110 protein-coding genes and 3 tRNA genes (2 of these 113 cut by a window edge) are annotated in these 112,206 nt (G+C 69.9%); 57 read left to right on the forward strand and 56 right to left on the reverse strand.

What is annotated here, in order from left to right:
* Positions 1 to 312, reverse strand: the beginning of a protein-coding gene (locus AB0F88_RS33520; RefSeq protein ID WP_362693429.1) for a TetR/AcrR family transcriptional regulator. It extends 345 nt beyond the left edge of the window; only the first 312 of its 657 coding nucleotides appear in the window; it begins with the start codon at positions 310 to 312; its stop codon lies beyond the left edge, outside the window.
* 70 nt (positions 313 to 382) lie between these two features.
* Between AB0F88_RS33520 and AB0F88_RS33525 the strand changes: the two genes are divergently transcribed.
* Both AB0F88_RS33525 and AB0F88_RS33530 read left to right on the forward strand, forming a co-directional pair.
* Positions 383 to 1,708: a GH1 family beta-glucosidase gene (locus tag AB0F88_RS33525; RefSeq protein WP_362693432.1), complete on the forward strand. Its 1,326-nt coding sequence runs from the start codon at positions 383 to 385 to the stop codon at positions 1,706 to 1,708.
* 197 nt (positions 1,709 to 1,905) lie between these two features.
* Entirely contained in the window at positions 1,906 to 2,586 is a 681-nt protein-coding gene (locus AB0F88_RS33530; protein ID WP_362693434.1) for a GAP family protein, read from the forward strand.
* 493 nt (positions 2,587 to 3,079) lie between these two features.
* On the opposite strand, the gene AB0F88_RS33535 is transcribed toward AB0F88_RS33530, so the two are convergent.
* Positions 3,080 to 3,574, reverse strand: a complete 495-nt coding sequence (locus AB0F88_RS33535) for a hypothetical protein (protein WP_362693437.1) — start codon at positions 3,572 to 3,574, stop codon at positions 3,080 to 3,082.
* 148 nt (positions 3,575 to 3,722) lie between these two features.
* Complete coding sequence (locus AB0F88_RS33540) at positions 3,723 to 4,328, reverse strand: NAD(P)H-dependent oxidoreductase (RefSeq protein WP_362693440.1); 606 nt, start codon at positions 4,326 to 4,328, stop codon at positions 3,723 to 3,725.
* 152 nt (positions 4,329 to 4,480) lie between these two features.
* Here AB0F88_RS33540 and AB0F88_RS33545 point away from each other — a divergent pair, with 152 nt between their 5' ends.
* From AB0F88_RS33545 to AB0F88_RS33565, 5 genes are all read left to right on the forward strand, one after another.
* Positions 4,481 to 5,335 (forward strand): helix-turn-helix transcriptional regulator, encoded by an 855-nt coding sequence (locus AB0F88_RS33545; RefSeq protein ID WP_362693442.1) that lies wholly within the window; start codon positions 4,481 to 4,483, stop codon positions 5,333 to 5,335.
* Positions 5,336 to 5,709: 374 nt separating this feature from the next.
* Complete coding sequence (locus tag AB0F88_RS33550) at positions 5,710 to 6,435, forward strand: hypothetical protein (RefSeq protein ID WP_362693445.1); 726 nt, start codon at positions 5,710 to 5,712, stop codon at positions 6,433 to 6,435.
* Between the two features lie 105 nt (positions 6,436 to 6,540).
* A complete protein-coding gene (locus tag AB0F88_RS33555) occupies positions 6,541 to 7,590 on the forward strand; it encodes a phosphotransferase (RefSeq protein ID WP_362693448.1) in 1,050 nt (349 codons plus the stop codon).
* A 64-nt stretch (positions 7,591 to 7,654) separates the two neighbouring features.
* Positions 7,655 to 8,650, forward strand: a complete 996-nt coding sequence (locus AB0F88_RS33560) for a sigma-70 family RNA polymerase sigma factor (RefSeq protein WP_362693451.1) — start codon at positions 7,655 to 7,657, stop codon at positions 8,648 to 8,650.
* A gap of 98 nt (positions 8,651 to 8,748) precedes the next feature.
* Complete coding sequence (locus tag AB0F88_RS33565) at positions 8,749 to 9,183, forward strand: SDR family oxidoreductase (RefSeq protein ID WP_362693455.1); 435 nt, start codon at positions 8,749 to 8,751, stop codon at positions 9,181 to 9,183.
* A gap of 50 nt (positions 9,184 to 9,233) precedes the next feature.
* Here the strand turns inward: AB0F88_RS33565 and AB0F88_RS33570 are convergent, their stop codons facing one another.
* On the reverse strand, positions 9,234 to 10,073 hold the full coding sequence (locus tag AB0F88_RS33570; protein WP_362693458.1) for a GNAT family N-acetyltransferase: 840 nt from the start codon (positions 10,071 to 10,073) through the stop codon (positions 9,234 to 9,236).
* A gap of 218 nt (positions 10,074 to 10,291) precedes the next feature.
* A complete protein-coding gene (locus AB0F88_RS33575; protein WP_362693461.1) occupies positions 10,292 to 11,239 on the reverse strand; it encodes a sigma-70 family RNA polymerase sigma factor in 948 nt (315 codons plus the stop codon).
* A gap of 318 nt (positions 11,240 to 11,557) precedes the next feature.
* Here AB0F88_RS33575 and AB0F88_RS33580 point away from each other — a divergent pair, with 318 nt between their 5' ends.
* Positions 11,558 to 13,774 carry a GH92 family glycosyl hydrolase gene (locus AB0F88_RS33580; protein WP_362693879.1) on the forward strand — a complete coding sequence of 739 codons (2,217 nt, stop codon included), beginning with the start codon at positions 11,558 to 11,560 and terminating at the stop codon, positions 13,772 to 13,774.
* Complete coding sequence (locus AB0F88_RS33585) at positions 13,771 to 15,045, forward strand: glycosyltransferase (protein WP_362693463.1); 1,275 nt, start codon at positions 13,771 to 13,773, stop codon at positions 15,043 to 15,045. Before AB0F88_RS33580 ends, AB0F88_RS33585 begins: the two co-directional genes overlap by 4 nt.
* Before the next feature lie 179 nt (positions 15,046 to 15,224).
* Here AB0F88_RS33585 and AB0F88_RS33590 read toward each other — a convergent pair whose 3' ends face one another.
* The 3 genes from AB0F88_RS33590 to AB0F88_RS33600 form a co-directional block, all read right to left on the reverse strand.
* Entirely contained in the window at positions 15,225 to 15,965 is a 741-nt protein-coding gene (locus AB0F88_RS33590) for a hypothetical protein (RefSeq protein ID WP_362693466.1), read from the reverse strand.
* 290 nt (positions 15,966 to 16,255) lie between these two features.
* A complete protein-coding gene (locus tag AB0F88_RS33595; RefSeq protein WP_362693469.1) occupies positions 16,256 to 16,843 on the reverse strand; it encodes a DinB family protein in 588 nt (195 codons plus the stop codon).
* A 681-nt stretch (positions 16,844 to 17,524) separates the two neighbouring features.
* Positions 17,525 to 17,836 (reverse strand): hypothetical protein, encoded by a 312-nt coding sequence (locus AB0F88_RS33600; protein WP_362693472.1) that lies wholly within the window; start codon positions 17,834 to 17,836, stop codon positions 17,525 to 17,527.
* Between the two features lie 113 nt (positions 17,837 to 17,949).
* Here AB0F88_RS33600 and AB0F88_RS33605 point away from each other — a divergent pair, with 113 nt between their 5' ends.
* From AB0F88_RS33605 to AB0F88_RS33615, 3 genes are all read left to right on the forward strand, one after another.
* Positions 17,950 to 19,419 (forward strand): hypothetical protein, encoded by a 1,470-nt coding sequence (locus AB0F88_RS33605; RefSeq protein WP_362693475.1) that lies wholly within the window; start codon positions 17,950 to 17,952, stop codon positions 19,417 to 19,419.
* 148 nt (positions 19,420 to 19,567) lie between these two features.
* Positions 19,568 to 20,275 carry a hypothetical protein gene (locus tag AB0F88_RS33610; protein WP_362693478.1) on the forward strand — a complete coding sequence of 236 codons (708 nt, stop codon included), beginning with the start codon at positions 19,568 to 19,570 and terminating at the stop codon, positions 20,273 to 20,275.
* Between the two features lie 76 nt (positions 20,276 to 20,351).
* On the forward strand, positions 20,352 to 20,780 hold the full coding sequence (locus tag AB0F88_RS33615) for a hypothetical protein (RefSeq protein ID WP_362693484.1): 429 nt from the start codon (positions 20,352 to 20,354) through the stop codon (positions 20,778 to 20,780).
* 544 nt (positions 20,781 to 21,324) lie between these two features.
* On the opposite strand, the gene AB0F88_RS33620 is transcribed toward AB0F88_RS33615, so the two are convergent.
* Positions 21,325 to 21,714, reverse strand: a complete 390-nt coding sequence (locus AB0F88_RS33620) for a transposase (RefSeq protein WP_362693487.1) — start codon at positions 21,712 to 21,714, stop codon at positions 21,325 to 21,327.
* Positions 21,715 to 22,339: 625 nt separating this feature from the next.
* Here AB0F88_RS33620 and AB0F88_RS33625 point away from each other — a divergent pair.
* The 3 genes from AB0F88_RS33625 (at position 22,340) to AB0F88_RS33635 (ending at position 28,005) form a co-directional block, all read left to right on the forward strand.
* Entirely contained in the window at positions 22,340 to 24,085 is a 1,746-nt protein-coding gene (locus tag AB0F88_RS33625) for a restriction endonuclease subunit S (RefSeq protein ID WP_362693490.1), read from the forward strand.
* Positions 24,072 to 25,691, forward strand: coding sequence for an AAA family ATPase (locus AB0F88_RS33630; protein ID WP_362693493.1), 1,620 nt, complete (start codon positions 24,072 to 24,074; stop codon positions 25,689 to 25,691). The genes AB0F88_RS33625 and AB0F88_RS33630 overlap by 14 nt, the downstream gene beginning before the upstream one ends.
* A gap of 838 nt (positions 25,692 to 26,529) precedes the next feature.
* A complete protein-coding gene (locus AB0F88_RS33635) occupies positions 26,530 to 28,005 on the forward strand; it encodes a class I SAM-dependent DNA methyltransferase (RefSeq protein ID WP_362693496.1) in 1,476 nt (491 codons plus the stop codon).
* 186 nt (positions 28,006 to 28,191) lie between these two features.
* On the opposite strand, the gene AB0F88_RS33640 is transcribed toward AB0F88_RS33635, so the two are convergent.
* A complete protein-coding gene (locus tag AB0F88_RS33640; RefSeq protein ID WP_362693499.1) occupies positions 28,192 to 28,926 on the reverse strand; it encodes an XRE family transcriptional regulator in 735 nt (244 codons plus the stop codon).
* Positions 28,927 to 29,089: 163 nt separating this feature from the next.
* Here AB0F88_RS33640 and AB0F88_RS33645 point away from each other — a divergent pair, with 163 nt between their 5' ends.
* From AB0F88_RS33645 to AB0F88_RS33655, 3 genes are all read left to right on the forward strand, one after another.
* A complete protein-coding gene (locus AB0F88_RS33645; RefSeq protein WP_362693502.1) occupies positions 29,090 to 29,434 on the forward strand; it encodes a hypothetical protein in 345 nt (114 codons plus the stop codon).
* Positions 29,435 to 29,438: 4 nt separating this feature from the next.
* The gene (locus AB0F88_RS33650; protein WP_362693505.1) at positions 29,439 to 29,915 is read left to right on the forward strand and encodes a GntR family transcriptional regulator; all 477 of its coding nucleotides are present in this window, start codon (positions 29,439 to 29,441) and stop codon (positions 29,913 to 29,915) included.
* Between the two features lie 67 nt (positions 29,916 to 29,982).
* Entirely contained in the window at positions 29,983 to 30,549 is a 567-nt protein-coding gene (locus tag AB0F88_RS33655) for an HD domain-containing protein (protein WP_362693508.1), read from the forward strand.
* Here the strand turns inward: AB0F88_RS33655 and AB0F88_RS33660 are convergent.
* Entirely contained in the window at positions 30,517 to 30,993 is a 477-nt protein-coding gene (locus tag AB0F88_RS33660; protein WP_362693511.1) for an NUDIX domain-containing protein, read from the reverse strand. The genes AB0F88_RS33655 and AB0F88_RS33660 overlap by 33 nt on opposite strands.
* 3 nt (positions 30,994 to 30,996) lie before the next feature.
* Positions 30,997 to 31,737, reverse strand: coding sequence for an XRE family transcriptional regulator (locus tag AB0F88_RS33665; RefSeq protein ID WP_362693514.1), 741 nt, complete (start codon positions 31,735 to 31,737; stop codon positions 30,997 to 30,999).
* A 153-nt stretch (positions 31,738 to 31,890) separates the two neighbouring features.
* Between AB0F88_RS33665 and AB0F88_RS33670 the strand changes: the two genes are divergently transcribed.
* Together AB0F88_RS33670 and AB0F88_RS33675 are read left to right on the forward strand one after the other, a co-directional pair.
* Positions 31,891 to 32,112, forward strand: a complete 222-nt coding sequence (locus tag AB0F88_RS33670) for a hypothetical protein (RefSeq protein WP_362693517.1) — start codon at positions 31,891 to 31,893, stop codon at positions 32,110 to 32,112.
* Positions 32,109 to 32,285: a hypothetical protein gene (locus AB0F88_RS33675; RefSeq protein ID WP_362693520.1), complete on the forward strand. Its 177-nt coding sequence runs from the start codon at positions 32,109 to 32,111 to the stop codon at positions 32,283 to 32,285. The genes AB0F88_RS33670 and AB0F88_RS33675 overlap by 4 nt, the downstream gene beginning before the upstream one ends.
* Positions 32,286 to 32,293: 8 nt before the next feature.
* On the opposite strand, the gene AB0F88_RS33680 is transcribed toward AB0F88_RS33675, so the two are convergent.
* Positions 32,294 to 32,632: a winged helix-turn-helix domain-containing protein gene (locus AB0F88_RS33680; protein ID WP_362693523.1), complete on the reverse strand. Its 339-nt coding sequence runs from the start codon at positions 32,630 to 32,632 to the stop codon at positions 32,294 to 32,296.
* Between the two features lie 126 nt (positions 32,633 to 32,758).
* On the opposite strand from AB0F88_RS33680, the gene AB0F88_RS33685 reads away from it, so the two are divergent.
* From AB0F88_RS33685 to AB0F88_RS33715, 7 genes are all read left to right on the forward strand, one after another.
* On the forward strand, positions 32,759 to 33,112 hold the full coding sequence (locus tag AB0F88_RS33685; protein WP_350976558.1) for a hypothetical protein: 354 nt from the start codon (positions 32,759 to 32,761) through the stop codon (positions 33,110 to 33,112).
* A complete protein-coding gene (locus tag AB0F88_RS33690) occupies positions 33,105 to 34,427 on the forward strand; it encodes an FtsK/SpoIIIE domain-containing protein (protein ID WP_362693527.1) in 1,323 nt (440 codons plus the stop codon). The genes AB0F88_RS33685 and AB0F88_RS33690 overlap by 8 nt, the downstream gene beginning before the upstream one ends.
* Positions 34,428 to 34,462: 35 nt before the next feature.
* On the forward strand, positions 34,463 to 35,122 hold the full coding sequence (locus tag AB0F88_RS33695) for a DUF2637 domain-containing protein (RefSeq protein ID WP_362693530.1): 660 nt from the start codon (positions 34,463 to 34,465) through the stop codon (positions 35,120 to 35,122).
* A complete protein-coding gene (locus tag AB0F88_RS33700) occupies positions 35,119 to 35,271 on the forward strand; it encodes a hypothetical protein (protein ID WP_362693533.1) in 153 nt (50 codons plus the stop codon). Before AB0F88_RS33695 ends, AB0F88_RS33700 begins: the two co-directional genes overlap by 4 nt.
* Before the next feature lie 97 nt (positions 35,272 to 35,368).
* A complete protein-coding gene (locus tag AB0F88_RS33705; RefSeq protein ID WP_362693536.1) occupies positions 35,369 to 36,751 on the forward strand; it encodes a replication initiator in 1,383 nt (460 codons plus the stop codon).
* Entirely contained in the window at positions 36,738 to 36,914 is a 177-nt protein-coding gene (locus AB0F88_RS33710; RefSeq protein ID WP_350976569.1) for a helix-turn-helix domain-containing protein, read from the forward strand. The genes AB0F88_RS33705 and AB0F88_RS33710 overlap by 14 nt, the downstream gene beginning before the upstream one ends.
* A complete protein-coding gene (locus AB0F88_RS33715; protein ID WP_362693539.1) occupies positions 36,911 to 38,134 on the forward strand; it encodes a tyrosine-type recombinase/integrase in 1,224 nt (407 codons plus the stop codon). Before AB0F88_RS33710 ends, AB0F88_RS33715 begins: the two co-directional genes overlap by 4 nt.
* Before the next feature lie 44 nt (positions 38,135 to 38,178).
* Here AB0F88_RS33715 and AB0F88_RS33720 read toward each other — a convergent pair whose 3' ends face one another.
* Positions 38,179 to 39,066 (reverse strand): hypothetical protein, encoded by an 888-nt coding sequence (locus AB0F88_RS33720; RefSeq protein WP_362693542.1) that lies wholly within the window; start codon positions 39,064 to 39,066, stop codon positions 38,179 to 38,181.
* 506 nt (positions 39,067 to 39,572) lie between these two features.
* Here AB0F88_RS33720 and AB0F88_RS33725 point away from each other — a divergent pair.
* Entirely contained in the window at positions 39,573 to 41,006 is a 1,434-nt protein-coding gene (locus AB0F88_RS33725) for an aldehyde dehydrogenase (RefSeq protein ID WP_362693545.1), read from the forward strand.
* Positions 41,007 to 41,223: 217 nt separating this feature from the next.
* Here AB0F88_RS33725 and AB0F88_RS33730 read toward each other — a convergent pair whose 3' ends face one another.
* The 3 genes from AB0F88_RS33730 to AB0F88_RS33740 form a co-directional block, all read right to left on the reverse strand.
* Positions 41,224 to 42,501, reverse strand: a complete 1,278-nt coding sequence (locus tag AB0F88_RS33730; RefSeq protein WP_362693548.1) for an acetate kinase — start codon at positions 42,499 to 42,501, stop codon at positions 41,224 to 41,226.
* On the reverse strand, positions 42,498 to 44,540 hold the full coding sequence (gene pta, locus AB0F88_RS33735; RefSeq protein ID WP_362693551.1) for a phosphate acetyltransferase: 2,043 nt from the start codon (positions 44,538 to 44,540) through the stop codon (positions 42,498 to 42,500). Before pta ends, AB0F88_RS33730 begins: the two co-directional genes overlap by 4 nt.
* Before the next feature lie 75 nt (positions 44,541 to 44,615).
* Complete coding sequence (locus AB0F88_RS33740) at positions 44,616 to 45,374, reverse strand: alpha/beta fold hydrolase (RefSeq protein ID WP_362693554.1); 759 nt, start codon at positions 45,372 to 45,374, stop codon at positions 44,616 to 44,618.
* Positions 45,375 to 45,624: 250 nt separating this feature from the next.
* Between AB0F88_RS33740 and typA the strand changes: the two genes are divergently transcribed.
* On the forward strand, positions 45,625 to 47,478 hold the full coding sequence (gene typA, locus AB0F88_RS33745) for a translational GTPase TypA (RefSeq protein ID WP_362693557.1): 1,854 nt from the start codon (positions 45,625 to 45,627) through the stop codon (positions 47,476 to 47,478).
* Positions 47,479 to 47,706: 228 nt separating this feature from the next.
* Complete coding sequence (locus tag AB0F88_RS33750) at positions 47,707 to 48,330, forward strand: superoxide dismutase family protein (RefSeq protein WP_362693560.1); 624 nt, start codon at positions 47,707 to 47,709, stop codon at positions 48,328 to 48,330.
* A 93-nt stretch (positions 48,331 to 48,423) separates the two neighbouring features.
* Here AB0F88_RS33750 and AB0F88_RS33755 read toward each other — a convergent pair whose 3' ends face one another.
* Both AB0F88_RS33755 and AB0F88_RS33760 read right to left on the reverse strand, forming a co-directional pair.
* Positions 48,424 to 49,572 (reverse strand): HAMP domain-containing sensor histidine kinase, encoded by a 1,149-nt coding sequence (locus tag AB0F88_RS33755; protein ID WP_362693564.1) that lies wholly within the window; start codon positions 49,570 to 49,572, stop codon positions 48,424 to 48,426.
* Between the two features lie 2 nt (positions 49,573 to 49,574).
* Positions 49,575 to 50,231 carry a response regulator transcription factor gene (locus AB0F88_RS33760; RefSeq protein ID WP_362693567.1) on the reverse strand — a complete coding sequence of 219 codons (657 nt, stop codon included), beginning with the start codon at positions 50,229 to 50,231 and terminating at the stop codon, positions 49,575 to 49,577.
* A gap of 149 nt (positions 50,232 to 50,380) precedes the next feature.
* On the opposite strand from AB0F88_RS33760, the gene AB0F88_RS33765 reads away from it, so the two are divergent.
* Complete coding sequence (locus AB0F88_RS33765; protein WP_362693570.1) at positions 50,381 to 51,820, forward strand: hypothetical protein; 1,440 nt, start codon at positions 50,381 to 50,383, stop codon at positions 51,818 to 51,820.
* On the opposite strand, the gene AB0F88_RS33770 is transcribed toward AB0F88_RS33765, so the two are convergent.
* The 4 genes from AB0F88_RS33770 to AB0F88_RS33785 all read right to left on the reverse strand — a co-directional run bounded on the left by AB0F88_RS33770 (position 51,762) and on the right by AB0F88_RS33785 (position 54,963).
* Positions 51,762 to 52,214 (reverse strand): hypothetical protein, encoded by a 453-nt coding sequence (locus AB0F88_RS33770; RefSeq protein ID WP_362693573.1) that lies wholly within the window; start codon positions 52,212 to 52,214, stop codon positions 51,762 to 51,764. The two genes, AB0F88_RS33765 and AB0F88_RS33770, sit on opposite strands and share 59 nt — an antisense overlap.
* Entirely contained in the window at positions 52,211 to 52,732 is a 522-nt protein-coding gene (locus AB0F88_RS33775) for a sigma-70 family RNA polymerase sigma factor (RefSeq protein ID WP_362693576.1), read from the reverse strand. The genes AB0F88_RS33770 and AB0F88_RS33775 overlap by 4 nt, the downstream gene beginning before the upstream one ends.
* A 235-nt stretch (positions 52,733 to 52,967) precedes the next feature.
* Positions 52,968 to 54,074, reverse strand: coding sequence for a polysaccharide deacetylase family protein (locus AB0F88_RS33780; protein WP_362693579.1), 1,107 nt, complete (start codon positions 54,072 to 54,074; stop codon positions 52,968 to 52,970).
* 310 nt (positions 54,075 to 54,384) lie between these two features.
* Positions 54,385 to 54,963 carry an XRE family transcriptional regulator gene (locus tag AB0F88_RS33785; protein ID WP_362693582.1) on the reverse strand — a complete coding sequence of 193 codons (579 nt, stop codon included), beginning with the start codon at positions 54,961 to 54,963 and terminating at the stop codon, positions 54,385 to 54,387.
* A 58-nt stretch (positions 54,964 to 55,021) separates the two neighbouring features.
* Between AB0F88_RS33785 and AB0F88_RS33790 the strand changes: the two genes are divergently transcribed.
* Positions 55,022 to 55,885, forward strand: coding sequence for a DMT family transporter (locus AB0F88_RS33790; protein ID WP_362693585.1), 864 nt, complete (start codon positions 55,022 to 55,024; stop codon positions 55,883 to 55,885).
* A gap of 59 nt (positions 55,886 to 55,944) precedes the next feature.
* A complete protein-coding gene (locus AB0F88_RS33795; RefSeq protein WP_362693588.1) occupies positions 55,945 to 56,883 on the forward strand; it encodes a sensor histidine kinase in 939 nt (312 codons plus the stop codon).
* Positions 56,884 to 57,048: 165 nt separating this feature from the next.
* Here the strand turns inward: AB0F88_RS33795 and AB0F88_RS33800 are convergent, their stop codons facing one another.
* Positions 57,049 to 57,645, reverse strand: a complete 597-nt coding sequence (locus tag AB0F88_RS33800; protein WP_362693591.1) for a sigma-70 family RNA polymerase sigma factor — start codon at positions 57,643 to 57,645, stop codon at positions 57,049 to 57,051.
* A 774-nt stretch (positions 57,646 to 58,419) separates the two neighbouring features.
* Positions 58,420 to 59,439, reverse strand: a complete 1,020-nt coding sequence (locus AB0F88_RS33805) for an iron-siderophore ABC transporter substrate-binding protein (protein WP_362693594.1) — start codon at positions 59,437 to 59,439, stop codon at positions 58,420 to 58,422.
* Positions 59,440 to 59,540: 101 nt separating this feature from the next.
* On the opposite strand from AB0F88_RS33805, the gene AB0F88_RS33810 reads away from it, so the two are divergent.
* Genes AB0F88_RS33810 through AB0F88_RS33820 form a run of 3 tightly spaced genes read left to right on the forward strand, consistent with a single transcriptional unit; the run spans position 59,541 to position 62,472 of the window.
* The gene (locus tag AB0F88_RS33810; RefSeq protein ID WP_362693597.1) at positions 59,541 to 60,593 is read left to right on the forward strand and encodes an iron ABC transporter permease; all 1,053 of its coding nucleotides are present in this window, start codon (positions 59,541 to 59,543) and stop codon (positions 60,591 to 60,593) included.
* On the forward strand, positions 60,590 to 61,678 hold the full coding sequence (locus AB0F88_RS33815; protein WP_362693600.1) for an iron chelate uptake ABC transporter family permease subunit: 1,089 nt from the start codon (positions 60,590 to 60,592) through the stop codon (positions 61,676 to 61,678). Before AB0F88_RS33810 ends, AB0F88_RS33815 begins: the two co-directional genes overlap by 4 nt.
* Complete coding sequence (locus AB0F88_RS33820; protein WP_362693603.1) at positions 61,675 to 62,472, forward strand: ABC transporter ATP-binding protein; 798 nt, start codon at positions 61,675 to 61,677, stop codon at positions 62,470 to 62,472. The genes AB0F88_RS33815 and AB0F88_RS33820 overlap by 4 nt, the downstream gene beginning before the upstream one ends.
* A gap of 148 nt (positions 62,473 to 62,620) precedes the next feature.
* Here the strand turns inward: AB0F88_RS33820 and ftsY are convergent, their stop codons facing one another.
* Both ftsY and smc read right to left on the reverse strand, forming a co-directional pair.
* On the reverse strand, positions 62,621 to 63,808 hold the full coding sequence (ftsY, locus tag AB0F88_RS33825; protein WP_362693606.1) for a signal recognition particle-docking protein FtsY: 1,188 nt from the start codon (positions 63,806 to 63,808) through the stop codon (positions 62,621 to 62,623).
* 338 nt (positions 63,809 to 64,146) lie between these two features.
* Positions 64,147 to 67,839: a chromosome segregation protein SMC gene (gene smc, locus AB0F88_RS33830; RefSeq protein WP_362693609.1), complete on the reverse strand. Its 3,693-nt coding sequence runs from the start codon at positions 67,837 to 67,839 to the stop codon at positions 64,147 to 64,149.
* Positions 67,840 to 68,013: 174 nt separating this feature from the next.
* Between smc and AB0F88_RS33835 the strand changes: the two genes are divergently transcribed.
* On the forward strand, positions 68,014 to 68,817 hold the full coding sequence (locus tag AB0F88_RS33835; RefSeq protein WP_362693612.1) for an alpha/beta hydrolase-fold protein: 804 nt from the start codon (positions 68,014 to 68,016) through the stop codon (positions 68,815 to 68,817).
* Positions 68,818 to 68,905: 88 nt separating this feature from the next.
* On the opposite strand, the gene AB0F88_RS33840 is transcribed toward AB0F88_RS33835, so the two are convergent.
* From AB0F88_RS33840 to AB0F88_RS33885, 10 genes are all read right to left on the reverse strand, one after another.
* Positions 68,906 to 69,100 carry a hypothetical protein gene (locus tag AB0F88_RS33840; RefSeq protein WP_344748163.1) on the reverse strand — a complete coding sequence of 65 codons (195 nt, stop codon included), beginning with the start codon at positions 69,098 to 69,100 and terminating at the stop codon, positions 68,906 to 68,908.
* 191 nt (positions 69,101 to 69,291) lie between these two features.
* On the reverse strand, positions 69,292 to 69,567 hold the full coding sequence (locus tag AB0F88_RS33845) for an acylphosphatase (RefSeq protein WP_362693615.1): 276 nt from the start codon (positions 69,565 to 69,567) through the stop codon (positions 69,292 to 69,294).
* A complete protein-coding gene (mutM, locus tag AB0F88_RS33850; RefSeq protein WP_362693618.1) occupies positions 69,564 to 70,430 on the reverse strand; it encodes a bifunctional DNA-formamidopyrimidine glycosylase/DNA-(apurinic or apyrimidinic site) lyase in 867 nt (288 codons plus the stop codon). The genes AB0F88_RS33845 and mutM overlap by 4 nt, the downstream gene beginning before the upstream one ends.
* Positions 70,431 to 70,469: 39 nt before the next feature.
* Positions 70,470 to 71,153, reverse strand: coding sequence for a ribonuclease III (gene rnc, locus AB0F88_RS33855; RefSeq protein WP_362693883.1), 684 nt, complete (start codon positions 71,151 to 71,153; stop codon positions 70,470 to 70,472).
* 264 nt (positions 71,154 to 71,417) lie between these two features.
* Positions 71,418 to 71,597 (reverse strand): 50S ribosomal protein L32, encoded by a 180-nt coding sequence (gene rpmF / locus AB0F88_RS33860; protein WP_012894381.1) that lies wholly within the window; start codon positions 71,595 to 71,597, stop codon positions 71,418 to 71,420.
* A gap of 1 nt (position 71,598) precedes the next feature.
* Positions 71,599 to 72,150 (reverse strand): YceD family protein, encoded by a 552-nt coding sequence (locus AB0F88_RS33865; RefSeq protein WP_362693621.1) that lies wholly within the window; start codon positions 72,148 to 72,150, stop codon positions 71,599 to 71,601.
* A gap of 66 nt (positions 72,151 to 72,216) precedes the next feature.
* Positions 72,217 to 72,693, reverse strand: a complete 477-nt coding sequence (gene coaD / locus AB0F88_RS33870; RefSeq protein ID WP_362693624.1) for a pantetheine-phosphate adenylyltransferase — start codon at positions 72,691 to 72,693, stop codon at positions 72,217 to 72,219.
* Positions 72,694 to 72,708: 15 nt separating this feature from the next.
* Complete coding sequence (rsmD, locus tag AB0F88_RS33875) at positions 72,709 to 73,323, reverse strand: 16S rRNA (guanine(966)-N(2))-methyltransferase RsmD (RefSeq protein WP_362693627.1); 615 nt, start codon at positions 73,321 to 73,323, stop codon at positions 72,709 to 72,711.
* A gap of 415 nt (positions 73,324 to 73,738) precedes the next feature.
* On the reverse strand, positions 73,739 to 75,910 hold the full coding sequence (gene recG, locus AB0F88_RS33880; protein ID WP_362693630.1) for an ATP-dependent DNA helicase RecG: 2,172 nt from the start codon (positions 75,908 to 75,910) through the stop codon (positions 73,739 to 73,741).
* A 69-nt stretch (positions 75,911 to 75,979) separates the two neighbouring features.
* A complete protein-coding gene (locus AB0F88_RS33885) occupies positions 75,980 to 77,566 on the reverse strand; it encodes a DAK2 domain-containing protein (RefSeq protein ID WP_362693633.1) in 1,587 nt (528 codons plus the stop codon).
* Positions 77,567 to 77,883: 317 nt separating this feature from the next.
* Here AB0F88_RS33885 and rpmB point away from each other — a divergent pair, with 317 nt between their 5' ends.
* Positions 77,884 to 78,069 (forward strand): 50S ribosomal protein L28, encoded by a 186-nt coding sequence (rpmB, locus tag AB0F88_RS33890; protein ID WP_012894387.1) that lies wholly within the window; start codon positions 77,884 to 77,886, stop codon positions 78,067 to 78,069.
* Positions 78,070 to 78,237: 168 nt separating this feature from the next.
* Here rpmB and thiD read toward each other — a convergent pair whose 3' ends face one another.
* The 3 genes from thiD to AB0F88_RS33905 form a co-directional block, all read right to left on the reverse strand.
* Entirely contained in the window at positions 78,238 to 79,047 is an 810-nt protein-coding gene (gene thiD, locus AB0F88_RS33895) for a bifunctional hydroxymethylpyrimidine kinase/phosphomethylpyrimidine kinase (protein ID WP_362693636.1), read from the reverse strand.
* Positions 79,048 to 79,204: 157 nt separating this feature from the next.
* Positions 79,205 to 80,167: a hypothetical protein gene (locus AB0F88_RS33900; protein ID WP_362693639.1), complete on the reverse strand. Its 963-nt coding sequence runs from the start codon at positions 80,165 to 80,167 to the stop codon at positions 79,205 to 79,207.
* Between the two features lie 225 nt (positions 80,168 to 80,392).
* Positions 80,393 to 81,349 carry a thiamine-phosphate kinase gene (locus tag AB0F88_RS33905; RefSeq protein ID WP_362693642.1) on the reverse strand — a complete coding sequence of 319 codons (957 nt, stop codon included), beginning with the start codon at positions 81,347 to 81,349 and terminating at the stop codon, positions 80,393 to 80,395.
* Between the two features lie 51 nt (positions 81,350 to 81,400).
* Between AB0F88_RS33905 and AB0F88_RS33910 the strand changes: the two genes are divergently transcribed.
* A complete protein-coding gene (locus AB0F88_RS33910) occupies positions 81,401 to 81,634 on the forward strand; it encodes an Lrp/AsnC ligand binding domain-containing protein (RefSeq protein WP_344749082.1) in 234 nt (77 codons plus the stop codon).
* Positions 81,635 to 81,730: 96 nt separating this feature from the next.
* On the forward strand, positions 81,731 to 82,177 hold the full coding sequence (locus tag AB0F88_RS33915) for a DUF3515 domain-containing protein (protein ID WP_362693646.1): 447 nt from the start codon (positions 81,731 to 81,733) through the stop codon (positions 82,175 to 82,177).
* Here the strand turns inward: AB0F88_RS33915 and AB0F88_RS33920 are convergent.
* From AB0F88_RS33920 to AB0F88_RS33935, 4 genes are all read right to left on the reverse strand, one after another.
* Positions 82,160 to 83,269, reverse strand: a complete 1,110-nt coding sequence (locus AB0F88_RS33920) for a D-alanine--D-alanine ligase family protein (RefSeq protein ID WP_362693649.1) — start codon at positions 83,267 to 83,269, stop codon at positions 82,160 to 82,162. The genes AB0F88_RS33915 and AB0F88_RS33920 overlap by 18 nt on opposite strands.
* A gap of 50 nt (positions 83,270 to 83,319) precedes the next feature.
* Complete coding sequence (locus AB0F88_RS33925; RefSeq protein WP_362693652.1) at positions 83,320 to 84,534, reverse strand: aminotransferase class I/II-fold pyridoxal phosphate-dependent enzyme; 1,215 nt, start codon at positions 84,532 to 84,534, stop codon at positions 83,320 to 83,322.
* Positions 84,535 to 84,562: 28 nt separating this feature from the next.
* Positions 84,563 to 85,573, reverse strand: coding sequence for an NAD(P)H-dependent glycerol-3-phosphate dehydrogenase (locus AB0F88_RS33930; protein WP_362693655.1), 1,011 nt, complete (start codon positions 85,571 to 85,573; stop codon positions 84,563 to 84,565).
* A gap of 280 nt (positions 85,574 to 85,853) precedes the next feature.
* Entirely contained in the window at positions 85,854 to 86,576 is a 723-nt protein-coding gene (locus tag AB0F88_RS33935) for a lysophospholipid acyltransferase family protein (protein WP_362693658.1), read from the reverse strand.
* Between the two features lie 67 nt (positions 86,577 to 86,643).
* Between AB0F88_RS33935 and cofC the strand changes: the two genes are divergently transcribed.
* Positions 86,644 to 87,360 (forward strand): 2-phospho-L-lactate guanylyltransferase, encoded by a 717-nt coding sequence (gene cofC / locus AB0F88_RS33940; protein ID WP_362693661.1) that lies wholly within the window; start codon positions 86,644 to 86,646, stop codon positions 87,358 to 87,360.
* Between the two features lie 53 nt (positions 87,361 to 87,413).
* Complete coding sequence (locus tag AB0F88_RS33945) at positions 87,414 to 87,617, forward strand: hypothetical protein (RefSeq protein ID WP_362693664.1); 204 nt, start codon at positions 87,414 to 87,416, stop codon at positions 87,615 to 87,617.
* A 156-nt stretch (positions 87,618 to 87,773) separates the two neighbouring features.
* Here AB0F88_RS33945 and AB0F88_RS33950 read toward each other — a convergent pair whose 3' ends face one another.
* The 4 genes from AB0F88_RS33950 to leuC form a co-directional block, all read right to left on the reverse strand.
* On the reverse strand, positions 87,774 to 88,073 hold the full coding sequence (locus AB0F88_RS33950; protein ID WP_329085236.1) for an HU family DNA-binding protein: 300 nt from the start codon (positions 88,071 to 88,073) through the stop codon (positions 87,774 to 87,776).
* A 163-nt stretch (positions 88,074 to 88,236) separates the two neighbouring features.
* Positions 88,237 to 88,491: a hypothetical protein gene (locus tag AB0F88_RS33955; RefSeq protein ID WP_362693667.1), complete on the reverse strand. Its 255-nt coding sequence runs from the start codon at positions 88,489 to 88,491 to the stop codon at positions 88,237 to 88,239.
* Complete coding sequence (gene leuD, locus AB0F88_RS33960; protein WP_362693670.1) at positions 88,470 to 89,057, reverse strand: 3-isopropylmalate dehydratase small subunit; 588 nt, start codon at positions 89,055 to 89,057, stop codon at positions 88,470 to 88,472. The genes AB0F88_RS33955 and leuD overlap by 22 nt, the downstream gene beginning before the upstream one ends.
* A 12-nt stretch (positions 89,058 to 89,069) precedes the next feature.
* Positions 89,070 to 90,446 (reverse strand): 3-isopropylmalate dehydratase large subunit, encoded by a 1,377-nt coding sequence (gene leuC / locus AB0F88_RS33965; RefSeq protein WP_362693673.1) that lies wholly within the window; start codon positions 90,444 to 90,446, stop codon positions 89,070 to 89,072.
* A gap of 70 nt (positions 90,447 to 90,516) precedes the next feature.
* Between leuC and AB0F88_RS33970 the strand changes: the two genes are divergently transcribed.
* Positions 90,517 to 91,233, forward strand: coding sequence for an IclR family transcriptional regulator (locus AB0F88_RS33970; protein ID WP_350949369.1), 717 nt, complete (start codon positions 90,517 to 90,519; stop codon positions 91,231 to 91,233).
* Between the two features lie 292 nt (positions 91,234 to 91,525).
* The gene (locus tag AB0F88_RS33975) at positions 91,526 to 93,265 is read left to right on the forward strand and encodes a hypothetical protein (protein WP_362693676.1); all 1,740 of its coding nucleotides are present in this window, start codon (positions 91,526 to 91,528) and stop codon (positions 93,263 to 93,265) included.
* 152 nt (positions 93,266 to 93,417) lie between these two features.
* Here AB0F88_RS33975 and AB0F88_RS33980 read toward each other — a convergent pair whose 3' ends face one another.
* From AB0F88_RS33980 to AB0F88_RS33995, 4 genes are all read right to left on the reverse strand, one after another.
* Positions 93,418 to 93,930 (reverse strand): PaaI family thioesterase, encoded by a 513-nt coding sequence (locus AB0F88_RS33980; RefSeq protein WP_362693679.1) that lies wholly within the window; start codon positions 93,928 to 93,930, stop codon positions 93,418 to 93,420.
* Between the two features lie 204 nt (positions 93,931 to 94,134).
* A tRNA-Glu gene (locus tag AB0F88_RS33985) sits at positions 94,135 to 94,207 on the reverse strand.
* Between the two features lie 13 nt (positions 94,208 to 94,220).
* A tRNA-Glu gene (locus tag AB0F88_RS33990) sits at positions 94,221 to 94,296 on the reverse strand.
* 62 nt (positions 94,297 to 94,358) lie between these two features.
* Positions 94,359 to 94,430: transfer RNA gene (locus tag AB0F88_RS33995), tRNA-Gln, on the reverse strand.
* A gap of 175 nt (positions 94,431 to 94,605) precedes the next feature.
* Between AB0F88_RS33995 and AB0F88_RS34000 the strand changes: the two genes are divergently transcribed.
* Together AB0F88_RS34000 and AB0F88_RS34005 are read left to right on the forward strand one after the other, a co-directional pair.
* On the forward strand, positions 94,606 to 96,594 hold the full coding sequence (locus tag AB0F88_RS34000) for a M3 family metallopeptidase (protein ID WP_362693682.1): 1,989 nt from the start codon (positions 94,606 to 94,608) through the stop codon (positions 96,592 to 96,594).
* Positions 96,595 to 96,866: 272 nt separating this feature from the next.
* Positions 96,867 to 98,606: a carboxylesterase family protein gene (locus tag AB0F88_RS34005; protein ID WP_362693685.1), complete on the forward strand. Its 1,740-nt coding sequence runs from the start codon at positions 96,867 to 96,869 to the stop codon at positions 98,604 to 98,606.
* A gap of 88 nt (positions 98,607 to 98,694) precedes the next feature.
* Here the strand turns inward: AB0F88_RS34005 and gltX are convergent, their stop codons facing one another.
* Positions 98,695 to 100,026, reverse strand: coding sequence for a glutamate--tRNA ligase (gene gltX, locus AB0F88_RS34010; protein WP_362693887.1), 1,332 nt, complete (start codon positions 100,024 to 100,026; stop codon positions 98,695 to 98,697).
* Between the two features lie 28 nt (positions 100,027 to 100,054).
* Positions 100,055 to 100,831: a fumarylacetoacetate hydrolase family protein gene (locus tag AB0F88_RS34015; protein ID WP_362693688.1), complete on the reverse strand. Its 777-nt coding sequence runs from the start codon at positions 100,829 to 100,831 to the stop codon at positions 100,055 to 100,057.
* Positions 100,832 to 101,157: 326 nt separating this feature from the next.
* Between AB0F88_RS34015 and AB0F88_RS34020 the strand changes: the two genes are divergently transcribed.
* The 8 genes from AB0F88_RS34020 (at position 101,158) to AB0F88_RS34055 (ending at position 106,370) form a co-directional block, all read left to right on the forward strand.
* Positions 101,158 to 101,562, forward strand: coding sequence for an Asp23/Gls24 family envelope stress response protein (locus tag AB0F88_RS34020; protein WP_362693890.1), 405 nt, complete (start codon positions 101,158 to 101,160; stop codon positions 101,560 to 101,562).
* Positions 101,559 to 102,287 (forward strand): hypothetical protein, encoded by a 729-nt coding sequence (locus tag AB0F88_RS34025; RefSeq protein WP_362693691.1) that lies wholly within the window; start codon positions 101,559 to 101,561, stop codon positions 102,285 to 102,287. The genes AB0F88_RS34020 and AB0F88_RS34025 overlap by 4 nt, the downstream gene beginning before the upstream one ends.
* The gene (locus AB0F88_RS34030; protein ID WP_362693899.1) at positions 102,284 to 102,472 is read left to right on the forward strand and encodes a hypothetical protein; all 189 of its coding nucleotides are present in this window, start codon (positions 102,284 to 102,286) and stop codon (positions 102,470 to 102,472) included. The genes AB0F88_RS34025 and AB0F88_RS34030 overlap by 4 nt, the downstream gene beginning before the upstream one ends.
* Positions 102,469 to 103,134, forward strand: coding sequence for an Asp23/Gls24 family envelope stress response protein (locus AB0F88_RS34035; protein ID WP_362693694.1), 666 nt, complete (start codon positions 102,469 to 102,471; stop codon positions 103,132 to 103,134). Before AB0F88_RS34030 ends, AB0F88_RS34035 begins: the two co-directional genes overlap by 4 nt.
* Complete coding sequence (locus AB0F88_RS34040) at positions 103,134 to 103,901, forward strand: DUF6286 domain-containing protein (RefSeq protein ID WP_362693696.1); 768 nt, start codon at positions 103,134 to 103,136, stop codon at positions 103,899 to 103,901. Before AB0F88_RS34035 ends, AB0F88_RS34040 begins: the two co-directional genes overlap by 1 nt.
* A gap of 5 nt (positions 103,902 to 103,906) precedes the next feature.
* Entirely contained in the window at positions 103,907 to 104,494 is a 588-nt protein-coding gene (locus AB0F88_RS34045) for a hypothetical protein (RefSeq protein WP_362693698.1), read from the forward strand.
* A gap of 171 nt (positions 104,495 to 104,665) precedes the next feature.
* On the forward strand, positions 104,666 to 105,772 hold the full coding sequence (locus AB0F88_RS34050) for an RNA-guided endonuclease TnpB family protein (RefSeq protein WP_362693701.1): 1,107 nt from the start codon (positions 104,666 to 104,668) through the stop codon (positions 105,770 to 105,772).
* A 160-nt stretch (positions 105,773 to 105,932) separates the two neighbouring features.
* Positions 105,933 to 106,370, forward strand: a complete 438-nt coding sequence (locus AB0F88_RS34055) for an antibiotic biosynthesis monooxygenase (RefSeq protein ID WP_362693704.1) — start codon at positions 105,933 to 105,935, stop codon at positions 106,368 to 106,370.
* Positions 106,371 to 106,406: 36 nt separating this feature from the next.
* On the opposite strand, the gene AB0F88_RS34060 is transcribed toward AB0F88_RS34055, so the two are convergent.
* On the reverse strand, positions 106,407 to 107,003 hold the full coding sequence (locus tag AB0F88_RS34060) for an HD domain-containing protein (RefSeq protein ID WP_362693707.1): 597 nt from the start codon (positions 107,001 to 107,003) through the stop codon (positions 106,407 to 106,409).
* 314 nt (positions 107,004 to 107,317) lie between these two features.
* On the opposite strand from AB0F88_RS34060, the gene AB0F88_RS34065 reads away from it, so the two are divergent.
* The gene (locus AB0F88_RS34065) at positions 107,318 to 108,952 is read left to right on the forward strand and encodes a heparinase II/III family protein (RefSeq protein ID WP_362693710.1); all 1,635 of its coding nucleotides are present in this window, start codon (positions 107,318 to 107,320) and stop codon (positions 108,950 to 108,952) included.
* Between the two features lie 107 nt (positions 108,953 to 109,059).
* On the opposite strand, the gene cimA is transcribed toward AB0F88_RS34065, so the two are convergent.
* A complete protein-coding gene (gene cimA / locus AB0F88_RS34070; protein WP_362693713.1) occupies positions 109,060 to 110,634 on the reverse strand; it encodes a citramalate synthase in 1,575 nt (524 codons plus the stop codon).
* A gap of 426 nt (positions 110,635 to 111,060) precedes the next feature.
* Here cimA and AB0F88_RS34075 point away from each other — a divergent pair, with 426 nt between their 5' ends.
* Both AB0F88_RS34075 and AB0F88_RS34080 read left to right on the forward strand, forming a co-directional pair.
* Positions 111,061 to 111,714 carry an O-methyltransferase gene (locus tag AB0F88_RS34075; RefSeq protein WP_362693716.1) on the forward strand — a complete coding sequence of 218 codons (654 nt, stop codon included), beginning with the start codon at positions 111,061 to 111,063 and terminating at the stop codon, positions 111,712 to 111,714.
* A 102-nt stretch (positions 111,715 to 111,816) separates the two neighbouring features.
* On the forward strand, positions 111,817 to 112,206 hold the 5' portion of the coding sequence (locus tag AB0F88_RS34080) for a Uma2 family endonuclease (protein ID WP_362693719.1). It continues 198 nt past the right edge of the window; the window shows 390 of its 588 coding nt (coding positions 1-390); the start codon lies at positions 111,817 to 111,819; the stop codon falls past the right edge of the window.

The raw sequence follows: 112,206 nt of genomic DNA on the forward strand, positions 1-112,206 counted from the left end.
GTCGATCGCGAGGTCGACCATCTCCGTCCACTCGGACAGCTGCACCTCGGCGAGCCTGGCCGTGATCCTGCCGAGGAACGCCTCCAGATTGCGCAGCGCCAGCGCGCGTACAAGCCCTTGTTTGTCGGGAAAGAACTGGTAGAAAGTGCCGATTGGAACCTCTGCGCGGCGCGCGACCTCCTTGGTGGTCAGTGCCTCGTAGCCGACCTCGTCCAGTAACCGCGCGCACTCGTCCAGCATGCGCTCCACCCGTTCCAGGCTTCGCCGCTGAGCGGGCCGGCGGCGAAGCGTTCCCCCGGAGACGTTCGTCATCTCCCCATCATCCCCTACGACAGACCCGGGGGATTAACATGAGCCAGACTCACGCAAATTGGAGGCCGGGATGTTCCTCTGGGGTACGGCGACCGCGTCCTACCAGATCGAAGGCGCCGTCGCCGAGGACGGACGGGGCACCTCGATCTGGGACACCTTCACCCGCGAGCCCGGCCGCGTCCGCGGCGGCGACACCGGCGACGTGGCCTGCGACCACTATCACCGCTGGCCGGAGGACGTCGCGCTGATGTCCGGCCTCGGGGCGAACTCCTACCGCTTCTCCATCGCCTGGCCGCGCGTCCAGCCCGAGGGGAGGGGCGCGATCAACCGGGCGGGCCTCGACTTCTACGACCGGCTGGCCGACGCGCTCCACGAGAAGGACATCGTCCCCGCCGCCACGCTCTTCCACTGGGACCTGCCCCAGCCCCTGGAGGACGAGGGCGGCTGGCTGAACCGCGACACCGCGTACCGTTTCGCCGAGTACGCCGCGGCCGTGGCCGACAGGCTCGCCGACCGGATCCCCCTGTGGATCACCCTGAACGAGCCCTTCATCCACATGGTCTTCGGCTACGCCCTGGGCACCCACGCCCCCGGCAGGACCCTGATCCTGGACGCGCTCCCGGCCGCCCACCACCAGCTGCTCGGGCACGGCCTGGCCGTGCGGGAGCTCAGGGCGCGCGGCGCGGAGAAGGTCCTGATCACCAACAACTGCACCCCGGTCTGGCCCGTCTCCTCCGACCCCGCCGACCTGGCTGCCGCCGACGCCTACGACGTCCTGCACAACCGCCTGTTCAACGATCCCGTGCTCCTGGGCGCCTATCCCGACCTGTCCGCGTACGGGGTGAGCCTCGACTGCGTGCGCGACGGCGACCTGGACCTGATCGGCACGCCCCTCGACGGCCTCGGCATCAATTACTACAACCCCACCCGGATCGCCGCGCCCACCGGTGAGGGTCTTCCCTTCGAGGACGCGGGCGTCACCGGTTATCCCACCACCGCCTTCGGCTGGCCCGTCGTCCCCGACGGCCTGCGCGAGCTGCTCTTGGGCCTCAGGGCCCGGTACGGCGACGCCCTCCCGCCGGTCTACGTCACCGAGAACGGCTGCTCCCAGCCCGACGAGCCCGGCCCCGGCGGCACGGTCGACGACCAGGACAGGATCGCCTTCCTCGACGGCCACATCGGGGCCGTCGAGCGGGCGCGGGCCGAGGGGGTGGACGTGCGCGGCTACTACGTCTGGTCCCTGCTGGACAACTTCGAGTGGGCCGAGGGCTTCAGCCAGCGCTTCGGGCTCGTGCACGTCGACTTCCCCACCGGGACGCGCACCCCGAAGGCCTCCTACCACTGGCTGCGCGACCGCATCTCACGGGGCCTGCCCGGCACACCCTCCCTGCCGTAGTCCGAAAGATGTACGGCGACTTCGGTGTCACGCAGGAGGTCGTCCGGGTTCCGGCATCGCATGATCGGAGGTGAGGAGAACCGGAACCCGACCGATCACCCCCCGTACCCGCTCCCATGGTCATGGCCGGAGGCGCCCGCGGATACGCGGGGCACGCGGGGCCACCGCGCCCCCGGCGTCACCGACGGAGAGCGAAGTTGACCATCGAACTGGTACTGACCCTGGGAGCGCTGGCGCTCGTCGACAGCACGAGCTTCGGGACCCTCGGCATTCCCGCCTACCTGCTGCTCGCCTCGGACCGGTCGCCGGCGGGCCGCCTGCTGGTCTACCTCGCCACGGTCGCCACCTTCTACTTCGGCGTCGGCGTCGCGCTGATGCTCGGGCTGGCCGCGGCCCTCGCCACCTTCGAGGAGGCCCTGTACAGCCGCACCGCCTACTGGATCCAGCTGGTGATCGGCGTGGGGCTGTTCCTGCTCAGCTTCCGTTTCGACTCCAAGCGCCAGAGGGAGAAGGAGGGGCCGAGCCGCTGGGAGCCCCGCCTCGGCGGGCCGGGGACGATGATCCTCCTGGGGCTGACCGCCGCCCTGCTGGAGGTCGCGACGATGATTCCCTACCTCGGCGCGATCGGTTTCATGACCGGCGCGAACCTGCCCGCCGTCCAGTGGGTGCCGCTGCTCGCGGGCTACGTGCTCGTGATGATCCTGCCGCCGCTCGTGCTGCTCGGCGTCAAGACCGTCGCCGGAGGCCGGCTCGACCCGAAGCTGGAACGGCTGCGCGCCTGGATGCGCAGGCACTCGGCCTCCGCGCTCGGCTGGACCCTGGGCATCGTCGGTTTCCTCGTCGCCCGCGACGCGGCGTGGCGCCTGTTCGGGGGCTGATCCCGGTACCCCCGGCACCCTCCGGCCCGCCCCGGCCTCGTCGGCGGAAAACCTGTTCCGGTCTCGCCGGCGGAAAACCCGCTGCGAGGAAGCGAGACGGGCCGTACCGTCTAGTGCCATGTGCGTGTACTTCGCCGCCCAGATGGTCGGCTACGTGATCCGTCCCCGCGGCAGCCAGGCTCCGGCTCGCTAGGGACGCGTCACCTCTCCTCCGTTCTCCACACGTCCCCGATGCGCGCCCAGGGCCTCCGAGACCTTTCCTCACCTCGGACCCGAAAGGGCGAAAGCTGTGACGCACTCCTTCGCGCACGGAAACCATTCACACACCCAGAGAAAGGTCAGGAAAGACGGTGGCCGCGGTGAACGCGACCGGGCCAGGCGCGCCCTCTCGCAGAACTTCCTCGTCGACCCTGCTCACCCAGCTACGGGAACCTCCGGAAACGACATCTCCCGTCCGCCGATCCTCGTCCGTCCGCTCGGGGCTCACGGAGCCTCAGGCCCCCATGGCCGCCCGGCGGATCCTGGCCGCGCCGTACTCGCCGGGCGCGAGGCAGCAGGGACACGGACACGGACGCCTGCCGTGGGCTTTGGGCATGTATCTCCAGCCGGTCACCTGGTTCACCGCGCGGACGCGGTGGATCTCCTTCGCGGTGATCGCCCGGGGGATGAAGACCTCGTATCCCCGGGCGTCGTCGCACCCGGCGATCAGGGCGGCGGCCTCGGCGCTGGGGAGCAGCTCGTGCTCCTGCCCGTAGTGGCCCACGAACACCGGCTCGTCGTCGGGCACCCGGAAGTCGACGGCCGTCAGCGTACGGCGCCCCCCGCGTTTCAGCTCGCGGACCCACTGGTGGGTGAGCTGGTAGGAGGGCAGGACCGGCAGGCAGAACAGACCCGGCAGGCCGTCGCGGCCGCGGCTTCGCGCGCCGATTCCGGCCCGCCGCACCGATCGGATGTTCTTCGCCGCCGTGAGATGGACGAACATTGTCATGCGGTCACCCCTCCGGGATATGACGTCCGGTCTTCCAGAAGCGCCCCACCTCCTCCGTGAAGGTCCATGAGATCCGTGAAGATCGACCGGAGCGTGACGGCAGCCTAACCCGGCGTACGGCTGCGGCAAACGGATTTTCCGGTGGGTCCTACCCTGCGGTGACGCGCGGGCGGTCGCGGCGGGCGTCGTGCAGGACCGAACCCCACCAGAGGAGCTGGTCGAGCAGCGCCTTCGCGGCGCGCTCGGGACCCTCGGGATCCTTGAGGGCGCCGTCGGGGCCGAACAGCTCGTAGTACCGGGGGAAGCTGACGTAGTCGCGGACGGTGTGGGCGTGCAACTCGCCGAAGACCTGGCGCAGCTGCTCGACCGCCAGGAGGCCGCCGCTCCCCCCGCTGTAGCCCACGAAGCCGATCGCCTTGGCCTCCCACTCGGTGTAGTGCCAGTCGATGGCGGCCTTCAGCGAGGCCGGGAAGCTCCGGTTGTACTCCGGCGTCACCACGACGATCGCGTCGGCCGCCTCGATCCGCCGGGTGAGGTCCGCCATCTCCGCCGGACGGGCCATGTCGGGTTGGAGCGCCGGCGGCAGGGGCGGCAGTTCGAGCGGCAGCGGCGTGTCCGCCAGGTCGATGAGATCCACCGTGAACCGGCCGTGACGCTCGGCCCGTTCGGTGAACCAGTTCGCGACCACCGGGCCGAACCTGCCCTCCCTGACGCTGCCGATGATCACTGCGAGTTTGAGGGTCTCACTGGGCATGGTTGTACTCCCTGTCGGGGGTTCGAGGTCCGAGGCGACCGTGAAGGTCACGTCCATCAACCTGCCGGGCGGGGCGGAGACCAGGAAGACCGGGCCAAGACTGGTAGTGGCAGGGCCACGACCACGGCGACCACGGCTGTTACGTTCGAAACGTGAGCGACAACGAGCTGGGCATGTTCCTGCGCATCCGCCGCGAAGCCGTCACCCCCGCCGAGGTGGGGCTGCCCACTGGCCCCCGCCGCCGTACACCGGGCCTGCGCAGGGCCGAGCTGGCCACGCTCGCCGGGGTCAGCGTCGAGTACCTGACCCGGCTCGAACAGGGACGCGACCGCCACCCGTCCGCGCCCGTGCTCTCGGCGCTGGCCACCGCGCTACGGCTGACCACGAGCGAACGCGTCCACCTGCACCGGCTCGCCAAGTCGGCCGACGGCGGCTTCACCTGCATGGGCGCCACGACGCCGGCCCGCGCGGTCCGTCCCACCGTGCGTGCACTGCTCGACCGGCTGGAGCCCGCCCCCGCCCTGCTGCTCAACCGGCTGAGCGAGATCCTCGCCTGGACGGCGGGCTACGAACGGCTGGCGGGACCGATCGGCCTGCTGGACGGCAGCCCGCCGAACCTCGCCCGCTTCGTGTTCAGCGACAGCCGGGCGCGGACCGCCTATCCCGACTGGGACCATGTCGCCGACGAGCAGGTCGCCGCCCTCAAGCAGGGGCCGTTCCGGGCGGACTGGCACATCGCCACGCTGGCCGACGAGCTGGCCGTCACCGCCGGGGCCGCTTTCGCCGGGCGGGTGGACACCCTGCCCGGCCTCCCGAAGTCCAGCGGCGTCACGCGACTGGTCCACCCCGACGCGGGTGAGCTGCGCCTGGCGTACGAGACCCTCGAACTGCCCGCCGACGACGACCAGCGCCTCATCGTCCATCTCCCCGCCGACAGCGCCACCTCCGCCGCGCTCGACCGCCTCACCGGCCGCCACCCGGGCGCCCTGCGCGCGGTCTCCAGCTGACACGGTCTCCAGCTGACACGGAGCACCCCGCACACCGGTACGGGCCGGGTGAGCACGCGAGGACGCCGCCGGACGGCCTCCTGCGGGGCGCGGCGGAACAGCCTCGACGGCCTCTCGTGTGAACGACGGCCCCGCGAGCCTTTCCGGCCAAGGCCCCGCGAGCCTTTCCGGCCACGTCGCCCGGGTCGGGGGCCCTACCAGCGTGGCTCCCTCCGTTGTGCGCCCCAACCGACATAATCGAGACGATCAGCCTGGTCAGGCCCCACATGCGACGTCCTCTTCCGGGGCGTCCCCGGGCAGGTCCCCTCCACCGGCACCCATGTCACACCACGTGACGACCGTACAGCGACCCGGGCGTCCGGCAGGAGGAACGTATGCGTCTCGCCATACGAATCGCAGTCGCGGCCGTTCTCACGGCGGGCCCGAGCAGCCCGGCCGGACCGGCCGCCCCACCCCCTCCCCCGCCCGGTCCCGCGCGTGCGCCCGCCACCACGGCCCCCGGGCGCGCGCCCGCCGCCACGGTCGACGTCGACGCCACCCCCACGCCCGCCGTCGCGCCCGGCGCCACTCCCACCCCCATGGCCGCGCCCGGCGCCACCCCCACGCCCACCCCCATGGCCACCTCGACCCCGGTGGCCAGTGCCGGTTCCGGTGCCACCGCGACCGCGACCCTCAGCACCAGGACCGACCACACGGTCTCGCTGCCCCCCTTCGGAGGCAGGAACACCATCCCCCCGTGGCTGAAGAAGGTCCCCTCGCTCCGCGTTCTGCCCCTGTGGCCCCGCCAGGCCGGCCACGTCCGGATATTCGTGCACTGCCCCCCGAAGTCGAACCACGCGCTCATCGGCTCCACCGCGTTCAACCTGAAGGGGTCCAGACGCCTCTACCGGGAGGTGGGGCTGGGGCTCTCCGACCGGGGGCTGGGGCACCGCGCCGCGTCCATCTCCTACTTCGCCCTGCCGGGGTTCCACGAGGCGTGCCTGAAGTGCGTGAAGGTCACGATGAACCAGCAGACCCGCATCCGGCGGATCCGGGTGCTCGGCCGGGACTCCACTCCCCTCTACGTGCGAAGGTTCAGCATCTGGCAGTTCTTCGACTAGCGCGTTCCCCCTCCCGGCCCGGCGTGTCCGGCCACGGGCGATGATTTCCCGGACTCCCGCGGGTTGTACGCGGCGACGGAACCCGTCGGCTCACAGGAGGCAGGCATGACACACGTGGAACGCCCGGGCACGGACCCCGGGCACGGAACCGCGCTCTGGTCCTCGGCGGCCTGGCGGCAGGGCGCGGTGTCATGGCTGGACGAGCGGCTCGCCGAGGCGGGGACGGAGCGGACCGGCGAGGTCACCCAGCCGCACCTGCGGCCGTGGGGGACGGTGCTCAGGGCACCCACCACCCGAGGCCCGGTGTGGCTGAAGGCCCCCGGACCGGACACCGCGTTCGAGGTGGGGCTCTACCGGCTCCTGCTGCGGGTCGCGCCGGAGCGGATCCCGCCCCCGATCGCCGTCGACGTCGAGCGCGGCTGGGTCCTGCTGCCCGACGGCGGGACACCGCTCGGGGACCGCGTGGACGGCGCCGCCCTGGCCGACGCCCTGGTGACGGCCCTGCCGGAGTACGGCCGGCTCCAGCGCGACCTCATGCCGTACGTCGAGGACCTGCCGCCGATCGGCGTCACCGACATGCGCGCCGCCGTCATGCCGCGGCGCTTCGACGAGGCGGCGCACGCGGTCGGGAAGTACGTGGAGCGCTACGGCGACACGTCCGACAGGGAGGCCCACCGGCGGGTGACCGCCATGCGCGCCACCTTCGTCTCGTGGAGTGAGCGGCTCGCCGCCGCGTCCGTACCGCCGAGCCTGGACCACAACGACCTGCACCCCTGGAACATCCTGGTGACCGGGACCGCTCCGACCCGCCGGGTACGGTTCCACGACTGGGGCGACAGCGTCGTGGCCCACCCGTTCGCCAGCATGCTGGTCGCCCTGGGATTCCTGCACCTCCAGCTGGGCCTCGCCCCCGACGACCCGGCGATCCTGCGCGCCAGGGACGCCTACCTCGGCGTGTTCGGCGACCTCGCCCCGCACGCGGAACTCGTCGAGGAGCTGGAGCTGGCCTGCCGGGTCGGCAAGATCGCTCGCACCCTGGTGTGGGAGCGGTCGATCCGCGTCCAGGGCCACGCGCGGGCGAGCGAGTTCGCGAGGGCGCCGCTGGACTCCTTCGCGTCCCTGGCGGCGGACTCGTGGCTCGCGCTCGGGGCCTGAAGGTGCCTGCCCCGCCCGCCCCGCCCGCCCCGCCCGCCGGGGCTCGCCGGTAGGGTTCCGCGGGATGAGCGAGGTCGAGCGGGAATCCGGGACCGACGCGCCCGGAGCGCGGCTGCTGGAGTCCGCGAGGAGGGGTGACCCCGACGCCTTCGGGCGGCTGGTCGACCCGTTCCGCGGCGAGCTGCACGCGCACTGTTACCGGATGCTCGGATCGGTTCACGACGCCGATGACGCCCTGCAGGAGTCGCTGGTGCGCGCCTGGCGGGGCCTGGAGCGGTTCGAGGAGCGCGGCTCCTCGATCCGGCCGTGGCTGTACAGGATCGCGACCAACAGGTGCCTGACGCTGATCGAAAGCCGGGGTCGCCGGGAGCTGCCCACCGATTTCGGCCCGGGTGTCGCGCCGCTCGCCGAGACCTCGTGGGTCGAGCCGTACCCCGACGAGAGGCCGGGCCCCGAGGCCCGCTACGTGGCGCGCGAGGGGATGGAACTGGCCTTCGTCGCCGCGCTCCAGCATCTGCCGGCCCGCCAGCGGGCCGTCCTGGTCCTGCGCGAGGTGCTCGGATTCCCGGCGCGCGAGGTCGCGGACCTGCTGGAGACCACGGTCGCGTCGGTCAACAGCACGCTGCAGCGCGCCCGCAGGACCCTCGGCACCCGGCGTCCCGGCACCGGCCCGCGCTCCCCGGACGAGGAGGGGCTCCGGAAGCTGGCGGACCGGTACGCGGCCGCGTGGGAGGCCGGAGACGTCGAGGCCATCGTGGCGATGCTGACCGACGACGCCAGGTACGCGATGCCGCCGCTGCCGGAATGGTACGAGGGCCGCGAGGAGATCAGGGCCTTCCTGGTCGAGGGGCCGCTGACCTGCCGGTGGCGCTTCCTGCCGGCGCGCGCGAACGGGCAGCTCGCGTTCGGCACCTACGCGTGGGACGAGGACAGGAAGGTCTACGTCGCGGCCGGGCTCGACCTGCTCGCGCCGCGGGGCACGAGGATCGCCGAGGTCGTCTCGTTCCTGACGCCGGAGATCTTCCCCCTGTTCGGCCTCCCCGCCGAGATCGCGGACTGACCCGGCACCGGCCGACGCCGGCCCCGGCCGATGAGTTCGGCGCCCTCCGCGGGTTGTACGGGGTGAACACCACCCGATCGGCACGCAGGAGGCAGGCCATGTTGCTCAAGGGCAGGAACGCGATCGTCTACGGCGGGGGCGGCTCGGTCGGAGGCGCCGTGGCCCGCGCGTTCGGCCGCGAGGGGGCACGCGTCTTCCTCGCCGGGCGGACCCCGGCGACCCTGGAAAGGGTCGCCGGCCAGATCCGCGCCGCGGGAGGCGCGGTCGAGGCCATGCGCCGCCAGCTGGCCGCCGAGCTCGGACCGTACGGGATCCGCGTCGTCACACTGCGGACCGGTGGCCTGCCCGAGACGATCCCGGCGGACCTCGACCAGCGCGAGGCCATCGAGCGGGACATCGTCGGGCAGACCCTGACCGGGCGGGCGGCGTCGCTGGAGGACGTCGGCAACGTGGCCGTCTTCGCCGCCTCCGACCTGGCCCGCACCATGACGGGTACGGCGATCAACATCACCTGCGGCGCGGTCCCGGACTGACGGTCCCGGGCGAAGAGTCCTGGATCAACAGTTTTGGACCGACGGCTGGATCACGACCCGCCGGCCGGGCCGGCGTCCGGCCGCCAGATCCAGTTCCGCCGGTTGTACAGCGGCCGCAGCCCGGCCGCGAGCATGTTGTTCAGCGACGGATTGGCCGAACCCTCCGCCGGCAGTCCGGCCTCGGCGACGAGCCGGCGGCAGCCCGCGTTCGCGGCCTCCTTGGCGCGGGCCGCCAGCAGGGCCGACTGCGCGCCGCGGTTGCGGTGGCCGGGCAGCGTCGAGGCGGCGTTCAGGGAGCCGATCTCCCCGTGGACGAAGAGATTGGCTCCGGCGACCATCTCGTCGCCGTCCCAGACCGCGAACGGCCGGAAGGCCGGATGCCCGACGCTGGCCGCCAGCATCTCGGCGAGCCCCTCCTCCGGCATGCCGAACCCCCGCAGGACGACCGAGGCCCACTCCGAGGCGGCGCCGGGACCGACCGGCCCGACGCGCATCCCGGTCCGGCCCGGCCGGAATTCGTCGATCGGGCACGACAGCTTCACCCAGGACGATCCCGGAACGATGCCGTGGCCGGCGCGGATGTCGTCCCAGTCAGGCGGCAACACGTCCGGAGCGATCTGGATGACCGCCCCCTTGCTGTCCTCCGCGCGGTAGAAGTCCACCACGCGGTCGACGAGGTCCCCGGTGATCGGCTCCTCGAAGCCGAACCCGAGCGCCTTGCTCCAGTAGCCCGTCACGTCGTGCCGCATCGAGAGGGCGACGCCGCCGCCGATCCGCGCGGTGGTGATCCCGAGCAGGGACGCGACGGACGGCGGTGCGAACGATTCGTACTGGTACATGAACTCCGCCTCGGCGCCTTCGGCGAGAGCGGTCAACCGGTCCTGCGACATGCTGTTTCCCCTCGGATGCACTTGATGCACTGGATGCACTGGATGCACTGGATGCATCGGATCCCTCGACACCCCCGCGGTCGCGTCTCGCGTTCACGCGACTCGCGCCCCGGGGCCTTACGCCTGCAAGATGCGCCGGCCACCCCGGAAGTTCGATCCGTCCGCGAATTCACGGGAACCGGCCGCACACCGCCGTGCCCCGCCGTGACGGATCGGCGCTACGCACCCGGGACACCGGCGTCGCGCGGGAGATGGAACAGCCGGAACCGCCGTACCCTGCCCGCCTCCAGGAACTGCACCCACACGGCCGCCGGCGGGCAGTGGAAAGGGTCGTCGGGCGGGTTCACCAGGTCGGTCTCCCAGATGACCACCTCACGACCGGCCACGACATTGGTCAGGCGCTGGTGCACGCCGTCGTCAAGATCGCGGTTCATCGCCCGTACGAGGTAGTCGAAGCCCTTCGTGCGCCGGCCCCGGGACCAGGTGATGTCCACCTCCGGGGACCAGTGCGCCGCCAGGGCCTCGGCGAACGAGCCGCGGCGCGCGGCCCGCAGCGTCTCCTCGGCCTCCCTGCGGCGCGCCTCGGTCAGCACCGCCGCGTCGTCGTGGGCCAGGCTCGCGGTCGCCAGCAGGGCCTCGGACAGTTTGGCGCGCGCCTGGCTGAGCCGGCTGCGCACCGTGCCGACCGGCACGGCGCACAGTTCCGCGATGTCCTCGTAGGCCGTCACGTCGGTGAAGTAGCGCAGCATCGTCACCAGCCGCAGGTTCGGGGACAGTTCCTCCACCGCGCTCCAGACCCAGTCCCGCGTGGCGTACCGGTCCAGGAGCTCCCCGGGATCGGGCTCACCTCGCGGCAGCACCAGCGACTCGAGATCACCGACCGGCACCGCCTTTCTGCTCCGAAGGTGCATCCGGCAGACATTGCGGACGATCGCCCGTAGCCAGGGCGCCACCGCGCGCGGATCCCGGACGTCCCCGATACGGCGCAACGCGACCAGGGCGGCCTCCTGGACGGCGTCCTCGGCCTCGGGGACACGGCCCAGGACGCCCAGCGCCACCGCGCGCATGTCCGCCTGGTACCGGGCCAGCAGCAGCCCGAGTGAGCCGACGTCGCCGGCCTGCGCCTCGCGGACCAGATCAACCTCTGCCGGCGCCCCGTCTCCCATGACCGCGAGGCTACCCACAGCCTCCCCACCGGCGGTAAAGGGCCCCGCCGGCGCGTCCGGCGCGAGGGCCACGCCGCGAACCCGTCCTCGTTCCCGCGAAGCAGGGACCGGAGCGCCCCTCCTCGTAAGACGACGGCGAGAGATTTTCGTACGACGACGGCGAGAGTCTTCGTACGACGACGGCGAGAGATCGAAGCCGGCGCGGATCACCCCGTCAGGGCTTTTCGCACCTCAGGACACAGGATTTCACCTCGCCGAAACCTAAGGGGACATCACACTGGGTAGATTTCCGCCATCCTCGACAACGTTGACCCCTTCATCGGCGTAGCGGCCACCGACCTGCCTCGGGCACACGGTCTGGCCGCTACTTGGTGGCGTCCGAAACCCCAGGTGGGCAACACCCACCCGGGAGCCACGTCGCCGCTGGGCATGGTGTCGGCCTGCGCATACTCCGGGGCGTATCCGACCGGCTACGGAAGGTACACGAAGAACACCGAGGGCGTGCCCGAGGAGATGTTCGGGCGGCTGCAGGCGTCCGGGTTCAGCCATTTCCAGCAGTCCGGCACCGGCGCGATCCGCAAGTACTACAACTACGTCCGGGTCACCCCGATGGTGCAGCCGCTGGACGCGCTGGGAGAGGCCTGGCCGCTGCGCGACGAGGTGGCGGAGGCGGGCTACTACGCGGCCACCCTGGACACCGGGGTCCGCTGCGAGCTCACCGTGGGCACCAAGGTCGCCGTTCACCGATACACGTTCCCCGAGCACGGCAGCGCCCGCGTGGTGATCGACCTGTCCTGCGGCGGCCTCGCCATCGAGCACGGCCGTACCGTGCCGTTGCGGGCGCAGGTGGAGAGCATGGGCCACGGCCGGGCCCAGGGCACGGTGGTGATGGAGGGCGTCCCGCTGTCGGTGTACCTGGACGTCGACAGCCCCGGCTGGCGGCAGATGCTCTGGTACGACCGCCGGCTCATCGACGGCGGCACCCGCCTGGACTTCGACAGCATCCGGCACACCACGCTGCGGCCCTTCGGCATGCTCTTCATGGGCCCGGCCGAAGCGGGGCAGACGATCGAGGTGCGGCTCGGATTCTCGCTGCGCGGGTGCGACCAGGCGCGGCAGAACCTGGAGAGCGAGTGCGGGCACGCGCGACCGGCGTTCGACGCGGTGCGTTCCCGGACCCGGGTGCGCTGGGGCGACCACCTCGGCCGCGTCCAGGTCGAGGGTGGCACGCCGGCCCGGCGCACCGTGTTCGCGACGGCGCTCTACCACTCGCTGATCAAGCCGTGCTTCGCCGACGACGAGAGCCCGTTCTGGCCGACCCCCGGACCGTTCGCGTTCGACGTGTGCACCATGTGGGACATCTACAAGACGCAGTTGCCGCTGCTCGCGGCCATCGTCCCGGACCGGGCCGCGGACCTGCTGGAGTCGCTGATCCGGGTCTGCGAGGAGGAGGGGAACTTCCCCGTCGGCTACCGGATGGCCCGCGGCGCCGACCGGTTCTACCGCCAGGCCAGCGCGCTCGCGCACACCGCGCTGGCGGACGCCCACGCCCTCGGCCGGGCGGGCCTGGACTGGAACTGGGCGCTCGTGCACATGGTCGACGACCTGCGCCGCCTGTACGGCGAGGAGTTCTTCGAGCACGGGGTGGTGCACCCGATCACCCACACCCTCGACATCGCCTACGGCCACCACTGCACCGCGCAGGTCGCCCGCGCGCTGAACGACCGGCAGCTGGCCGACGACCTGGAGGAGCGCGGCCGCCAGTGGACCAACGCCTTCGACCCGGGCACGGGACTGCTGCGCGACTCGGAGTTCTACGAGGGCGGCAAGTGGAACTACTCGTTCCGGCTGCTGCACGACATGGCCGCGCGGATCGCCCTGGCCGGCGGCGACCGGGCCTTCGTCGACATGCTGGACAGGTTCTTCGGCTTCGGCGCCGCACCGGTGACGCAGCCCGGCCTGCGCCCTCAGCCCGCGGAGATGGCGGCCGGATACGCCCTGAACCGGTTCGAGGGGCTGAACAACGAGCCCGACATGGAAGCGCCGTGGGCCTACCACTACGCGGGGCGGCCCGACCGTACGGCCCGGGTGGTCCACGCGGCGCTGACCTGGCAGTTCGGCACCGGCCCCGGCGGGCTGCCCGGCAACGACGACTCCGGCGGCCTGAGCTCCTGGTACGTCTGGGCCTCGCTGGGACTGTTCCCGATCGCCGGGCAGAACCTGTTCCTGGTCAACGCGCCCGCGTTCGCCAGGTCCGTGCTCAGGACCGGCGACGGCGAGTTCGTCGTCGAGACCAGCGGGCACCGCGAGACACCGATCGGCGTCGACGGCGTCGACCGCGACCTGCCGGCCCAGTACGTCCAGTCGGCGACCCTCGACGGCAGGCCTCTGCACGCGACGCACCTGAGCGCCGCCACCGTGCACCGGGGCGGCGTGCTGCACCTGCGGCTGGGCCCGGAGCCGTCGGGGTGGGGGCGGGAGGCCCGCCCGCCGTCCCTTTCCGATCCGCCCGCCACATCGAAGGAATCACGATGACCAATCCCCGCCGCCGTCTCGTCATCGTGGTCAGAGCCGACCCGGTCATCTGCGGCCACTCCGGCGAGGCCCGCAACCTCGCCGAGGTGGCGCTGACCCGCGGTTTCGACGACGTACGGCTGCTGACCTGGACGATCCCGACGCTCCAGGCGGCCGGATTGCCCCTCAAGCCGCTCGACCGGCTGCTGCCGTACAGCCCGGGGATCACCGTGGAGCGCCCGGAGCCGGTCGGGGACTACCGGGTGCCGGACGGGCGCCACCAGGCCGGGCTCACCGGCCGGCTCGTCGAACTGCTCGCCGAACCGGTGCCCACGACCTGCCTGTCCATGTACACCGTCCCGCACGCCTCGGTGGTCGTGGACGCGGTCGGGGCCGCGCGCGCGGCCGGGTTCGCGCCCGACGTGCACACCGTTGCGAAAGCGGTCGGCTCCGACGTGACCAACGTGATCCGGTCGTGCCTGCGGGAGGGCCGGTTCGGCGCGGCGACCGTGCTGTTCACCACGTTCCTGGCCAACGACGAGGTCGTCGCGGTCTCCGAGTACACCCGGGAGGAGATCGTCGCCTCGGCCGAGCAGGTGGACGCCCACTGCGGCACCACGTTCGCCGAGCAGTGCCGGCGCCGCGTGACCGTCAGCTACCCGCCGATCGACTCCGCCGCCTTCCTCGACCTGGACCCGGCGCACGTGGACGCCGCCCTCGCGGAACGCGGGCTGGAGCGTGACGGGTACATCCTGTTCCTGTCCCGGGTGACCCGGGCCAAGGGCATCGACGACCTGCTGGCCGCCTACGGCCGGATGCGCTGCCGGTCACGCGTGAAACTGGTCGTCGCCGGCACCGGGCCCGCGCTGGAGGAGGTGCGGGCGCTGGCCAAGGAGGACGACCGGGTGGTGATCCTCACCGATGTCGACGACCACGAGAAGCCGCTGCTCATGCGCGGCTGCGCGGCCTACGTGCTGCCGACCAGGCCCGAGCCCGACTTCGTGGAGACGTTCGGCATCGCCCTGGCCGAGAAGATGCTCGCCGGCGGCGGACCGATCGTCACCACCAAGACGGGCGGGACCCTGGAGGCGGTCGGCGACGCCGCCGTCATCGTCGAGCCCAGGGACATCGGCGGCCTGGCCGCGGCCGTGGACCGGGTGGTCCTGGACATGCCCGCCGCCGAGCGGCGGGACCTGGAACTCCGCGCCCGCACCCGCGCGATGGCCTTCGACCGGGCCGCGGTGTTCGACGACCTGTTCCCGCAGGAGGCGCTCACCGCCGGGGCCCGCTGACCTCGGCACGGCCCCGGCGGCCGGTGGTTCCCGGCCTCGGCACGGCCCCGGCGGCCCGTGATCCCCCGACCGCACCTCGGGCACCCTTCTCGCCGGTGCGGTTCCGGCCGGGGTACGGTTCCGGCCGGGCGGAGTGACGGGGCCGCCGTGAGCCCCGTCATCGGCCCTTGCCGTTCTCGCTACTCGTCAGGCAGCAGGTACCGCCAGGAGAGCACGAAGAGCGCCCCCGAACCGGTCTTGAAGAGTGACCTGCTGTGCTCCGGCCCGGCGGGCACCGCCTTGGTGATCGCGCTCACCGCCGCCCCCTCGACGTCCTTGCGCCAGACCGGGTCCACCGTGCCCGAAGGCTCCGGGACCCCCGCGGGCCACGGCGCCGGCGTGCCCTCCGCCGACGCGGCCCCCTCGGCGACCATCCGGACGCGGGTGGCGACGTAGTCGGTACCCGAGGCCGCCGCCCGGGTCGCCAGGCCGTCCATCAGCTTCTTCGCCTCCGGGAGCTCCTTCGGGTAGAAGCCCGCGACCTGGTCCAGGGCCGGGACCCGGACCTCCAGCATCTTCCCGTCCTTCCCCCGTACCCCGAGGACGGTGGCCGGCACGTCCGTCACCATCGGCGCGCCCGGCCTGGGCGTCGCGGTCGGCGGCTGCCCGGTCAGGTATCTCTCCATCGACGCGACCGTCTCGTCCACCTCGGCACCGGTGAGCCTCAGCTGCCTGCGCGCGTCAACGATCACCAGGCCGTCGCCGTACAGCACCACCCTCGGCGGGCGCAGCACGTTCGTGGTCGCGGTCACGAACCCGCCTTCGGAACCCCACAGGGCGACCGGCTTCGCCGGCCCGTCATCGGCCGGGGTCGCCGACATGTCCGCTTCCACTCCTCCACAGGCCGCGGTCAGCGACAACAGTGCGACAAGCAGGGTCATTCGTAGTCTCATGCCCCATAAACGTACTTTTCCCCCAGGTGGTTCAGCCGGCATCGTCCGAGGTCAGGCGCTTCCCCTGGCAGGCGGACGTCGCGCGCCGGCCTCGTCGCGAGGACCCTTCCCGCGCCCGCGGCCGGTCGAACCCGGCGGGGGCGACGGAACGGCGGAAGCGGCGGGGGCGACGGAACGCCGGGAGCGGCGGGAGCGGCGGGAGCGGCGGGGGCGGTGGGGGCGGCACAGCCCGGCGAACCGGCTCGCCCCAGCCTTCCCAGGACGTTCGATCCGAGGTGTCAGCCCATGCTTTTGGCGCCGTCAAGGGATTCGCGGAGGATGTCGGCGTGGCCGGCGTGCTGGGCGGTCTCGGCGATGATGTGTATCAGCACCCTGCGGGCCGACCACCGCGCGCCGGGCTCGAACCACGGGGCCTCCGGCAGCGGCTGGGCGGCGTCCAGCCCGGGCAGGCCGGCGACCAGCTCGTCGGTCCGTCGAGCGACCTCGGCGTAGTCTGCCAGCACACCGGCCAGCGTCTCGCCGGGCAGCATCCGGAACTCGTCGGCCCTCCGGGCCCAGTCGGCCTCGGTCATGGTGGCGAAGTCGCCCATCGCCGACGGGCCTTCAAGGATGAAGTCCACCCAGTTCCGTTCGACCGCCGCGACATGCTTGACCAGCCCGCCCAGGCACAGCTCGCTGGCGGTGGTCCGCAGCCCGGCCTGCTCGTCGGTGAGGTCGCGGGTGGTGAAGCGCAGGAAGTGCCGGTGCTTGGCCAGCATCGCCAGCAGGTCGGCGCGCTCGCCGGTGGCGGCGGGCGTCTGGGCGGCGACGGGCGCGTCCGTGATGTCGCGGGTGGTCAGCTCTTCAACGGTCGTGGTCTCGCTCACGGTCTTCGCCTTCCGTAGTTCCGTCGGTCAGGACCCACGTTAGGCCGGATAGAGGTCACTTTCTGACCTGAATTGCGAAAGAATTGAAACATGGCGAACATCGGCACCCGGATGCTGCGGCTGCTCTCCCCGGACGTGCGGAGGGTCGCGCAGGCGGAGCTACAGGCCGCGGGGCTCGACGTGATCGGACCGCCGGCCGTGACCGCGCCACATCCACAACCCCTGGGGTCTCTTTCACCGGATCCGGGCCGCGCGAGTCCTCACCGACGAAGAACTGCCGGCGCGGAGCCGCCCCGCCAGGCGAATCCTCCAGTACGCCTGCCCGCTGCCCGCTTCCGCGCCCTCGTCCGAGGGCAAGCACGGCGACGACCTCCTCGATCACTGTGCTCGGCTGTTCGACACGGCCGCGCGGTCGGCGCCGGCGGGGTTCTGGCCGGCACTGCTGGAACTGCTACCGGCGTTCGAGGGCACGCTCCCGGAACTGCTCGACGCCGCTGCCGCACACCCCCGCCCCTTCAGGGCGCAAAGGCCGGGCGACGACACCGGCAGCTGACGTACCGTCCGGACGTCCGTATACACCGGCCCGCCGCCCACCCTCCGAGCAGCACACCGACGCCGTACGACCCGCGTCACTTCTCGCCGGTTTTCGTGCTCTCACCGGACGGCGACGCGACAAGGGCATCATCCGCCGGGCGGCCACGATTGACCGGCCCGCAGGTTCATCGGTCGCAGGCGGCCCAGATCCTCGAAGAACTCACGCTCACCGATCTCGTACGGAGCGAACTCGTCGAGTTCCAGCTGCGCGTAGGTCAGACCGCCGTACCGGTCCTCGTCGTGCTCCGCGTCATAGGCGATCACCGTTCCGTCGGCATAGGCCTCGACCTGCACGTGGGCATACCCATCGTCATCGAGCGCCAGGTAGAACGTGGACGTTCCCCAGCTCGCGTACTCATCTCCCCGATTCTCGTCCCACCCGCGCCGGAAGTACCTCACCTCATCAGCTCCTTTCTCCACGGCCTCACCTCCACGAGGAGCCCAGAGGCTGGAGCGAGCAGCCCGGCCGATGAAATGCGATCTTGTCATAGGCGGTTGCTATCTTTCCGGCCATGGTGAAGGTCGGAGACGTCGCGGCCGTGCCCCTTCCGCTGGGCGGCCACGGTGCGTGCCAGGTGGGCGGGATCAGCGCCGACGGCTGGGTGACGGTGTGCATGCTCGACCGCTACTCCGAGGTGATGCCCACCCTGGACGACCTCGCCTCGGCCGGCCCTCTCGTCCTCACCCACCACAACCGGCCTGAACGGCTGGGAAGACTGAACGCCCTCAGGGTCGACCGCTCCGTTCCCCCGCCACCGGATTTCCGCTGGCTCGGGCACATGCCGCTCCTGCCCGGCATCCCGCAGGAGACCAACGCCTACGGCGTCTGGGAGAACCTGTCGTTGTCCATCGTCTGTCAGCGGCGGTGGGATCTGCAGATTCCCGCGGACGTCAAGGCCGTCTACGACAACTCCACCCCCAACCCGGTCGTGGTCGATCTCGGCGACGGACCGCAGACCCAGTACGCCACGATGTGGCACCTCGACCTTCCGGCTCACCTCCCCCGGGTTCGCTGGTCGGCCCTGGACACGCTGCCCTGCCTGACCGCCCTGGGATTCTCCGGCCCCGATCGCGGCCTCGCCGAGGCTCTCACCAACCGCCCTCTCATCGACCAGCTCACCTGGGATGATCCACCGAGCACCGTCGATCTGAGCACGACACACCTCACCACGCTGACGATCTCCGGCACCGGGCTACGACACCTGCGCCTGCCACCCGGCCTGATGACCCTGCACCTGACAGGTGAACCGCCCGAGGTCGTCGAGGCGGCCGAGGACGGCCGGTGGATCCGGCTGACCACGACCTCGTCGGCCGGTACCGTCCCGAGCGGCCTGCACGGAGTCCGCGATCTCGACCTCCAGACGGCAGGTGACCTCTCACTGCTCTCACTGGGAGCCCTCACCGGCCTGGAGTCGCTGCACCTGCGGTGGAGCAGGCCGTACGGCCGGCTGGACGCCTCCGACCTGAGCGGCTTCCCGCGACTGCACACCCTGCGGCTCACCGACGCCTACGGCATCGACGCACCCTCCCTACCGCCTTCCGCCGCGTCCCTGCGCCGCCTGAGCATCGACGGGATCCGGCTCAGCCAGGCCAAACTTCTCAAAGCCCGTTACAAGGGCACGCCCGTGCACGTGGCCGTCCAGGGCGCCAAGTCCGACGCCTGGCTGGCGGCCAATGTCGACAACCCGCTGCGTGACTGGGTCGATGACGACGAACGAGCGGGCGCCGCCGCGTGCAGGGCCTACGCGTCCGCCCTCCGCGCCATCGGCCGCCTACCCGCCGACGATCCCGCCACGGTGGCCGAGGCACGGCCGATCCTGCGGACCCTCGTCGAGAAACTCAACGAGATCGAAGAACGCTACGAGATCATCGACACGCTCCGGCGAGAACAGGCCGGGGACGCCTTCTTCGACCTGGCGCGACGCGCCGGCATCCCGGATTCCGAGGCCGCCGACCTGTTCGACGAGTGGCGCGACTTCTAGCTCGCACCTTTTGGTCCGTAAGAAGGGCAGACGCCTCGTCAACGGCATCTCGCCCTGCTCAGACGGTGGACGCGAGTTTGTGGAGAATGATCCTGTAAGGCGGTGTCGCCGTATCGGCCGCCGTACGGCATTCCCCATCCCTCGTGAGATGCGGCATGGCCTGTCGCCGGATCGGCACCGAGCGCTTCCCCTCATCGACGACTGCGGGTACTGGCAGGTGGTGTGGCTGGACCCGCGCGCCGTACGTCCCCTCGACGTCGACGCGCCCGCTCGCCGGGTGCTCAGCTGGGAGGAGCTGCGGGAGCAGCCGGAGAGACCGCCGGTCGATCCGATCGGGTCGTGGAGCCCGGTGTGGGAGGTGGCGGTCTCGGTGGCGCTGGCCCACCTGCTGGCCGCGTCGGGCGGTGCGCGGGTCGTGGTTCCCAGCGGCCCTGTCGCCGACGCGTTCCGTCCGGCGCTCGACGCCCTGCTCCCGGCCGAGCCCCCGACGAGGAGCCTGGCCCTGACCGGGCCCGGGCTGCCCGCCACGGTCACGGACATCGCCTTGGTCCCGCGGCATCCGCAGACCGGGGAGACATGGCCGTCCGGCACGGAGGCGGCGGTGCCGCTGGCCGCCGACGTGTGGACGTACATGGCCTTCAGCCGCAATCGGCGGCTCCGCCCCGCGTCGGGCGGGCTACCCGACGGCGTCTACCGCGATGACCCTCCACCACCACTGCCGTTCGGCCCGTTCCGGCTCGACCGGGAAATGTTCCTGGACGCGCTGGCACGACTGCCGGAGGTTCGCCGGCCATGGCTGCGTGCGATTTACGACGACGTGGAAACCCGCCGATCCAACCTCCCGTTCAGTTGGTAGGAAGACATCACCGGCGGCGCTGCCGGCACCGCTCGAGACCTGCCGAGGTCGTTCCGGCCTGTAGGACCATGTCCTCATGTCAGTGACCGCATTCGCCGGCGTGACGAAGGACAGGGATCGTGGCATCACATCCAGGGGAGGGCTGTACGAGTTCCGGACCGAGGAGGATGCCCGCGTCTACCTTCACGACATCGATTTCAGGCGCCTGACCTATGAGCCCGGCAGGCCGCCGACGTTGGAGCTGGAGTTCGTCTACGACCAGCGGTGGACTCCGCCCGAACTGTCGGAGACGCCTGTCGTGGTCTTCCGGTTCGAGGACGTCCGCCTTGTCGAGTGGCACGAGGACCAGGAGGGCCATGACCGCGTTGCCGCCGATCCTGATGCTCCGCCGGGGCAGGTCGGGCAGTTCGACTGGGACGGTGCCGACATGTTCACGCTGGACACCTTCACACTGCGCCTGGTCTTCCACGCGCCGCGAGCAGCGGTGACCGTACGCGCGAAGTAGAGCAGGGCCCCCGTCACGGCCTGCCGGTCCGAATCCCGGGCCTCTTCGTTACGGAGTAGAACATGACCCTCTACAGCTGTCTTCCGGACCTGGTGGGGCGGGTCCTCGGGATCTCTCAGTCCATGGTCGTCCAGGTCCGTCCAGCCCTGTTGCCGGCATCCGAACCACCCCACAGCCAACCCGGCCAGCCGCAACAGGCTGACCCAACAAAGCACTACTAGAACATCGAGATCTGATCCGTGATGGCGACTGACCTGCGGTGATCTTCTGGAAGGCGTTGTGAGCTGGGTTTTTGGCGTTTACTGGTTCTCATCGTTTCGCGCTGCTTCTCGTGCCCATGTGCCCTGGGTGTGCCCTGCCCTCGTAGATCTGGGTGACCCTCGCGCTGCACGCGACCCTTCCCGACCGCTACGCCCGTTACGAGGTATTGGCCTCTACCATCGACCACCGCAGCCGGCTTGCCGCCCTGGCAGCCGACCCCGCCCAAGGTTTCATCCCCGTTCCTCACTTCTCCACACTCCGGCAGAGTGCACCGTTACCGCCATCAGCAGACCGAGCGTGTCGGCGACCACGAACCGCTTGCGACCGTTGATCTTCTTGTTCGCGTCGCAGCCGCGACTGTCGGCCCCGACGGGTCAGTACCCCTGACGCTTTGGGAGTCCAGGATCGTGGCCGATGGCTCGGCCTCGTGGTCAGCGCTCCGGCGGACCCATCGGTGCAGCACATCCACAATTTGTCGGGTCACTTCTTGGTCTTCCCAGCGTACGAAGTGCCAGTAGACGGTCTGCCAGGGCGGGAAGTCGGCCGGTAGTTGCCGCCAGGAGCAGCAGGTGCGCACGACGCACATGATCGCGTGCACGACCTCGCGCCGTGGGTGCTTGTCCGGGCGCCGTCCCAGCGCGGGGCAGGTAGCAGCGGCTCGATCAGCGCCCACTGCTCATCGGTCAGATCAAAGGGGTAAAAACCGGTCTCGTGTCATGTCTCACCCATACTCACCTGGCAAAAGAACCTAGTGATCACCTCTCAAACTCCCACTCAGACTGGAGACATCGCGGCCTTGGCGGACGTCAAGGCGAGCACAGCCGCCGCGGTTGCCGATAGCGGCGATCAAGTGGAGTGGTCTCACCGAGGATGTTCTGGCCACTGCCTCTACGGCAAGCCACTGTGTGAGCACGGCCGCGAGAATGACGCCAGAAGCCTTAACGCGAAGGTTCTGACCTGGACCTTGATGTGGCCGTTGAGCAGCAGCGACACGGGCGAGGGGTTCACCAAATCAAGGTTTCTATACCCTATGGGGGTATGCAACCGGCCGGGAACCACCTAAGCAGCACGATGCAACTGATGAGCGGCAAAACGGAGGGGCAGTGTGAGGGATGATGCTGCTGAGATGCACGAGAAGAGTAGTGGATCAAGAGCGAAACTAGGTTCGTGAGTGCCAAAATGTCAGTGATCCTCGGTACTGTGCAGCATCAAGCTGTGAGGTAGCGGCACCGCAGCGTGTCGACCAGACGTAGCGATACGGCGGCCACGGGTGACTCAAGCAGATAGGACGGTAGGACATGGCTGACGGAACAGAAGACCTTCCAGATGGCTGGACCGTTGTATCAGTCGGCGAAGCTGGTTCTATCAGGCTAGGGCGTCAACGATCGCCGGAAAAGCTGACCGGAGAGTTTCCCGTCAAATATCTGCGCGCAGCCAACGTCACAATGGAGGGGCTCGATCTAGACGACGTCCAGGAGATGGACTTCACGCCAGAGGAGCAGCAAGTATATGGCCTGCAAGCTGGCGATCTGGTCCTGGCAGAAGCTTCTGGAAGTGCGAGCCACGTGGGACGAGCGGCTATTTGGCGCGACGAGATACCTGGGTGTTGCTTTCAAAATACTTTGATCAGATTTCGGCCGCATCTTCTAAGCCCTGAGTATGCCCTTGTAGTGTTCCGGTACTTCTCGCTCTCCGGAAAGTTCACACAAGTTTCTAAAGGCGTTGGTATTCAACATCTTGGGGCAAGCCGTCTCGCCGCAATTCCTGTAATGCTGCCCCCCTTGCCGGAACAGCAAAGAATTGCTCGGGCCGTCGAGGAGAGGATACAAGAGATACGCCAGGCGAGTGGGTCGCTCAGATCGGCTAGGCAGCTCATCGGTGAGCAGAACCGCGAAATTCTCTGGGCAGCTGCTTCTGGAGCACTAATACCTCTGGATGCTGGAGAGCATGCGGCAACCAACGAATCAATGGCTGGCGTAGGTGCAATCGAAAATCCAGAAGATCTAGAGATACAGCCAGCAATTCCTGGGATTGACGACGAAGATCGGATGAACTTAGGAGCAGCACACGAGGGCCTTTTCCCGATACCTCGGAGTTGGCGGTGGGTAACGGCAGGCGAGGCGGGAGAAATTGCGATGGGAAGGCAGCGCTCTCCTAAGGACCACGAAGGCCAACACATGAGGCCATATCTGCGGGTTGCTAACGTGATGGAAGATCGTATTGATACCACAAGCGTCATGGAAATGAACTTTACCCCAGAGGAATTCGATATCTACAGCCTCCGCAGTGGTGACATCCTTCTTAACGAGGGTCAGAGTCCTGAACTTGTCGGGCGGGCCGCCATGTATCGCAATGAGGTCAAGGGGGCTTGTTTTCAGAATACTCTCATCAGATTCAGGGTCACAGAGGAAGTCGATGCGGAGTTTGCACTGCTAGTCTTCCGACACTATCTACATTCTGGCGAGTTCAAAAAGATAGCTAGATGGACAACAAATATTGCACATCTGGGCCTAAATCGCTTCGCCGCCATGCCATTTCCTCTGCCGCCTCTCGACGTCCAGAAGGAAATTGTACAGGAAGCGAAGCGGCGTCTATCCGAATCTAGTCAGCAATTAGAAGCAACCGAAGCATCGCTACAAAAGCTTCCAATTTTGGAAACACAGCTATACGCTGCGGCCGTGAACGGGAAATTGGTTCCTCAAGATCCATCTGATGAGCCAACTATAAAGGCTCTCAAGCGACTGGGACCAACGCCTGTAGAGCCAGCGGTGAAGCGTCGAAAGAATTTAGACCAAGAGAATAGCCAGTTACCCAGCAGCGTTCGACCTCGACAAAAAAAGTTTCTAGCCGATGTTCTGGGAGGCTCTGGAGGGGCCACGACGATGCCGGAACTTTTTAGGCGAGCTAAGTTTCACCCAGATTCCGTGCAGGATGTGGAAAAGTTCTACCTAGCTCTGCGAGATGAGCTTGACGTTTCCGTCCGCGTTGCAGGCGAGTCCCAGGAGAACTCGTTTATGGAGGTTATTCAAGATGAGGCTATCTAGTCTTCGGATAGGAGCTTTTAAGAATCTACGTGACCTTTACGTCGAATTCGACACTAGTTCACCCTATACTGTTCTAGTTGGCGAAAACGGGTCGGGCAAATCAAATTTAGTGGAAGCTATTGCATTAATCTTTCGCAATCTAGATCTAGAACTCCCAGCCCCCTTTACCTACGAATTATCTTACAGTTGCAGAGAATTCGAAGTCCAAGTCAGCGCTGAAAACGGAAAGAGTGCAGTAGCAAAAGCCAGACAGCGAGGTCAGGGCGAGTTCAAGCGAATCTCTAAAAAGACTTTCCTAAGCGAAGACGATGAAGGCCGCCCTCTCTATCGTCCTGCGTTCGTTTTCGGCTACTACTCCGGCCCTAGTGATCGATTAGCCGAGCTATTCGAAAAGCATCAAGAGCGTTTCTATAATCGAATAATCAAGGACGTCTCATCGACGGCTGGACGAGGGCTGAGGGACGCCAACTCTCTTCGTCGCTTATTCTATGCTCAAAACCTCCATGGCCAGTTTGCATTGCTAGCGTTTTTTATGGAAAATGACGCTGTAGCTGATGAGGATCGAGCGTTCTTGCGTGAGCATCTTCAGATCGACGGTTTAGATAGTGTACTCTTCGCGCTGCGCGAGCCTACTTGGCAACGCGCCAAAGGAGGAGACCCGAGATTTTGGCATGCAGAGGGAGAGGTAAAAGACTTCCTTGGGCGCCTGTATGATGCTGCCCTTCTTCCGATGAGAATGCCTAGGAGGATACAGGCTGATCTCACCAAGAATCCTCCGGTCGACTCTCTGTACTTGTTCTTACCGACACAAGATGCTCTCACGCAGGTTTTTCAAACTTATCCCGACCAATATTCGTTCTTCACTGCACTTGAAAGCACGCACTTGTCAAAGCTGCTGGGCGAGGTGCGAACGAGGGTAAGGCTTACGCCAGCTGCCGGCGGCGGTGAGGTTACCTACCGAGACCTAAGTGAAGGCGAACAACAACTCCTCTTAGTCTTAGGTCTTCTGAAGTTCACTGCACGCGATGAAGCGCTCTTCCTTCTCGATGAACCAGATACTCATCTAAATCCGATCTGGAGTACCCAATACCTATCATTCCTTGACCGGTTCATCAGGTTAAGGAATCGGGGAGACAGTTGTCACATACTCATGTCCTCACATGATCCTCTTGTTCTAGCAGGCCTCGATCGGCCCCAGGTGAGAATCTTCACGAGGGGTCCGTCTGGCACTGCATCCGTAGAGGTTCCTGATGAGGATCCCCGCGGGATGGGGGTGGCAGCTATTCTTACAAGCGATCTTTTTCGACTGCGATCCACACTCGACCCAGAAACTCAGGACGAGCTGGACAGGCAACGTATCCTATCAATGAAGGATTTGACCGACGAAGAGCGGAACGAACTTGAAGCAATCAATAACAACCTAAACGGCAAAGGATTCTCTCGAACTATTAGAGATCCACTCTATCAACTTTTCGTTAAAGCTTGGACTGACCAAGAAGATCCTAGCTGGCGAGAGAGAATCGAACTTACGCCAGAACAGATTAGAGAAAGAGAAGAGCTCTCTGCTAGCATTATCCGGCAACTCCAGGCAGAAGGCGAGATCTAGTGCGCTTTATAGATCTCGAAGAACTTGAGCCCTTAATCCAGCACCTTATTCCAGAGCTCGAAGAGGCACAGCGTAAGGTTTGCGAAGAGCAAGATACGAAGGCGCGGCGAGAACTGATCGAACAGTATAGAGGCCGATGGGTACAACTGCGTCCGTATCTTGAAAAACTCTCAGATAATAAATGCTGGTATGTAGAGTGCAGCAATCCAGGAACTGATGAAGATGTTGATCATTTCCGTCCCAAGGGTCGCGTTCATGGTGAAGTTTCGCACCCGGGTTACTACTGGCTTGCATTCGACTGGCAAAACTTTCGCCTCAGTTGCCATCGTTCTAATCGCTTGCGAAGGGATAATGTCACTGGAGTAGTTGGAGGCAAAGCCGATTACTTCCCTCTTGTAACACCCGCAAACAGAGCCTACTCGCCGAGTGATGATCTTAGTCTTGAGGATCCTGCGATTCTGGATCCCACAAACCCCGAAGACCCTCCACTCTTATCTTTCAAATCCAATGGTGAGACGGATATTTCTCCTGAATTCAAAGGGGTCCTGGTAGCAGAGGAAAGGATCCGTCGGACACGGTTATGTCTACACCTCGATTGGCCCAAATTTAGAGACGAGCGAGTAGTACTGTACAATACTATTCGTCGAACTGTGAGGCGAGGAGATCGATGTGCTCCCAAGCCGGGAGAACGTGGATCTTCCCAGTTTATAGATATCGTGCGAGACCTAAAGCGGCTGATGCGTAAGGATGCGGACTATTCGGCTGCAGCTAAGGTCTACATTGAATCATTTAAAGATCGATGGTGGATCGAAATGGTCGTCCTGAAGGGAGGAGTCTAATGTCATTTGGTAGAGACCAAGAAAATTTCGAGGCGTCTGCACTTGTCAGGAGGCTCTGGCAATATTGCAACATCCTTAGAGACGACGGCCTTTCGTATCCAGATTATGTCGAACAGCTCACCTATCTGCTTTTTCTGAAGATGTCGGATGAGCAGACCAATGGACCAGTCCCGAAGAAACATTCCTGGTCCTCCTTCGCTGCTCTTGAACCTAAAGCAATGCATCGAAAATATGGCGAGACACTGTCTGCGCTATCTGGGACGAGCGGCATGCTCGGGCTGATTTTCAGTAATGCCAGAAACAAAATTAAGGATCCGGCAAAGCTTAGGTTGCTTGTGAGCGGTTTGATTGGCCAGACTTCTTGGACCGGTCTGTCTGCAGATCTAAAAGGTGATGCATACGAGGGACTTCTTGAGAAGAACGCTCGGGACACTAAAAGTGGCGCGGGACAGTATTTCACTCCTCGGGCGCTTGTGCGGGCTATTGTTGAATGTGTCAACCCTCGCTTGGGTGAGGTAGTCGCCGATCCCGCCTGTGGCACGGCGGGATTTCTGCTGGCGGCCCATCAGTATCTGAAAGAGCATAACCCTCACCTAACTCCTGCCGAGACGGAGCACCTCAACAAAAAGGCTATTCGTGGCGGTGAACTGGTCGAGGAAGTTGCTCGCCTGGCGGGCATGAATCTTCTACTACATGGAATATCCGGATCTTCTGACGCCGATCTCCCCATAGTGTGCGGTGATTCTTTGGAGAAGATTCCCGACACGAAAGTTGATATCGTCCTAACGAATCCGCCCTTCGGCGTGAAGGGTTCGATTACGTACTCCGCTAAAGAGAAACGTTCGGGCGATAATAACGATGATCTAACCGTATTCCGATCTGACTTTTGGGTTCCTACTGCAAACAAGCAGCTGAACTTTGTTCAACATGTCTACATGATGCTTAAGAGTGGCGGTCGAGCTGCGCTGGTACTTCCAGATAACGTCCTTTTCGAAGGCGGCGCGGCTGCACTAATTCGTCGCAAACTTATGGAACTGTGCGACGTCCATACAATTCTTCGCCTCCCTCCAGGCTTGTTTTATGCCCATGGGGTTAAATCCAACGTCGTTTTCTTCGATGTACTGAATCGGCGCGAACAGCCGAAGGGTAGTCTCTGGGTTTATGACCTCCGAACCGATGTTCGATTCTCCCTTCGCAGCAAGCCAATCCAGGAGTCGGATCTTCTTGAGTTCGTAGACTTATATCAAGCCGGACAGCTGGAGAAGCGCCAGGAGCATGAGGGCCTTATTCGCTGGCGCCGTTTTAGCCATGAGGAGATCCTCTCTTCCCAAGACTGCTCCTGGCATTTTAGCTGGAGTGCATCGCCTGAAGCCAGCACGCCGCCAATGCAGCGTCTTAGCGAGATTTCTCAGCTTATCGAAAAGGACCTAATGCGTGCGCTCGAGAGCGTGCGCAATGCTGTTGAGGACCTCTGATCGTGCCTAATTAGTTCTCGGGTTGTGGGTTCCCATAGTGGTGGGGTGCGCGGCGCGGTGCTGGCCGCGACCGGCCGAAGAGCCGCAGCGCGGCCAGCGACCGCCCGACGCGCGCGGGACGCCGCAGGCGGCACGCGCCTTGAAGACGAACAGATAAGTTTCTTTCGATCTTGGGCAGGCTGCCTGTTAGAGCTTCCGGCCTGCGGGTTCGGCGCTGGTCCAGACGTGTTCGAAGCTGGTCAGGTAGGTCGTTGCGGTGCTGTTGGCTTCGGTGTGAGTTAGGTAGATGACGGGCGCTTCGGGGGCTCGGGTGCCGTAGGCGTGCAGGTTGATCAGGAGTTCGTTGTCGGCGCGGTAGATGGAGTTGTAGAGCACCGTGCGGTGTAGCCGGAGTTCGACTCCCTCGACGTCTTGGAGTGGCCGGTAGAGGGCGTGGGCGTTTCTGACCCTGCTGGCCATGACGTCGCCGCCGATGCCTTCCTCGGTGCCGCGGGTTGTCACGTGGGGGCTGTCGGGGTCGCCGAGCAGGATGCGCACGCGCACCCCGGCGTGTGCTCGGTCGGTGAGGATGCGCAGGAGTCCAGAGTCTTCGGCGAGGAACAGGCCGCTGTAGACGAGGATGTCGATGTTGGTGGTGGCGGACGCGAAGAACGTGCGCCAGGTGTCCGCCGGCACCGCCCACCGGTGGGGGTAGACGGCTTTCAACTCATGGGTGAGCCCTGAGCGGTGGCGGACGCTGTCGGGCCACAGGTCGTTTTCGTCGACTTCGAGCAGGTCGGCGACGGCCAGGCGGTGGCGGGGGTGGGGGATGCGGCCGGCCAGCCAGCGGGTGACGGTTTTGGGGTCGACGGTCAGGTGGGTGGCGACGTCGAGGGGTTGGAGCCGCGCGCGGATGAGGGCGTGGCGCAGGTTTTCGTTCATGGGTGGCACCTCCCGTGGCACGGTCAGTGCCTGCGACGTTAACATAAGACGTCCCTAGACGTCCCTAAGTTGTGGTGTCGATCTCCGGCCCTCAAAGACGAAGCTCGTCGGCACGGGCTCCCACCCAATGGACTGCCCCCTCCACGCCGATAGGAGCACATCCATGAGCACCGCACGAGAAAGACAGCGCGCCCATCAGCAGGAGCTGCTGACCCTGCTGCGCGAGCAGCTGTCCTCGCTGGAGATCACCACCGTCCTGATCGTCGACAACACCGGACAGCCCTGCCTGGAGGTCGTCGACCGGCACTTCCGGACCCGGCGGGTCTATGTCCAGACGGCGTTCCACTGGTTCTATTGGGGCGACCAGCTGGATGAGCGGACCTCCTCGCTGCGCCTGGTGAGTGCGGCCAAGCGGATCTCCACCGCAGCTCGGGAAGGCTGGCGTCAAGGCGAGCAGGAGCCACTGACCGTAGATCTGAGCAAGATCGTCGACGCGTACCGCACCTGACTCGATGATCTCTGAGACGAGCAGGTGGCTGACTGGCGGGCTGGTCTATCCCCAGATCGCCGACCGGCTCCGCGAAAAGATCACCTCTGGCGAGTATCCGGCCGGCGGCGCTCTGCCCTCCGAGGCGGCCCTGGTCGCGGAGTTTCACGTGGCCCGCACGACCGTCCGTCGCGGTCTGGCGGTGCTGGAGAGCGAGAGGTTGATCGTCACGATGCCTGGCAAGGGGCGCGTGGTGAAGGAGGAGGGGCGCCAGGCGGATACGACGGCGTACCGGTATCAGGTGATCGCGAGGGATCTGCGGACGCAGATCCTCGGGGGTGTTCTGGCCGTCGGGGCGGCGTTGCCGAGTGAGAACGCGCTCCGGCGGCAGTACGGGGCTTCGCGCAACACGGTGCGTCATGCCCTTGGTGAGCTGGAGCGCGAGGGGTTGATCGTGACCGCGCATGGCAAGGGTCGGTTTGTCCGTCCTCTCCCGGACTGAGACGTCCTGGGACGTCTCGGCTTGCGTACTGGATTCGCCTCGGGGGACGGCGTCTATCGTGAACCGCATGGGACAAGCTGAGTGGGCACGTGACCTGGCCAAAGAGCTGCTGGAGCAGCCGTTGCCGCGCCGGTGGGCGCATACGCGAGGGGTAGCTGCGCGTGCCGAGTCGCTGGCGCCGATCCTCGGCCAGGAATCCGATCTGCTGACCGCCTCGGCCTGGTTGCACGACATCGGGTACGCGCCGCAGCTGGTCGACACCGGCTTCCATCCGCTCGACGGTGCCCGCTACCTGCGCGATGTGCACCAGGCCGATGACAAGCTTGTCCGGCTGGTGGCGCATCACTCGTGCGCGGTCTATGAGGCCACCGAGCGCGGTCTGCTGGACATGCTGAACGAGGAGTTCGACCGGGAGCGTCCGGAGCTGGTGGAGGCGCTGACCTACTGCGACATGACCACCAGCCCGGACGGCCTCCCCCTGGAGGTCGATGTACGGCTGGCGGAGATCCATTCCCGCTACGGTCCCGAGCATCTGGTGAGCCGGTCGATCGCCAATGCGACGCCGTGCATAACCTCGGCGGTGCGGGCGATCCAGGTCGCGCTAGCCAATGTACGGCCCGGTGGTGCCGGCTAGGTAGTGGCCGATCCGCAAGCGCATCGAGCGGTCCATGGTCAGCGAGTCGACCTGCTCGCGCGGCACCCATCGGACTTCGCGGGACTCGTCGCTCGGCGTTGGTTCGCCGGAGATCGGGCGGCCGGTGAGGACGATGGAGAACTCCTGTCGGGCCTCGCCGTCGCTGGTGTAGAGAATGACGTGCCTGGGATCCGTGTAGGTGCCGACGATGCCGGTGATCTCGCACGTGACGCCGGTTTCTTCCAGCGTCTCGCGGACGGCTGCGGCCGGGAGGGATTCGCCGAGGTCGATGGCGCCGCCGGGCACTGCCCAGTTGTCGTTGTCGGTGCGGTGGATCATCAAGATGTCCCCGGCATTGTTGGTGACGACGACGTTGACCGAGGGGACGAGGCTGTTGGGTGCGGGCGCGGAGGGGTCGTCGTAGAAGTCGATCCGGCGGGCCATGGCTCAGGACTCTACCGGGGTGGCGCCGGCCCAGACGGCTTCGAAGCTGTCGAGGTAGGTCGACACCATGCCGCCGCCCACCACCTTGCGCAGGTGCAGGACGGGTGCGTCTCCGGCGGGCATGCCGTACAGGTGGGTGTTGGCCAGAAGCTGGTCATCACCGCGGTAGATGGAGTTGTACAGCACCGTGCGATGCAGCCGGATCTCCACGCCTTCGACCTGACGCAACGGCCGGTACAGCACCAGCGACATCCTGATCTGCGCGGCCATGCCGTCGCCGATGCCCTCGTCCGCGCCGCGTTGGGCGACCTCGGGTGAGTCAGGGTCGCCGAGCAGGATGCGCACCCGTACGCCCGCGTTGGCCTTGTCGGCGAACAGGCGCATGAGGCCGGTGTCCTGGGAGATGAAGGTGCCGCTGTAGACCAGCACGCCGATCTCTTCTCGGGCGGCGGAGAACAGACGTCCCCAGGCGTCCCGGGGGACAGCCCAGCGGTGCGGGTAGACGGTGACGATCTCGGTCTCCGAGACCGCGGCGGCTTGCTTGGGCGTCAGGGCGTTGGGCCAGAGGTAGGCCTCTTCGGCGTCGAGGTACTTGGCGACGGCGAAGCGGTGCTTGCGGTACGGGGTGCGGCCTTGAGTGATCCACCGCTCCACGGTCTTGGCGTCCACCTCGATGGCCTCGGCCAGCTCGACGATCGTCGTTCCCCGCTCCAGCAATGCCGTGCGCAATCGCTCGTTCGCCATCTCACCTGCCCGTAAGAAGGGACGTCCAGGGACGTGGCAATCGTAGACCGGACGTCCTGAACATGTCCCATCCTGTAGTGATCTCATCCCGCCTCTCTGCCGCACTCTCGATATCGCAAGGCAGCAACAGCAGCGATCGAGAGGAGAGACACAGTGATCAACGACATTCGGCCGATCGACGAGACGCCCGCCTGCGTGTGCGGCGCGACCCTGGAGGAGGGGCGGATCGCCTGCCGTAAGTGCCTGGCCCGGGACCGGTGGATCCGGCGTCAGGGGCAGGCGGCCAAGCGCCGGACGAGCAAGCGGCGCGGGCAGAGCAGGCGCCCGGCCGGCCGTCCGCGCAACCTCGCCGAGGCGGGGGTGAGCTGGACGTGACCACGATCCCTCTGATCATCGGCCTCGTTCTCGGGGCGGCCGTACTGGTCGGCTACGTGCTGGTCATGCTCGGCATGCGCCAGGAGGACCGGCGGATGTCCCTGGGGGGCGTTCCCCCGACTCGGGCGGCGGGCCTGGCGCGGCGGGTCACCGGCTGCCACGTGCGCGGATGAGCGGCGAGTTACTCGCGCTCGGCCAACTTCGACTCCACCCGTTCCAGGCGCTGCGACAGATCTCGCAGCGTGGCCCGCATCTTGGCCAACTCCTCCGCAGCCGGCGGCAGAGCCGGGGCGGCGTCGTCGCGGACGAAGACGCCCTTGCCCTGCTGGCCGATGACCAGCCCTTCGTTTCGTAGCACCCCGACGGCGAGTTTCACCACGCTTAGCGACGCCTCGTACGTCGTCGCGAGCTGGGTGGTGGACGGCAGCGGATTTCCGGGCGCCAAGGTGCCGCGCCGGATCTGCTCGCGCAGGTCGTCGGCGATCTGCAGATAGCCGGGTCGCCCGGTGTTCTTGACCATCGCCCCTCTTCTATCGCGAGTGCTCCTAGTTCAGCACAAAGGCGCGACCAAGCCAACCACGCGACCATTGACACCCATGCCAACTAGGCTGACTATGTTGTCCTAGCCAAATAAGGAGGTACATCCATGCGCAACATCCCGATCCCCGTCGACGTCCACCGACTCCGCTTCACCTGCGTCAAAGCCGCCCGCCCCCGCGTGGTCGACCAGGACACCGGCAAGATCAAGACCGACAAGGAGGGCAACAAGATCTACGAATCCGTCCTGCTCGCCGAGGACGAGTTGGGCCGGATCGAACTGGTCAAGGTCGGAACCTCCGGACAGCCCCCGATCGCTCCCGGCCAGGACGTCGTGCCAACCGCGATGGTCGGCTACGTCTGGGAGATCCCGCAGAACGGCGCCTCGCGATGGGGCATCAGCTACAAGGCCACCTCCATCGTCCCCGTCTCCGGCATTCCTGCGGGAGACCAGGGTGCCTGATTCCCTGAGGCTCGCCCTCATCGTCCTGGCCTGCCTCGCGGTCACTCTGTGGGCGTGGCGGCGCTTTCACCGCCAGTCGTTCTGGCTGGTCGCCGCCTACCCGCTCACCGCGCTCAGCGTCCGCGCCACCTGGCGCAAGGTCGCCCTCGGTTGCGGGCTGACGAAGAAGCGGGCGCGCTGGGCCTTCACCCTCACCCCTGGCGCCCTCGTCTCCACCGGCACCGTCAAGGTACGGCGCCGCTTTCGCCGGGTCGCTGTCGACACCAAACCCTGGATGTGGCTGCCCATGCCGACACGGCACGGCTGGCGCGTCACCCTGCGCCTGTTGGAAGGCCAGATCCCCGATGACTACGCCCAGGCCGCCGAACGCCTTGCCCACTCCTGGGGCGTGCACGCCGTCCGCGTCTCCTCGCCCCGCCCCGGACGCCTCGTCATCAACACCACCATCCGCGACCCCCTCGTCCAAGTGGACCGATTACCGCCCTCCACCGACCTGCTCAAGGTCACCGTGGGACGGCTGGAGACCGGCAAACCCTGGGTGATCGACTTCCGTACCGTGCCGCACTGGATCAACGCCGGAGCCACCCAGTCCGGCAAGTCCAACCTCGCCAACGCCCTGCTCGTCGGACTGGCCCCGCAACCGGTCGCCCTGGTCGGCTTCGACCTCAAGGGCGGCGTGGAGTTCACCCCCTACGCCGCACGCCTGTCCGCGCTGGCCACCGAACGCGCCGAATGCACCCGGCTGCTGGCCGACCTGATCGGCATGATGATCGACCGGATGGGCCTGTGCCGGATGACCGGCGCCCGCAACATCTGGCAACTCCCTCCCGCTGTGCGCCCCGTTCCGGTCGTGGTGCTCGTCGACGAGCTGGCCGAGCTGTACCTGATGGCCGACAAGTCCGAGAAGGACGACATCGCCAGGACCTCCACCGCGCTGCTGCGCATCGGACAGCTCGGCCGCGCGTTCGGGATCTACCTGTTCTGCTCCGGTCAGCGCATCGGCTCCGACCTCGGCCCCGGCGTCACCGCACTGCGCGCCCAGTGCTCGGGACGCATCTGCCATCGAGTCAACGACCCCGAAACCGCGACCATGACCCTCGGCGACCTCGACCCCGCCGCCCTCGTCTCCGCCCGCGCGATCCCCGCCGAAACCCCCGGCGTCGCGATCGTCGCCTCCCAAGACGGCCAGTGGTACCGGGCACGCTCCTTCTACGTCGCCGAGAACACCGCCGAACACGCCGCCAAGACCTACGCCCACCTCACCCCGTCCTGGGACGACCTCACCGCAGCCCAACCGGTCGACGTCCCCGCCTAACACCCCGTACCCCCTGACTTCTGAAGGGAGGAACCATGACGCGAAACCTGCTCGCCGTCCTGCTCGACTCCGGACCGGTGATCGTCCTGGCCGCGATCGCCGGGGCCGGCTCGTTCACTCACATCCGCGACACCGCCACCGAACACGGGCAGAACGGCTGGATGGCCTGGGCCGTCGCCGTGTGCGTCGACCTCACCTGTGTCATGGCCGCCCGCGAACGCCAGCGCGACAAGAAGACCGGACGCGTCCGGGACGGCCTGGCCTCCTGGCCCACCCTCGTCCTCATCCTCGGCATCGTCCTGTCCCTGTCCGCCAACCTCCACCAAGCCGAAGCCTCCGCCTGGGGCTGGATCACCGCCGCCACCCCGGCAGGCGCGTTCCTGATCGCCGTCTCCATGCTCGAACGCCGCGCCTCCGGCCCCCGCCTTGAACCATCCCCGACCCCGTCCTCCGAGCCGGTTCCGGTGCCAGCCCTCGTCCCCGCCGCCCAGGACGACAAGGACGACCAGGACGAGGCTGCGGACGGGCCGTCCTCAGAACTCGTCGACTACGCCCGCCGGGTGGCTGCCGAGTACCAGAACGCCCAAGGCAAGCCGATCAGCCGCGACACCCTACGCGCCCGCCTGGGCGTGTCCAACCAACTCGCCTCCGATCTGCTGCGCACCCTGCGCACCACCTCCGAGGCCGCCCGATGAAAGAAGACTTCACCCCCGCGCACGGCAGCGAGCAAGAACCGCCCGCGCTGATCGCGCCCAAGCGGTGGCGGTGCTGCGACTGCGGCGCCACCGGCCTCGACAGCCACGGCATCACCTGCGAGTCCTGCGACGGTCTCGGCTTCTGCTGAAACCGTCGGCGCCCCCGGCCTGGCCGTACATCCGCCAAGACGCCTGCCAGGTCGGGGGCCATCCCCCTCACCCAACGAGTGAAAGGAGGAGACCATCTTGCCCACAACACGCCCCGACACGCACGCGATCGCAGGCATGATCACCCGCCTGAACGATCCGAAGTATCCCCGCTGGGCCGCCCGGCTCCGCGCCACCGGCGGCTGTCGCCAGCCCATCCACATGCGGGGCCGCGTCCTGCACGTCGACCGCGCCACCGGCCGACTCCTGCACCGCTACACCACCGCCACCGAACCCGACGGGGTCCTGCACCTGCCGTGCAAGACCCGTCGCGCCTCCCGCTGCCCGGCCTGCGCCGAGGTCTACCGCGCCGACACCTACCAACTGATCCGCGCGGGCCTGGTCGGCGGCAAGGGCGTCCCGACCTCGGTGACCGCACACCCGTGCCTGTTCATCACCTTGACCGCCCCGTCATTCGGCGTCGTCCACACCCGGCGAGAGAAGAACGGCAAGACCCTGCCCTGTCACGCCCGCCGCGACGCGCAGACCTGCCCGCACGGGCGCGTCATGTCCTGCACCGCCCGACACGGCGCCGACGAATCGTGTCTCGGTGAGCCGCTCTGCCCGGACTGCTACGAGTACACGGGATCGGTGCTGTTCAACGCGGTCTCCCCGAAGCTCTGGCAGCGCTTCACCGACGCTCTGCGGCGACGCGTCGCCAAGACGGCTGGCCTGACCCTACGGGAGCTGCGCGAGCGCCTGACAATCTCCTTCGCCAAAGTCGCCGAGTACCAGAAACGCGGTGTCGTCCACTTCCACGCGGTCATCCGCCTCGACGGGTCGGACGGACCCAGCTCACCGCCTCCAGCCTGGGCGACGGCGGAGATGCTGACGCACGCCATACAACACGCCGTCCGAGCGGTGACCGTAACTGTCCCTGCGGCAGGCGACGAACCCGCGCGCATCCTGCGCTGGGGACAGCAACTCGACATCCGCCAGATCACCATGGACGGCGAACTCTCCGACCAGGCCGTGGCCGGCTACATCGCCAAGTACGCCACCAAAGCCGCCGAATGCGTCGGCGCCCTCGACCGACGCATCAACCCCCTCGACGACCTGGCCGCCTTCAACCTCCGCGACCACCCCCGCCGCCTCATCGCCGAATGCCAGCGCCTGGGCGCCCTCGACGAACTGGCCGACCTCCGCCTTACCCACTGGTCCCACATGCTGGGCTTCCGCGGCCACTTCTCCACCCGCTCGCGCCACTACTCCATCACCATTGGCTCCATCCGCGACGAACGCCGCGACTTCGCCCGCACCGAAGAGATCACCACCGGACGCCTGCCCCTCTTCGACGAGGACACCGTCATCGTGATCACCAACTGGGAGTACGCGGGCAAGGGGTTCTCCGTCGGTGACGCACTTCTGGTGAGCGCTCTCACCGGTACGTCGCATCCCTGGGGGCCGCATGACCCTCGATGACAGCCTCTGGGGCGTGGCCGAAGCGTCGCGCTTCCTGCGAGTACCTGTCGCCACGCTCTACCAGTGGCGTCACCTCGGCACCGGTCCGGAGAGTCACAAGGTCGGCCGTCACGTTCGCTACCTGCCGGAAGACGTCGTGGCTTGGGTGCGGAGGCAGCCGTGACCGTCTACGACCGCTGGCACAAGATGGTGAAACAGCCCGACGGCACCACGAAGAAAGTCCGCAGCTCCGAATACGGCGTCGGCGACCGCTGGCAGGTGCGCTGGCGCGATGAGTCTGGAAGCCAGCGCAAGAGGAACTTCGCCAAGAAGGCTGGCCAGGACGCGAACACCTGCGCGGAGGCGTTCGACGCGCAGATCACGAACGAGCTGAACCGCGGGACCTACATCGACCCGAACGCCGGAAAGATCACGGTCAGAGAGTACGGCGAGAACTGGCTTGAGGCCCAGACCTTCGACCGGTCGTCGTACGAGCTGGTGGAGATCCGTCTACGGCTCCACGTCTATCCCATCCTCGGGGAGAGGGAACTGCGGGCACTGCGTCCCAGCCTTCTTCAGGCATGGTTGCGCGGTCTTCAGAAGAAGCTCGCCCCGAACTACGTCCGGACCGTCTTCGCTCACCTGTCCGCGCTCTTGAATGCTGCCGTGGATGACGGGGTGATCCCCAAGAACCCCTGTCACGCGGGATCGGTGAAACCGCCGAGAGCAGAGTCCAAGAAGATCACGCCGTGGTCGGTGGAGCAGGTGAAGACCGCCGCCGGTGCCGTCGCACGACGTTACGAGGTCATGGTCCAGGCGGCTGCGACGCTCGGGCTGCGTCAAGGTGAGGCGTTCGGCCTGGCCGTCGAGGACATCGACCTAGCGGCCGGAGTCGTCCACGTACGGCGGCAGGTCAAGATGCTGAAGGACCGTCAGATGCTCTTCGCCCCGCCCAAGGGCGGCAAGGTTCGTGACGTTCCCCTGCCGGAAAGCCTTGCCCTGCGTCTCTCCGATCACCAACTGGCTTTTCCGCCGGTCGAGATCACGTTGCCCTGGCGAATGCTGGAAGGACCGCCGCACTCGGCAGAGCTGATCTTCACGACCAGGCTGCACAGCCTGATCAACCGGACCGAGTTCAACCGCTTCGTCTGGAAGCCGACCCTGATCAAAGCGGGCATCCCGACGACTCGCGAGAACGGCTTCCACATGCTCCGCCACCACTTCGCCTCGGTGCTCCTGGAGCGAGGCGTGTCCATCAAGGCCGTGGCCGACTTCCTCGGGCACGCCGACCCCGGGTTCACCCTGCGGACCTACACGCACTTGATGCCGTCCAGCGAGGACCGCATGAGGCAGGTCATCGAGGACGCGTGGGCGACGGGCCGATGTGCCCTGGATGTGCCCTGAGAGTCCCACCGAACGAGATCACCGCAGGTCAGGAGCCTGGCAGCTCAGAACATCGAGATGTGGACGTGGTCGATGTGGTTGGCGGTGTTGCCGCCTCGGTTGGACATCATCTTCCAGCCGGCGCCGGTGCGGACGTCGTAGTACTTCTGCTGCCAGATGATGTACATGACTCCGAGGCGGTTGCCGTTGTCGATGGCCCACTGGGCGAGGCGGTTGCCGCGGTCCAGGGCGTCCTCCGCGGGGACGCTGCCGCCGGAGCTCATCATGAAGTCGCAGGCCCGGCCGCTGCCGTGGTCGCCGGGGTCGCCGGGGCGCAGGCAGCCGTAGCCGTACGGCATGGGAAAGGTCTGCAGCACGAGGTTGCGCATGGTGATCGTGCGGGGGGTCAGGCCGCCGCTGCCCGAGGGGGTCTGGAAGCCGTACTTGGCCAGGAGCTTCTCGATCCTGACCCGCTGCCGTTTGAGGTCGGCGATGTCCTTCTTGAGTTTGACGATCTTCGTGTCGGCGGACTTCTCCGCGGCCTTGGCCTTCTTGATGAGGTCCTTGACCCGGTTGAGCTGGGTGGCGCGGCGACTGGCCAGGTAGGACATGGTCGCGGCCTGGCCGAGGGCCAGGTTGGCGTCACCCTGGAAGCTCAACAGGTTGCCGTCGTCGAGGGCGCCGCCCATGTAGGTGGTCTGGGCGAAGCGCACGACGTCGGTCTCGGCGTTGGCCAGGGCGCGCCTGAGGCCCTTGGCGTTGGTCGTGGCCTTGCTGGCCTGGACCCGGGTCTCCTCCAGGCTCTGCACCTGGCCGCGATAGCTCTTGTTGATGGCCGCCGCCTCTTGGGTCAGCTTCTTGAGCTCGGCCTCGGGGCTGGGTTTGGCGACCTGGAGGGGGGCGGCCCCGGCGACGGCGGGCGACAGGAGTAGCACGGTGAGTGCGGCAGCCAATGCGGCTGCGCGAGTCGGCCTCACGCTTCGCTCACCTCCGGAGCCCCCTCATGGACGGAGCGAAACTATAGAAGACGATCTTGAAGCTCGCCACCGGAACGAAGGAACCCGCGCACCATTGGTGAACTATCAACCTCTTTAGGGTGATTTAACCAACTACTGCGGTACATGTCACTCCTGTCACTCTGGAGAATCCTCGCACAGAACGCACCACTCCACTCGCGAGCCGAAGACATCCCGGGCTCACGGCACGAGGGCGTCTCACCTCACAGCATGAAGACGTCTCGGCCCAAGGCGCGAAGACGTCTCAGCCCAAGACCCGGGGGTATCTCAACCCAAGGCGCGAAGACGTCCCGGATCGAGACACGAAGACGCCGGCCACCCTTGTCATCAGCGACAGAACATGATTCGGTCTCAAGCAACGGTGGGGCGCGTGGCGCCCTGCCCAGCGGATGAAACCGTCCGAGAATCGCGACTCTGGCCCGCCCACCAGGAGGCAACACATCATGCGCCAGCACGACACGCTCTTCATCGGAGGCGACTGGGTGGCCCCCGCCGGGACCGGCATCATCGACGTCGTCTCCCCTCATACCGAGGAGGTCGTCGGCCGGGTTCCCGACGGCACCCCCGCCGACATGGACCGGGCGGTGGCAGCCGCCCGCCAGGCGTTCGACCACGGTCCGTGGCCCCGGATGACGATGGCCGAGCGCGCGGCCGTCGTCGGCAGGCTCGCCGAGATCTACGCGGCCCGCCAGGGCGAGATGGCCGAGCTCATCACCCTGGAGATGGGCTCTCCGATCACCTTCTCCCAGCTGGCGCAGGCGCCGCAGCCGCTCGGCATGCTCCAGTACTACGCCGAGCTGGGCAAGACCTTCCCCGTCGAGGAGGAGCGCCCCGGCACCTTCGGCACCGTGACCGTCCGCCGCGAGCCGGTGGGCGTGGTCGCCGCCGTGGTCCCGTGGAACGTCCCGCAGTTCGTCATCATGATCAAGCTGGCCCCGGCCCTCGTCGCGGGGTGCACGATCGTGGTCAAGCCCGCGCCCGAGACCCCGCTCGACTCCTACCTGCTGGCCGAGATGGTCAAGGAGGCGGGCATCCCCGACGGCGTCGTCAACATCGTCGCCGCCGGGCGCGAGACGAGCGAGCACCTGATCTCCCACCCGGACGTGGACAAGGTCGCCTTCACCGGTTCCACCGCCGCCGGGCGGCGCATCGCGGCGATCTGCGGCGAGCAGCTCAAGCGCTGCACCCTGGAGCTGGGCGGCAAGTCCGCGGCGATCATCCTGGACGACTGCGACCTGCCCTCCGCGATGGGCTTCCTGTCGATCGCCTCGCTGATGAACAACGGCCAGGCCTGCGTCGCCCAGACCCGCATCCTGGCCTCGCGCAACCGCTACGACGAGGTCGTGGACGCGGTCTCGGCGATGGTACGGGGCATGCAGGTCGGCGACCCGGCCGACCCGGCGACCGGCATCGGCCCGATGGTCGCCAAGCGGCAGCAGGAGCGGGTCGAGGGCTATATCAAGATCGGCATCGACGAGGGCGCCAAGCCGGTCGTCGGCGGCCTGGAGCGCCCCTACGACCGCGGCTGGTACGTGGCCCCGACCGTCTTCGCGGGAGCCACCAACGAGATGCGCATCGCCCGCGAGGAGATCTTCGGCCCGGTCCTGGCGGTGATCCCGTACGAGGACGAGAGGGACGCGATCCGGATCGCCAACGACAGCGACTACGGCCTGGCCGGGACGGTGTGGACCGCCGACACCGAGCACGGCATGGACGTCGCCCGCCAGGTGCGCGCCGGCACCTACGGCGTCAACCTCTTCATGATCGAGAACAGCTCGCCCTTCGGCGGCTTCAAGGGCAGCGGTCTCGGCCGCGAGCTGGGCCCGGAGGGACTGTCGTCCTACCTGGAGTACAAGTCGATCGCCCGCCTGGGCTGAGGCGCTCCGCGAGCGGGTCGAGCCTCAGGTGTGCCGGTACGGCTCGTGACGAGCCGTACCGGCACACCGCCGGACGGACCGCCCAGCGCACCCCCGCGACGCTGGGCGACCGTCCGACCACAAGAAGTATGTCCCACGACGAGCGCCGAGCGATGGTTCGGGTCCCGCGGACTTCTCCCGGCGGATCTCATTCATCCGCTGTCGTGGTAGACGTCTTTTATCCGCGATTGGTTCGGGAAACGACGGAAAGAGTTTGCCGGGCGATCTCGAACTCCTCGTCCGTGGGGATCACCGCGATCTTCACGGCCCCGCCGTCGGCGGAGACGAGCGTGTCGCCCCGCGCGTTGCGTACCGGGTCCACGGCGATGCCGAGCGCCCCGAGACCGGCCAGCGTCCTCTCCCTGACCAGGGCGGAATTCTCCCCGACGCCGCCGGTGAAGGCAATGACGTCGACCGTGCCGAGGACGGCGTAGTAGGCGCCGACGTACTTGCGGAGCCGGTGGCAGTAGACCGACAGGGCCAGTTCGGCGTCCGGGTCGCCCCCGGCCACCCGTTCGGTCACCGCGCGCATGTCGTTGTCGCCGCAGAGGCCGAGCATGCCGCTGCGGCGGTTGAGCAGCGCGTCGATCTCGTCGAGGGACATGCCTCCCGTACGCGCCAGGTAGAGGACCACCGCCGGGTCCAGGTCGCCGCTGCGGGTCCCCATGACGAGGCCCTCCAGCGGGGTCATGCCCATGGACGTGTCCACGCACCGCCCGGCGGACACCGCCGAGGCGCTGGCCCCGTTGCCGAGGTGCAGGACGATCACGTTGGCCTCGGGCCCGCCCGCGAGGAGGGCGGCCTGGCGGGAGACGTACGCGTGTGAGGTGCCGTGGAAGCCGTAGCGCCGCACCCCCAGCCGCGCGGCCACCTCGCGGTCGATCGCGTACGTCGAGGCGGCCGGGGGGATCGTGGCGTGGAAGGCGGTGTCGAAGACGGCGACCTGCGGCAGGTCGGGGCGTAGCCGCCGGGCGACCTCGATGCCCGCCAGGTTGGCGGGGTTGTGCAGGGGCGCGAGGGGGACGAGCTCCTCGATCCCCCTGACCACCTCGTCGGTGATCAGCGTGGGCCGGGTGAAGGCCGTGCCCCCGTGCACCACCCGGTGCCCGATCGCGGTGAGCTCGGGGGAGTCGAGCCCCAGGCCGCCGGCGGCCAGCCGGGCCGCGACGGTCTCCAGTGCCGCCCGGTGGTCGGGTGCCGGGGAGCCGGGCTCGCCGATGCGCTCCACCGTTCCCGAGGCCAGCCGCTCGGCGCCGGACAGGAGCCGGTACTTCAGCGAGGAGGACCCGGAGTTGAGGACCAGCACCCGGCCGGGAAGGCTCCCCCCGCCGGGCTCCCCGTCCCGGGCCGGACCGCTCTCCCGGCCCAGGTCGCCCGGGCCGCCCGGGCCTGCCAGGCCGCCCGGGTCACCGCTCCGTCCGGGGAACCCGGCCGTCCGCGCGCCTCGCTCGCTCAAGGTGTGACCTCCTGCGCCTGTACGGCGGTGATGGCGACGGTACTCACGATGTCGGTGACCAGGGCTCCGCGCGACAGGTCGTTGACCGGCCTGCGCAGCCCCTGCAGGACCGGCCCGACCGCGACGGCACCGGCCGAGCGCTGCACGGCCTTGTAGGTGTTGTTGCCGGTGTTCAGGTCGGGGAAGATCAGCACGGTCGCCCGGCCGGCGACCTGTGACCCGGGCAGCTTGGCGGCCGCGACCCTGGCGTCCACCGCCGCGTCGTACTGGACGGGCCCCTCGACCAGCAGGTCGGGCGCCCGCTCGGCGACCAGGGCGGTGGCGGCGCGGACCTTGTCGACGTCGGCGCCGCTGCCCGACTCGCCGGTGGAGTAGGACAGCATCGCGATCCTCGGTTCGACGCCGAACCGCTTCGCCGTGCGGGCCGAGGAGATCGCGATGTCGGCGAGCATCTCGGCGTCGGGGTCGGGGTTGATCGCGCAGTCGCCGTAGACGAGGACCCGGTCGGCCAGGCACATGAAGAACACCGAGGAGACGATCGAGGTGTCGGGAACCGTCTTGATGATCTGGAAGGCGGGCAGGATCGTGGCGGCCGTGGTGTGCGCGGCCCCGGAGACCATGCCGTGCACCAGACCCCGGTGCAGCATCATCGTGCCGAAGAAGTTGACGTCGGCGACCACGTCCAGGGCCAGCTCGGCGGTCATGCCCTTGTGCGCCCTCAGCTTGGCGTACTCCTCGGCGAACGACTCCCGCAGCGGCGAGGTGAGCGGGTCGGCGACGGTCACGCCCGACAGGTCGAGGCCGAGGTCGCCGATCCGCCGCCGCACCACGTCCTCCCTGCCGAGGAGGGTGATGTCGACGATGCCGCGCCGCAGGAGGATGTCGGCCGCCCGCAGGATGCGGTCGTCCTCGCCCTCCGGCAGCACGATGTGCCGCCGGTCGGCCCGCGCCCGCTCCAGCAGGGTGTGCTCGAACATCATCGGGGTGACCCGCTCGGAGCGGGTCAGCTCGATCCTGTCGGCCAGACCGGCCGCGTCCACGTGCGCCTCGAAGTGACCGAGGGCCGTCGCGATCTTGCGCGGGTTGTCGACGGTGAGCCTTCCCTCCAGCCCGGCCAGGGTGGTCGCCACGGTGAAGCTGTCCGCCTCGGCCGCGAGCACCGGCACGCCGGGCGCCAGACGGGCCGTGAGCTCCCGTACGGCCTCGCTGGGCCTCTCCCCCACGGTGAGGACGACCCCGGCCGGTCTCGCCGTACCGGCCGCCTCGACGGCCAGCGAGACCAGCAGCAGGTCCGCGCGGTCGCCCGGCGTGATCACGAGCGCGCCGTCGACGAGGTGCTCCAGGAACACCGGGAGCGTGGCGCCGCCGAACACGAACCCGAGCACGTCGCGCGACAGGCCGTCCTCGCCCTGGATCAGCTCGGCGTCCACCGCCCGCATGACCTGCCCGACGGTCGGCGCCGACAGCGACGGGTGCTCGGGCACGGCGTAGCAGGGCACCGGCAGGTCGCACTCGATGACCGTGCCCTCGGGGACCCGGTTGGCGATCACGGCGAGCACCGTGCAACCCAGGTCGGAGAAGACCTGGTAGCCGGTGCGCATCTCCGTCGCGATCTCCTCGGCGTCGTCGCCGTGCGCGCCCACCACCACGATCACCGGTGCGCCGAACTCGGCGGCCAGGCGGGCGTTGAAGGCCAGCTCGCGCGGCAGGTCGTCGGTGTCGAAGGAGCTGCCGAGCACCAGCAGGGCGTCGCACTCGCGCTCCAGGGTGTGGAAGCGGGCGACCAGGCGGCCGATGAGCTCCTCGGCGCCCCGCTCGGCGTAGATCTCCGCGGCGTCCTCGGCGGTCACCCCGGTCGCCGCGGCGGCGGGGCGGTATCTGGCCTTGAGCAGCTCCAGGGTGCGGTCCTCGCCGCCCCCGGTGATCGGCCGGAAGACCCCCGTGCGGTCGGCCCGCCCGGTCAGCAGCTCCATCAGGCCGAGCTCGACGATCTGCCTGCCGTCTCCCCGCCCAAGACCCGCAACGTAGATGCTCCGCATGTGTCCCTTCCCTCGCCGCTGCCCGCCGCCGTCACATCGGCATCGCCATCAGGTCGATCCTCACCAGGCATACGGTCAATCTTCCCGAGGATAGACATCTTCCGGGTGACCGGAACGGGCCGCGGCCCATCTCCCGATGCGGCGGACCAGCTCCGGGGTGGCCGCCGACTCCGCGTGGCCGAAGCCGGGCTCGATCCACAGCTCCTTCGGCTCGTCGGCGGCCTCGTAGATCTGGTACGCGTGGTCGAGGGGGAAGAACCGGTCCGCGTCGCCGTGCACGACCAGGAGCGGCACCGGCGAGATCTTCGCGGCCGCCTCGTACGGCGCCAGCGGCAGCGGGTCCCACACGCCCTTCATGATCCGGGTGCGCTTGCCCAGCCGCGCGGCCAGCCGTCCCATCGGCCGCTCGATCGCCCAGTGCACCTGGCGCATCGGCCTGGTCCCCCGGTAGTACCAGCGCGCGGGGGCGCTCACCGACACCACCGCGTCCGGGCCGCCCATCACCCCCGCGTGCCGCACGGCCACCGCCCCGCCCATGGAGAACCCGACGGTCACGATTCTGCGGTAGCCGACCGTCCGCGCGTGCCGTACCGCCGCGTCCACGTCGAGGATCTCCAGGTCTCCCACGGTCGACCGGCCTCCCGAGCGGCCGTGTCCCCTGAAGTCGAACGCCACCACCCCGCCGAACCCGCTGAGCACGTGGGCGATGCGGCGCGTGGCGCGTTCCCTGAGCGATCCGGTGAACCCGTGGGCCAGGACGATCCCGAGGTCGTCCGCGCCGCGCGAGGGGGTGTGGGCGGCGTCTATCCGCAGGTTGTCCCGGGTTTTCAGCATTACGGGAAACGACGGTGCGAGAGGCATGGATCCGAGCTTAGGGAGTGCCTGTGGCCCTGCCGCGGCCCGGTCCGCCGTACCTGCCACGGGTCGTCATCGGGCCCCCGTCGGGAGGGCCGGAGAGGTGTCCGGAGGGTGAATTGGCGCACTTCATCTGCCGGAGGCGTGAGAGCGATTGTCCGGATCAACTAAAATGGGAAGGCCGCACAGTCCGCGGCCAGCCTCCACGATCACAGAGTGAGACTCCATCATGCCTTTGAACAGCCGCGACGACCTGCGGAACATCGCGATCATCGCGCACGTCGACCACGGCAAGACCACTCTCGTGGATGCCATGCTCTGGCAGTCGGGCGCCTTCCGCGTCAACCAGGACGTGGACGACCGCGTCATGGACTCCAACGACCTCGAACGCGAGAAGGGGATCACCATTCTCGCGAAGAACACCGCCGTCAAGCACGGCGGCATGACGCTCAACATCATCGACACCCCCGGCCACGCCGACTTCGGCGGTGAGGTCGAGCGGGGCCTGTCCATGGTCGACGGCGTCGTGCTGCTGGTCGACGCCTCCGAGGGGCCGCTGCCGCAGACCCGGTTCGTGCTGCGCAAGGCGTTCGCCGCGAAGATGCCGGTCATCCTGTGCATCAACAAGGTCGACCGCCCCGACGCCCGGATCAAGGAGGTCGTGGACGAGGTCTACGAGCTCTTCATCGACCTGGACGCCACCGAGGAGCAGATCGACTTCCCGATCGTCTACGCCTCGGCCAAGGCCGGACGCGCCTCGCTCAACCGTCCCGAGGACGCCGGGATGCCGGACTCCGAGGACCTGGAGCCGCTGTTCGAGGTCATCAAGAACACGATCCCGGCCCCGGTGTACGACCCGACGGCCCCGCTGCAGGCGCACGTCACCAACCTTGACGCCTCGTCCTACCTGGGCAGGATCGCGCTCTGCCGCGTCCACCAGGGCACCATCAAGAAGGGCCAGCAGGTCGCCTGGTGCCGCACCGACGGCAGCATCCAGCGGGTGAAGATCACCGAGCTGCTGATGACCGACGCGCTGGAGCGCAAGCCCGCCGAGGAGGCGGGGCCCGGCGACATCATCGCGATCGCCGGCATCCCGGACATCATGATCGGCGAGACCCTCGCCGACCCCGAGGACCCGCGCCCGCTGCCCCTCATCACGGTCGACGAGCCCGCGATCTCCATGACCGTCGGCACCAACACCTCGCCGCTGGTCGGCAGGGTCAAGGGTTCCAAGGTCACCGCCCGCATGGTCAAGGACCGGCTCGACAAGGAGCTCGTCGGCAACGTGTCGCTGCGCGTCCTGCCGACCGACCGTCCCGACGCGTGGGAGGTCCAGGGCCGTGGCGAGCTGGCGCTGGCCATCCTGGTCGAGCAGATGCGCCGCGAGGGCTACGAGCTGACCGTCGGCAAGCCGCAGGTCGTCACCAAGGTCATCGACGGCAAGGTCCACGAGCCGGTCGAGCGGGTGACCATCGACTGCCCCGAGGAGTACCTGGGGGCGATCACCCAGCTGCTCGCGGTCCGTAAGGGCCGCATGGAGCACATGACCAACCACGGCACCGGCTGGATCCGCATGGAGTTCGTGGTCCCGGCCCGCGGCCTGATCGGCTTCCGGACCGAGTTCCTGACCGAGACCCGCGGCACCGGCATCGTGAACCACGTGTTCGAGGACTACGAGCCGTGGTTCGGCGAGCTGCGCACCCGCAACAACGGCTCGCTGGTCGCCGACCGGCCCGGCCCGGTGACCCCGTTCGCCATGCTGAACCTGCAGGAGCGCGGCGTCCTGTTCGTCCAGCCGACCACCGAGGTCTACGAGGGCATGATCGTTGGTGAGAACTCGCGCTCCGACGACATGGACGTGAACATCACCAAGGAGAAGAAGCTCACCAACATGCGCTCCTCGACGAGCGACACGACGGAGACGCTGATCCCGCCGCGCCAGCTCTCGCTGGAGCAGGCGCTGGAGTTCATCCGCGAGGACGAGTGCGTGGAGATCACCCCGGAGAACGTGCGCATCCGCAAGGTCGTCCTCGACGCCTCGACGCGCGCCCGGACCACCGCCCGCGCCAAGCGGACCAACTGACCCTCGGCACCGCTCCACGTCGATCCACACCGTCCCGCCGGGCACACCCGGCGGGACGGTCTCGTCCCGTACGGCTTCCTCGTCCGGCGCGGCCGGCCCGTACGGCACGGCTTTGCCCGGTGAGACGGCGTGGTGCCCCCGGTAGCCGCCCCCACCTGGGGTAGGAACCCTGTACTGGCCGCTCCCCGTCACCGCGGGGAGCCCAGGACTCGTACGGGGGGATCTCTCATGCTTCACAGAACCTGTCTCGCCCTGGCCGTCGCGCTCGGGACGGTGGCGGCCGGAGCCGGCACCGTCCCGGCCGCCCAGGCGACATCGCGGTTTCCGGGGCCGGCGTCGCCGGCGCCCCAGGCGTCGGCCGAGGCCGTCATCAAGGACGCGGCCGGGAAGAACGTCGGCTCCCTGCGCATCGACCAGCAGCCGGGCGGCAAGTCCAGGCTCGCGGTCACCGTCCGCGGCCTGCGGCCCGGCTACCACGGCTTCCACGTCCACATGAAGGGCGTCTGCGACCCCCGGGCGATCGACCCGGTCACCCGCAGCCCCTTCGCCAGCGCGGGCGCGCACTTCACCATCCCGCCGGTCAAGCACAGCGGGCACTCCGGCGACCTGCCCAACCTCCTCGTCGCCGCCGACGGCACCGGCGAGACGACCGTCGTGACCGACCGCTTCCAGGTGGGACAGCTCTTCGACGCCGACGGCAGTTCCATCGTCGTCCACGCCCTGCCGGACAACCACTCCAACATCCCCGACCGCTACCGCCACCCCGGCGGCGCAGGCCCGGACGCGGAGACCCTCAAGGCCGGAGACTCCGGCGGGCGCATCGCCTGCGGTGTGATCACCAGGAACCCGTGATCCCCCTGGACACCCGGCGGCCGGGCGTCAAGGGCTCTCGCGCGGCGGCTCGACAGGAACCGGTGCTCCCCGCGGGCACCCGGCGGCCGGGCGTCAGGGGCTCTCGCGCGGCAGCTCGATGGTGATCGTCAGACCGCCCTCCTCGCGGGAGCTCGCGGTCACGGTGCCGCCGTGGGCCTCGGCGACGACCCGGACGATCGACAACCCCAGGCCACTGCCGCGATCGGAGCGCAGCCGGTCCCCGTGGAGCCGCCGGAACGGCTCGAAGATCGTTTCGATCTCGTAGGGCGGGACGGGCAATCCGGTGTTCGCCACCACCAGTTCCACCCGGTCGGCGCGCTGCCGGGTGGACACCCACACCTGGCCGCCGCCGTGGTTGTGCCGGATCGCGTTCTCCACGAGGTTCTGCACGAGCCTTTCGACCAGCACCGGCTCACCGGCGGTCGGCGCGGGGTCCAGCAGCCGGTGGATGGTCACCTCGCGCTCCTCCGCCTCCTTGCCCGCCAGGTCGAGCACGTGCTCGACCACGTCGGTCAGGTCGAAGGGACGGCGGTCGAGGACCGCCTGCTCCCCCTCGGTCAGCGCGAGCAGGCCGTCGATCAGCCTCTCGTGGCGCGTGTTGACCAGCAGCAGGGACTCGCCGAGCCGCCTGACGTCCTCGGTCGCGTCGGGCCGCCGGACCGCCACGTCCACCAGGGTGCGGTTGATGGTGAGCGGGGTGCGCAACTCGTGGGAGGCGTTGGCGACGAAGCGCCGCTGGCCGTCGAAGGAGCGGGCCAGGCGGGCGAGGATGGTGTCGACGATGCCGGCGAGCTCCTTGAACTCGTCGTCCGACCCGTCGTAGGTGATGCGCCCGGTGAGGTCGTGGCTCTGGGCGACGTACCGCGCGCTCGCGGTGACCTCCCTGACGGGGCGGAGCGTCCAGCCCGCCGCCCGCCAGCCGGTCGCCGCCGCGACCCCGGCGGCCACGATCACCGCGAAGCCGCCCACGGTGAGGACGTTGCTGATCGTGTCGGCCTGGTAGACGCGCCTGACCTGCGCGACCCGCTGCTCCGCCACCCGGTACTCGTGATCTTCCGGGCCGTAGTAGATGCCCGCCACCTGCATGTACCGGGGATGCCGCAACCCGTCGCGGGGCTCCAGGCTCTGCCGTACGAGGAAGGCGAGTCCCGCGACCATGATGACGCCGAGGTAGAGGACCACCGTGCCGCAGGCGACGGCGAACCGGAAACGAACGCTCATCCTCATGGAATGCGGTATCCCACTCCCGTGACGGTCTCGATGACCGCCGGTTCGCCGATCTTGCGGCGCAACTTCATCATCGTCGTCCTCACGGTGTTGGTGAACGGGTCGGTGTGCTCGTCCCACACCTTCTCCAGCAGCCTCTCGCTGGAGACCACCGCCCCACCGGCGCGCAGCAGCTCGGCCAGCACGCCGAACTCCTTACGGGCGAGCGGCACGTAGCGCCCGTCGCGGAACACCTGCCGGTGCGCCCGGTCCAGGCTGATGCCCGCCCGCTCCAGCAACGGCGGGTCGGCGGGCCGCACCCGGCGGCCCAGCGCGTGCACGCGGGCCGTCAGCTCCTCGAACGCGAACGGCTTGGGCAGGTAGTCGTCGGCGCCGAGGGACAGGCCCGCCACCCGTGAGCGCACGTCGCCCGACGCGGTGAGCATGATGATCCGCACGAGTGCCCCCTCGGCGACCACGGCCCTGCACACGTCGTCACCGTGCACGCCCGGCAGGTCCCGGTCCAGGACGAGCACGTCGTACTCGTGGAGCCGCAGCCGTTCCAGCGCGGCCTCCCCGTCGTAGGCGACGTCGACGGCGAACGCCTCCCCGCGCAGCCCTTCCGCGATCGAGTCGGCGAGCATCACCTCGTCCTCGACGACCAACACCCGCAAGACGCCCCCCTTGCTCCGAATCGCGTCAGCGTTCCACAGACGGCATAACGCGGGTGTAACCGAATTCGGTGACGGCAAGGTTATCGGTCGATCGCTGGACTGCTCCCACCGTGCCGGGAATCTCCCGGCCTCGGAACGGGGGACCATCCATGCTCATCTCACCCGGCGGAGTCCGGACCCTGCCCGCCCTGCCCGAGGGGAGCGGGCCGCGCGACCGGCTCCGCGCCCTCGGCGGTCACCGGCCGTTCGTCGTCGTGATCGTCCTGGCGGCGGGGCTCCGTGTCCTCGTCATGCTCGGCTACGACACCGCCCAGCTCTACTGGTACGACTCCTTCACCTACCTGAACACGGCCGTCCACCTGGCACCCTCCGGCGCGTTCCACCCGGCCGGGTACCCCTTCCTGCTGCGGCTGCTGCTGCCCTTCCACAGCGTGGAACTCGTCGCGGGCGTCCAGCACGCCATGGGCCTCGGCACGGGCCTGATGATCTACCTGGTGCTGCGCCGCCACTCGCTTCCCTGGTGGGGAGCGACCCTGGCGACCCTGCCCGTGCTGTTCAACCCCGCCTTCCTCAGGCTCGAACACGCCGTGCTCTCCGACACCCAGCTCATCTTCCTCATCACCGGCGCCCTGACGGTACTGATGTGGCGGGCCGTGCCGTCGGCGCGGGCGGTCGCCGTGACGGGCCTGCTGCTGGCACTGGCCGGGCTCACCCGCACGGTCGCGGTGCCACTGCTCGGGCTGGTCCTGCTCCACCTGCTCCTGCGACGGGCCGGCCGGCGGCGGGTGGTGGCGCTGGCCGTCGCCGGGCTGCTGCCGCTGGCCGCGTACGGGACCTGGTACCAGCAGCACCACGGACGGTTCGCGCTCAGCGGTTCCGACGGCGTGGCGCTGTGGGCCCGCACGATGACGTTCGCCGACTGCTCGGTGATCAGGCCACCGGCCCGGGAGGCGGTTCTCTGCCCGAACGGCACCGTCGTCGACGCCGCCTCCGAGTACGTCTGGGCTCCCGGCGCCTCGCTCAACAGGTTGCCGGGGGGCCGGTTCGCCCACAACGACCTGGCCAGGTCCTTCGCGCTGCGCGCCATCGCCGCGCAGCCGCTGGACTACCTCCGCGAGGTCGCCCGCGACACCGCGCTCACCTTCGCGCCGACCCCGGTCCGCCACCCCCTGCGTGTCTCCCCCGCCCTGACGTTCCCCGTCGGCTCCTGGCCGCTGCCCGCCTTCCCGCTGATCGACCAGGTGCGCCGCGAGTACGACGGCGACATCCGGGGGATGTCGTCGGTCGAGCCGTACGGGAGCCTCCTGGGCTCGTACGCCTACCCCGGCGTCCTGCACGGCCCGCTGCTCGGCGCGCTCCTGCTGCTCGGCGGCCTCGGAGCCGTCGGGCGACGGCGCCCGGCCCTGCTGCCGTGGGCGGCGGCCGTCTTCCTGCTGCTCGCCCCGGTCGCCGTGCTGGACTTCGACCACCGCTACGTGCTGCCCTCGATCCCCCTGGCCTGCCTCGCGGCGGCCCTGGCCGTGGCGGGCCTCAGCCGCCGAGCTCGTGCTTGCGCCGCAGCAGGGCGGCCCGGTCGGCACGGGCCCTGAGCAGGAGGGTCACCGCGAGCACGGCCAGCGTCGCGGCGACGGCGACCCCCGCCGTACCCGCCCAGGTGCCCCTGGTGGCCGCGACCACGGCCGTCCCCGCCGTCAGCAGGCCCATCGCGGCCACCGCCAGCCAGGCGGCGATCACCCGGTCCAGAGCGAACAGCGGCGTCCTGCGGGTCAGCGCCCAGGCCCCGTAACCGGCCCAGGCGAGGCCGAGCGCGACCAGCGCGCCGAAGGCCAGGTGCGTACGGCCCGGCAGGGCGGGCTCGGTGGCCCACAGCAGGCCGATGAACAGCGCCCCGCCCAGGCCGCCGAGCAGTGCCACGACGTTGCCGATCCGGCGGCGCAGCGACAGCGGGCCCGACAGCCTGCCGATCATGTCATCGGGGTTCATCTTTGGTATCCCCTCTCCGTGAGCTGGTCGCGCAGCATGCGCCGCGCGCGGGACAGGCGCGACTTGACCGTGCCGACGGGGACGGCGCAGATCTGCGCGCAGTCCTCCAGGGAGAGGTCCTGCAGGTAGAACAGCACGAGGACCTCCCGCTCCCTGACCGGCAGCCCCGACAGGCCCGCGAGCAGGCCGGCGCGGTCCACGAGGGCGTCGGCGGGGTCGGCGGACACCCGCTCCTCCTCCGCCGGGACCTCGGGCCTGGCGTACTCCTCGCGGAGCCGGTCGGCCACCGCGCGCCTGGCGATCGTGAACAGCCAGGGCGCGAACCTCTCAGCCTCCTTCAGGCGCGGCAGCCCGCGCACCACGGCCACCCAGACCTCCTGGGCCACGTCGTCGGCCCGCGAGGGCCCCAGCATGCGCCGTACGTAGTTCCACACCGGGTCGTGCCAGGTCCTCACCAGCTCGGCGAACGCCTCGCGCTCACCGAGCCGGCACCGGACCACCAGCAGTTCGTCAGTCACCCTGTCCTCCTCGCTCAGGACAGTCGGGAAACGGGCCCCGCGGGTTCACGCCTCTTCCGCCGGTCTCCCACCGACCCTTCGAGCGAGCCCTTCACCGGCCCTCTCACCAGTTCTCCACCAGTTCTCCGACCGGGCGCTCGACCGGCCCTCCAGCAAGATCCTCCAGCCAGGCTTTCCGCCGGGTTCTCCGGCCGGGCTTCTGCGGCCGGGCGCGGGAGCGGGCCCGCCGCGTCCGTCAAGGGCTGCCGTAGTACTTCCTCCCCGGCGCGGGACGCCCACCGTACAGCTCGGACAGCGTCACGAACCGGTAGCCCCTGGTGGCGAACTCGTCCAGCAGCCGGGGAACGGCCTGGACCGTGGAACGGTGGATGTCGTGCATCAGCACGATGGAACCCGGCCCGGCCTCGGTCGCGCGCCGGGCGACGACCGAGGGGTCCTGGTCACGCCAGTCGAGCGTGTCGACGTCCCACAGGATCTGGGCGAGCCCCAGCTGGCGGCTCTCGGCGGCGACCCTGGAGTCGGTCAGCCCGTACGGCGGGCGCATGAGGATCATCGTGACCCCGGTCGCCCGCTTGACGAGCCACTGGGTACGGCCCAGTTCCTCCCTGATCGCGGCCTGTGACAGCAGGGGCAGCTGCGGATGGTCCCAGGTGTGGTTGCCCAGCTCGTGCCCCTCGGCCACCATCCTGCGCAGGGTGCTCTCGCCGTCCCCGAAGGCCATGCGCCCGACGACGAAGAAGGTTGCCCTGGCCCGGTGCCCGGCGAGGATGTCGAGCAACGGCTCGGTGTAGGCCCCCGGCCCGTCGTCGAAGGTCAGCGCCACACACCTGATCCGCTCGCAGTCGATCCGGCGCGCCCGGGGAGAGACGGGAAGGTCGTCCCGCGCCCAGTGCGACCGTATCGCGCCGGGTCCGAGCCCGGGGGCGGCCGCAGGGGCGGGGACGGACCGCGCGGGGGCGTACGACGAGGGTTCACCGCCGGGGGGAGCGCCGGCCACGGCCACGGACCCGTCAGGCGCGGCGGGCACGGGCCGGACACCCGCACCGGGGGCGGCGTCCGCGCCGGGGGCGGCGGACACGTCAGGGGGAGGGGGCGCCTCAGGGACGCGGCCGCCGGTCGCCGCGGGTTTCTCGAATTCCTCGAACCCGGCGGGCCCCGCGAGGACGGCGGGTGTCACGGTCGCCGGTTCCACCGATCCCACCAGGGCGATCGGGGAGGTGCAGCCCCAGATCGCGAACAGCGACGCCACCGGCACGACCCACACCCGCCACACCCGCATGCTTCCCCCCGAAAGCGCCACGGGGACGGCGAGCGGCCCGGCCGGGTCCCCCCGCAAGATCATGACCGGGTATTCCACCAGGATGGGACATCAACGGCCGATTGCCCGTACCGACGCGCCACTTCACGCCACATCCGGCGAGATGCGCACCCTGGTGGCCATGTCTCATCCGATGCGGCCAGTTAAAGCTTTAAAGCTCCCAAGTCAGGCGGGCGATTCGGTGGCGTCTCCCGGAGACATCGGTGGCGCCTTCCGGAGGCAGGAGGTCGGTGACGTCCCTCAAAGAGGAGTGACGTCCCTCGAAGACGAAGGGGACGGTCGCGGGTCACACGTCCCCTCAGAACCGCCAGAACCGCCAGAAGCGCCAGAAGCGTCAGGAGCGGTCGGGCGTCTCCCGGGGTTCGGTCACGACCATCATGAACCGCAGCGGCGTGTCCCCCTCGTTGGCGTACCTGTGCGGCCGGTCGGCGCTGAACACGACCGCGTCGCCCGCCTCCGCGAGGTGGCTCTTGCCGTACACGGAAAGGGTGAGACGCCCCTCGAGGACGGTCAGCATCTCGCGCGTGCCCGGGGGGTGGGCGTCGCCGTCGTGATGGTCACCGGGGGCCAGCCGCCAGTCCCACAGCTCCAGGATGGCGGGCGCGTCGGTGCCGACCAGCAGCCGCGCGGTGCTGGACTTCCCGTGCGGGAAGGTGACGACGTCGGCACCGCTGACCACCCGTACCACGGGCGTGTCGGAGACCTCCACCATCCGCGCGACGGTCACCCCGAGCGCGTCGGCGATGCGGGTGAGCGTGCTGATGCTCGGGTTCGTCCTGCCCTGCTCGACCTGGACGAGCATGCCCCGGCTCACTCCCGAGCGCGCGGCGAGCTCGTCGAGGGTCATCTGCCGGTGCGCCCGCTGTGCCCGCACGTTGTTGGCGACCGCGGCGGTGATCGTCTCTGGATCCATGAGTTCAGTCTAGTGAACTCGTTTTGCACTCCATTGCACTTCATATATTGTCCTACCAGTGCAGTCTATTGAACCGAGGTGGAACGTGACGGCTGTGGTGCTGGCGACTGCCTGCGCGCTGGTGTACGGCACCGCGGACTTCCTCGGCGGTCTGGCCACCCGCCGGTCGCGGGTGCTCGCGGTGGTGGTCCTCTCGCAGGTCGCCGGACTGGTCGTGATCGCCGCGCTGCTGCCGTTCCTGCCGGAGAGACCCACGGCCGCGGCCCTCGTCTGGGGCGCGGTCTCCGGGCTCTGCGGCACGGCGGGAATCGTGCTGTTCTACCGGGCGCTGGCCACCGGCGTGATGTCGGTGGTCGCGCCGATCACCGCGACCGTCTCGGCGGCGCTGCCCGTGCTGTTCGGGCTGGCCGTCGGGGAGCGCCCGGAGCCGGTCGCGCTGGGCGGGGTGGTCCTCGCGCTGCTGGCGGTCCTGCTGGTGAGCCGCGGCTCCTCGGACAGGCAGGCCACCCGGGGGTACGGCCCGATCCTGACCTCGCTCGCCGCGGGCGCGGGTTTCGGCGGCTTCTTCGTCATCATCGCCCAGGCTCCGGTGGACGGCGGCATGTGGCCACTGCTCGGAGCGCGCCTGACCTCGGTCGTCTTCATCGCCCTGCTGGCCCTGACCACCGGCCGGGCCCTGCGCCCCGGACCCGGCACGCTGCGCGTCATCTTCGCGGCCGGGGTGCTCGACATGGCCGCCAACGTGCTCTTCATGCTCGCCCAGCAGCGCGGCATGCTCAGCCTCGTCGCCGTCCTGGTCTCGCTCTATCCGGCGAGCACCCTGCTGCTCGCCCGTCATTTCCTGGGGGAAAGGCTCAACACGGTGCAGGTGGTGGGAATCGGCTTCACTCTCGCCGCGGTCGCGCTGATCGCGTCCGGTTGACACGATGTCGCGAACTGACTCTGTTGTGTTGGGGGCGGACGCTTGTTACGGTCATCCCCGTGCAGCCCGAGCGGGCGTTCCTCGACTCCGGCGGGCCGTTCGCGCACACCGCTGTCGCGTACGGTTCCGATTCCGGTTTCCTGAGACTCGTCCAGCCCCTGATCGCCGGCGCCCTCCGCGAGGGCCGGCGGATCCTGGTCGTCGCGGGCGAGCGCGGGCTCGACCTGATCGGTGACGCCTTCGGCACGGACGCCCGTCTCATCGACCGCCGCCTCGCCGGGAGGTGGTACGCCCACCCGACGCGGACCCTCGCCGCCTTCCACGACTACATCCGGCAGCGGGAGCGGCCGCTGGTCCTCGGGGAGCCGGTGTGGTCGGGCTGGACCGAGCGGCAGGCCCGCGAGTGGATCCGCTACGAGTCGGTGCTCAACGCCGCCTTCGCCGGGATCCCGGTCAGCCTGTGGTGCCTGTACGACGAGACGCTGGCGCTCGACCACGTCCCGCGCACCCACCCCACGGAGCTGAGCGGCGCCGGCCTGCGGCGGAGCGACCGCTACGTCTCCCCGGAGCGGTTCGCGCTGCCGGGGGACGACCTCCCCCTCCCCGGCCCGCCCCCGTCCGCGGTGGTCACCGACTTCACCCTGGAGGAGCTGGGACGGCTGCGCGCGCTCGTCACCGACCACGCGCACCGGGTGGGCATGAGGCACGACCTGGTCGCCTCGCTCGTGCTGAGCGTCTCGGAGATGGCGGCCAACAGCGTGGAGCACGGGGCGGGACACGGCCGGGCGACCATCTGGGCGGCCGACGGCGAGATCGTGTGCGAGATCGCCGACTCCGGCGGCGGCGACCTGGACGTCCCGCTGCCCGGCTACCTCCCGCCCGAGCCCGGGTCGCCGCGCGGGTACGGGCTCTGGATCAGCCGCCAGCTCTGTGACCTGGTGCAGGTACGCGGCGTGGACGGCGAGCTCAGGGTCAGGCTCCACATGACGCTGGAGTGACCGTCCCCCGCCGGGACGGGAACGTCCGCCGCTCGCGCGCGTACGGCCCGCGCGTGAAGCCGTCCCCGCCGGCGGGGAGACCCCGGGTGCGCGTGCGGCCCGCACCCGAAGCGGGCGCGGGCCGTACGCGAAGCGGGAAAGACGGGGGCGGGAGAGGGAAGGGGGTCAGGCGGCCTGGACCTCCTCGGACACGCGGAGGCCACCCTCCTCGCGGGCGTAGTCCTCGAGCATGGTGCGGAGCTGGCGCCGGCCCCGGTGGAGGCGGGACATGACCGTGCCGATGGGGGTGCCCATCCGCTCGGCGATCTCCTTGTAGGCGAAGCCCTCGACGTCCGCCAGGTAGACGGCGACCCGGAAGTCCTCGGGCAGGGCGCGCAGGGCGTTCATGACCGCGCTGTCGGGCAGCTGCTCCAGAGCCTCGGTCTCGGCGGACTTGAGACCGCTGGACATGTGGGACTCGGCGGCGGCGAGCTGCCAGTCCTCGATCTCCTCGGTGGCCGAGAGCTTGGGCGAGCGCTGCTTCTTGCGGTAGTCGTTGATGAAGTTGTTGGTCAGGATGCGGTGCAGCCACGCCTTGAGGTTGGTGCCCTCACGGAACTGGTGATACGAGGTGAAGGCCTTGGTGACGGTCTCCTGGACCAGGTCCTCGGCGTCGGCGGTGTTGCGGGTCAGACGCATCGCGGACGCGTAAAGCTGGCTGGTGACCGGCACGACGTCACGCTCGAACCAATCCTGGCGCTGCTCTTCCGTCATCGTGATCATTGGACCCCCCTCGTGCTCTTCCCCCCATTACCGCCCGGCAAAGGTACGACGCACCCTTTCTGACGGCGTACTCGATGCTCGCAGGCACCTTGTAAGGGGGCCGTTAAAAGCTCTACGTGGTCAGGGGACTGATCTGTGGCTGCGCCAACGGCGGGTGCGACACGCTCTACAGCCGGACAAGTCTCAGTATCGTAACATCGTTCCCCAGATTCGGTAGAAGGTGTGTCCATCATCACATACGCCCAGGTAGGGGCACCTTTGGGGTTGGGAAAAACGCCGCTCGCCACCCCCCCGAAACCCGTCACCGGATGGCCCGAGCCCGCCGCCAGGTCGGGGCCCGCGCCCTGAGAAACTCCGACACCCATCTCCACGTCTCCCCGCTTCCCACGTGTTGGGGACTTAATCTCCTTCTCAAGAGACGGGCCGGCACCCCTGTGCGGTTCACCCGGGCGCCATCACCCGGCCCCCTTCCCCCTACCGCCCGGTAGACGGTCCCCACCGCCCGGCAGACGGCCTCCCCGCGGCTCCCCACCGCCCGGCAGACGGCCTCCCACGGCCCGCCAGACGGCTGGAGCCGCCCGCCGGTCGCGGTCGCGCGGTCCTTCGACGGCGCGGCCGCGACAAGCGACGCCTGTCGCGGCTCGCGGGCCCGCCGGTGCCTGTCGCGGCTCGCGGGCCCGCCGGTGATCACGCAGCGGGCAGGGATACGGGTAGGCGCCGGGCGGGGATACGGGTGAAGGGTGCCGGGCGGATCCGGCGGAGGTCAGGCGGAGGTCAGGCGGCCTTCGCCGGGTCGACCTCGAAGAACTTCGCCAGGTCGTCGAGGATGGAGTGCGCCCCCTGGATGCCGACGGCGGTCATCCAGGTGGTGTCGTTGACGTCGTGCTTGACGCCCTTGAGCCTGCCCCACAGCGGGTTGGCCTCGAACTTCTCCTTGCCCGAGTCGACCGCCGGGTCCTCGTAGGCCGAGACGAAGATGTGCTCGGCGTCCAGCTGGGAGATGTTCTCCTGGCTGATCGGGACCATGACGGTGTCGGTCACGGTCGGCTGGTCCTCGGGACGCGGGAAACCGACGTCCTTCAGCACCAGGCCCGAGTAGGAGTTCTCCACGTACAGGCGGACGGTCGGCTCGCCCGCGAACCGGGCGACGGAGACGGTGGGCAGCTCGCCGTCCTTGGCCTTGATGGACTCGCCGATCTTGGCGGCGCGGTCCTGGTACTCCTTGAGCTTCCGCTCGGCGAGGTCCTCCTTGCCCAGGGCCTCGCCCACGAGCTTGAGGTTGTCCTTCCAGATGGCCCCGGTGGTCTCGCTGAAGACCGTCGGCGCGATCTGCGACAGCTTGTCGTACAGCGCCTCGTGGCGGATCTTGGCGGAGACGATCAGGTCGGGCTTGAGCGCGACGATCCGCTCCAGGCTCGGCTGCTCCAGGGTCCCGACCGACGTGGCCTCCTTGGCGTGGCCGAGGACCGGGGTCAGATAGTCGGGAAGCTTGTCCTTCAGCGTCCGGTAACTGGTGAAGCCCACGACGTCGGTCTCCAGGGTCAGCACCGCGTCGACGAAGCTCTGGTCGAGGGCCACGACCCGCTTGGGCTGGGCCGGGATCTCGGTCTCTCCCATGACGTGCTTCACCGTCCGGGGGAACGCCGCAGCGTCGCTCACCGCGGGAGCCGCGGACGCGCCCGCGGTGCCGGAGGTCTCCCCGGCGGTACCGGAGGTGCTCGAACCGCAGGCGGCGAGACCGCCGGACAGCACCACTCCCGCCACCCCGAGGGCCAGGGCGCGCAACGCTCTCATCTTCATGGATCCTCTCACCAAATTAAGGCCAACCTTATTTAGCTTAGCTATACCTAAACTGACATACTCATCCCGGGTCCGGCGAGAAAAGAGGAGGTCAGGTGATCAACGCGGTGGTCGTCTCGCGGCCCGCCCCCGGGGCGGGTCTCAGAAAAACCCACCGGCACCGCCTTTTCGTCCTGGCCGGATTGCTCGCCGTCCTCGTGGTGGCGGTCGCGCTGAGCCTCGCGTTCGGTGCCAAACCGGTCCCTCCCGGCGACGTCTGGCACGCGCTCACCGGCCCCACCGGCACCGAGAACGACATCGTCGTCCGATCGCTGCGGGTCCCCAGGACCGCCATCGGCGTCATGGCCGGGATCGCCCTCGGCGTCGCGGGCGCCCTCATGCAGGGCCACACCCGCAACCCGCTGGCCGACCCGGGACTGCTCGGCGTCACCCAGGGGGCGGCGTTCGCGATGGTCCTCAGCATCATCGTCCTGGGCGTCACCACCCCGTACGGCTACATCTGGTTCGGTCTCGCCGGGGCCCTCCTCGCCAGCGCGGGGGTGTTCGCCCTCGGCATGGCCGGCGGCAGGGGCGGCCCCACCCCGGTGACCCTGGCCCTCGCGGGCACCGCGGTCAGCGCGTTCCTGTACGGGCTCACCTCGGCGCTGGTCCTCCTGGACGAGCAGGCCATGGACGTCTTCCGCTTCTGGCAGTCGGGCTCCATCGCGGCCAGGGGCGCGGACGTGGCCTGGCAGGTGCTCCCCTTCATCGCCGCCGGCCTGGTCCTGGCCCTGGTCAACGCGCCCGGCCTGAACGCTCTCTCCCTCGGCGAGGACGTCGCCCGCGCGCTCGGCCAGAACATCACCCTGACCCGCGCCGTCGGCATCGCCGCCATCACCCTGCTCAGCGGCGCCTCCGTGGCGGCCTGCGGCGCGCTGGCCTTCATCGGTCTGGTCGTGCCGCACCTGACCCGGCCGCTCTCGGGCCCCGACCACCGCTGGCTGCTGCCGTACTCGGGCCTGGCGGGCGCCGCGGCCCTGCTCCTCGCCGACGTCATCGGCCGCGTGGTGGCCTTCCCCGGTGAGCTGGAGGTGGGCGTGGTCCTCGCCCTCGCCGGGGCGCCGTTCTTCATCGTCCTGGTACGACGCAGGAAGCCGGTGCGGCTGTGACCACCTCCACCGCGCCCTCGTCGAGACCGTCCGCCGAAAGGCGGGCGCTGCGCGTCGGCCCCGCCTCCTGGCCGCTCCGGCCGCGCTCCGCCGTCGCGGCACTGGTCCTGCTGGCCACCACGGCGCTGTTCATGGCACTCGACATGCGGCTCGGCGACATCCCGATGAGCGTCCTCGACGTCCTTCGCGCGCTCACCGGCGACGGGCCCGACCATTTCGTGATCATGGAGCTCCGGCTCCCCCGCGCGCTGACCGGCGCCCTCGTCGGCGCGGCGCTCGCCCTGGCCGGGGCGATCACCCAGGCCATCGCCCGCAACCCGCTGGCCAGCCCCGACATCCTGGGCGTCACCACCGGCGCCAGCGTGACCGTGGTCGCGGTCATCGTGGCGGCGGGAAACACCTGGGGCGGCACCAGCGGCGCCCTCGCCGAGGTGGGCGTCCCCCTCGTGGCCCTGCTGGGCGGCCTGGCCGGCGCGCTCGCCGTCTACCTGCTGGCCTGGCGCAACGGCCTGGACGGCTACCGGCTGGTCCTGGTCGGCATCGGCGTCTCGGCCGTCTGCACCAACCTCAAGTACTGGCTGCTGACCGTCGGCGACGTCAACGACAGCAGCCGGGCCCTGGTCTGGATCAGCGGCTCGCTGCACGGCCGGGGCTGGGAGCACGTGGTGCCGGTCGCGATCGCGCTCGCCGTCCTCGTCCCGGCGACACTGCTCGGCACCCGCTCGCTGAGCGCGCTGCGCTTCGGCGACGACACCGTGACCGGCCTGGGCGTACGGATGAACCTCGCCAGGGGCGTGCTCATCCTCGCGGCCGTGCTGCTCGCGGCGACGGCGACCGCCTCTGCCGGGCCGATCGCGTTCGTCGCCCTGGCCGCCCCGCAGATCGCGCTGCGCCTGGCGGGAGTGGCACAGCCGCCGCTGGTCGTCTCGGCCCTCGCGGGCGCGGCCCTCACCACCGGCGCCGACCTGATCTCCCGGACCGCGTTCACCCCGATCGAGCTGCCGGTGGGTGTGGTCACCGCGGTCCTCGGCGCCCCGTACCTGATCTATCTCCTCATCCGTGCACGCAGAGAGGCCCGCCAGTGAGGCTGCAAGCCGTCGACGTCAAACTGGGGTACGGGGATCGCGTGGTCGTCGACGGTCTCGACCTCGGGATCGAGACCGGGACGGTGACCACGATCATCGGGCCGAACGGGTGCGGCAAGTCCACGCTGCTGCGCGCCCTGGGGCGGCTGCTCAAGCCGTCGGGCGGCGAGGTGCTGCTCGACGGCAAGCGCATCGACAGGATGCCCTCCAAGGAGGTCGCCAGGGTCCTGGGCGTGCTGCCGCAGGCGCCGTCGGCACCCGAGGGACTGACCGTCGCCGACCTCGTCGCCAGGGGACGGCACCCGCACCAGACCTGGTACCGCCAGTGGTCCTCCGACGACGAGTCCGCGGTCGGCGAGGCCCTGGCCATGACCGGCCTGCTCGACCTGGGCGACCGTCCGCTGGACGAGCTGTCCGGCGGGCAGCGGCAGCGGGCGTGGATCTCCATGGCCCTCGCCCAGGGCACCGACCTGCTGCTCCTCGATGAGCCGACGACCTTCCTCGACCTGGCCCACCAGATCGAGGTGCTGGAGCTGGTGCGCAGGCTCCACGGGGAGCTGGACCGCACCGTGGTGATGGTCCTGCACGACCTCAACCTCGCCGCCCGCTACGCCGGCCGCCTGGTGGCCATGCGGGACGGCAAGGTCGTCGCCGCGGGCCCTCCGGCCGAGGTGCTCACCGAGGCCCTGCTGGCGGAGGTCTTCGAACTGGACGCGAAGGTCATCGAGGATCCGGTGGCCGGCACCCCGCTGGTCATCCCCATCGGCCCGCTGTCCCGGCAGCCCTCGCGCTGACCGTCCGCATCCGCCCGAGGGCGTCCGCCGGGGCGGGCCCAGCCGTACCGCCCGCGACGCCCCGAACCGACGGCGGGGCGGAACGGACGGCGGGGCGGAACGGACGGCGGGGCGGAACGGACGGCGGGGCGGGACGGGCGGGACGGGCTCAGTCTCCGAGGAGCGCGTCCACGAAGACCTCGGGGTCGAACGGCGCCAGGTCGTCGGGTCCCTCGCCGAGACCCACCAGCTTGACCGGGACGCCCAGCTCGCGCTGGACGGAGATGATGATGCCGCCCTTGGCGGTGCCGTCGAGCTTGGTCAGGGCGATACCGGTGATGTTGACGACCTCGGCGAACACCTGGGCCTGGCGCATCCCGTTCTGGCCCGTGGTGGCGTCGAGGACGAGCAGGACCTCGTCGACCGTGGCCTTCTTCTCGATGACACGCTTGACCTTGCCGAGCTCGTCCATCAGGCCGGTCTTGGTGTGCAGCCGCCCCGCGGTGTCGACGATCACCACGTCGGCCTTCTCCCTGATGCCCTCGGCCACGGCGTCGAAGGCCACCGAGGCGGGGTCGCCGCCCTCGGGACCGCGTACGACCGCGGCCCCGACGCGGTCTCCCCAGGTCTGCAGCTGGTCGGCGGCGGCGGCGCGGAAGGTGTCGGCGGCGCCCAGCACGACCTTGCCGCCGTCACCGATGAGGACGCGTGCCAGCTTGCCGGTGGTGGTGGTCTTGCCGGTGCCGTTGACGCCGACCACGAGGACCACCGCGGGACGCTCGCCGTGCGGCGTGACGTGCAGCGTACGGTCCAGGTCGACGCCGATCTGGGCGAGCAGCTGCTCCCTGAGCAGGACGCGCGCCTCCTCGGGCGTCCGGCTGCCCAGCACCTTCACCCGGGTGCGCAGCTCCTCGACCATCGCCCGGGTCGGCGTCACGCCGACGTCGGCGGTGATCAGGGTCTCCTCGATCTCGTCCCAGGCGTCGTCGTCCAGACGGTCGCGGGAGAGCAGCTCCAGGAGCCCCTTGCCCAGGGTGCTCTGTGACCGGGCCAGGCGGGCGCGGAGTCGCACCATCCGTCCGGCGGACGGCGGCGGAACCTCGATCACCGGGGCGACGGTGACCTCCGCCGGCTCCACCGGCTTGGCCGGCGGCGGCACGGTGGTCGTCGACGCGTCGTCGTCCACGACCGTGCCCCGGCCCGGGGCCTGCGCCTCCTTGGGGATCGACGGCGCCTGTGGCGGTTCGACCCGCGGCGGCGCGGTCTTGCCCCCCGACCTGAACAGCAGGAGCATGCCGCCCGCCGCCAACAGGGCGATGACGACGATGATCGCGATTATGCCGAGATAGGCTTCCACAAGAGCACAGTTTTCCAGACGCCCCGGGATGCTCCGACACCCCGGTGCTCCGGACCGGCTCGCGGTCTTTCACCGGCGGCCACCATTCGACCTCGCGAACCCGCGCGCCCCGAAGAACCGCCCCTCTTCGACCTCGCGAATCCACGGACTCCCGCTCCCCCGAAGAACCGCTCCCCTTCGACCGCGCGAACCCGCGCGCCCCGAAGAACCGTCCCCCCTTCGACCTCGCGAACCCGCGGACTCCCGCTCCCCCGAGGATCCGCCTCCCCCGGGTAACGGCGCGGATCCCGGATCCCCCGAGATCCCCGGTCCCCCGAGATCCCCGGTCCCTCGACGGCTCAGACGGACTCGTGTTCCCTCAGGCGCTGGCTGATGACCTGGGTGACGCCGTCCCCGCGCATCGACACGCCGTACAGCGCGTCGGCGATCTCCATGGTGCGCTTCTGGTGGGTGATGATGATGATCTGCGAGGTCTGCCGGAGCTCCTCGAAGAGGGTGAGCAGGCGCTGGGTGTTGGTGTCGTCCAGCGCGGCCTCGACCTCGTCCATCACGTAGAACGGCGAGGGGCGCGCCTTGAAGATGGACACGAGGAACGCCACCGCGGTCAGCGACCGCTCGCCGCCCGACAGCAGCGACAGGCGCTTGACCTTCTTGCCCGGCGGCCGGGCCTCGACCTCGACGCCGGTGGTCAGCATGTTCTCCGGGTCGGTGAGCAGCAGCCTGCCCTCGCCGCCGGGGAACACCCGCGTGAAGATCGTCTCGAACTCGCGGGCCACGTCCGCGAAGGCGGCGCCGAAGACCTGCTCGACCCGGTCGTCGACCTCCTTGACCACCAGCAGCAGGTCGCGGCGGGTCTTCTTGAGGTCCTCCAGCTGCGAGGTGAGGAACGAGTGCCGCTCCTCGAGCGCCGCGAACTCCTCGAGCGCGAGCGGGTTGACCTTGCCGAGCTGGGCCATCTGGCGGTCGGCCGCCCTGGCCCGCTTGAGCTGCTCGTCGCGGTCGTAGGGGACGGGATCGCCGTCGGCCGTCGGGATCGGCTCGCCGGGGCCGTACTCGGCGATGAGGGTGTCGGCCTCGACGCCGTACTCCTCCACCGCCCGGCCCTCCAGCTGCTCCAGCCGGAGCCGCTGCTCGGTACGGGCCACCTCGCTGCCGTGCGCCCGGTTGACCAGCTTGTCCAGCTCGCCGGAAAGCTCCCGGACGCGGATCCTGACGGCCTTGAGAGAGGCGTCGATCTGCCCGCGCGCCCGGTCGGCCTCGTCGCGCTCGCCGGCGGCGGCCCCCAGGGAGGTCTCCAGCGCGCGCAGCGCCAGCTCGGCGCCCTGGACGACCGCCTGGGCCGTCCGGGCCTGCCTGCGCCGCCACTCGCGGCGCTCGGCCGCCCTGGAACGCTCCTCGCGCTCGCGCTCGGCGGCGCGCGTCAGCTCGTCGGCCCGGCCCTCGATGCCCCTGACCCGCTCCTCCGCCGTCCGTACGGCGAGGCGGACCTCCATCTCGTCCTGCCTGGCCGTCGCGCAGATCTCGGCGAGCTCGTCGCGGAGGTCGGTGGTGGGCTCGGTCTCCAGCTCCTCGGCGCCGACGGCCGCGGCGAGCCGCTCCTCCAGCTCGGCGAGGCCGGCCGCGTCGCGGTCGCGCGCCTCCTCCGCGGCCCGTACGCCCCCGGCCAGGCGCTCGCACTCGTCGCGGGCCGCCTTGGCCGCGGCGCCCAGCCGGGCGAGCCGCTTGGCCACCGCGGCGACCTGCTGGTCGGCGTCACGCTGCCGTGCCCTGACCCGGTCCAGGGCGGCCTGTGCCGCGTTGACCCCGGCCTGCGCGTTCTGCACGCCCGTCTGCGCCTCGGCGACCCGCGCCTGGGCGGTCTCGACCGCGAGCTGCGCCTCCGCCTCGGCCTCGGCGGTCTCCTCCAGCTCCGTTCCCGCCAGCTCGGCGGCGACCCTGGCCTCGGCCAGGTCGGCGGCGGCCTCGTCGAGGGCGGCCCGCATCTGGAGCGCGGAGGTGCCGCCCGCCGAGCCTCCCTTGGCGGTGTGGGTGCCCAGAAGGTCGCCGGACCGGGTGACGGCCCGCAGCGCCGGGCGCTGCTCGACCGCCTTCCTCGCGGTCGCGAGATCGTCCACGACCAGCACGTTCGCGAGCAGGTGGGTGGCGGCGGCCCGCAGCTCGGCGGAGACCGTGACCAGGTCGATCGCCCACTCGGCTCCGGCCAGCGGCACCGGGCCTGGCGAGCCCGCCCCCGCCCCCGCCTCGGCCGAGGCGATGACGAGGGTGGCGTGGCCGCCGTCGTGGCCCCTGAGGAACTCGATCGCGTCGGCGGCGCTCTGCAGCGACTCCACGGCGACGGCCTCCGCGGCGGCGCCGAGCACGGCCGCGACGGCCACCTCGGCACCGGGCCGCACGGACAGCATGGTCGCCACCGGGCCGAGCACCCCGGCCAGGTCGGCGGCGAGCAGCGCGGCGGCGCCGTCGGCGCCACCGGCCAGGCCCATCTCCAGCGCCTCGAACCTGGCCTCGAGAGCGGCCACCTGGCGCTGCGCCTGCTGGTCGGTCTTGCGGGCGGCGGCGAGGGCGGCCCTGGCGGCGCCGAGCGCTGAGTTCGGGCCCGCGACGGCCGCCTTGGCCTCCTCGACCCCGGCCCTGGCCAGCTCGACGGACTCCCGGGCCTGCTCGACCGTCTCCAGGGCGATCTCCAGCTCCTCGGCGAGGGCGGGGTCGGCGGACGGCTCGGCACGCTCCTGGCCGTCGTGTTCGGCCTGGGCCTCCTCGGCTCGCTGCTCGGCCTCCTCCAGCGAACGCCGCAGCCTGCCGATCTCCTCCTCGGCGGCCCCCGCCCGGCTGCGCGCGGCGCCGGCCTGGCCCCTCAGCCTGGCCAGGCCCTCGCGCCGGTCCGCGGCGGCCCTCGCCTCCGCGGCCAGCCTCCGCTCCTCGGCGGCGAGCGCGGCCTCGGTCTCGGCGCGTCGGGCCACCGCTCCGGCGAGCGACTCCCGCTCCCCCTCGAGCAGCTCGGCCAGGACCCGCTCCTGCTCCCGGACCTCCTCGGCCTCGCGCTCGAAGTCCTCGGGGTCGCGCCCGCGCCGCTCCACGGCGGTGTCGGTGGCGTTCCGGTGCCGTTCGGCGGCGAGCCCGGCCAGGCCCCTGAGGCGTTCACGGAGGGAGGAGAGGCGGAAGAACGCCTCCTGGGCGGCGGCCAGGCGCGGCTGGGCCTCGGCCTCTGCGGCCTCCAGCTCGGACTCGGCGACCTGGCCCTGCTCCAGCTCGACCTCCACCGCGGCGCGGCGGGTGAGGACGGCCGCCTCGTCGGCCATCTCCCTTTCCAGGGTGGTCCGCAGGGTGAGCACGTCGTCGGCGAGCAGCCGGAGCCTGGCGTCGCGCAGGTCGGCCTGGATGACGGCGGCCTTGCGGGCGATCTCGGCCTGGCGGCCCAGCGGTTTGAGCTGGCGGCGCAGCTCGGTGGTGAGGTCCTGCACCCGGGTCATGTTGGCCTGCATGGCGTCGAGCTTCCGCAGCGCCTTCTCCTTGCGCTTGCGGTGCTTCAGGACGCCCGCGGCCTCCTCGATGAACGCCCTGCGCTCCTCGGGCCCCGCGTGCAGCACCTGGTCGAGCTGGCCCTGCCCGACGATGACGTGCATCTCGCGGCCGATGCCGGAGTCGGACAGCAGCTCCTGGATGTCGAGCAGGCGGCAGGTGTCGCCGTTGATGGCGTACTCGCTCTGGCCCGCCCGGAACATCAGGCGGCTGATCGTCACCTCGGTGTAGTCGATCGGGAGCATGCCGTCGGTGTTGTCGATGGTCAGCGTGACCTCGGCGCGTCCCAGCGGGGCCCGCGAGGAGGTGCCGGCGAAGATGACGTCCTCCATCTTGCCGCCGCGCAGCGACTTGGCGCTGTGCTCGCCCATCACCCAGGCCAGGGCGTCGACCACGTTGGACTTGCCGGACCCGTTGGGGCCGACGACGGCGGTGATGCCCGGTTCGAACCGGAGCGTGGTGGCGGAGGCGAAGGATTTGAACCCGCGCAGGGTAAGGGTCTTGAGATACAACGAAACCCCCCATTCGCGGCGCGGCCGCTCCGGCCGGCGTGTCACACGCCGTGTCCCGGGCGCCGGTGAACGCGTCTTGCCTTGTCAGCCCACGGTCAGCCCACGGCTTCGGTCACGCGGGAAGACTACCGTTCTTCACCCGCGCCCGCCCGCGCACCGCCTATGGTGCCCTGCATGGACGCGGAACGCGGTGGGGGCGAGGCTCCATCACACCCATCGGGCGGCAGGGGTCACCTCGGGCGGCGCGCCTTCCTCGTGGGCGGCGGGCTGGCCGCGCTCGGCCTCGGTGGCGCCGCCCTGGCGGCCGGGCCGGAGGGCTTGCGGGACGCGTACGCCCAGATCGTCTGCGGCGCGGTCCCCGAGCCTCCGGTGACCTCGCCTGGAACGCTCCAGCGGAGCCGGGTCGACCGGCGGCGCGTGATCGTCGGGATGCCGCCGGGAGCGGGGGACGGGCTCCCCGTGGTGATCCTGCTTCACGGCGCCGCCGGTGACGCGCGCACGCCGTTCGGCGCCTACGCGATCGACCGCTATCTGGCCGCGGGCGGCGGGCGCTTCGCGGTGGCCTCCATCGACGACTGGCCCTCCGCCGACATCCCGGGCACGCTGCTGCCGTACCTGAACACGAACGGGCTGGACACCGCGAAGATCGGGCTGATGGGCTGGTCCGCCGGCGGTGCCGGGGCACTGAGGCTGGCCGCGGAGCTGGGCCCCGAGCAGGTGGGGGCGGTCGTCGCGGCGTCGCCCGCGGTGAGCGCGGCTCAGGCGCCGCTGCGCGAGCTCGTGGACATCCCGGTCTGGCTGGGGTGCGGCGAGCGGGACGCGTGGGCCAGGCAGACCCAGACGATGCTGAAGGGCCTCAAGGCCCTGGGCGCCACGGCCGAAGGAGGGATTACCGAAGGGTGCCAGGACACGGCCTACCGCCGCAGGGTGTTACCCGAGCAGCTGGCCTTCCTGGCACGGCATATAGGACGCACGTGACAGCTGTTACGTGCGTATCGATATTACAGATATGACAAGGGACGCCCCTACGAGGCGTCCCTGGACAGTGTGTTCCGCCCCGGCCCCGTTAGGTGAGGGCCGGCTCGCGATCCTGCAGACGGTTGAACTCCTCGTCGCGGGTGCCGGCCGCGAGTTCGTCGTTCTGGGCCTGGAGCCGGGTGAGCTCTCCCTCGAGATCACGGATGCGCTGCTGGAGGCGACGCATTTCCGAGACCATACGAGGGTCGGGACCGCCGACGTGGCCGAGTAGAGCCTTCGCCATAGTAAAGGGTCCTCCACGCTGAGTGACCAGACTGGTTCGCGCACTTCTTTACCGCGGGAGGGGTGCGCGTGGTTCTTTATCAAGAGTCGCACCGGTGAGGGAGACGGTCAAGTTGAACGCTCCGGATGGATGCACCAGTAGGCACTCTCGACGGTCAACTATACCTTATTTTGGGCGGTTTGGGGAAGTGGTCAGCGCTCGACAAAACCCTGGAGGCCGTCTTTGGTCTCGCTCCAGCGTTCGACGACCCCGTCGACCCGTCCGGGCGTGTTCCCGCCCCTGAGCAGGTCGAGCAGCGTCGCGCACGACTTCTCCGGGCCCTGCGCGACCACCTCCACCCGGCCGTCGCCGGTGTTGCGCGCCCAGCCGGTCAGGCCGAGTTCGAGGGCCCTGGCACGCGTCCACCAGCGGAAACCCACGCCCTGCACGTGTCCCCTGACCCAGGCCGTCAGCCGTACGTCCGTCATGCCACGCCCCCTCTCGGCCTGGGCTGGCAGCGGGGGCAGCTGTAGGAGGAACGGTTCATGAACGATTCGCGAACGATCGGGGTGCCGCACCGGGGGCAGGGTTCGTCGCGCCGACCGTAAACCGCGAGGGAACGGTCGAAGTAACCGCTCTCGCCATTGACATTCACGTAAAGACTGTCGAAGGATGTGCCGCCCTCGGACAGGGCTGCGGACATCACCTCCCGGGCCGCGGCCAGCAGCTCGGCCACCTTCGGCCGGGCCAGCGTCGCGGTGGGGCGGGCGCCGTGCAGCCTGGCCCGCCAGAGGGCCTCGTCGGCGTAGATGTTGCCGACACCGCTGATCAGCGACTGGTCCAGGAGCGCCCGCTTGACCTCGGTCTGGCGGGCGCGCAGCCGGTGGGTGAAGCCGTCGTCGTCGAAGTTCTTCTCGAACGGGTCGGCCGCGATGTGCGCGATCGGCTCGGGCACCGCGCGGCCGCCGGCCTGCGTCATGCCGGTCACCAGCACGTGGCCGAAGGTCCGCTGGTCGACGAAGCGCAGCTCGGGACCGCCGTCGGTGAAGCCGATCCGGACCCGCAGGTGCCTCTCCGGCGCCGAGTCCGGCTCCACGACCAGCAGCTGGCCGCTCATCCCGAGGTGCGCCAGGATCGCGTCGGAGCCGCCCAGGGGCAGCCAGAGGTATTTGCCCCTGCGCTCGGCGGGACCGACCGTGCGGCCCTCCATGCGGGCGGAGAACTCCACGGCGCCGGGGACGTGCCGCCTGATCGCCCTCGGGTGGAGCACCTCGGCACGGGCGACGACCCGGCCGGAGACCCACCGCTCCAGGCCGCGGCGTACCACCTCGACCTCCGGCAGCTCGGGCATGCGTCCCTCCTCGACGACTCGAACGACTCGGCCGGCCGGTCAGCCGGCCTCGCGCCTCTCGCGGTCCTCGCGGATGCGGTTCCAGGCGGCCTCGGCGGCCTGCTGCTCGGCTTCCTTCTTCGAGCGTCCGGACCCCGAGCCGTACGCCTCGCCGCCGACGCGGACGACCGCGGTGAAGGACTTGGCGTGGTCGGGACCGCTCTCCTCGACATGGTATTCGGGCACGCCGAGCGACTCGGACGCGGTGAGCTCCTGCAGGGAGGTCTTCCAGTCGAGCCCGGCGCCGAGCGAGGCGGATCGGGTGATGAGCGGGTCGAAGAGCAGGTGGACGACGCGGAAAGCCTCGTCCAGGCCCCTGTTCACGTAGACCGCGCCGATGAGCGCCTCGAGGGTGTCGGCGAGGATCGAGGACTTGTCGCGGCCCCCCGTGCCCTCCTCGCCCCGGCCCAGCCGCAGGAAGCGGCCCAGGCCCAGCGAGCGGGCCACGTCGGCGAGGGCGCGCATGTTGACCACCGCGGCCCTGAGCTTGGCCAGCTGCCCCTCGGGCAGGTCCGGGTGGTTGCGGTAGAGGGTGTCGGTGACGACCAGGCCGAGCACCGAGTCGCCGAGGAACTCCAGGCGCTCGTTGGTCGGCAGGCCGCCGTTCTCGTACGCGTAGGAGCGGTGCGTCAGCGCCCGCTCCAGGATGGCGACGTCAAGGCGCACCAGAAGGAGGCGCTCCAGCTCCTCCTTGACGAACTCGACGGCGACAGGCTTGACGCTCGTACCCACGGCTTCTCCTCGCACGTTCTCTCAGCGAATGCGCGATGGCGAAGGAAGGAACGAGAGATGCCCGAAGATGTGGTGGGCGCCGGGAGGGCACGCGTTCTACCGCGAACCCCGGCGTCCACCACAGCCGCGGGCGGACCGCCATCGCAGGGGGTGCAGACGGTGACGCCGGCCGGGGCCCGTGGGGGACCCGGCCGGCATCCGTCGGTCAGAATGCGATCAGGCGGAGGGCTCGATCACCTGACGGCGGTTGTAAGTGCCGCAGGTCGGACACGCCACGTGCGGACGCTTCGGCGAGCGGCACTGGGGGCAGCTCACGAGCGAAACCGCGGCGGCCTTCCACTGCGACCTGCGGGAGCGAGTATTGCTCCGCGACATCTTGCGCTTGGGGACAGCCACGTCAGCTCTCCTGATCGTTGTTATGTTCCGGAATCAGACCTTGCAGCTTCGCCCAGCGGGCGTCGATCACCTCGTGGCCGTGGCCAGGCTCGGCGTCCGCCAGCCTGACCCCGCACTCCACGCAGAGCCCGGTGCAGTCTTCGCTGCAGACCGGGCTCAGCGGCAGTGTGAGCACCACCGCGTCGCGAAACACGGGTTCGAGGTCGAGAAGCTCACCGTCGAGAAGCGAGTCACTCTCGGCAGCATCCTCTGCCGAGTAGAAGAACAGCTCCTGGAAGTCCACCTCGGTTCGTGAGATGACCGGTTCCAGGCAGCGTGCGCACTCCCCCCGCAGCGGGGCTTGCGCAGTGCCCGTGACGAGCACACCCTCCATGACCGCCTCAAGCCGGATGTCCAGCTCGACGTCGACGTCCTTGGGGACGCCGATCATGTCGACGCCGATGTCCGCCGGTGCCGGGAGAGCGAGATTCATCCTGCGCATCGACCCCGGTCGCCGCCCCAGGTCATGGGTCGAGATCACCCATGGGGCTCGGGGGTCAAGGTGCTGAGTCATTCCGCTCTCATTAGGCATGGCGCATCATCGCCGTCGTGCAAGGCCGAAATAAGAGAATAGCAGGGCCTAGCCCCTGAGCCGTTCGACCAGGAGTTCCTGCACAAGATCAGGCACCAGGCCGGCCACGTTCCCGCCGTACTTGACGATCTCCTTGATGCGGCTGGACGACAGGAAGGAGACCTCGGGGCCGGTGGCCATGAAGAGGGTCTCCACCCCGGACATCCGGTAGTTGAGCTGCGCCATCTGGAGCTCGTAGTCGAAGTCGCTGACCGCGCGCAGGCCCTTCACGATGGCGGGGATCTCCTGCTGCTTGCAGTAGTCGACCAGGAGGCCGTGGAATTTGTCCACGCGGACGTTCCCGTACTCCTTGGTGACCGTCTGGAGCGTCTGGATGCGCTCCTCCACCGTGAACAGGCTCTTCTTCTCGATATTGATCAGTACGGCCACGACGACCTCGTCGTACTGCCGGGAAGCCCGGCCGATGATGTCCAGATGACCGTTCGTGACGGGATCGAACGATCCCGGACAGACAACGCGACGCAAGGTGGACCCCCTGCTCTAAGGATTCCCGGAGGCGCGACCGTACCAAACGGACGCTTCGCCGTAACGACGGACCCTCTCCTCTTCGTACCCCGGGGGCCAGACCAGATCCTTCCCCCTGCTCTCCCGCTCCACGGCGACCAGCGCGTCCTCGGCCAGCCAGCCCCGGTCGCGCAGCAGCCCGAGCACCGTCTCGACCTCCTCGGCGCCCAGCACGTACGGCGGGTCGGCGAGGACGAGGTCGTACGGTTCCCCGGCGGTCGCGGTGTCTCCGGTGTCTCCGGTGCCGCCGGGGCCGCCGGGACCTCTGGCGAGCAGCCGCTCCACCCGGTCGGCGGCGACCTCCGCCCCCGGAAGGCCCAGCGAGGCGACGTTCTGCCTGATCGTCCTGATCGCCCTGGCGTCCGACTCCACGAGAAGCGCGTGGCCGGCGCCCCGGGAGAGCGCCTCGAGCCCGAGCGCCCCGGAACCCGCGTAGAGGTCGAGCACCCGGCACCCTTCCAGCGGGCCGATCAGCGACCCCACGGTGGAGAAGATCCCCTCCCTGGCCCGGTCGCTGGTGGGACGTGTCCCCCGTCCCGGCGGCACGGCCAGCCGCCGCCCTCCTGCGCTTCCCGCGATGACTCGGCTCACCCGGCAATCCTCTCAGTGCCGTTCCCGCCGCCGTCCGCCCTCCCCGTCCCGAGGGCGCCGCGCGCAGCACCGGCGTGTCGCGACGCATCACATAACCGCAGGTCAAAAGGGTCCTGGTAGGTGATCTAGGTCAAGAGTGGGCAAGGAGTGGCGACGAAAGCGTAAGGGTCGTTCCGTCCGGTGCCGGTCCCTTGCATGATGATTCCTGCGGCCTCCAAGTGACCCAGGGGGAGGCCGACCGGCGTGATCGTGAGCCCTTCCGCACGCCGGTGCTCTCGGCACCTGACCCGGGAGTGGGCCCAAGCGGGGACGGCATTCGGGGGGAGGCCGTCCCCGCAGTTGGGCACCGGGATCGAGATCCCCGCCGGGCAGCGCGGACAGACGTGTCGGCCGGGCACTCCACGGCCCCGCTCCGTCAGGTCTTCTCCAGGTACTCGGCGCGCTCGTCCGCCAGGAGCCTGTCGATCTCCGCGCGGAGCACGGGATGCCCCGCCAGCTCGGGGTCGGCCTCCAGCATGGTCTCGGCGTCCAGGCGCGCGGCGTGGATGACGTCCTCGTCGCGAAGGAGCCTGAGCATCTTCAGCGACGATCTGCGCCCCGACTGGGCCACACCGAGCACATCACCCTCCCTGCGCTGCTCCAGGTCGACACGGGACAGCTCGAAGCCGTCCAGGGTGGCCGCCACGGCGTCTAGCCGCGCCCTCGCCGGCGTGCCCCCCGGGGAGTCGGTCACCAGCAGGCACAGCCCGGGCAGCCCGCCGCGCCCGACCCGGCCGCGGAGCTGGTGGAGCTGGGAGACGCCGAACCGGTCGGCGTCCATGATGACCATGACCGAGGAGTTGGGGACGTCGACGCCGACCTCGATGACCGTGGTCGCCACCAGCACGTCGATCTCCCCCCGGGTGAAGGCCCTCATCACCGCGTCCTTCTCCTCCGGCGGGAGCTTGCCGTGGAGCACCCCCGTACGGAGGCCGTGCAACGGCCCCTGCGCGAGCGTCTCGGCCACGTCGAGCACCGCCAGCGGCGGCCTGCGCTCGTCGTCGGCCTTCGACATGTCGCCCTCGTCGCCCTCCAGGTCACCGATGCGCGGGCACACGATGTAGGCCTGGCGGCCCAGCTCGATCTCCTCGCGCAGCCGCGTCCAGGCCCGGTCGAGGAAGTGCGGCTTCTCCGCGGCGGGGACCACGTGCGTGGTGATCGGGGCACGACCCGAGGGCAGCTGGGAGAGCGTGGAGACCGTGAGGTCGCCGAAGACCGTCATGGCGACGGTGCGGGGGATGGGCGTGGCGGTCATGACGAGCACGTGCGGGCGGCCGCCCCCGGCCTTCTCGCGGAGCGCGTCGCGCTGCTCGACGCCGAACCGGTGCTGCTCGTCGACCACGACCAGGCCGAGGTCGGCGAACTGGACGCGCTCCTGCAGGACCGCGTGGGTGCCGACGACGATGCCCGCCGAGCCCGAGGCCGCGTCGAGCATGGCCGAGCGGCGGGCCGCGGCGCCCAGCGAGCCGGTCAGCAGGGCGACCGCGGTGCCGCCGAACATGCCGCCGGCGGCCAGGTCGCCGAGCATGGCCGAGATCGACCTGTGGTGCTGCTGGGCGAGCACCTCGGTGGGGGCCAGCAGCACGGCCTGTCCCCCGGCGTCGACCACCTGGAGCATCGCCCGCAGCGCGACGACGGTCTTGCCCGCGCCGACCTCGCCCTGGAGCAGCCGGTGCATGGGGTGGGGCAGCGCCAGGTCCGCCGCGATCTCCTCGCCCACGTCGCGCTGCCCCTCGGTGAGCTCGAACGGCAGCCGCCCGTCGAAGTCGGCGAGCAGCCCGCCGGAGATCGCGGGCCGGGGCGTGGCGGGCCAGGAGGCCGCGGCCATGCGGCGCTGCAGCAGCACCGCCTGGAGCAGGAACGCCTCGTCGAACCTGAGCCGCTTGCGCGCCCTGGCCACGTCGGCGTGGTCGCGGGGGCGGTGGATCGCCAGCAGCGCCTCCGACAGGCCGGGGAGCCGGTGCCGGGCGCGCAGCTCGGCGGGAAGCGAGTCGTCGAGCTCGCCCATCGTGTCGAGGACGACGCCCAGCGCCCTGCGGATGGCCCAGGGCGTCACGTCCTTGCCCGCCGGGTAGATCGGCACGAGCGCGGCGGCGAACTCCTCGGCGCCCGTCTCGCTCTCCTCGATCATCTCGAACTCGGGGTGGGAGAGCTGCCACTTGCGTTTCTCGCCCTGGCCGAAGGCGCCGACCTTCCCGGCGAACATGCCGCGCCTGCCCGGCTTCAGCCGCGTCTCCGCGATGTGGGACGTCTTCCCGAAGAACGACAGGTAGATCTTGCTGCCCCTGCCGTCGACGATCTCGACCTCCAGCCAGGTGCCGCCCTTGTTGCGCATCGGCCTGCGCATCGCCCTGGTGACCTCGCCCACCACGGTCACGTGGTCGTCGACCCGCAGGTCGTCGAGGTCGGTCAGCTCGCCCCGCTCGGCGTAGCGCCGCGGGTAGTGCCGCAGCAGGTCGCCGACGGTGCGCAGGTCGAGAACGCTCTCCAGCAGCTTGGCCGTCTTGGGGTCAAGCGCCTTCGCCAGCGGCTCGTCGAAGCTCGTCACCCCCGTTTTCTACCGTGCCCGGGCGACAGATTTCACCGGCCACGGCGTATCCGGCCGCCCGGCACCGGCTCACTCCACGCCGATCAGCAGCGGGTAGCCGCCCTGCCCGCCCTCGTACGTGACCACCTCGACGTCCGGCCTGGTCCCGGCCAGATGGTCCTGTACGGCGCGTGCGAGTCCCTCGGGGGCGTCTGCGCCCTCCAGGAGGGTCACCAGCTCGCTGCTGGAGGAGACCATGCGGCGTACGACCTCCAGCGCGGTCGCCGCCAGATCCGTGCCGATCAGCGCGGCGTCACCGTCGACCACCCCCAGGACGTCGCCGGGGGCGGTCAGGCCCGCGCTCGTCATGACCTCGCGGTCGGCCACCCACACGTGCCCGTGGCGGGTGTGCGCGGCGGCCTCGGTCATGGCCACCACGTCGTCGTCGAAGCGGCGCAGCGGGTCGTGGACGGCCAGCGCCGCCAGGCCCTGCACCGAGGCCCTGGTCGGGATGACGCCGACCACCAGGCCCTCCTCCCTCGCGATCTCCGCGGCGGCGGCCGCGACCTCGCGCGTGTCGCTGTCGTTGGGCAGGACCACGACCTCGGACCCCGCCTCGCGGACGGCGGCGAGCACCGCCGCCAGCGGAGGGCTGGAGCCGGGCTCGCGCCGGACGACCACGGCTCCCGCCTCCTCGAACACCGCCGCCAGCGCGGGCCCCGCGGCCACGGCCACCACCCCCCGCCCCCGCGCGACCGGATGGGTCCTGCCCGAGGCGACCAGGTACGTCACCTTGATCCGGTGCGGGCGGCCCCGCCTCATCGCCGCCTCGATCGCCGCGCCCGCGTCGTCCACGTGGACGTGGACGTTCCACAGGCCGTCGCCCCCCACGACCACCAGCGAGTCGCCCAGCGCGTCGAGCTCCCCGCGCAGCGCGGCGACCTGCTCCTCGTCGGCGTCCAGCAGGTACATGACCTCGTAGCCGGGCCCCTCCCCGCTCTCCCGGGCCTCCAGGGGGGTCTCCGGGACGATCCGGTGTGCCGGGGCGGGGATGTCCACCCGGCCGGTGTAGGAGTCGGTGACGACGGCGGCGAGGCTCTCCAGGATGATCGTCAGGCCCGCCCCGCCCGCGTCGACCACCCCGCCGCGGGCCAGCACGTCGAGCTGCCCCGTGGTGCGGCGGAGCGCGGAGCGCGCCTCCCCCGCCGCCCTCCTCGCGACCGAGGCGAGGTCCTCCCGCCCGTCGCGCACCACCGAGGCCACGGCCGCCAGGACGCTCAGGATCGTGCCCTCGACCGGCCTTGACACCGCGGCGCGGGCCAGCTCGGCGGCTCTGACCAGGCCCCGCCCGAGATCGGCGCCGCGCCCCTCGGCCTCCCTGAGCACCTCGGCGAGGCCGCGCAGCGCCTGGCTGACGATCACTCCCGAGTTGCCGCGGGCGCCGAGCAGCGCCCCCTGCGCGAACGCCCGCCAGGTGGCCTCGGCCCCGGCGTCGTCGGGCAGCCCGTCGAGCGCCTCGGCGGCGGAGAGCATGGTCAGGTGCAGGTTGGTGCCGGTGTCGCCGTCGGGCACGGGGAAGACGTTGAGCGCGTCGATCTCCTCGCGCGCCCTCCCCAGCGTCTCGGCGGCCAGCCGCGACCACCTGCGCACCGCGAGCGGGTCGAGAACCTGCAGCATCCCTGATTCCTGCCCTCCTGCTTCCCGGCTCCCGCTCGCGCCCGCCGGACGCCCTCACCGGCCTCCGGGCGTCTCCCGGTCGATCTCCGGCCTCGCTCCCCCGCGCGACTCTCCGGAGAGACCCGCCGTGGCGTGTCCCGGAATGCGCTACGGTTGCCTCCGGAGATTATCCCCGTTCGACCGTTCACGGCGGCTCGCGTTCGCGTGCAGGGCCGGACATCGGATATCCTCGTGTGGCCAGCCGGTCGTCCCGGCGTGCCCGATGACCGCCGCCAGTGCGGCGGATCGAGCCTCTCGACTGATATAAGGAGCGAACCGTGGCTTCCGTCTGCGACGTTTGCGCTAAGAAGCCGACCTTCGGCAACAACGTCTCCCACTCGCACCGCCGCACCCGCCGCCGCTGGAACCCGAACATCCAGCCCGTGCGCGCAGTGGTGAACGGCACGCCGAAGCGGCTGAACGTGTGCACCTCCTGCATCAAGGCCGGCAAGGTCACCCGCTAGCCAGACCTCCGCGAAGCCCGCCGTCCCACGCGATGGGGCGGCGGGCTTCGCCGTTCCCGAGGGTCTCCGCCCCTTTCCGGAGACACGGTTCCGGAGACACCGCTCAGGAGAGCCTCGTTCGGGAGACGCGGCTCGGGAGACGCGATGGAGACGCGGTGGAGACGCGGCTCAGGAGACGCGCAGGCGCCAGGCGTGGTCGACGGGGCCGATGCCCGCCCCCAGGGGGAAGCCGTGCGCGATCGCGCCGGTGACGTACGCCTTCGCCTTCTCCACGGCGGGCGGTACGTCCTCTCCGAGGGCGAGGTGGGAGGCGATCGCGGAGGCCAGGGTGCAGCCCGTGCCGTGGGTGTGCCGGTTGTCGTGGCGTTCCGCAGTGAAACGGAACTCGCGCGTGCCGTCGGTCAGCAGGTCGACCGGGGCACCCGGCAGGTGGCCTCCCTTGACGAGCGCCCACGCGGGCCCGAGTTCCAGGATCGCGTCGGCGGCCCGGCGCAGGTCGGTCTCGTCCTCGACCTTCACCCCGGTGAGCTGCAGGACCTCCCACAGGTTGGGGGTGACCACCGTGGCGGTGGGCAGCAGGCGCGTCTTCACCGTCTCCACCGCCTCGGGGGCGAGGAGCGCGTCGCCGTGCTTGGAGACCCCGACGGGATCGACCACGACGGGCACGTCCAGCCCCGCCAGGACCCCGGCCACCGTCTCCACCAGTACCGGTGAGGCGAGCATGCCGGTCTTGACCGCCTGGGCCCCGATGTCACCGAGCACCGAGTCGAGCTGGGCCCGTACCGCCTCCGGGGGAAGCTCCCAGTAGCCCTGTACGCCGACCGAGTTCTGGGCGGTCACCGCGGCGATCACGCTCATGCCGTGCACGCCGAGGGCGAGCATGGTCTTCAGGTCGGCCTGGACTCCCGCGCCGCCTCCGGAGTCGGAGCCGGCGACGGTCAGCACGCGAGGGGGGGTCGAAACGGTCATGTTCCCCATCCAACCAGCCCCGCTCCGGCCCGCGAAGCGCTCCCCCGGCTTCCCGCCGTTCCCGTAGGCCGGATTGCCCGCCCCGCTCACGGACGCCGGGTCACCCGCCCCGCTCCCGTAGGCCGGGTCACCTACCCCGCTCCCGCAGGCCGAAACGGCCACCGGGTCAGGCGACGGCGCATTCTCCCTGGTCGCTCCGGCAGCTCTGCGGGATCTCCGCGTCACCGCTCGCGGTGAAGGTGACGACGAGTTCCTCATCGACCTCCAGGCCCTCCGGTGACTCGATCAGCAGGCTGTCGCCGGCCTGCTCCCAGTCGGCTCCGCTCACCGAGGTGACCTCCCCGCTGACCGGCACGCTCACCTGGAGGTACTCGACGCTCTCGTTCGCGGCGACCACGAGCTCGACGGTGTAGGTGCGCGACCTCTCCTGCACGATGTCCGCGCCGACCGTGATCGCGGCGCCCCCGGCGAGCGGGGCCGCGCTGGAGGCCGTCTCGCTGGGCACCGGGTCGGGCCCGGGGCTGCTGCTCGGGGGCGGCTCGGGAGCCGGCGTCCGCTCACTGACGATGAGGGGCTCGGGGGTGGAGGTGGGCTCGTCGGCGGACTCCTCGGAGGTCGACGACTCGTCGGTGTCCACCGGCGCGCGGGTGGCCTTCCGCGTCGGTGTGGGCCGGGGGGTGGAGGTGCCCTCGCCTCCGCCGCGGGTGGAGGTGCGGTCGGGGGCCGGGGTGGACCTCGTCCTCTGGTCACCCGGCCGCGGCGTCTCGTCGCCCGTCTCCTCCGAGGGCTCGTCGTCCGGCGCCGGCTCCTCCGAGGGGTCCTCCGCCGCGGGCTCGTCGGAGGTGTCGGCCTCCGGCACCGGCTGGTTCGACGCCGCCGCGACGCAACCGGCGGGCGGGCAGCCGGCGGGGCTCTCGGAGCCGGCCAGGGCCCGGACGCCGACCACGGTCCCGCCGAGCACCACGGCCACCGCGGCGACGACCAGCACCGTCTTCCTGATCCGCCCTCCGGGCCGCTCCTCGTCCTCGGGCCACGGGTCGAACGGGGTGGACTCCTTGGACGAGTCGGGCAGCTCGGACTCCGAGCTCCATCCCGACCCCAGGAAACCCGTCCGGGTCTCGGTGGTCACCGACTCCTCGGGACGGAGCCGGCGCCCGATCGGCTCGTCCTCCCGACCTGGTTCCGGAGCGAACTCCGGCTCGCGTTTACCCCGGTTCGGGGAAGCCTCTTCCCCGGTTCCACCGTGGCGGCCCATATGGCCCCTTTCTCGAAGGGAATCTCGACCGCCCATCTTCATACCAGTTAGGTAAACGTTTGTCGCAATTTTCACAGATGTCGCAGGAAGTGGTAAGGATCACTCCCGGAAGTGATCCCAGCCTCCGCGGTCGAGCGAAAGGCCCTTGACCTGCACGCCTTCCCCTTCGATGACGTGACCCGCCACGATCCAGCCCTCCGGGAGCCGTACGTGGGCCGGGAAGGTCGCGGCGAGGGCGTGGTCCTCGCCGCCGGAGAACACCCACTCCAGCGGATCGGCGCCGAGCAGCCGGGCGGCCTCCCGCATCGCCGGCGGGAGGGTGAACGCCTCCGGGTCCAGGACGATCGCGACCCCGGCCGCCGTGGCCACGTGGCCGAGATCCTGCAGCAGGCCGTCGCTCACGTCGAGCATGGCCGTCGCGCCGAGCCCGGCGGCCTCCGGGCCGCGCGCGTAGGGAGGGCACGGGCGGCGGTGGGCGTCGATCAGCTCCACCGGCCCGGGCAGGCCCGCGCGAAGAAGCGCGAGACCGGCGGCGGCGTGCCCGAGACGGCCCGAGACGGCGACCACGTCGCCCGGGCGGGCTCCCGACCGCGTGACGGGTGCCCGGCCGCCCAGGTCGCCCAGGGCGGTGACGGCGACCACGACGAGGTCGCTGCGGGTGACGTCGCCGCCCGCCACGCTGGCTCCGACGAGGTCGCACTCGTCACGGAAGCCGTCGGTGAGGTCGTCCAGCCAGCCGGTGGTGGCGTCGGCGGGTATCCCGAGGCCGACCACGAGGCCGGTGGGGTCGGCCCCCATCGCCACGACGTCGGAGAGGTTCTGCGCCGCGGCCTTGCGGCCGATGTCGTAGCCACTGGACCAATCGCGCCGGAAGTGCCTACCCTCAATCAACAGGTCAGTCGTCACGACGACCCGCCCGTCGGGAGCGCTCACCACCGCGGCGTCGTCACCGGGGCCGAGCAATACGGTCCTACCTTGTGGCAAACGTCCGGCAATACGTGCAACAACCCCGAATTCGCCGAGATCTCCGACTGTGATGACACACCTCCTGTTCATCACAGGGTACGGTGGCCCTTCGGCACTGATCCAATCGCCCGGGAGGTCGTTATGGTGCAGGCCTATATCCTCATCCAGACCGAGGTCGGCAAGGCCGCGAACGTGGCTTCGGCGATCTCCGGCATCTCGGGTGTCACGCAGGCCGAGGACGTCACGGGACCGTACGACGTGATCGTGCGCGCCGAGGCCCGCAACGTCGACGAGCTGGGCAAGCTCGTGGTGGCGCAGATCCAGGGTGTGGAGGGGATCACGCGTACGCTGACGTGTCCCATCGTCCACATCTGAGCACACGTCTGAGCCCGCGTCCGGGTCCGCGTGTGAGTTCGTGCCCGGACTCACACGCGGGTCCTCGAATCCGCATCCGATCGTCTGGAACGTGACATGTCACTGCGGTTCGCCCGCCTGCCGGGGTGCGCCTGCGCCCTGCTGATCCTGGTGGGGTGCGGCGGCGCCGTCCGGGTCGAGCCGCCGGTCCCCGAGGCGCCCGCCGCCGCCGCGTGCCGGACGCTCGCCGAGCGGCTTCCGGCGGAACTCGACGGCGCGGGCCGGACGGAGTCCACTCCCGCCTCCCCCTACGTCGCCGTGTGGGGGGAGGCCCGCATCGCCCTGCGCTGCGGGGTGCCGCGACCGGTGACGATGTCGCCGACCGACCAGGTGCCAGAGATCGACGGGGTGGCGTGGTACGCCGACCCGGCCAGGCCGACGCTGTTCACCGCGATCGGCAGGGAGGCCTACGTCGAGGTGACGATCGCGCGGGAGCACATCCCGCAGAACGTGCTGGTCGCTCTCGCGGCCCCCATCAAGAGCGCCCTACCGCAGACCGGGTGAGCGTCCGAGCGCGAGCTGGATCAGCCGGTCGACCAGCTCGGCGTAGGGCACCCCGGTGGCGGCCCACAGCTGTGGCGCCACCGACATCGCGGTGAAGCCCGGCATGGTGTTGATCTCGTTGACGATCAGCCGGCCGTCGGGGGTGTAGAAGAAGTCGACCCGTGACAGGCCCTCGCAGCCCAGCGCCTCGAAGGCGCGGACGGCCATCGCCCGCAGTTCCTCGGCCGTCTCCTGGGGGATGTCGGCGGGCACGGACAGGGACATGTCGCTGCCGATGTACTTGGCCTCGAAGTCGAAGAACTCGTGGTCGCCGTGGACCAGCACCTCGCCGGGCAGGCTGGCCCTGGGCGCCTCGTCGCCCGGCGACTCCAGCACCGCGCACTCGATCTCGCGGCCCGTGACGGCGGCCTCGACCAGCACCTTGGGGTCGTGCTCGCGGGCGAACTCGATGGCCCGCTCCAGCTCCTCCAGGGTGGCGGCCTTGGAGATGCCCTGGCTGGACCCGGCGCGCGCGGGCTTGACGAAGACCGGCCAGCCGAGCTCCTGGACCTCCTTGAGGACCCGGCCGCGGTCGGTCCGCCAGTCGCGGTCGCGGATCACGACGTACGGGCCGACGGGCAGGCCGGCGGCGGCGAGGACCAGCTTCATGTACGCCTTGTCCATGCCGACCGAGCTGGCCAGCACCCCGGAGCCGACGTAGCGGACGCCGGCCATCTCCAGCAGTCCCTGGATCGTGCCGTCCTCGGCGAAGGGGCCGTGCATCACGGGGAAGACGACGTCGACCTGGCCGAGCTCGACGGGGATGCTGCCGGGGTCGTACGCCACCAGCGAGCCGCCACCGGAGGCCAGCGCCAGCGACGCGCCCACCGCGTCGACGGCGGGCAGTTCACCGCTCTCGATCTCGTAGCGTTGCTCCCCCGAGGCGAGCACCCACCGGCCGTCCGTGGCGATCCCGATGGGGATCACCTCGTACTTGGATCTGTCGATGGCCCCCAGCACGCTTCCCGCCCCGAGAATGGAGACGGCGTGCTCGGAATTGCGACCGCCGAAGACGACGGCGACCCTCGGTAGAGGTTCGTGCTGCTCACTCATGATGACCGAATGTACCCCCTGTTAGGGGGCAATCCGGCTGTTAGACGCGCCTACCTACCCGATGCGGGTAGTGAGTCGAGGGCCTGGGTGACGTCCATGATGAGATCCTCGGCGTCCTCCAGCCCGATGGAGAACCTGACCGCCGCCGCGTCGATCCCCGATTCGTCCCCGGGCCGCCGGTGGACGGCCGAGGCCACGTGCGCGGCCTTGGTGCGGGTTCCTCCGGCGGAGGTGGCGATCGAGACGAGCTTGAGCGCGTCGGCCAGGGCCACTCCCGCGTCGTGGCCGCCGCGCGGGGTGATCGTCACGCAGGCGCCGTACCTCGTACCCTCGGGACCGGAGTCGAACAGGTGCCTGGCGAGCTGGTGGCCGGGGTGTCCCGGCAGCCCGGGGTAGTCGACCCGGCGTACGGCGGGGTGCTTGGCCACGGCCGCGGCGAAGACCATCGCGGTGGAGCACATCCGGCGGACCCGCAGCGGCAGGGTCTCCAGCCCCCGGCGGAGCAGGAACGCGTCGTCGGGAGAGAGAGTGCCCCCGGTGTCGATCCTGACCTCGCGCAGCTGGGCGATCAGGTCGGGGCGGCCGACCGCCACGCCCCCGGCGCAGTCGTCGTGGCCGCCGAGATACTTGGTCGCGGAGTGGATCACCAGGTCGGCGCCGTGCTCGAGGGGGCGGCACACGATCGGGGTGGCGAAGGTCGAGTCGACCACCAGCAGCGCCCCCGCGGCGCGGGCGATCCGGTAGAGGCCCCGGATGTCGGAGACGGCCATGGTGGGGTCGGACAGCGTCTCCGCGTAGATGATCTTCGTGTTGGGTTTGATCGCCGCCTGCACCCTGGCCAGCTCGCCGTAGCCGACGAAGTCGGCGCCGACCCCGAACCTGGCCAGCACGTTCGTGATCAGCGAGTGGGTCCCGCCGTACAGCGGGGTGGGGGCCACGATGTGCGCGCCCGCGCGCAGGAACGTCATCAGGACGGCGTTGACGGCGGCCATCCCCGAGGCGAACGCCTGCCCCGCCACGTCCTCGGGCGCCGCGGCGCCCTCCAGGGAGGCCACCGCCGCGGCGAAGGCCGCGGTGGTGGGGTTGTCGATCCGGCCGTAGGCGTAGCCGGAGCCCTTCTCGTCGAACGTCTCGGCGTACTCGGCCGAGTCGCCGAAGCCCCACGCGGAACTGCGCCACACGGGAAGGCCGAGAGGGGGCTGCCTGGGCGTCTCGGGAGCGGGCAGGTGCACCGACCGGGTGTTCTCGCCCTTGCGCCTACGCATCCGTCTGTTCATCGACCACGCTGTCCGTTCACAGGCCGTATCGTTCCGCCTTGGGAGTCCTCGACATCAGGAGCACCCCGGCCTCGCTGGGGGGCATCGCGTCGTGGACGACGGCCACCACCACCTCGGTGATCGGCATCTCCACGTCGTGCTTTCTGGCCAGTTCGAGCACCGACTCGCAGGATTTGACCCCTTCGGCGGTCTGTTTCGTCGCGGCGATGACCTCGTTCAGCGTCATACCTCGCCCGAGATTCTCCCCGAAAGTACGGTTCCGCGACAATGGGGATATGCAGGTCGCCACAAGATCGCCCATCCCCGCGAGGCCCGCGAAGGTGTGCGGGTCCGCGCCCAGCACCGCGCCCAGCCGGGAGATCTCGGCCAGCCCGCGCGTCATCAGCATCGCCCCGACGTTGTCGCCGAGTCCCATCCCCGCCGAGATGCCGACCGCCAGGGCGATCACGTTCTTGACGGCCCCGCCGAGCTCGACCCCGATGACGTCGGGGTTGGTGTACGGGCGGAACCAGGGCGGCAGGTAGCAGGCCGCCTGGAGGCGTTCCATCGCCCGCTCGTCCGTGCAGGCGACCACGGCGGCGGCCGGCTGGCCCCGGACGATCTCACCGGCCAGGTTGGGCCCCGACACCACCGCGACCCGCTCCTGGGGTACCTCGGCGACCTCGCAGATCACCTCGCTCATCCGCTTGGTGGTGCCCAGCTCGATGCCCTTCATCAGGCTGACCAGCACCGCGTCGGGCGGCAGGTGCGGCTTCCAGCGGGTCAGGTTCTCCCTCAGGGTCTGGGAGGGCACCGCGAGCACCACGAAGTCGGCGCCTTCGAGGGCCTCGACGGGGTCGGTGGTGGCGCGCAGCGTCTCGGGCAGCACCACGCCCGGCAGGTAGTCGGGGTTCTCGTGCCTCCGGTCGATCGCCTCGACGACCTCCGGCTTGCGTCCCCACAGCGTCGTCCGGGTGCCCGCCCCGGCGAGGATCATGCCGAAGGTCGTCCCCCACGAGCCCGTGCCGAACACGGCTGCCTTGGTCATCGGTTCTCCTCGGGCATGGGGATTCCCGCCTCCGGGCGGGGAAGGCGACGCGGTGCGGTGCCGCGTCCGGCCACGGCGACGGCCGGGACGCCGCGGGTGTGATCGGCGCCGTCCTCTCCGCCTGGCCGGCGGAGAATAGGCGAGACGCCTGTGGAACTGGTGTGGAACCTCAAGGGATTTCTCCTGGCGGGCGACCGGCGGTGAATCGGGAACTCTCACGGGCGACCGTGGGAACCCCCTCCCTTCGGGGAGGGGAGGATGTCAACACCGTACGCCGAAGTCAGTTGTCCGACGGTCGCTTGAACGGCGTCTCGGGTGCCTTCTCCCCGCGGATCTCGGCCAGCTGGGCCGTGATGGCCGCCATGATGTCGGCGGTCGCCTCGCGCAGGACCTCGGCCGAGACCGGCTGTCCCTCGTGGCCCGCGTACTTCGACAGGTCGACCGGCGGTCCCGTCTGCACGCGGAAGGTCTTGCGCGGCAGCAGGCGGGGTCTCCTGGCGCCGTACGGCAGGATCTCCTGGGCTCCCCAGTGGGCGACGGGGATCACCGTCGCGCCGGTGGCCAGCGCGAGCCTGGCCGCGCCGGTCTTGCCCTCCATCGGCCAGAAGCCCGGGTCGCGGGTGCAGGTGCCCTCCGGGTAGAACATCACGCACGCCCCGGCGGCGAGCCGGCGCCGCGACTCCTCCAGCGAGCGCGCCGCGTCGGTGCTTCCCCGGTAGACCGGGATGGCCTGCAGCGCCCTCACCAGGGGGCCGATCAGCGGCACCGAGAAGAGACCCGACTTGGCGAGGATCACCGGCCAGCGGCCGTGGTTGTAGAGGAAGTGCGCGACGAGGATGGGGTCCAGCCACGACAGGTGGTTGGTCACCATGATGATCCCGCCCGTCCTGGGCAGACGGTCGCTGCGACGCCAGTCCTTCTTGACCAGGAGCCACGAGATCGGCTTGACGATCGTGACGGCGAAGGCCACCCAGAATCGCGAAGGCCATCCGGGGCGTCTCATGGGTTCCTCCATATGAGCGGGATGCGCCCCAAGTCTCCCGGTTGGCTCCGGGGGATGTCGAGGCGGGATGCTTAAGGCTATGTCTGCTTCGGAGAGCTCCGGCTGGACCCTCGTCGTCCCGGTCAAGACGCTGGTCGCCGCCAAGACCCGCCTGTCGGCCGCGGCGGGCCCGCACCGGGCCGCGCTGGCCGTGGCGATCGCCTGCGACACCGTCGAGGCGGCGCTGAGCTGCGCGCTCGTCGCGCGGGTGGTCGTGGTGACCGGCGACCCGGTGGCCGCGAAGGCTCTCGGCGAGGTCGGCGCGCACGTGGTCGGCGACCCGGAGGAGGGGCTGAACGCCGCCCTGCGGCACGGCGCCCGCGAGGCGGTGCGCCTGGCGCCCGGCGACCCCGTCGGCGCCCTCCAGGCCGACCTCCCCGCCCTCCGCCCGGCGGAGCTGGCCCGCGTGCTGGCCGCCGCCGCGGAGTTCGGCCAGATGTTCCTGCCCGACGCCGCCGAGATCGGCACGACCTTCTACGGCGTACGGCCGGGGGTGCCGTTCACGCCGGGGTTCGGCGGCGAGTCCCGGGACCGGCACCTGCGGCGCGGCGCCAAGGAGCTCTGCGTGGAGGGAGTGGAGTCGGTCCGCCACGACGTGGACACCCCTGACGATCTGCGCCTGGCGCTGACCCTCGGCGTCGGCCCCCGCACGCTGGCGATGGCGAGAAAGATCTCGGCGCCGGGCCCGGGCGGAGGGCGGGACCCGGAGGACGGGGACGGCGCGCGGGAGACGGACCGCGAATGAGACGCGGGCGGCGGGCGCGGGACGGGCGCCCGGACGGGAGTTAGGCTGGGCGGGTGCAGGCGACGGTGCGGAACTTCGACCCGGCGACCCGGTCGGGGTCGGTCTTCCTGGACGACGGGACCGAGATCCCGTTCGAGGCGGCGGCTTTCGACGCGGGGCCGCTGCGGCTGCTCAGGTCCGGCCAGCGGGTCAACCTCGTCATGGACGGCGACGACGTCACCTACGTCACCCTCTCGACCTTCCCCGTTCCCGGGTGACCGGGTAAGACGCCCCGTTCCCGGACAGGCGGCCCCGGACGGCGCCGGGCACGCCCCGGGGAGATCCTCGGGTGAGCGGCCTCGCCGGGCGAAGACGCCGGGAAAGCCGGACGCCCGGCCTCCCGTCGTGGGAGTCCGGGCGCCTGTGCCCGAGGCCTACCGCTTCTTGGACGCCTTCTTGCCGCCGGTGTTGACGAGTTCCTTGAAGTCGGAGCCCGGCCGGAACTTCGGCCCCCAGCTCTCGGCGACGCGAATCTCGGCCCCCGTCGAGGGGTTGCGGGCGGTGCGGGCCGGCTTGTGCACCATCTCGAAAGCACCGAACCCCGTGATCGAGACCTTGTCGCCGTTCGCGACGGCGGTCTGGATGGCGTCGAGCACCGCGTTCACGGCCTCGGTGGCCGTCTTCTTGTCGCCCACCCGATCCGCGATGGCGTCGACGAGTTCCTTTTTGTTCATAAGGTTGCTCCCCCTGCTTACCGATGTCCGGGAGTGGGTCACGAGGCAGAAAACCCGTCTCACCCGATTTGTCACGGCGAGGGGTCTCATCACAGATCTCTCATCAACGATCACGATGAGAAACCCCTTGCCCGCTTGAAATTAGGGGACGGAGCCGTATGACTCAATCACCTTCCGCAATGTTTCCAGTGCTTGGCGTATCTGAAACCACGACATCAATGCTGAGAAGGAACAAATCAAGACGCCCGGCGGCGTGTTCGAGGTCGCGTTTGGCCAAATCGCAGATGGCCAGAAGGCGCCGCGCGAGACGTTTTTTCTCCTCGTCGGGCACGGGCAGGGACCGGACGCGGCGGTGCGCCTCGCGCAACCGCCACGCCAGCTCGTGTTCTGAACTCGTCAGACGGTCGTCGGCAGCCATGGCTGCCGACCATTCTCGTATGCCCCTATGGCGTCGGCGTTGCGCAGGGTCAGCCCGATGTCGTCCAGGCCCTCCGTGAGCCGCCAGCGCGTGTAGTCGTCGATCTCGAACGCGGCGACCTCGCCGCCCCAGCGGACCTGGCGTTCTCCCAGGTCGACGGTGATCTCCAGCGTGGGATCCGCCTCCACCGCGGTCTGCAGGGCCTCGACGATCTCGCTCGGCAGGACGACCGGGAGCAGACCCATCTTGGTGGAGTTATTACGGAAGATATCCCCGAACCGGGCCGCGATCACGACGCGGAAACCGTACTGCTGCAGCGCCCAGACCGCGTGCTCGCGGGAGGAGCCGGTGCCGAAGTCGGGTCCGGCGAGCAGGATCGTGGCGCCCTCGTGGGCGGGGTTGTTCAGGACGAAGCCGGGGTCCTCGCGCCAGGCGGAGAACAGCCCCTTCTCGAAACCGGTCCGGCTGACCTGCTTGAGCCAGACGGCGGGGATGATCTGGTCGGTGTCGACGTTGCTGCGGCGCAGCGGCACGGCCCGGCCGGTGTGGGTGACGAACGCTTCCATCGCGAGGACTCCTTACAGGTCGGCGGGCGCGGTGAGTTTGCCGGTGACGGCGGTCGCGGCGGCGACCTGGGGGGACACGAGGTGCGTACGGCCGCCCTTGCCCTGGCGTCCCTCGAAGTTGCGGTTGGAGGTCGAGGCGCTGCGCTCGCCGGGGGCGAGGGTGTCGGGGTTCATGCCCAGGCACATGGAACAGCCCGCCTCGCGCCATTCGGCGCCCGCGTTCCTGAAGACCTCGTGCAGCCCCTCCTGCTCGGCCTGGAGCTTGACCAGCATCGAGCCGGGCACGATCAGCGTGCGCGTGACGACCTGGCGCCCGCGCAGCACGTCGGCCACGGCACGCAGGTCCTCCAGACGCCCGTTGGTGCAGGAGCCCACGAAGACCGTGTCGACCTGGACCTCGCGGAGCGGGGTGCCCGCGGTCAGGCCCATGTACTCCAGGGCGCGGGCGGCGGCGGCCGGGTCGTCGGTGTCCTCGGGGCGCGGCACGGACGTCCCCAGCGGGGCGCCCTGGCCAGGGTTGGTGCCCCAGGTGACGAACGGGGTGAGCGTCGCGGCGTCGATCTCCACGACGGTGTCGAAGACGGCGTCCTCGTCGGTCACCAGCGACTTCCAGTACGCGACCGCGGCGTCCCAGTCGGCGCCGGACGGCGCGTGGGGGCGGCCCTTGAGGTATTCGAAGGTGGTCTCGTCCGGGGCGATCAGGCCCGCGCGGGCGCCCGCCTCGATGGACATGTTGCAGACGGTCATCCGGCCCTCCATGGAGAGCTTGCGGATGGCCTCGCCGCGGTACTCGACGATGTATCCCTGGCCGCCGCCGGTACCGATCTTGGCGATGATCGCCAGGATCAGGTCCTTGGCCGTGACGCCGGGCGGCAGCTCGCCGGAGACCTCGATGGCCATCGTCTTCGGCCGGTAGGCGGGCAGCGTCTGGGTGGCCAGCACGTGCTCGACCTCGGAGGTGCCGATGCCGAACGCGATGCCGCCGAAGGCGCCGTGGGTGGAGGTGTGAGAATCACCACACACGATCGTCATGCCGGGCTGGGTGAGACCGAACTGCGGGCCGATGATGTGGACCACGCCCTGGCCCGCGTCGCCCATCGGATACAGCCGGACGCCGAACTCCGCGCAGTTCTTGCGCAGCGTCTCGACCTGCACCCGCGACACCGGGTCGGCGATGGGACCGCGTACGGTCGGGACGTTGTGGTCCTCGGTGGCGACGGTGAGCTCGGGCCGCCGGATGGGCCTGTCGGCCAGGCGCAGGCCGTCGAACGCCTGCGGGCTCGTGACCTCGTGGATGAGGTGCAGGTCGATGTAGAGCAGGTCGGGCTCTCCTTCGGCACGTCGCACGACGTGCTGCTCCCATACCTTCTCCGCGAGCGTGCGGCCCATGTCGCCTCCTTGCGATCGGCTGTCCCACTCCCACTTGCTTTCTCATATGTCGAGACGGCAGTATCGGTGTATGGACAACTCTAGCGGAGTCGGCGTACTCGACAAGGCCGTCCTCGTGCTCAATGCCCTCGAAGCAGGCCCGGCGTCCCTCGCACAGCTCGTTCAGGCCACCGGCCTGGCACGGCCCACGGCCCATCGGCTGGCCGTCGCGCTGGAACATCACCGGATCGTCTCCCGCGACACACAGGGCCGGTTCGTGCTGGGCCCACGCCTGTCCGAGTTGTCCACGGCCGCCGGCGAGGACCGGCTGCTGGCCGTCGCCTCCCCGATCCTCACCCAGCTCAGGGACCTGACCGGGGAAAGCGCGCAACTTTACCGTCGCCAGGGTGACGAGCGGGTCTGCGTGGCCGCCGCCGAACGCGCCAGCGGGCTGCGCGACACCGTGCCGGTCGGCTCGGCGCTGCCGATGCTCGCCGGTTCCGCGGCGCAGATCCTGCTCGCCTGGGAGGAGCCCGACCGCCTGCACCGGGGCCTGCGCGGGGCCAAGTTCACCGCGGCCACGCTGGCGAGCGTGCGGCGCAGGGGCTGGGCGCACAGCGTCGGTGAGCGCGAGCAGGGCGTGGCCAGCGTCTCGGCGCCGATCAGGGGCGCGGGCGGCAAGGTGGTCGCCGCGGTGTCGGTCTCCGGCCCGATCGAGCGCCTGACCCGCACCCCCGGCCGCCTCCACGCCGCCCCCGTGGTCACCGCCGCCGAGCGGATCACCGAATCGATGCGCCGCGCCAACTGAGGACCGGCCCCGGCCGAGGACCGGCCCCGGCCTGGGCCGGTCCTCGGCCGGCCGACGGCGAGCGGCCGCGCCGCGGCGACCGGCGGCGAACCGGAGAACCGCACCGGCCGCCGGCGGGCGGACCGCGGCATCGGAGGACCACCCGGCCGGTGACGAGCGGGCCGCCGGGCCGGACGGCGGTACCGGACCTCGGCGGCCGGATCACCTGGCCGAAGGGCCGCGCCGTCGACATCGGCCGACCTGAGGGCGATATGAGGAGGCGAGCACCCCTGCGGCCCCCTAGGCTGGGAAGGTGACAGATCGCATCGAGGCAGCCGCGGCTGAACTGCGTCCCCTGCTCCAAAACTTCATCCTCTGGGCGCGTGAGAACGCGCCCGGCAGCGATTCCAATCTGGTCGGCTCTGTCGCGCTGTGGCACCGCCTGATCGCCTCCGACGACGTCGGCCGGTGGAAGCAGTCCGACCTGCGCACGGTGCTCCTCGATCGGATGCCACAGGTCGTCGAGGACCCCGACGCCGCCGCCGACGGCATGGTGCCCGCGATCCGCGCCTACCTGACCTTCCTGTCGGAGTCCGACCGCCTGGCCAAGGGCTCCGCCTCGCTGGACGATCTGCTCGCCGAGCTCGACCGCCTCGAGGACGACTTCGTCGACGCCATGGAGGACCTCGTCGTCGAGGACGACGAGGACGAGGAGTACGACGAGGAGGAGTCCGAAGGGCTCGGCGACTTCGAGCCGTTCGCCGACGAGCTCTCCGAGCTGCCGACGATCCGGCTCCGCCCGGACAGCGAGCTGGCCGCGGCCACCCGCGGGGCGACCCTGATCGCCAAGGCCCGCGACCTCGCGGTCTGGGTCGGGTCCGAGCGCCGGGTGGGCGAGACGAGCCTGCTCGACGACACCGAGATCGTCGAGGCCCTGGCGGTCCTGGGGCTTCCGGTCCCCGAGAAGGACGGCGCGTCGCTGGCCGACTCCGTCCCCGCCCTCTGGAACATCTGGAACCTCGCGATCGACCTCGACTTCCTCCAGCCCGAGGGGGAGGACACCGTCAGCGTCGACGCCGACACCGCGGAGTGGCCCTTCGAGGAGGACGACGACGCCCTCGACGCGTGGATGGCGGGCCTGCACTCCATCGACTACGGCGACCCCGAGCTGGAGGACGAGGAGGCCACGATCGCCCTGTCCGGGCTGACCAGGGCGCTGCTGGTCCGGGTGCTGCTGGCCACGGGTTCGAAGCCGCTGGCCGAGCTCCGCACCGAGCTGGCCGAGGCCGCCGCCGAGTACGACGACCTGGGCGCCGATGCCTGGGCCGCCGCCACCGCGCAGTACGGCGACCCGCTCAACCCCGTGCTCGACTGGCTGGCCGGATACGGCATGGTCGAGGTCGAGCACGACCAGGTGCGGCTGACGCCGCTCGGCATGGAGGGCGTGGTCCACCTCGCGGACGACGCCGACATCGAGCTGGACGCCCGGCCCGCCATCGACGCGATGACGGCCCTCGACCTGCTCTCCTTCGGCGCCGAGCTTCCCGAGGAGGAGGCGGACGCCGAGTTCGCGGCCTGGATGGAGCTGCGCGCCCCCGAGCAGGCCGCCAGGGACCTGCTGGAGGCCGCCGCCGAGGACGACGCGGACGCGCTGATCCGGGTCCAGGCGGCCAGCATGGTCGGCTCGCTCGGCGACGTGGCCGTGCCCGCGTGGCGGGAGGCCCTCGACGAGCCGTCCCTGCGCCCGTACGCGGCCACCCACCTGGCCCAGCTGGGCGTCGAGGACGCTCCCACGCCCACCCAGGCCGACACCCACTGGCTGATCCTCGACATGCTGACCATCTCCGCCGGCCTCGGCCGCCCGGAGTTCGTCAGCAGCCTCGACGACATCGGCAACGTGCCGAATCTGGTCAGCCTGCTCGAGGTGATCTGGAAGGTGCCGCACCCGCACCTCGAGGAGCTGCTGGAGGCGATCGGCAAGGCCCACCCCGACAAGCAGGTGGGCAAGGCCGCCAAGCGGGCCCTGTTCAAGGCCCGTTCGGGGCAGAACTAGCCGTCCGGTCCCGCTCCGGAGCCCGGGCGACCGGCTCCGGGGCGGGCCCGGGCCGTCCCGGGCCCTACCGGGGACGAGCCGGGGACGGCCGGAGGCGGCAGAGAGAGGCCCGGGGACACCGGGAAACGGCCGGGGGACGGACCGGGGACGGATCAGCCCAGCGGGAAGACGGCGCAGGTCGTGGTGGCGTGGGCGTACAGCTTGCCGTTGCCCTCACCCACGATCCGCGCCTCCGAGGTGGCGACGGTCCGGCCGACGTGCAGGGTCCTGGCCTCGCAGCGCAGCGGCCCGGTGTTCGCGTGGACCGGCCGGACCATGTTCACCCCGAGCTGGACGGTCGTGTACGCCTTACCGGGTGGCAGCTCTGTCATGATCGCGCACCCGAGGGCCGAGTCGAGCAGGGTGGCGAGATAGCCGCCGTGCACGCTTCCCAGCGGGTTGTAGAGGTGCTCGCCGGTCTCACCCACGAAGACCGCCAGGCCGCGCTCGACGTGGGTTATCCGGAAACCGAGCGTGCCCGCGATCGGCGGCGGCGGGATGCGGCCGTCGACCAGCCGTTCCAGGAACTCCAGGCCCGACAGTTCCGCCAGGTCGGCGGGGAGCGCCGGTGGCGTCCACGAGTGGGTCCGCGAGATCGTCGGCTGGGTCTGAGGGGTCGTCGACATGGGCTCCACCATCGTGAGGGGTCGTACCCGGATACGGATCACGTACCCTGCACGGTATTTGATCGCCTGCCCGCCGGGGAGGGCGGTCCGCGCGGAAACGCGAGGGCGGAGACAGGTGGTGGGATCCGGAACGGGAGCGCGGGAATCTCGAGGAACCCGGAAATGCGAAAACCCCGGAAGCGATCGCTTCCGGGGTTCGCGATGTAGCCCCGACCGGATTCGAACCGGCGCTACCGCCTTGAGAGGGCGGCGTCCTAGGCCACTAGACGACGGAGCCTTGCGAGCGACAGTGGTAGTCCCGACCGGATTCGAACCGGCGCTACCGCCTTGAGAGGGCGGCGTCCTGGGCCACTAGACGACGGGACCCTACACACTGTCATCAGATTCGGAGGGGACCGAATCTGCGGCATCTTCCTGAGAAGATGCAGCTGGGGTACCAGGACTCGAACCTAGAACAACTGAACCAGAATCAGCCGTGTTGCCAATTACACCATACCCCACCGCGCTGGACCCCCTTGCGGGACTCGCTGGCGACTCCGAAAGAATAGCCCAGGTTGGGGGTCAAGACCAAAACGATTGCCGTCAGCCGAATCGCGGTATCACCGGGCTGCCGCCACGAAGGTCCCCTGTGTAACGCTGCTGGAGAGATCCAGCCGCATGTGAGGAGTTCCCACCTTGACCGACAACCCGTTCTTCACCCCCAGCGAGCTGCCCTACGGGCTGCCGCCGTTCGCCCTGGTCAGGGAGGAGCACTACCTTCCCGCCTTCGAGCGCGGCATGGCCGACCAGCTGCGTGAGGTGCGGGAGATCATCGACAACCCGGAGCCCGCGACGTTCGCCAACACGATCGAGGCCCTGGAGCGCTCGGGGCGGATCCTCAAGCGGACCGTCACCGTTTTCTCCAGCGTCTCCGCCTCCGACGCGACCGACGGCATCCGGGAGATCGAGACCCAGGTCTCCCCCGAACTGACCCAGCACGCCGACGCCATCCGCCTGGACCGCTCCCTGTACGCCCGGATCAAGCAGGTGACCACCGACGACGCCGACGAGGCGTGGCTGCTGGAGAAATACCGCGTCGACTTCGTCAGGGCCGGGGCCGACCTGTCCGAGACCGACCAGGAGCGCCTCAGGGAGCTCAACGAGGAGCTGACCAGGCTAGCCACCACCTTCTCCCAGAACCTGCTGGCGGCCTCCAGCGCCTCCGCGCTGGTCGTCGAGGACGTCAGGCTGCTGGACGGGCTCCCCGAGAGCACGATCAAGGCGATCGAGAAGGACGGCTCGTACGTCCTGGCGCTGTTCAACCACACCAACCAGCCCGCCCTGGCGGAGCTGACCGACAGGGAGACCCGCAGGAGGCTGTACGAGCTGTCCACGGGCCGGGCCCCGGAGAACTTCGAGCTGGCGGCCAGGATGGCGACGCTCCGCGCCGAGCGGGCGGCGCTGCTCGGCTACCCCAGCCACGCCGCCTACTCCGTCGCCGACCAGACGGCCAAGACCACCGACGCCGTCGAGGAGATGCTCGGCAAGCTGGTGGGCCCGGCGGTGGCCAACGCCCGCCGGGAGGCCGAGGCGCTGAGCGAGCAGGCCGGTTTCCCCATCGAGCCGTGGGACTGGTCCTTCTACGCGGAGCGGGTGCGCAAGGCCCGGTACGACTTCGACGGCGCCGACCTGCGCCCGTACTTCGAACTGGACCGGGTGCTGCGCGACGGGGTCTTCCACGCGGCGGGCGAGCTGTACGGGGTCACCTTCTCCGAGCGGGACGACCTGGCCGGGTACCACCCGGACGTGCGGGTCTTCGAGGTGTTCGACGCCGACGGCTCGCCGCTCGGGCTGTTCCTGTTCGACGCGTACGCCCGGCCCACCAAGCGCGGCGGCGCCTGGATGAACAACCTGGTCGACCAGTCGCACCTGTTCGACGAGCGGCCCGTGGTGATGAACAACCTCAACATCACCAAGCCCGCCGAGGGGCCGACGCTGCTCACGTTCGACGAGGTCAACACCGCCTTCCACGAGTTCGGCCACGCCCTGCACGGCCTGTTCTCCGACGTGCGCTTCCCCCGGGTCTCCGGGACGGCGGTGCCGCGCGACTTCGTGGAGTACCCCTCTCAGGTCAACGAGATGTGGGCCACCTGGCCGTCGATCCTCGCCAACTTCGCCAGGCATCACGAGACCGGCGAGCCCGTGCCCGCGGAGCTCCTGGAGAAGATGAGGGCCGCCGAGAAGTTCAACCAGGGCTTCGCCACCGTCGAGTACCTCGCGGCGGCGCTGCTCGACTGGTCCTGGCACAAGCTGGCGGCGGGCGATCCCATCAGGACCGCCGCGGACGCCGAGGCGTTCGAGAAGGCCGCCCTGGAGCGCGCGGGGATCGCCTTCGACCTGGTCCGGCCCCGCTACCGGACCAACTACTTCGCGCACATCTTCTTCAGCGGGGTGGGCGGCTACAGCGCCGGCTACTACTCGTACATCTGGAGCGAGGTGCTCGACGCCGAGAGCGTCGACTGGTTCGAGGAGAACGGCGGCCTCGGGCGCGGGAACGGCGACCACTTCCGCTCCACCCTGCTGTCGGTGGGCGGCTCGCGGGACGTGATGGACGCCTTCCGCGACTTCCGCGGGCGCGACCCGCGCATCGAGCCCCTGCTGAAGCGCCGCGGCCTGCTGGTCTAGCCGCCCGGAGCCGTCCTTCGGGGCGGCCTCTCCAGGCGTACGACGCCGCGTACGACGCCGCGTTGGCCGGAGCTCTCCGAAAAATCCTCGAGGAGTTCCGGGAGGGGGCTTCGAGGGGCTTCGAAGAGCCCTCCAAGGGCCCTCGAAGGGCCCTCGAAGGCACGGCCTGCCGGTGTATGCCTCGGCCCACCGCCGGGGTGCGGTTTCCCGCACCCCGGCCGGGGACGCAGATCCAATGCGCCGGGAGGCGGCCGGAAGGCATTGTGGACGCCATGAGACGACCATGGAACAGGACGGGTGCCGCGCTCGTCACCGGCCTGGCCGGAGCCCTGCTGCTGGGAACGACGGTCCCCGCGACGGCACAGGCACGGCAGGAGGAAGGCCGTGACGCGCGCCGGGCCGCCCCCGTCGCGGCCTCCCCCACCTCCCCCGCCGCCTCTGCCTCCTCTGCCTCTCCGGCCGGAACCGGCGGGGATGTGACGGTGCGTACCGACGCCGGGTGGGTGAAGGGCGTGCGGGCCGGCGGCCACCGGCTCTTCCAGGGCATCCCGTACGCCGCGCCGCCGGTCGGGGAGCTGCGCTGGCGGTCGCCGCAGGCCGTCGCCCCGTGGCAGGGGGTGCGCGACGCCGGCGCGCCCGGCAGCCGGTGCGCGCAGGTCGCCGACAAGTGGGGGCTGCCGGGGAGCGAGGCGGAGGACTGCCTCTACCTCGACGTGACCGTGCCCGCGCGCAGCGGCGGGAACCGTCCCAAGCCGGTCATGGTGTGGCTGCACGGCGGGGGCCTGATGAGGGGCGCGGGCAGCGACTACGACGCCCGCAGGCTGGCCGAGCGGGGCGACGTCGTGGTGGTGAAGGTCAACTACCGGCTGGGGATCTTCGGATTCTTCGGCCATCCCGGGCTGGAGAACTCCGGGGCCTTCGGGATCGAGGACCAGCAGGCGGCGCTGCGCTGGGTGCGGCGCAACGCGGCGGCGTTCGGCGGCGACCCGCGCAACGTCACCCTGGCCGGCGAGTCCGCGGGGTCGCACTCGGTGTGCGCGCAGCTCACCTCCCCCTCGGCGGCGGGGCTGTTCCACCGGGCGATCGCCCAGAGCAGCCCGTGCCAGGCGGGGAGCTTCGAGGGCACCCCGCTGAAGCCGATCCTGAAGGTGCCCCTGTGGCTGCCCAAGGCCTCCCACGAGGGCTACGGGCAGTATTTCGCCACCCTGGTGGGGTGCACCGACCCGGAGGCCGCGCTCGCCTGCCTGTACGACAAGCCGGTGGCCGACCTGCTCGCCCACGACTCCCTCCCGCTGCCGGGGTACGGCAACGCGGTGCTGCCCGAGGATCCGGCGAAGGTGCTCCAGGAGGGCCGCTTCCACCGGGTGCCGGTGCTGACGGGCATCACCCGGGACGAGGGCACCTTGTTCGCTCCGGCGCTCTTCAAGGAGCCGCTGACGGCGGAGGACTACGAGCGTAAGGTCAACGACGAGTTCGGCGCCGCGGGGCCCGAGGTCCTGGCCCGGTACCCGGTGGGCACCCACGACGGCCCGCCCCTCCAGGCGGTGGCGGCCATCATGAGCGACCTGGACTGGGCCTGGCAGGCGCGCGACACCGACCTGCTGCTCGCCCGGCACGTGCCGACCTACTCCTACGAGTTCACCGACCGCACGGCGCCCCCGCTCTTCCCGCTGGACCACGGGGTCAGGCCGCTCGCCGCGCACGGTTCCGAGCTGTCGTTCCTGTTCGGGGTCGGCTGGGAGTCCGCGCCGCTCACCCCCGCGCAGCGGCGGCTCGGGGACACGATGATCGACTACTGGTCGAGGTTCGCCGCCACCGGCGACCCGAACCGGCCGGGCCTGCCCGCCTGGAAGCGCGTGCGCCCCGCCGGCGGCACGCCGTACGTGCAGGAGCTGTCCCCGGGGAGGGACGGTGTCAAGCCCTTCGACCGCGCCTCGGCCCACAACCTCGCCTTCTGGGACGAGCTCGCCGGGCGGGGGACGGAGGCCGGGCAGGCGGCGAAGACCGAATAGGGCACGGAGACCGGTCAGGCCCGGTCGGCCGCCCCGGGTCCGGGGCGGCCGACCGGGCCTGAGCCCGGTTTCGATCCGTGAGGCCCGGTCAGGCCTGGAGCTTCGCGAGGGCGGCACGGAGGCGCTCGGCGGAGCGCTCGCGGCCGAGGACCTCGATCGACTCGAACAGCGGCAGGCCCACGGTCCGGCCGGTGACGGCCACGCGCACGGGGGCCTGGGCCTTGCCGAGCTTGAGACCGTGTTCCAGGCCGACCTCCTCCAGGGCGGTCTTCAGCGATTCGGGGTCCATGTCGACCGTCTCCAGGCGGGCGAGATAGCCGGTGAGGATCTCCACGGCGGAGTTCTTCATCGCCTTGTCCCACGACGCCTGGTCGAAGACGGGCTCGTCCAGGAAGAGGAAGTCGACGTTCGCCGTGATCTCGGACAGGACCGCGATGCGGGTCTGGGCGAGCTCGGCGACCTTGGCGAAGGTCGCGCGGTCCCAGCCGGGCTCCAGCCACGGCTCGCAGCGGGCGGCGAACTCCTCCAGGGGCAGCGCCCGGATGTACTCGCCGTTGAACGCGCGGAGCTTCTTCTCGTCGAAGAACGCCGGGGAGGGGTTGACGTCCGCCAGCTTGAACAGCGGCACCATCTCCGGCCAGGGCATGATCTCCCGGTCGTCGCCGGGGCCCCAGCCGAGCAGCATCAGGTAGTTGACCATCGCCTCGGCCAGGTAGCCCTCCTCACGGTAGGACTCCAGGGCGACCTTGTCGCGGCGCTTGGACAGCTTCTGGCGCTTCTCGTTGACGATCACCGGCACGTGCGCCCAGGTGGGCGGGGCGACGCCGAGCGCCTCCCAGAGCAGCTGCTGCTTGGGCGTGTTGGACAGGTGCTCCTCGGCCCGGACCACGTGGCTGATCCGCATCTCGACGTCGTCGACGACGTTGGCCAGCACGAACAGCGGGGAGCCGTCGCCGCGCGCGACGACGAAGTCCTCCATCGCGTTGTTGGGGAACTCGACGGTGCCGCGGACCAGGTCCTGGACCACGGTGACGCCCTCGTCCGGGGTGCGGAAGCGGATCGCGCCCTCGGTCAGGCCGCGGTCGCGGCAGAAGCCGTCGTAGCCCTGGTGCTCGGAGCCGGTGCGCGCCTTCACCTCGTCACGGGTGCACGTGCAGTAGTAGGCCCGGCCGCCGGCGACGAGCCCGGCCACGGCCTCGCGGTGCTGCTTCTCGTACGACGACTGGAAGTAGGGGCCCTCGAAGATCGGGCTGTCCTCGTGGATGCCGATCCAGGCGAGCGCCGAGATGATGCCCTCGGTCCATTCGGGCCGGTTGCGCGCGGCGTCGGTGTCCTCGATGCGCAGCACGAACTTCCCGCCGGCCTGCTCGGCCAGGGCCCAGTTGAACAGCGCGGAGCGGGCGCCGCCGACATGGAACATGCCGGTCGGCGAGGGGGCGAAACGAACCCTAATCACGGGAGACCACCCGGTTGCTGAGAGTGCCGATTCCTTCGACGAAAACGCTGACCTCGTCGCCGACGCTGAGCGGGCCGACCCCTTCGGGAGTCCCGGTGAGGATGACGTCACCGGGGATCAGGGTCATGACCGCGCTCACGTGGGCGATCAGCGCGGGGATGTCGTACATGAGCTTGGAGGTGCGCGAGTCCTGCTTGACCTCGCCGTTCACCGTCGTGACGATGCCGACGTCGCTCGGGTCGAGCTCGGTCTGGATCCACGGGCCGAGCGGGCAGAAGGTGTCGAAGCCCTTGGCCCGGGTGAACTGGACGTCCTTCTTCTGCAGGTCCCGCGCCGTGACGTCGTTGGCGCAGGTGTAGCCGAAGATGACCTCGTGCGCCCGCTCGCGGGGCACCTCGCGGCAGAGCCTGCCGATCACCACGGCCAGCTCCCCCTCGTAGTCGACCCGCTGGGAGAGCGCCGTCGGGTAGGCGATGGCCTCACCCGAGCCGATCACCGAGGTCGACGGCTTGAGGAAGACCAGCGGCTCGTCGGGGACCTCCCCGCCCATCTCCTTCGCGTGGCCGGCGTAGTTCTTGCCGATCGCGACGACCTTGCTGGGCAGCATGGGCGCGACCAGCCTGACCTGGGAGAGCGAGTATCGCTCGCCGGTGAACTGGATCGGCCCGAACGGATGACCGGAGATCCCGGAGATGAACTCCTCCCCTGGGCCGCCCTCGACCACCCCGAACCCGACACCGTCTCCTGTGGAGAACCTCGCTATACGCACATGACAAGGCTAGTCGCGCTCAGGGTCCCGCCGGACCGTGCCCGCTTCTCCTCGCTCCACCGCCCGGCAACCCTGCACCATATGTAACCAAAAATCCTTACAAATCCGATTTTATCGATAGCGCCATGTTTGCTCCAAGAAAAGCTATGTCCTGATTTATGTGCATATGAGGGGTATGACCGCCTCAGAGGCATCGGGGAGGCCAGAAGGCCTTCCCAACGGGGGAAGGAACGGACGTGACTGAAGCCAGCACGGTGAACAGGCCCAAGGGCGACGAGGCCACGGTGCCACGGGCACGCACCGACAGTCCCGGATCCCAGAGTGGTCTGGTCACCTCCAAGGGGACCACCACCATCGACAGCGGGGTCGTGTCGAAGATCGCGGGGCTCGCGGCCAGGGAGATCCCCGGCGTGCACAACATGGGCGCGGGCACGGCACGCGCTCTCGGCGCGGTACGCGGCATGGTGGGCGCCGACAAGAGCGCCAACCAGGGAGTCTCGGTCGAGGTGGGCGAGCGGCAGGCCGCCGCCGATCTGGAGGTGGTCGTCGATTACGGGATCGCCATCCCCGACCTGGCCGCCGCCGTACGCCGCAACGTGATCACGGCGGTCGAGCGCATGACCGGGCTCGAGGTCACCGAGGTCAACATCAAGGTCTCCGACGTCCACATGCCCGGACAGGACAAGGACAGGTCGGAGGATTCGTCCGAGTCGGAGCCCCGCGTCCAGTGAAGGGCCCGGCAGGCGGTGCGGCGGGATCGGGGCGCGAGCCCAGGGACCCGGCCCGCGAGACCGTGACGCCTCCGACTCCGGCGGACCCGGGCCGCGGGACGGCCGCGCCCGCGCGGCACGGAGAGCCCGGCGCCGGGACGACCACGCCCGCGCGCGAACCGGCGGAGCCCGCCAGGACCGCCGTTCCGACACCGGCGACGGCCATACCCGCGCACCGGCCGGGCGATCCGTCGCGCAGGCCGGCCGCCGCGGCCCGGCAGGTACCCCGGCAGAAGCCCGCGCCCGCACCGGCGGACCCCGCCCGCGGACCGGCCGGCCAGAGCCGGGAAACGGGTCGTGGCCGGGAGACCGGGGAAACGGCGGGGCCGGCGCGCCAGCCCGGGGCCCCGGCCAGGGCGAGGGATCCCGCACACGAGACGGCCGTCGTCACCCGCGAACCCGAGGACCCGGCCCTCGGCGCGGCCGGCCTCGCGCACAGGATCGCCGACGCCGTACGGCGCTGCCCCGACGTCGTGGACCTGTCGGGCGGGCCGTTCGGGACCGTGGCGACCTACCTGCCCGGCGAGCGGCTGGCCGGTGTCGCGCTGCGCGAGAACGAGGTGGAGATCTCGGTCGTCGTCAGGCTGGGGCGCCCGCTACCGGAGATCGCCGACGAAGTGCGAGCGGCGGTCGCCCCGATGGTGGGAGACCAGCCGGTGAACGTCCATATCGGAGGTTTGAGATGAGTAATTTCCCAGTGTGGTCCGTAGTCGGCACGATCGTCGGTGTCCTTCTGGGCTTCGCGGCGGCCTTCGGCGGCCTCGGCGCGTTCCTGCTGGTGCTCGTACTGGGCGCCGTCGGATTCCTCCTCGGCCGCTTCGCGGAGACCGGAGAGGTCGACCTGTCCCGGCTGGCGGCGAAACGGCGATGAACACTCCCGTCGAGCACCGTTCCGGGTCCTCCGGGACGGCCGCGGATCCGGACCCTCCTGCCTCGCGGCAGGCGGGTTCCGTCCCCGCGGGAACCGGCGGGTCCGCGCGGCCCGCCGTCCCCGCCCAGCCGTCACGGCAGGCCGTACCGGCCGAACGACGCGGCAGGACCGACATACCCGGCCGGGTGGTGTCGCGCATCGCGGCCCGCGCGGCCGGGGAGGTGGCGCGGGTACGGGAGGTCGGCGAGCGGAGGCCGCTGTCCCTGCGCGGCGGCACCCGAGCCACCCTCGACGGTGAGCTGGCGACGCTCCGGCTGGACGTGACGGTCGAGTATCCGGCCCCGATCCGCGAGGTGGCCGAGGAGGTCAGACGCCACGTCGCCGAACGGGTCATGGCCCTCACCGGCATGGACGTCGGCCACATCGACGTCCTCGTCACCAACGTGGCCCCCGCCCACGACGACCACGACGATCGTGGGACCCCGCGGGCCGGGGACGCCGTACCGGCGGAGAACCCGAGTGGCGCCGGCCAGACCGGCGCCGGGACCCCGGATGGCGCCGGCCAGACCGGCGCCGGGACCCCGGACCGGACAGCGGCGTCCGTCGGCGATCCCGCCGACAACCCCACCGAGGACATCGTCCCGCTACGTGAGGAGCGATGATGGCCAGGCAGGTACCCGACCCGGCGGAGCCGGTCCCCGGAGCGGACCCGACCGGTGAGATGACGACCGCACCCCGTGCGGAGACGACGGAACCGGCCATGCCACCGGCGCCACCGGCGCCACCGGCGTACGGCACGACGGAACCGGCCATGTCACCGGCGTACGGCACGGCCGAGCCTTCACCGCCGCCGATATACGGCACGGTGGCGAAGGACGCCTCCGCGGATCGCGCGGCGGTCAAGGCGTTCCGCCCGCGCCGGGTGGTTCCCGCGGTCATCACGGCCATCCTGATGACCCTGCTCGGCCTCCTCGTCGCGCTGGAGGTCATCTCCGCGCTGCTCGGCCGCCCGCTCCGCCTGGTGCCGTACGACCGGATCCTGTCCTGGGCGACGTCGACGCCGTGGAACGACCCGCGGCTGATGACGGGCGCGGGCCTGGCGGGGTTGCTGGGCCTGCTGCTGGTGCTGCTCGCGCTCGTTCCGGGCCGGCCCACGCTGATCCCGGTGAGGACCGGGGACAGGGACCTGGCCATCGGCATGCAACGGCGGGGCTTCACCCGGTCGCTGGCCCACGCGGCCGAGCAGGTGCAGGGAATCGAGCACGCCCGGGTGCGGCTGCGGGGAAAGGCCGTGCACGTCGCGGCCGACAGCGGCATGCGGGACACCCGCGGGCTGGCCGACGCCGTACGGGAGGCCGTGAACCTGCGGATCACCGCGCTCTCCCCCGTCTGGAAGTACCCCGTCCGCGTGCATCTGCGAGAGAAGTGAGCGCCATGGACGACAAGACCGCCCGGGGCAACCGGCTGGGGTTGCTGCTTGTGGGACTGACTCTGATGATCCTCAGCGCCCTGGCGATCGCACGCGGCGCGGGAGCCTTCCCGCAGGCCGTGGCGCCCGCCCGCAGCCCGATCGTGGACGGCTCGGTACGCCAGCCGTTCGCCACCTACAACCCGTGGCTGTGGTGGGTGATCGCGGCGGCGGGCATCGTGCTCGCGCTGTTCGGCCTGCGCTGGCTGCTGGCCCAGGGACGCCGCAACAGGCTGGGCGGCATGCGCCTCGAGGGCGGCCCCGCCGGGGTCACCGAGGTCGACACGGGCAGCGTCACCGACGCGGCGGCCGCCGAGGCGGGCACGCACCCCGCGATCATCAACGCCACCGCCGACATGATCGGCACGAACGCGCACCCGGCCGTGCGGATGAAGGTGGTGGTCGCCGAGGACGCGCCGATGAGCGCGGTCCGCGAGCAGCTGGGCGGGGTGGTCATCCCGCACATGCGCCAGGCCCTGGATACCGAGCGCATGCCCGCCGTCGCCCGGGTGAGCCTGGAGGACGCGCCACGCCGCCCGAGGACCGTCGCCTGACCCACGTGCCGGAGCGCCGATCATCGGATACCTCCGAGGAGACCCCCGCTTTCAGGCGGGGGAGGAATCGGACTTCTGCGGAGCGGGGCAGGAGAAGGCGATTCGCCGTCAGGCGGGCCGCCGTACAGAACACACACGATTCTTAGCTGATCTTGCAGTATTGTGTGAGGCATGGCGCAGGCCGTGAAGCGGGCGTTCAAGTACCGCTTCCACCCGACCCCCGAGCAAGCTTCCGAGCTTGCCCGGACCTTCGGCTGCACCCGCCTCGTCTATAACAAAGCCCTGGAAGAACGGACCCGCGCCTACACACTGGAAGGCCGTCGCGTCTCCTATGTGGAGTCGTCGGCCGCGCTGACAGAGTGGAAGAAAACCGACAACCTCGCGTTCCTGAACGAGGTGTCGTCGGTCCCGCTGCAGCAGGCGCTTCGCCATCTCCAGTCCGCGTTCGTGAACTTCTTCGCCAAACGCGCCAAGTACCCGACCTTCAAGTCCCGCAAGAAGTCGCGGGCCTCGGCCGAGTACACCCGGTCGGCGTTCCGCTGGCGCGAGGGCCGGTTGACGCTGGCGAAGATGGACGCGCCGCTGGCGATCGTGTGGTCGCGCCCCCTGCCCGAGGGCGCGGAGCCGTCCACCGTGACCGTGTCCAAGGACGCCGCCGGACGCTGGTTCGTGTCCCTCCTCGTGGAGGAGACGATCCAGGCGCTGGCGCCGACCGAAAACAGGGTCGGGGTGGACGCGGGGATCACGGCACTGGCGACGCTCTCCACCGGAGAGAAGATCGTCAACCCCAGGCATGAGCGGGCCGACCGGCGCAAGCTGGCCAAGGCTCAGCGGCGCCTGGCCCGCACGGAGAAGGGTTCGGCCAACCGGCGGAAGGCGAAACTCAAGGTCGCCCGGGTGTATGCCCGCATCACCGACCGGCGCCGGGATCACCTGCACAAGTTCACCACTCGGCTCGTCCGTGAGAACCAAACGGTCGTGATCGAAGACCTCACCGTGCGCAACCTGGTGAAAAACCCGAAACTGGCCCGCGCCGTCTCCGACGCCTCCTGGCGCCGGATGCGCCAGATGCTGGAGTACAAAACGCAGTGGTACGGGCGGGAACTGCTGGTCGTCGACCGCTTCTTCCCCAGCTCGAAGCTGTGCTCGGCGTGCGGGGCGCTGCAAGACACGATGCCGTTACACGTCCGCGAGTGGAGGTGCACCTGCGGCGCGATCCATGACCGGGACGTGAACGCGGCCAAGAACGTGCTCGCCGCCGGGCTGGCGGAGAGGTGAAACGCCTGTGGAGCCGGGGTAAGACCTCAACGAGAGTCCTCTCGGCAGGCAACCGGCGCTGAAGCAGGAACCCTCACGGGCGACCGTGGGAATCCCCCTCCTTCAGGAGGGGGAGGATGCCAAAGAGTGATCAGGGAAACCAACGCTTCGAGGAGACGATGTGCCTTCGGTCGTGAAGATAAACGCGCTGACGGTGTCCGGGGAGATGCGCGAGGAGCTGGAACGCCGCTTCTCCAGCCGGGCGGGGATCGTCGAGTCCGCGGACGGGTTCGAGTGGTTCGAGCTGCTCCGCCCGGTGGACGGCACCGACCGCTACCTGGTCTACACCCGCTGGCGTTCCGAGGAGGACTTCAAGCGCTGGACCGAGAGCCAGGCCTTCCAGCGGGGCCACGCCCAGGCCGCCGCCGAGGCCGGCCGGGGACAGGGGCACGCCGACGCCCACAGCGCGGCCCAGGGCCACGGGCACGGCCAGGGGCAGGGCGGCCCGGCCCAGGGGCAGGGGCAGGGGCACGGCCACGGGCAGGGACCCGCCGCCACCGGGGCCGAGCTGTGGTCCTTCGAGGTCGTCCAGAGCACCGGTCCCGCACCGGGAGCCTGAGCGGCGGCGAGAGTCGGGGCTCCCCGCGGGGAGCCCTCAGCGGTCCAGCGGGTTGGCGGCGATGCGCTCGGCGACCCCCGAGCGGACGAACTGCCCGGCCAGGCTGTCCGGCTTGCGGGCGGCCTGGTCGACGAAGCACGCGGTGAACTCCGGGCCGAGCCCCAGCCGGGGGTGGCGTTCCAGCACCTCGGCGCGGAATTCCGCCGGGAAGTCCTCCGGCCGCCGGCCGGAGATGTCGAGCCCGGTGGACAGTTCGAGCAGATACCCCTCGGGGTCCTGTTCGGGGTCGACCTTGTCCCACATGTGGCGTACGACGATCTCCGACGCGCGCACGCGGCGCTCGACGGGCCACCCGGCCCCGGCGGCGAAGACCCACGCGACGTGGCCGCCCGCCTCCTCGAACGGCACGGTGTGGCTGTCGAACTCCTTGACCAGGCCGATGTCGTGCATCATCGACGCGACGTACAGCAGCTCGTCGTCGAAGGCGACGTCGTTCATCGCACCGTAGGCCGCCGCGAACAGGTAGGCGCGGACGGAGTGGTTGAGCAGGGCGGGCGAGCAGTAGGCGGTCGCCACCTCCAGCGCGCCTCGGGCGGCCGGTGTGTCGGGGATGACGATGTCGGCGAGTCTCATACCGCCCAGCCTGCCGAAACACGGCGACGCCCGCGAGTGGCAGAAGAGCCATCAACCGACAAAATCGCGCCACGGGCGAGCGGGTGGGGCGGGCAGGGCGGATGGATACCCGCCGGCGTACGGGAGGACCGGGGAACGCTGTGAGGAAACTGGGAGACCCGCATCTAGTTGCTAACGATGTTTCAGAAGAGACCATCCCGACTTGACCGATTTGGTGGGATCCGGACAGCATGATCCGCTCCCCCTCGTTCGGCCCGGAAGGAACTGGCGTGCGCCGCCGCACAAAAGCATTCGCTCTCTGCATCATCCTCCTGATGACCTGCGGCGTCACGGTCGGTACCGCGGAGGCGAGGGAGGCGAGACGCACCGCCGAATGCCAGGGCGACTGGCTGCCCGCCACACCGACGTCGACGGACATCATGAACGGCGAGGTCGACTTCCTCGACCTCGCCCCGGTGAAGGTCGGCAAGGACGTCGACTGGCGCACCGACCCCTACCGCAACCGCTCGTGGAGCATGGTCTTCCACTCGTTGCGCTGGATGGGCCGTCTCGTCGCCGACTACGAGACGAACGGCAACGAGGCGTACCTGACGCGGGCCGTCGAGATCGCCAAGGACTGGGTGGCCGACAACCCCCGCGGCGGCGCGAGGACCAGCCCGTACGCCTGGCAGGAGCACCCGATCGCGCTGCGCGCCCCCGCGCTGGTCTGCCTCAGCAAGCACGCCGGCGGCTCGTGGCTCTCCGGCAGCCTGGCCGAGCACGCGAAGATGCTCTCCGACCCCAGGCTGTACGAGAAGGGTCACAACCACGGCATCGACCAGGACATCGCGCTGCTCGGCATCGGCTGCCGCTACGGGCGCGACCAGTGGTCCAGCCTCGCGATCAGGCGGCTCACCGAGACCGTGAAGCTCGACGTCGACTCCCAGGGGGTGCTGCGCGAGCAGGCCCCGCGCTACGCGCTCTACGTCCACGACCGCCTGAAGGTCGCGATGGACAACATCAGGGCGTGCGAGCGGAAGGTGCCCGGCGACATCTCCCGGCGCTGGGAGTCCCTTGAGGACTTCATCTCCCACTCCACCCAGCCCGACGGGTTCATGGTCCCGATCGGCGACGGCGGCGCGGACGTGCGGCCGGTCGGCTACAGCCACCCGAAGCAGACCGTACGGGTGTTCGGCGGCGGCTACGTCTACGGGCGCACCGCCTGGGACAAGCCCGAGTCGGCCTTCTACTCCGTCCGCTTCGGGCCCGGCATGAAGTACCACGGCCACGAGGATCATCTGGGCGTGACCTACTACGCCCAGGGCCGTGACGTCCTGGTCGACGCCGGCTTCGACTCGTACGAGAACAGCGGCTACCGCGACTGGACGATCTCCCCCGAGGCGCACAACACGTCGATGGTGGCCGGGGCGAGGTTCCGCGGCAAGACCGCCAGCGCGCTGAGCAGGTCGTCGATCGGGCAGGACCGGCAGAGCTACCGGCTGACCGACAGGGCCTACGGCGTGCCCAGGACCCGCTCGGTGCTCGTCAACCACCGCCAGGACGTGATGGCCGTGCTGGACACGGTGCCCAAGGGCTCGAAGGTCCGCAACGTCTGGCACTTCTCCCGCGACCTGTCCACCGTCTCCAGCGGTGGCGGCCAGGTCGTGGTGAAGGACAAGGCGGGCTGGAAGGCGACGCTCGCCCAGGTCTCGATGCCGTCCTGCCGGCCGGTCGCCGGGCTGAAGGTGGTCCGCGGCCAGAAGAACCCGTACCAGGGCTGGGTCTCCTCCGCCTACCTGCAGAGACACCCCGCCCCCGCGGTCGTCGCACCCGCCTCGGGCGACTCCGTGCTGACCGTGGTGGTGCCCGGCAGCGGGAAGCCGTCGCTCTCCTGCTCCGGCGGCAAGGTCAGCCTGGAGACCTCCGAGGGCCAGGTGAGCTTCCGCGTCAGCGGCGCCGACCTCTCCTGACGGGCTTCGCCCCCCGGCTCTCGCCGAGGGGCTCTCCGGCCGTCTCCCGGGCGGTGCTCTCCGCCCGGGAGACGGCCGCCGGCGCGACGGCGGGCCGGGCAGGCGGTTCAGGCGTTGTGGCCCGCGCGCAGGAGGCCGTAGGTGACGGCCTGCTCCAGCGCCTGCCAGGAGGCCTCGATGATGTTCTCGTCGACGCCGACCGTGGACCACTCCCCGGCCGCGTCGCTGGAGGTGATCAGCACGCGCGTGACGGCGTCGGTGCCGTGCGTGCCCTCCAGGATGCGCACCTTGAAGTCGATCAGCTCGACCCCCGCCAGCTCGGGGTAGAGCCGCTCCAGTCCCAGCCGTACGGCCCGGTCGAGGGCGTTGACCGGGCCGTTGCCCTCGCCGGTGGCGACGATCCGCTCCCCCTTGGCGTGCAGCTTCACGGTGGCCTCGCTGACGACCTCGCCGCCCCGGGCCCGCTCGACGATCACCCTCCAGGACTCCACCTGGAAGTGACGCCTGCGCTCGCCCGCGACGGTGTCGCGGAGCAGCAGCTCGAAGGAGGCGTCGGCGGCCTCGAAGGTGTAGCCCTTCGACTCCATCTCCTTGACCCGGTTCACCAGCTCCCGCGAGGTGTCGGAGGCCAGCTCGTAGCCCAGCTCGCGGCCCTTGAGCTCCACCGAGGCGCGTCCGGCCATGTCGGAGACGAGCATGCGCATGTCGTTGCCGACCTCGGCGGGGTCGATGTGCTGGTAGAGGTTGGGGTCGACCTTGATCGCGCTGGCGTGCAGCCCCGCCTTGTGGGCGAAGGCGGAGACGCCCACATAGGGGGCGTGGGAGTTGGGGGTGACGTTGGTGACCTCGGTGATCGCGTGGGCGATCCTGGTCATGTCGGCCAGCGCCTCCCGCGGCACGAGATCGAATCCCCGCTTGAGCTGCAGGTTGGCCACCACGGTGAACAGGTTGGCGTTACCCGAGCGCTCACCGTAGCCGTTGGCGCAGCCCTGCACGTGGGTGGCGCCGGCCTTCACCGCGGCCAGGGAGTTGGCGACCGCGCAGCCGGTGTCGTCGTGGCAGTGGATGCCGATCCTGGCCGACGTCCCGACCGCCGCGTGCACGACCTCGGCCAGCTCGTCGGGGAGCATGCCCCCGTTGGTGTCGCACAGCGCGATGACCGAGGCTCCCGCCTCGGCGGCGGTGCGCAGCACCTCCAGCGCGTAGTCCGGGTTGGACTTGTAGCCGTCGAAGAAGTGCTCGGCGTCGAGGAAGACCCTCTGTCCCTCCGCACGAAGGTGGGAGACCGTGTCGCGGATCATCGCGAGGTTCTCCTGGAGGGTCGTGCGGAGGGCCAGCTCCACGTGCCGGTCGTGACTCTTGGCGACAAGGGTCACGACCGGCGCGCCGGATTCGCGCAGCGCGGCCACCAATGGGTCGTCGGCGGCCTTCACACCTGCCCGGCGGGTCGCGCCGAACGCGGCGAGCTGCGCGTGCTTCAGGTCGAGCTCTGTTTGGGCGCGCCTGAAGAATTCCGTGTCCTTGGGGTTGGCGCCGGGCCAGCCTCCCTCGATGAAGCCGACGCCCAGGCCGTCCAGGTGACGCGCGATGGCCAGCTTGTCGGCCACCGTGAGGTTGAGCCCCTCCTGCTGGGCACCGTCACGGAGAGTCGTGTCGTACACGTGGAAGCGATCGTCGGCCATGTCGTTCTCCTTCGCGGGTTCGATGATTCGCCGCGCGCTCATCCGGCTTCTGGAAACAAAAATGACCCCTCACGGACGTGAGAGGTCTGCGCGCTGGCGGTGTCCCTTTTCAGCCAGCGCGCCTGCCGATAATGAGCAGACCGTAGAACATGATGCTTCGGAGTCTGCCATACACCGACACCATCTGACACATCGATCTCAGGATCCGAGACTCGCGGCGTGTCCGCGCGACCCGGGCACAGGCCGGGCGGGACCCCGGGCACAGGCCGGGCGGGACCCCGGGCACAGGCCGGGTGAGACGCCGGGCACATGCCGGGTGAGACGCCGGGCACCGGCTCGCACCCGGGCCGGAACGGGCCGGACAGGACCCGGACACGACCTCGAATCACCCTCCGCCGCCGTCCGGCACCGGCGAGAATGGGCCCCATGAAGGCGACTTATCTCGACCCCACCGTGGGGCAGTATCTGCTCGCGCACACCACCCAGCCCGACGACGTCCTCGACGCGCTCGCGCTCGAGACCCGCGAGCTGACCGGCAACAACGCGTCGATGCAGATCTCCCCCGACCAGGGGCGCTTCCTCACCATGATCGCCCAGCTCGGCGGCGCCAGGAACGCGGTGGAGGTGGGCACCTTCACCGGCTACTCCTCCATCTGCCTGGCCCGCGGGCTCGCCCCGGGCGGCGGGCTCACCTGCTTCGACGTGAGCGAGGAGTGGACGGCGATCGCCCGGAGTTACTGGGACAAGGCACGGGTCGCCGACCGCGTCGAGCTGAGGATCGGCCCCGCGGCCGAGCGGCTGCGCGAGCTTCCCGAACACCCGGCCGTCGATCTGGCGTTCATCGACGCCGACAAGATCAACTATCCCGTCTACTACGAGATCCTCATGTCACGCCTGGCCCCCGGCGGGGTGATCCTCGTCGACAACACCCTGTGGAGCGGCCACGTCGCCGATCCCAGCAGGGACGACGAGACCGTCAGGCACATCCGCGAGTTCAACGACATGGTCAGCTCCGACGAGCGGGTCACCTCGATCATGCTCCCCATCGCCGACGGCCTCACCATGATTCGAAAGCACTGACGAGAACTTTCCCTGATCGCGGGCGCGCGGAAATCTTTTCCATTACTTTAAGTGATGTGACCAACACGTTGCGCCCACCCGCCTGGAGGGAAGGATGACCGCATGGGAATGCTCATGGAGAGATCGATCGCCTACCAGATCACAGACCGGGAAGAGCTCGAACGGCTCTACCTGGAACTCGTCGAACGATTTGAGAAGCATCGAATCGAGATCGTCAACGGTCGGATCGTGGTGAGGGAGATGCCCACGATCGCCCATGCCGATGTCGTTTACCACCTGATGGCGCAGCTCATACCTTTCTCGATGGAGAAAGGATGGCGCGTCTACCCGGAAGCCAAGCTCCTCCTGCAGATACAAGCGGATCGCTTCGAACCCGACCTCATCGTCGTTCCGCCGAATCCGCCCCTCTGGGATCCCAGCCACGTGTACGCCAACGCCACACTGCTGGTCGCCGAGGTCGTCTCCCCGAGCAGCGTTCACGACGACCACGTG

Origin of the sequence: Streptosporangium sp. NPDC023963 (assembly GCF_040639135.1) — a bacterium.
In the GTDB taxonomy this organism is placed as follows: Bacteria; Actinomycetota; Actinomycetes; order Streptosporangiales; family Streptosporangiaceae; genus Streptosporangium.

Coding starts and splice junctions, on each gene's coding strand:
- AB0F88_RS33525 (WP_362693432.1), top strand. CDS start 383: ATGTTCCTCTGGGGTACGGCGACCGCGTCCTACCAGATCGAAGGCGCC.
- AB0F88_RS33535 (WP_362693437.1), bottom strand. CDS start 3,574: ATGACAATGTTCGTCCATCTCACGGCGGCGAAGAACATCCGATCGGTG.
- AB0F88_RS33540 (WP_362693440.1), bottom strand. CDS start 4,328: ATGCCCAGTGAGACCCTCAAACTCGCAGTGATCATCGGCAGCGTCAGG.
- AB0F88_RS33550 (WP_362693445.1), top strand. CDS start 5,710: ATGCGTCTCGCCATACGAATCGCAGTCGCGGCCGTTCTCACGGCGGGC.
- AB0F88_RS33555 (WP_362693448.1), top strand. CDS start 6,541: ATGACACACGTGGAACGCCCGGGCACGGACCCCGGGCACGGAACCGCG.
- AB0F88_RS33560 (WP_362693451.1), top strand. CDS start 7,655: ATGAGCGAGGTCGAGCGGGAATCCGGGACCGACGCGCCCGGAGCGCGG.
- AB0F88_RS33565 (WP_362693455.1), top strand. CDS start 8,749: ATGTTGCTCAAGGGCAGGAACGCGATCGTCTACGGCGGGGGCGGCTCG.
- AB0F88_RS33570 (WP_362693458.1), bottom strand. CDS start 10,073: ATGTCGCAGGACCGGTTGACCGCTCTCGCCGAAGGCGCCGAGGCGGAG.
- AB0F88_RS33575 (WP_362693461.1), bottom strand. CDS start 11,239: ATGGGAGACGGGGCGCCGGCAGAGGTTGATCTGGTCCGCGAGGCGCAG.
- AB0F88_RS33585 (WP_362693463.1), top strand. CDS start 13,771: ATGACCAATCCCCGCCGCCGTCTCGTCATCGTGGTCAGAGCCGACCCG.
- AB0F88_RS33590 (WP_362693466.1), bottom strand. CDS start 15,965: ATGACCCTGCTTGTCGCACTGTTGTCGCTGACCGCGGCCTGTGGAGGA.
- AB0F88_RS33605 (WP_362693475.1), top strand. CDS start 17,950: ATGGTGAAGGTCGGAGACGTCGCGGCCGTGCCCCTTCCGCTGGGCGGC.
- AB0F88_RS33610 (WP_362693478.1), top strand. CDS start 19,568: ATGCGGCATGGCCTGTCGCCGGATCGGCACCGAGCGCTTCCCCTCATC.
- AB0F88_RS33615 (WP_362693484.1), top strand. CDS start 20,352: ATGTCAGTGACCGCATTCGCCGGCGTGACGAAGGACAGGGATCGTGGC.
- AB0F88_RS33625 (WP_362693490.1), top strand. CDS start 22,340: ATGGCTGACGGAACAGAAGACCTTCCAGATGGCTGGACCGTTGTATCA.
- AB0F88_RS33630 (WP_362693493.1), top strand. CDS start 24,072: ATGAGGCTATCTAGTCTTCGGATAGGAGCTTTTAAGAATCTACGTGAC.
- AB0F88_RS33635 (WP_362693496.1), top strand. CDS start 26,530: ATGTCATTTGGTAGAGACCAAGAAAATTTCGAGGCGTCTGCACTTGTC.
- AB0F88_RS33640 (WP_362693499.1), bottom strand. CDS start 28,926: ATGAACGAAAACCTGCGCCACGCCCTCATCCGCGCGCGGCTCCAACCC.
- AB0F88_RS33645 (WP_362693502.1), top strand. CDS start 29,090: ATGAGCACCGCACGAGAAAGACAGCGCGCCCATCAGCAGGAGCTGCTG.
- AB0F88_RS33650 (WP_362693505.1), top strand. CDS start 29,439: ATGATCTCTGAGACGAGCAGGTGGCTGACTGGCGGGCTGGTCTATCCC.
- AB0F88_RS33655 (WP_362693508.1), top strand. CDS start 29,983: ATGGGACAAGCTGAGTGGGCACGTGACCTGGCCAAAGAGCTGCTGGAG.
- AB0F88_RS33660 (WP_362693511.1), bottom strand. CDS start 30,993: ATGGCCCGCCGGATCGACTTCTACGACGACCCCTCCGCGCCCGCACCC.
- AB0F88_RS33665 (WP_362693514.1), bottom strand. CDS start 31,737: ATGGCGAACGAGCGATTGCGCACGGCATTGCTGGAGCGGGGAACGACG.
- AB0F88_RS33680 (WP_362693523.1), bottom strand. CDS start 32,632: ATGGTCAAGAACACCGGGCGACCCGGCTATCTGCAGATCGCCGACGAC.
- AB0F88_RS33685 (WP_350976558.1), top strand. CDS start 32,759: ATGCGCAACATCCCGATCCCCGTCGACGTCCACCGACTCCGCTTCACC.
- AB0F88_RS33695 (WP_362693530.1), top strand. CDS start 34,463: ATGACGCGAAACCTGCTCGCCGTCCTGCTCGACTCCGGACCGGTGATC.
- AB0F88_RS33700 (WP_362693533.1), top strand. CDS start 35,119: ATGAAAGAAGACTTCACCCCCGCGCACGGCAGCGAGCAAGAACCGCCC.
- AB0F88_RS33710 (WP_350976569.1), top strand. CDS start 36,738: ATGACCCTCGATGACAGCCTCTGGGGCGTGGCCGAAGCGTCGCGCTTC.
- AB0F88_RS33725 (WP_362693545.1), top strand. CDS start 39,573: ATGCGCCAGCACGACACGCTCTTCATCGGAGGCGACTGGGTGGCCCCC.
- pta (WP_362693551.1), bottom strand. CDS start 44,540: ATGCGGAGCATCTACGTTGCGGGTCTTGGGCGGGGAGACGGCAGGCAG.
- AB0F88_RS33740 (WP_362693554.1), bottom strand. CDS start 45,374: ATGCTGAAAACCCGGGACAACCTGCGGATAGACGCCGCCCACACCCCC.
- typA (WP_362693557.1), top strand. CDS start 45,625: ATGCCTTTGAACAGCCGCGACGACCTGCGGAACATCGCGATCATCGCG.
- AB0F88_RS33750 (WP_362693560.1), top strand. CDS start 47,707: ATGCTTCACAGAACCTGTCTCGCCCTGGCCGTCGCGCTCGGGACGGTG.
- AB0F88_RS33755 (WP_362693564.1), bottom strand. CDS start 49,572: ATGAGCGTTCGTTTCCGGTTCGCCGTCGCCTGCGGCACGGTGGTCCTC.
- AB0F88_RS33765 (WP_362693570.1), top strand. CDS start 50,381: ATGCTCATCTCACCCGGCGGAGTCCGGACCCTGCCCGCCCTGCCCGAG.
- AB0F88_RS33770 (WP_362693573.1), bottom strand. CDS start 52,214: ATGAACCCCGATGACATGATCGGCAGGCTGTCGGGCCCGCTGTCGCTG.
- AB0F88_RS33780 (WP_362693579.1), bottom strand. CDS start 54,074: ATGATCTTGCGGGGGGACCCGGCCGGGCCGCTCGCCGTCCCCGTGGCG.
- AB0F88_RS33785 (WP_362693582.1), bottom strand. CDS start 54,963: ATGGATCCAGAGACGATCACCGCCGCGGTCGCCAACAACGTGCGGGCA.
- AB0F88_RS33800 (WP_362693591.1), bottom strand. CDS start 57,645: ATGATCACGATGACGGAAGAGCAGCGCCAGGATTGGTTCGAGCGTGAC.
- AB0F88_RS33805 (WP_362693594.1), bottom strand. CDS start 59,439: ATGAGAGCGTTGCGCGCCCTGGCCCTCGGGGTGGCGGGAGTGGTGCTG.
- AB0F88_RS33835 (WP_362693612.1), top strand. CDS start 68,014: ATGGACGCGGAACGCGGTGGGGGCGAGGCTCCATCACACCCATCGGGC.
- AB0F88_RS33840 (WP_344748163.1), bottom strand. CDS start 69,100: ATGGCGAAGGCTCTACTCGGCCACGTCGGCGGTCCCGACCCTCGTATG.
- AB0F88_RS33845 (WP_362693615.1), bottom strand. CDS start 69,567: ATGACGGACGTACGGCTGACGGCCTGGGTCAGGGGACACGTGCAGGGC.
- mutM (WP_362693618.1), bottom strand. CDS start 70,430: ATGCCCGAGCTGCCGGAGGTCGAGGTGGTACGCCGCGGCCTGGAGCGG.
- AB0F88_RS33865 (WP_362693621.1), bottom strand. CDS start 72,150: ATGACTCAGCACCTTGACCCCCGAGCCCCATGGGTGATCTCGACCCAT.
- AB0F88_RS33885 (WP_362693633.1), bottom strand. CDS start 77,566: ATGCTGCAGGTTCTCGACCCGCTCGCGGTGCGCAGGTGGTCGCGGCTG.
- thiD (WP_362693636.1), bottom strand. CDS start 79,047: ATGGGGAACATGACCGTTTCGACCCCCCCTCGCGTGCTGACCGTCGCC.
- AB0F88_RS33905 (WP_362693642.1), bottom strand. CDS start 81,349: ATGAACAGGAGGTGTGTCATCACAGTCGGAGATCTCGGCGAATTCGGG.
- AB0F88_RS33910 (WP_344749082.1), top strand. CDS start 81,401: ATGGTGCAGGCCTATATCCTCATCCAGACCGAGGTCGGCAAGGCCGCG.
- AB0F88_RS33915 (WP_362693646.1), top strand. CDS start 81,731: ATGTCACTGCGGTTCGCCCGCCTGCCGGGGTGCGCCTGCGCCCTGCTG.
- AB0F88_RS33920 (WP_362693649.1), bottom strand. CDS start 83,269: ATGAGTGAGCAGCACGAACCTCTACCGAGGGTCGCCGTCGTCTTCGGC.
- AB0F88_RS33925 (WP_362693652.1), bottom strand. CDS start 84,534: ATGCGTAGGCGCAAGGGCGAGAACACCCGGTCGGTGCACCTGCCCGCT.
- AB0F88_RS33930 (WP_362693655.1), bottom strand. CDS start 85,573: ATGACCAAGGCAGCCGTGTTCGGCACGGGCTCGTGGGGGACGACCTTC.
- AB0F88_RS33935 (WP_362693658.1), bottom strand. CDS start 86,576: ATGAGACGCCCCGGATGGCCTTCGCGATTCTGGGTGGCCTTCGCCGTC.
- cofC (WP_362693661.1), top strand. CDS start 86,644: ATGCTTAAGGCTATGTCTGCTTCGGAGAGCTCCGGCTGGACCCTCGTC.
- AB0F88_RS33950 (WP_329085236.1), bottom strand. CDS start 88,073: ATGAACAAAAAGGAACTCGTCGACGCCATCGCGGATCGGGTGGGCGAC.
- AB0F88_RS33955 (WP_362693667.1), bottom strand. CDS start 88,491: ATGGCTGCCGACGACCGTCTGACGAGTTCAGAACACGAGCTGGCGTGG.
- leuD (WP_362693670.1), bottom strand. CDS start 89,057: ATGGAAGCGTTCGTCACCCACACCGGCCGGGCCGTGCCGCTGCGCCGC.
- leuC (WP_362693673.1), bottom strand. CDS start 90,446: ATGGGCCGCACGCTCGCGGAGAAGGTATGGGAGCAGCACGTCGTGCGA.
- AB0F88_RS33970 (WP_350949369.1), top strand. CDS start 90,517: ATGGACAACTCTAGCGGAGTCGGCGTACTCGACAAGGCCGTCCTCGTG.
- AB0F88_RS33980 (WP_362693679.1), bottom strand. CDS start 93,930: ATGTCGACGACCCCTCAGACCCAGCCGACGATCTCGCGGACCCACTCG.
- AB0F88_RS34005 (WP_362693685.1), top strand. CDS start 96,867: ATGAGACGACCATGGAACAGGACGGGTGCCGCGCTCGTCACCGGCCTG.
- gltX (WP_362693887.1), bottom strand. CDS start 100,026: ATGTTCCATGTCGGCGGCGCCCGCTCCGCGCTGTTCAACTGGGCCCTG.
- AB0F88_RS34030 (WP_362693899.1), top strand. CDS start 102,284: ATGAGTAATTTCCCAGTGTGGTCCGTAGTCGGCACGATCGTCGGTGTC.
- AB0F88_RS34035 (WP_362693694.1), top strand. CDS start 102,469: ATGAACACTCCCGTCGAGCACCGTTCCGGGTCCTCCGGGACGGCCGCG.
- AB0F88_RS34040 (WP_362693696.1), top strand. CDS start 103,134: ATGGCCAGGCAGGTACCCGACCCGGCGGAGCCGGTCCCCGGAGCGGAC.
- AB0F88_RS34045 (WP_362693698.1), top strand. CDS start 103,907: ATGGACGACAAGACCGCCCGGGGCAACCGGCTGGGGTTGCTGCTTGTG.
- AB0F88_RS34050 (WP_362693701.1), top strand. CDS start 104,666: ATGGCGCAGGCCGTGAAGCGGGCGTTCAAGTACCGCTTCCACCCGACC.
- AB0F88_RS34060 (WP_362693707.1), bottom strand. CDS start 107,003: ATGAGACTCGCCGACATCGTCATCCCCGACACACCGGCCGCCCGAGGC.
- AB0F88_RS34065 (WP_362693710.1), top strand. CDS start 107,318: ATGACCTGCGGCGTCACGGTCGGTACCGCGGAGGCGAGGGAGGCGAGA.
- cimA (WP_362693713.1), bottom strand. CDS start 110,634: ATGGCCGACGATCGCTTCCACGTGTACGACACGACTCTCCGTGACGGT.
- AB0F88_RS34075 (WP_362693716.1), top strand. CDS start 111,061: ATGAAGGCGACTTATCTCGACCCCACCGTGGGGCAGTATCTGCTCGCG.